This window comes from Defluviicoccus vanus (assembly GCF_014672695.1).
GTDB classification, from domain to species: domain Bacteria; phylum Pseudomonadota; class Alphaproteobacteria; order Rhodospirillales; family Defluviicoccaceae; genus Defluviicoccus; species Defluviicoccus vanus.
Window position 1 is genome coordinate 741,820 of the sequence record NZ_CP053923.1, and the last position, 115,343, is coordinate 857,162.

Sequence of the window (115,343 nt, forward strand, 5' to 3'; positions counted from 1 at the left end):
CGATGCCGATCCCTGGTGGCGTCACCTGCTTTCGAGCCACGCCGACGCGCCCAGGATCATTGCCCGGCTGCCATTCGCCGGTCCCGCCAACGGCCGTGGCGGCGCACTGGAAGCGCTGGTAATCTGCCCGGTGATCGTCGTACCCACCGGCCGCGATCGAGTGCTGATTGCGGCGGAAACCTATGCCGATCTGACGCTGCCCCAGTTTGCCGCGGCACTGCGCCGGGCCGATCTCACGCCATCGTTCACCGCCTCGTGGCAGGAAACCGAGCCACCGCATCCGCGCTTGTTTGTGGCCGAACTCGATGGTTTCGTCAGCGCCGGCGACGAACGGCTTCAACAGGTGCAGGACCGCCTTGGCAAATCGCTGAACCGATTGCTCTGGCTCGGCGGTTACGCTACCCCGCTCGGCAGCGAGGAACTGGGGGCCGGCTGGAGTGCGCCCACCGTCGCCATGCCACGACCGCCTCGCAGCGAAGGAGCTTCATCCTCTTGACCGACCTCTCCCCCCGCCCCGGCATCCTCGGCATCCGTCCTTACGTCGGCGGCGAATCGTCGATACCCGGTCGTGAGCGGGTGATCAAGCTGGCCTCGAATGAGAACGCCTTCGGCCCGAGCCCACGCGCCGCCGAAGCGATTCAGGCGTCGCTACCCAAAGTGCATCGCTACCCGGACGGCAATTGCCTGACGCTGCGGCTGGCGATCGCCGACTACGAGCGGCTTGATGCCGAGCGGATTGTCTGCGGTGGCGGCTCGGACGATATCATCACCCTGCTCACCCGTGCCTTTGCTGGGCCGGGTGATACCGTTCTCTATACACAGCACGGTTTCCTCATCTATCCGATTTCCGCCCAGAGCGTCGGTGCCCAGCCGATCGCGGTGCCGGAGACGAATCTCACCGCCGACGTGGATGCTTTGCTTGCGGCGCTCGACGAGCGGACGCGCATCGTCTTCATCGCCAATCCCAACAACCCCACCGGCAGCTACCTGCCCGCCTCCGAGATGGCACGGCTGGCCGATGGCCTTCCCGCCGATGTGTTACTGGTCGTCGACGCGGCGTATGCCGAGTACGTGGGCCGCAGCGATTACGCCGACGGCCGGGAACTGGTGGACCGCGGCAACGTCGTCGTCACCCGCACCTTCTCCAAGATCTACGGTTTGGGCGGTGTCCGCCTGGGTTGGGGATACTGTCCACCGGCGATCGCCGATGTGCTCAATCGCTTGCGCAACCCCTTCAACGTCTCAAGCCTGGCACAGGTGGCGGGATTGGCGGCACTCAGTGACCGCGCCTTCGTCGAGCGCAGTCGCAGTCATAATACCCAATGGCGGGATTGGCTGAGTGATGAGTTGCGCACGATCGGGCTTCAGGTCCTCCCCAGCGTCGCCAACTTCATCCTGGTCCGTTTTCCCACCGAAGCGGGGAAAGATGCAGCGGCCGCGGACGCCTTTCTCAAACAGCATGGAATCATCGTTCGCCGTGTCGTTGCCTACGGTCTGCCCGATTGCCTGCGCATTACGATCGGCCTGGCGGAGGAGATGCATGCGGTGGCGACGACGTTGCGCGCGTTTGTCGGGAATTAGACGATGACCAGCACGCCCTCCGTGGCCGGTTCGGCCGCACCCTTATATTTCGAGCGGATCGCGCTGCTCGGTATCGGCCTCATTGGTTCGTCGTTGGCGCATGTGGTCCGCCGCCACAAACTCGCCGGTCATATTGCCGTCTCCGCGCGCACCCATGCGACGCTGGATAAAGCGACGGAACTGGGAATCGCCGATTCCACCACCACCGACGCGCGGCAGGTGGTGGAAGATGCCGACTTGGTGGTGATCTGCGCCCCGCTGGGGGCTTACCGGGAGATCGCTGCGGCGATGGCGCCGGGCTTGAAGCCGGGAGCCATCGTCACCGATGTCGGCTCGGCAAAGCAGTGCGTGATCGACGACGTGGCACCACACCTGCCGCCGGGGGTGCATTTCGTGCCGGCGCATCCCGTTGCCGGGACGGAATACTCAGGCCCCGAGGCCGGCTTTGCCGAACTGTTCGAGGGACGCTACTGCATCGTGACGCCAGAAGACACCGCCGACCCGGCGGCGGTGGCGACGGTCATCGCCCTTTGGGAACTTGCGGGGATGCGTGTCGAGCGCATGTCAGCGCGCTATCACGACCAGGTGCTGGCGCTGACGTCGCATCTGCCGCATCTCATCGCCTATACCATCGTCGGCACCGCTACCGATCTCTCGGCGCAGTTGGAACTGGAGGTGGTGAAATACTCCGCCGGCGGTTTCCGCGATTTCACCCGCATCGCCGCGTCGGATCCGATCATGTGGCGGGATATTTTTCTCAAAAACCGCGAAGCGGTGNNTTTGGAAATGCTCGGACGGTTTTCCGAGGACCTGACGGCGCTGCAGCGAGCGATCCGTTGGGGTGAGGGTGAGACGCTGCACAAGTACTTCACCCGGACGCGCGACATTCGCCGCCGCATCATCGCCGCCAAACAGGCCTAGGGTTGGACCGACCCTGACCGGGCTCTGCTGCGGTCACCCCGGGAATTCCCCGGGGTTCCGATGGTCACCACGGCTGGGAAACCCAGCTGCAATGCTTACGATCGTAACGACGCCAATCGCGCCGTCCGCCACTGCCGCTATCGCAGTGTGAACCGCGGCGGAAGCGGCTCATTGTACGCGGCCAAGCGAGCACCGTTGAAGCAGTGGCATCTCGCCGCAAGGGGATGTCAGTCGGTGCCGCCGCCGGCCAAGTCCCAATAGCGTGAAGGATCGAGCAGCGTTTCCTCCGTCGGCACCGGCTGCCGGCGCAGGCCATCAAACTCGGCCTCAAAGGCCAACGTCGTGGTTTCGGGCTGCCCCTCTCTGATGGTCGAGTCGGTTCGTCGGACGCGTCGAAGAAACTGGACATTATTCAATCTCCCAGGATGATCAGGCAATCGTGGATCAAAGGTGGCGGTAGGTTAGGCCGACCGCCTCGGCGTTTGCTGTTCCCGTCGCTGCGATCCGTCGTAATCGCGAGACCCAAGTCGGCGTCCGGCGCCGCCTGCAACGGTCGATGGAGGAAAGTAACGCCGCGGTGGTCATACCGTCCGGGTGGGTTCCCTAATCAAGAACGATGCGGTTGGGAAGGCTGCCGTGTCCTCGCATCGGGAACTTGATCGAACGAATATCAAAACCGCGGCGTGTAGTTTCATTCCATCATTGCAAACGCGTTTGAGTCGTAAAATTAGGCGAGAGACGGACATCTGTCGATGCCGAAACATCGCACCTGCCGCGCCTTCGCCACATTCCGCACAGCTGTTGCGTTCCGGTACTAGGTCGTCGCCGGGCATGCCAAGGCTACGCCGTACTGGAGGTCAAACTCAGGGTGTTGAACTACGAGAGATAAACGGTGAGCGGCTTTGCCCAGCGAAAGGCGTGGACCAACCCGCCCGCATCTTCGATCGAGCGCTGGATCTGCGAAATCCGCGGCGGTGACACGGAGGCGGCTGCAGCCACTTCCTTCAGCGACAGATTGGCGCCGCGACGCAGCAGGTAAACTGCGGCCTGAAAGACGTCGGCGCGCTCGTGGCGATTGAGTACCGACGTTTCGCTAACGCCGGCCGCTTCGGCGATGGCGGCGATGATTGCCTCTTTGGTCGGACGATCCGGGTGCAGCATCGCGTCCGGCACTTGGTCGGCGGGCAGATCGCGGATGCGCGCCGCCATATCGCGCAGGAACGCATTGTCGCCAAGATACATCTGTGCCCGCACATCGAGCAGGGGTGATGGCACCGCCTTACCCTCGGCCACGTAGCTGCGATAGCCCTTGCGCGGCCCCTCCTCCGCGCCGGCAAAAGCCTCCAGAACCGGCGCCGCCGCCAGCCAGGAGGGCGGGTTGCGGTCCTTGCCGATCGGCCGGTGACTGCTCCAGAACCACTGACCCGGTCGCTTGCAAAGGCTGCCACGAACCGGAGCCCAGGCGAGATCACGGACCATGGGTAGCAGATAGGTCGCGGCGTCGACGACGATCGCCCTGTAGCGACCCTGGAAGAGGTGGCCGTTACGGCCGTAATGGCGGTTGAACCACTGCGAGTAGACGGCGTTCAGCCGGCCGATGCCACGACCCAGGTTGGCCTCCGGCGTCTGTACCAGCAGCCGGTATTCAGCCTCGAGCAGACAGTAGGCAAAGCATGTCCAGCGCGCCTGCGCCACCTCCCGGCCGAGCAACAGCAGAAATTGCTCGCGGTCGCCGTCTTTGAGGAAGATCGGCTGTCCGGCGTTGCCGCGCGCGCTGACGTGGTAGAGCGCGCCCGGATACTCAAGGCGCAGGGGTCGAGACATGATGCGATCATGTTAGCAGAGGCGGCGGGCGACGGAAAGCCGTTGACCCTCGTACCGGCAGCGACGGCTTTACCCCGAATCATCGGCAGGAAGGGTGTAAGCGGTGGAACGATGATCCACTACCGCACGTTATCAGGGTTTACCGATCCCGTTCACGCACGCAGCACCGAGCGCGTGCACAGTTCGATCTACCGGAGGAGAATCCACGATGTCGCTTGTCTCTATCATTATTGCTTTGATCGTCGTCGGCGTCGTCCTGTGGGCGATCAACACCTACATTCCAATGGATGGAAAGATCAAAGGCATCTTGAATATCGTCGTTGTTGTCGGCGTCATCCTCTGGTTGCTGCAGAGCTTCGGCGTATTCAATTCCGCCATCACCGTGCACTAGACGCCGCGCACCGGGTGGCGCCGGGGTCCGGGTTGGCTTTGTCCCGATCGGCCGGCAACCGGCGTCATCTCAGGTGCTTGCACCCCATCGAGAAACTCCCCGGATGCCGGATGCTTCCGCCCGTCGCTCTCTATGGTGCCTTCGAGGGCGGTACGCTGTCATTTTGCACTTGGTGGATCGGCATCTGCTCCAGCAGGTTGTAGCGCTGGCCGAATTTCACTTCGCCGAGAGAGCTGAGATGATCGCCATCACTCCAATAGCTTCCATCGCAGCTGATCAAATCCTCGGGAAACTGGATGCGGAAAGCATCGTTTTGCGAAACGAACTTTATGTCTGAGCCGGCAACCGTCTTCGCAATGGCAGAATCAAGCGTGTTGAATACGTCATACTGATTTTTGCGCAGCGCAAATTTTGCATCACAACCTTGATGCACGATGTATTCAGCGCTGATATGCGGCTCTACGCGTGGGCCAAACCACGTCACCGGAACATATTTGGCAATCTTTTCCAAGTATTCGCGTACAGCCTTGATAAATTCCATATTTGGATAGACGCCTTCAACAGGCTCCCACAAAGGAATATTTGTAAATGTCTTCCTGTTTGCCAACTCCTTATCGGTCCTCAGCAAATAGAATCCTGCTTGCTCGAAGATAACTTCTTTAAATGCATTCGGGTTCTTGGTCACATACTGTAGAAAGTCATCGTACTGGCACCCGGGCGTCGGTGTATGAGGGCGACAGTGCACCCGGGTAACCCCGACAATAAACGGCATCCTCTCATTGGACGTGGTCACCACTCCAAACAGATCGATGGCATGACTGTCACCCAGAACCGCGACACCACGCCCGTATTTCTGATAGCAGGCATCGATACGAGACCGCACCGATTGACCGAGGCTGGGAACATTAAAGCGGCAATCATGATTGTCCTGTTGGTTCTCAAGGTCCGCCGCCGCCTTGATCAGCCCATAAGTCTTCTGCACGCTGGCGGATTGCTGTCTGAGCCAGAACGACTCGTAACCATTCTTCAGGTGGCCCAGCAGACCAATGGCGATGAAGCATGCTGCGACGACGCCACTGGAGGCAAAGATGAACTGCCGACTGACCCTTTTCTTGTTGCGAAACGGACTTTCCACGTAGCGCCAAGTAAGGTAGGCGAGCGGAATGGTGACAAGGCACAAGATGCCCATTTCAACCATCGACGGCGCGGAAATGCTACGATGCCGCGCAAAAGCGAGCAGCGGTTGGTGCCACAAATACGCGCTGTAACTGATAAGTCCGATGCCAACGACCAGACGGTGACCAAGGATAGCGGAGACGAGGGTGCCGGGCTGGGTGAACAGGATAATCAGCACGGCGCCAATGGTTGGTGCCAGTGCGTACAGGCTCGGAAACGGCGTCTCTTCACTGAAGGCAAATACGGAAAACGTGATGAGGCCCAAGCCGAGAAGGCTGAGTACCTGACTGACGCGCGGATCAAAGCGCGCGTCACTATTGCGGTTGAAATACAAGGCGACCAGAGCGCCGAAGAGCAACTCCCAGACGCGTGTGGGCAGCAGGAAGAACGCCGCGGCAGCATCCTTGGACACCAGCCATTGGGCGAGAGCCAAACTCATAATGGCAATAATGACGAAGGATAACATGATCCAGCGCTTGCCAAGGCGCCACATAACTATAAGAAACAAAGGGAAAAATATATAGTATTGTTCTTCGACTGCCAGACTCCAGGTATGCAGCAGCGGCTTCAGTTCAGCTGCCGCGTCGAAATNATCCCTCTCTCTCCAAAACAGTATATTCGACGAAAACGTTGATACTGCGACAATGCTTTGGAAGAAATCCTTCAAATCACGTGGCAGCAGCCACATGAAAGCAAACGGAATACACGCCGCCACAACCAAAAACAATGCTGGAAGAATGCGCCGCGCTCGCCGCTCGTAGAAGGTCGAAATACGGAAATTTCCCTCGTCCATGTCGGCAAGGATGATGGACGTTATGAGATAGCCGCTTATAACGAAGAAAATGTCAACGCCAACAAAGCCGCCAGCGAATAATCCAAACCCAGCATGGAACAAGATTACCGGGAGTACTGCAAGAGCCCGTAATCCATCAATTTCAGCACGATAGCGCATGAACAACCTGCTCTGACATCGGAGTTGAATCTGTGCCTCGCTTGCTTGAATAGCCCGCGTTTGCACAGTGATGCTTTGACCTTGTCCGTTTCCCTATCTGTACTGCACCGCTCCAAATCTTAGCAGCACCAGAGCACTTCTGGTCGTACAGTTTAAGCTAAAATACCACTTTTAGTGGCCTTCCGATTTAATCGCGACACTATCGTCGCTGAGCGAAGCATCGCTCTTTGGGGGCAGAATGCATCTTCGTGGCAATACTTGCGCCATGATATTCAACTTACATAGATATCGCCGCCAACTGCTGCATGTGGGCGCACCCTCCACCCGACACAGTCTCCTAAATACCATCAAGCCGATTAGCCCGTCTATCGTTGGCGAATTGCGCGCACGCTTACGGCCGCGGTGCATGCAATATCGCCACGCTTACCCCGACACGCGCGAACTCGGAGAAAAACGCCCTAGCAGCCTGTCGGACTTAACGCGAGGCGGAGCTGTGGGTTATAGAATCCGGGCATGGATTCACGCCCCCCGGCCCGGACCTCTTCGGCNATGAGCAACTTCCGCCCGATCGACCGCGACAGCGGATTTCTGATGCCGCCGTCGGTGGACGAGTGGCTTCCGCAGCGGCACTTGGCGCGGTTCGTGGTGGAGGTGATCGCGGGGCTGGATCTGCGGCCGATGACCGGCAGCTACCGTGGCTCTGGGGAAGCGTCCTACCACCCCAGCCTTCTGCTGGGCATTCTGATCTACGGCTACGCCACCGGGGTGTTCTCCAGCCGCAAGCTGGAGCGGGCGACCTATGACAGCGTGGCGTTCCGCTTCATCGCGGCGAACGATCATCCGGACCATGACACCATCGCCGCGTTCCGCCGACGCTTTCTGCCGCAGATCGAGAAGCTGTTCGTCCAGGTGCTGGTGCTCGCGCGCGAGATGGGCGTGCTGAAGCTGGGAACGGTCGGGCTCGACGGGACCAAGGTCCACGCCAATGCCAGCCGGCACAGCGCGCTGTCCTATGACCATGCGGGCAAGCTGGAGGCCCAACTGCAGGCCGAAGTGGCCGATCTCATGGCCAAGGCAGAAGCGGCGGACNNCAGGTGGACATCGCTGACGGCATGTCGATCCCCGACGAATTGGCGCGACGTGAGGAACGGTTGTCCAGGCTCGCCGAGGCCCGGGCGAAGATCGAGGCCCGCGCGAAGGAACGCTTCGAACGGGAGCAGGCAGACCATCAGGCGAAACTCGCAGCACGGGACGCCAAGGCAGCGGCCACCGGCAAGAAGCCCACGGGCCGTGAGCCGAAGCCGCCGGTGGCGACGNCCGCTGCCCACGGATCAGATCAATCTGACCGACGAGGAAAGCCGCATCATGGCGGTGGCGGGCGGCGGTTTTGAGCAGTGCTACAATGCGCAGGCGGCGGTGGCGGCGGGCAGTCTGCTGGTGGTGGTCGCCGACGTGGTGCAGGCGCCCAACGACAAGCAGCAGCTTACACCCATGCTGGACAAGATCGGCACTCTGCCGGACGTGCTCGGCAGGCCGGACATGCTGTTGGCGGACAATGGCTACTTCAGCGAGGCGAATGTGCAGGCCTGTGTGGCCGGCGGGATCGAACCGCTGATCGCACTTGGTCGCGAGGCGCATCATCTCAGCCTGCAAGAGCGCTTCGCTGCGGCGCCACCGGCGCCCGAAGACCCCACCCCGGTTCAGGCGATGGCGTATCGGCTGCGCACGCCGCAGGGCCGCGCGCTCTACGCCCTGCGCAAGCAGACGCCCGAGCCAGTGTTTGGCATCATCAAGTCCGTGCTGGGGTTCCGGCAGTTCCTGCTGCGCGGGCTCAATGCCGCCCGTGGCGAGTGGAGGCTTGTGACCATGGCATGGAACCTGAAGCGGATGTTCGCCCTCAGCCGCGCCGTCTAGCCTGCGCGGCCAGTTCCGCAGGCGCGCCAGCGCGACCGCACCGCCCAAAATGGCGCTGACAGAGGCGCCGACGCACCGATCCCTACGCAGGTCCGGCGACGCCCGAGACGCAAGTCCGACAGGCTGCTAGCATGGCGATACCTGGAGGTGACCCGCCGGGGACGATATGCGACGGCATCGCCTTCCCAACGAACATTGCCATTCATCGGATTACGCCTGAAAGGTAATCCGACCGACGCGGGCTTGTATAAGATGTCGTCAAGCAATTGGTTATGAATCGGTTCTGTCAAAAGGACATTGGCGAACCACAGTTCTGTCCAGCGCCCAACCTTCTCAGCAGCGTTGAGTTCTTTTGGGGAGACGGGTTTTATCTTCCCAAATTTCACCCCGCCGTCAATGATCAGGACGTTTATCGCCGCAAAAACGTTTTCTGCTGTTTTATAGGCCCCTCCTATTAAGACACCACAGTTGCCGCAGAAAACCATATCGGCCGTACTGCTGCCCTGCCGATACCTGTGCAGAAATTTCTCGTCTCTTACGTGGATAACCAAGGAGCCGTTCGGATCGGACACATAGGAAGCGCCATGTTTGCGGCAAAAGTCGCAATCGCACGCCCGCGGATTGTACTCGTTCGGCGGCCGCGTCAACGCAAGTTCAACGCAGACGTTTCCACAATGGCAACTTCCTTTAAGTTCGTACATTGGTCGAGCGTGCCTCAATGGGTGACGACAACCAGACCTCACCGCAACGGCGCCACCGCCGTGTCGCGAGCAAACGGACACAGTGTACTCCCCAGCAAAGATATTCCTGGATCTGTTTCTGCCTCTGGCGACGCCAGTCATCCGTCGGATTGTGCCTGAAGGCGAATCCGACCGACGCGCGCTGTCCGCAATCGTTGACGTGCTGACGTTCGAGCACGCCGGCGGCGGGATAGGTGCGACGGCTCCCCCTCACCCGGCGCAAGAGCGCCGACCTCTCCCCGAGGGAGAGGTTAAGCTCCCTCTCCCGCCCGGTGGCGGGAGAGGGTCGGGGTGAGGGGCCGCCCGCATGGCATTTGCAGGGAAGGGCGACCGCCGCCGCGAGACGCTAGCCAGCATCGCCTGTGAGGCCGGCGCATCATCCGTCAGAATTCGCCAAGGGGCTATTCTGACCGACGAGCTACGAGCTGACTTCCTAAAACGGGATCTCGGTATCTAGACAAGGAGAGGGCGACCGAGTTTCTGGCTTAGGTTGTTTTTGTAGATGTTGCTGCACGGCGAATAAGTTAAATGCCCCGGCAAGAGTCACCGCAAGTTGAGCGTATGGCGTGGGAACCTGAACGACCTCAGGACCTTGACCATGTCCACCAAGCTTGTGCCGCAGAAAAGATAAGCCAGTGAGCAGGTTGACAATCACCGGGCGTGCTTCTGCAGGCACATCGTCAAGGAAGCCATTTTTCTGAAATTTCTTGCACAAGTCATTGGCGGTTCCAGCGGTGCCCAAAATGGCCTTCAGCGTGCTTTCAAAGCTATTGTTTGCCTTATGAATAGCATCTTTCGTGTCGCCAACGCTTAAGTCGGAACGGGCCTTTCGAAACTCATCCAAAGCCCCTTCGAAACCAGCAGCACGAAGGAAATCAGCACTATTATCAAGCAAAAGATGAAAAAATTCTGAGTCGACCTCAAAAAATTCACCGTCAGACAACCGCCATGGGCAACGGAAGTCGATCATGGAATCATTGATATCCTTCGAAAAGTCGCCGCAACGTGCATCTGATAAAAAAGTATAGAACACCTCAATGACATCGAACATAAATGAAGGATATCCACGCAATGAGTAATCTCTTAGGCTACATGATTCCCAGGATCCATTAGCTTTATTTCTAATTCTAAGTTGGTCAACCCCAAGAAGGCGAGGAAGTTGAGGTACCATCTCATTAATATATGAAGTGCATTCTTTCCAATTATCATTAGGATCCGGTTGGTAGTAGAACCTTTCATCGTACTGCTCTACGGTTTTCCACAGTCGCGTGCGGAGCCTGTCGCTCATCGTGACTGTTAGCTTGCGGGTCCGCAGTGCCTCTTGGTGGCGAAGAGAAAAAGGACGTAGTGGCATCCTGTTATTTGCCGTTTTCGAGAATGGGATAGAACTCGTCGAGACGGAAACCACACTGGCAAGCTACCGTAGACCGGATGAAGCGTAGCAGGTACGGTGGATCGCGATCCACCTTTACCTGTTCGCCGCCGCAGATTGGTAGGTCGCGCCCCCTACCGCTTGCGTAACTTAAGCCCGACGCCAGATCGTCCCGTCCGCCCGGTCCTCCAGGACCACCCCCGCCGCCAGCAACTCCGCCCGAATCCGGTCGGCTTCCGCGAAATCCTTGCGCTTCCTCGCTGCCGCCCGGTCGGCGATGCGGGTGAGGATGGTGTCCTCGGACGGGCCGGCCTCGTCTCCCGCCGCCTGCAGCCACTCCGCGGGCGGGGATTGCAGCAGGCCCAACAGTCGCCCCGCCGCCACTAGCGCCGTCGCGGCGTCCGCTTTCTCCTTCGGTGTCGCCGCCTTGTTGAGGGCGGAAAGATGTTCGTGCAGCCGCGCCAACGCCAACGGCGTGTTGAGATCGTCCTCCAGCGCGTCGACGATGCCCGCCGGCACCGCCGCCTCCGCCGCCCCCTCCAAATGCGCACCGCGTAAAGCGCCATAGAACCGGTCCAGCGTCTTCTTCGCGCTCGCGAGCGCGTCCTTGGTGAAATCCAGCGGCTGGCGGTAGTGGGTCTGCAGCAGGACGAGGCGGATCGCCTCGCCGGGGACGTCGGCGCGCAGGTCGTGGACGGTGTAGAAGTTGCCGAGGCTCTTCGACATCTTCTCGCCCTCGGTCATCAGATAGCCGTTGTGCACCCAGAACCGGGCCAGCGGCCGGCCGGCGTGGGCGCAGCTGCTTTGGGCGATCTCATTCTCGTGGTGGGNGAAGATCAGGTCCTGGCCGCCGCCGTGGATGTCGAAGGTTTCGCCCAGGTAGCGCCCACTCATCACCGAGCATTCGATGTGCCACCCCGGCCGGCCGCGCCCCCACGGGCTGTCCCAGCCGGGCTGCGCCGTCTCGGACGGCTTCCACAGCACGAAATCGAACGGGTTTTTCTTGTAGGGCGCCACCTCGACACGGGAGCCGGCGATCATCTCGTCCAGCGAGCGGCGCGACAGACGGCCGTAGTCCTTCATCGAGGAAACGTCGAACAACACGTGGCCCTCGGCCGGGTAGGCGTGGCCGAGTTCGACCAGGCGGGCGATCATCGCCAGCATCTCGCCGATGTGGGCGGTGGCGCGCGGCTCGATCGTCGGCAGGAGGCAGTTCAGCGCGCCGATGTCGTCGTGGTAGGCGTCGGCGGTGCGGGCGGTGATCGCACCAATCGGCTCGCCCGAGCGTTCCGCCGCCTGGATGATCTTGTCGTCGACGTCGGTGATGTTGCGCACGTAGGTGACGTGGTCGTCGCCGAAGCGATGACGCAGCAGCCGGAACAGCACGTCGAAGACGACGGCCGGCCTGGCGTTGCCGATGTGGGCGTAGTCGTAGACTGTGGGTCCGCAGACGTACATGCCGACCCGTGCCGGATCGAGCGGAACGAACGGCTCCTTGTCGCCGCTCAGGGTGTTGAACAGGCGAAGACCCAACTCTCTATTCTCCCGCGCTAAGGTGATGGCGATCGAGGGGCGGCTAGCCGCCGGCTAGTCGTCCTGGCCCTGCAGCCGGCGCTCTGCCGCCTGCCGGCCGATCAGCGGCAGCAGTGCGCGCAGTTCCGGGCCGTGTTCGACGCCGGTCAGCGCCAGCCGCAGCGGCCGAAACAGCTCCTTGCCCTTGCGGTTGGTGGCGGCCTTCAACGCCTTTGTCCACACGTCCCAGGTCTCGCCGTTCCAGGGCTCGTCCGGCAGCAGCGCCGCCGCTGCCGCGAGGAAAGCCGGATCAGCCATGATTGGCTCGATCCGCCCGAAGCACACGTCGTGCCAGAAGCGTGCCTCCGACAGGCGCGAAAGATTGGGACGCACCGCCTCCCAGAAGGCGGCATCCGCGTGCACCAGTCCCATCGCCTGCAACTGCGGCCGGACCACCGCATACGCGCTCTCGTGGATCAGCCGTTGGTTTAGGCCGCTCAGCTGGGCGTCGTCGAACTTGGGCGTCCCCCGCCCGTAACAACGCAGATCGAAGTTGGCGGCCAGTTCGTCGAGGGAGGTGAACACCGACAGCGGCTCGCCGGAACCGAGATTGGCAAGGTAGCTGTTGACCGCCATCGGCTCAATGCCGGACTCGGCCAGCGAACGCAGCGTCAGCGACCCAAGACGCTTCGACAGCCCCTTGCCAGCGATATCGGTCATCAACGGCAGGTGGGCGAAGATCGGCGCCGCGGCGCCCAGGGCTTGGCAGATCTGCACTTGTATCGCCGTATTCGGCACATGGTCTTCGCCACGAATGACGTGGGTGATGCCGAAATCGATGTCGTCCACCATCGACGGCAGCAGGTAGAGAAAGCTGCCATCGGCACGGACCACCACCGGATCGCTCATGTGATCGGCCTGCATCTGCACCGGACCGCGCACCAGATCGTCCCAGCCGACAACATCGGCGGTGAGCAGGAATCGCCAGTGCGGCCGCCGGCCCTCGGCCTCGAAGCTGCGCCGCTGCGCATCGGTGAGGCGGAGCGCGCTGCGATCGTAAATCGGCGGCTGACCGCGATTGATCTGCCGCCAGCGCTTGTAGTCCAGCTCTTCCGGCGTCTCATAGCAGGGGTAAACCCGCCCCTCCTGCTGCAACCGGGCAAGGGCGTCGTGATAGCGATCGAGACGAGCCGACTGGCGAAACACCTGCGACCAGTCCAGCCCCATCCATTGCAGGTCGGTCTCGATGGCGGTGACGTATTCTTCGCGCGAACGCCCGGTGTCGGTGTCATCGAACCGCAGCACAAAGCGGCCAGCGGCGGCGCGGGCAAACAGCCAGTTCAACAGCGCCGTGCGGGCATTGCCCACATGCAGCAGCCCGGTCGGGCTCGGCGCGAAGCGGACGACGGCGCTCATACGAGGTTTGTAAAGCCGTTGGTAATCGGATAGCGGCGATCGCGGCCGAAGGCACGCCGGGAAATCTTCANCCCGGGCGGCGCTTGGCGGCGCTTGTACTCGGCGCGATCAAGCATGCGCCAGACCCGCCGAACAATGGCAGGATCGAAGCCGCGCGCCACCAGTTCGTCCACCGCCACATCGTCCTCAATCAGCGCCATCAGGATCTGGTCGAGAACCTCGTAGGGCGGCAGCGTATCCTGGTCGGTCTGGTTGGCGCGCAATTCGGCGCTCGGCGGCTTGGTGATCACCCGCTCCGGCATCACCCGGCCGGCGGGGCCACGAAACTCCGGCCGGAACGATTGGTTGCGCCAGCGGGCAAGGGCAAAGATCGTTGTCTTGTAGATGTCCTTCAACACCGAGAAACCGCCGCACATGTCGCCATAGAGGGTGGCATATCCCACCGACATCTCCGACTTGTTGCCGGTGGTCAGCACCATATGGCCGAGCTTGTTGCTGATCGCCATCAGCAACAGGCCGCGGCAGCGGGCCTGGATGTTTTCCTCGGTCACGTCCGGTTCACGACCGTTGAACAGTGGCGCGAGGACGGAGTCAAAGGCGGCCATCGCCGGCTCGATGGACACGTGGTCGAGCGGGACGCCGAGCATTCGCGCCACCTCGGCTGCATCCTCAAAGCTCTCCTGCGAGGTGAACGGCGATGGCATCATCACGCAGTGAACGCGCGCGGCACCGAGCGTATCCACCGCCACCGCTGCCGTCAGCGCGCTGTCGATACCGCCGGAAAGGCCGATGACGACGCCGGGAAAGCCGTTCTTCTCCACATAGTCGCGCAGCCCGACCACCATCGCCGCATAGACCGACTCGACGCCATTGACCGCCGGCGCCATCGCGGCATCGACACATTCGAGCCCGCCCTGGGCTTTACGCTGCCACGAGGTCTTGGTCACGCCCTCGTACCAGGCTGGCGCGCGCGCGCAGATCCCTCTTTTCGGTGAGCACGCAAAGGATGCGCCGTCAAAGACCAACTCGTCTTGCCNCCNCACCAGGTTGACATAGATCAGCGGTACGCCGGCTTCCTTGGCCCGGGTAATCGCCAAGCGCTGTCGCGTTTCCTCCTTCGCCAACTCGAAGGGTGAGCCGTTGAGGACGAGCAGCAGCTCCGCGCCCCGCCCCGCCAGATGGCGGGTAACGGTGGGCGTCCACATGTCTTCACAGATCATCACCCCCAGGCTGACGCCGCGAAACTGCACCGGCTCGGGAAGAGGGCCGCCGACGAACACCCGCTTCTCGTCGAACACGCCGTAGTTCGGCAGGTCGTACTTGAGCCGCGCCGCCGCAACCAAACCGCCATCCACCAGGATGGCGGCATTGTGCAGGTTGCCTTTGACCTGCCAGGGGGCGCCAAAGAGCACGGCCGGGCCGCCATCCTTAGTTTCGGCGGCGAAACGCGACACCGCTGCCTGGATGCGCTCCTGAAACGTTCGTTTCAGAACTAAATCTTCCGGCGGATAGCCGGCAAGGGCCAGTTCGCCGCAGACCACGAGATCAACGTCACCCGCAGCCATGCGCGCCTGGCGCATGCGTTCCAGGTTGCCATCGATATCGCCGACAATGGGATTGAGTTGGGCAATGGCGACCCGAAGCGACTGCGACATATGATCATTCTCTGAAGGGCAAGACGAGCAAGAGGGTAGGAAGGCATTCGAGGCAAGTCAACGAGGGCTGATGCGGACGGCATCGAGAAGGATCAACAGCATCCCTATTCCGAGTGCCGCACCGGCGGAATTCTTCGGCGCGATCAACCGCCGCGCGGAGTGCGGCGCCTGTTGGCGTTGAACAGAAACTCGCGGCCAACCTTAACTAGGGGTTCGCCATTATAGGCGATGACGTCGGCGGTTGCGTAGGTTTCCCGCCAGTTCTCCGGCAGTTGCGAGCCGGTGCCAACCACATCGATCGGCGCCCCCACGTCCGCCATGACCTTGCATTTATCGACGCTGAAACCGGACGACGCGACGACCCGGACCTTGGGAAAGCCGGCTTCGTCCAGCTTCTCTCGAAAGTAGAAGATGGCCGCGGCCGAGACGCCAGTTCCCGTCAGATGGCGCAACTCGCTATCGCTGCGGTAGCGACGGATCGCCGTCGGCACGTGGCGCTCCAGCACCGCGTATGATTCCTGCGGGTCGAGGCCTTCGATAAAACGGCCACCGTGCGTATCGAGGCGAAGCGCCACCCGACCCGCCGCCGCCCAGTCGGCGAACCGCTGGCAGACGGCAAGACTGTCGCTGATCTCCCGACCGAAATAGTCGACGAGCACGGTAAGCGGGTCATCCGGGTAGGTTTCGGCGAACATCTCGGCGGCACGCAGCGTCGAGCCGGCATAGCCGATGAGTGCATGCGGCATCGTACCCAACCNCCGCGCGCGGCCGAAATAGTGCGCCGTCGCGTCATTGGCGTTGCCGACAAAGCCGGCCGCGCCCGCCTCGCGCTTCGCTGCCTCCGAACCGACGGCGGTGGCGTAGGCCATCATTTCTTCCATCTCGATGCCGACGCAATGACGCGCGTCCATCGCCAGGAAGGCGACCTTCGGCATCTCCATGCACATGCTGTAGGCGTTGTAGGCGGTTACGCAGGCGGCGCCCAACTTCTGCAGCAGCAACGTCTCCAGATCCACCAAGTGATAGAAGGAGCCAGTCACATAAAGGAGTGGCTCACCAGCACCGACCCAGTCACCCTCCTCGTAGTTCTGATCGATCTCGATCGCCGTGCCACGTTCGGCCGTTACCGCCTGAAGCCAGCGCAGCATCAGCCGCGGCGTGTAAATGACCGGCCGGCGCATGAAGATGGCGTAGCGCACCTGCACGTCACCGTAGCGAGCGACAATCTCCTTCGACTTCAGAAAATACCGATCGGTCCAGCGGCTGATTTCCGGGTCGCGCGGCTGAATCACCGCGACAGAGGGCTCAAGGTCCGCAGTCAGGCCCACTGCAACGGGGTCAGGCGCCGGCAACGGCATACCCCGGCGCGCGCGCACGGCTGCGATGACGCGCATCCTTCAGCATCTCCGCCAGCAGGAACGCCAGTTCCAGGGCCTGGCTGGCATTGAGCCGGGGATCACAGGCGGTGTGGTAGCGGGCGCCGAGCCTGGCATCGGTGATCGCCTGGGCGCCGCCGACACATTCGGTGACATCCTGGCCGGTCATCTCGAAGTGGACGCCGCCGGCGTAGGTGCCCTCCGCCTCGTGCACGGCGAAGAAGGCACGCACCTCGTCGAGGACGCGATCGAAGTGCCGCGTCTTGTATCCGGACGCACTCATCACCGTGTTGGCATGCATCGGATCCGAGACCCAGACCACCCGCTTGCCTTCGCGAGTGACCGCGCGGATCAGTGCCGGCAGCAGGTCGCGGATCCTCTCGCCGCCCATGCGAACGATCAGCGTCAACCGGCCCGGATCATTGAGCGGATTAAGGCTGTCGATCAGCCGCAACAGGTTGTCGGCACTCACGGTCGGGCCAAGCTTGATGCCGATCGGATTGCCAACGCCACGGAGAAACTCGATGTGTGCGCCGTCGAGCTGGCGGGTCCGCTCGCCGATCCACAGCATGTGCGCCGAGGTGTCGTACCACTCGCCGGTGGTGCTGTCGACGCGGGTGAGCGCCTCCTCATAGTTGAGCAGCAGCGCCTCGTGCGAGGTGAAGAAGGCGGTTTCGCGAATTTGCGGCGCGCTCTCCGAGGTGATGCCGCAGGCGGCCATGAACTGCAGTGCCTCGTCGAGCCGGTCCGCCAGGTCGCGATAGCGATGACCCAGCGGGCTGTCGGCAACGAAACTGAGATTCCACAGGTGGACCTGATGCAGGTCGGCATAGCCACCCTGGGCGAAGGCGCGGATCAGATTGAGCGTCGCCGCCGACTGATTGTAGCAGCGGATCATCCGGTCCGGCTGCGGCACGCGATCTTCGGGCACAAACTCCATGCCGTTGACCATGTCGCCGTGATAGCTGGGCAGGGTGACGCCATCAATTGTCTCGAACTCGGCCGAACGCGGCTTGGCGAACTGACCGGCGATCCGTCCCACTTTGACCACCGGCACCGCGGCACCGAACGTCAGCACCACCGCCATCTGCAGCAGCACCCGAAAGGTATCGCGGATGTTGTTGGGATGGAACTCGGCAAAGCTTTCGGCGCAGTCGCCGCCCTGCAGCAGGAACGCGCGGCCATCTGCCACCTGCGCCAGCATACGCCGCAGCTGCCGTGCTTCCCCGGCGAAAACCAGCGGCGGAAAGTGCCGCAACTCCCGCTCGGCTGCGCTTAGTTCCTCGGGATCCGGATAAGCCAGAACCTGGGTGATGGGCTTTTTGCGCCAACTATCGGGGCGCCAAGCGTTACTCATGGCCGTTCGCTCTGGTGATTGTTTGTCCCTCCGGTGGCTATAAGCACCCGGCGCTCATATTTCAATCACGCGCCGGCGGCTGCAAGTAGCAATAGCATNCCGAGCTGGGTTGCGTGCAGACGATGGCTAATGCGTGCGGACACGCGCCGGGCGCTTCTCCCGCAGGGTGACGAACTCCTCGGCCGCCGTCGGATGAATACCTATCGTAGCATCGAACTGGGCCTTGGTCGCACCACATTTCAGCGCGATCGCCAAACCTTGAGTGATTTCAGCTGCATCCATGCCGACCATATGGCAGCCGAGCACCCGGTCGGTTGCCGCATCGACGATGACCTTGATCAGCGTCGCCTCGTCGCGGCCGGAGAGCGTATGCTTCATCGGCCGAAAGCGGGTGAGGTAGACGTCGACGGGGGCGACTTCACTCGCCTCCTCCTCGCTCAATCCCACCGTGCCAACCGGCGGCTGGCTGAACACCGCACTCGCCACGTTGGCATAATCGACCGTCCGCGGCCGGTTGTTGAAGTGCGTTTCGGCGAACGCCTGACCTTCGGCGATGGCGACCGGGGTCAGGTTCTTGCGATCGGTGCAATCGCCGACGGCGTAGATGCTGGCAACGCTGCTGCGGTTCCATTCGTCGACGATGACGGCGCGCTTATGATTGAGCGCCACCCCCACCTCCTTCAGCCCGATCGTCGTCGTGTTGGGACTGCGGCCGGTGGCATACATAACCAGATCGGTCTCGATCGCATGGCCGTCACCCAGTCGGACAGTGTAACCGGTATTGGTAGCATCGATCGCCGCGACCACGGTCTCGCGGCGGATGCGAATGCCCTTTTTCTCCATCTGCTCGGCGAGAAAACTGCGCACATCGGCGTCGAAACCACGCAGGATATCGCTGGCGCGGATGATCTGGGTCACCTCAGCGCCGGCGGCCCGAAAGATGCCGGCAAATTCCACCGCGATGTAGCCACCACCGACGATGACCACCCGCGCTGGCAAGGCGGGCAGGTCGAGCGCCCCGTCCGAGGTGATCACATGCTCGATGCCGGGGATCGCCGGAAGCTCCGGCCGGCCACCGGTGGCGATCAGAATCCGCTCCGCCGTATGCCGGGTGCCGTCCACCTCTACCGTGTGCGGATCGACGAGGCGGCCTTCGCCCTCGATCAGCCGGACGTTGTTGCGCTCGAGAATGCCGCGGTAGACGCCCTCCAGGCGGTCGAGTTCGACATTCTTGCGCCGGATCAGCTGTCCCCAGTCGAAGCTGGGCGTACCCACCTCCCAGCCGAAGCCGCGGGCGTCGCTGAACTCTTCGCTGTAATGCGCCCCATACACCAGGAGCTTCTTCGGCACGCAGCCGCGCATGACGCAGGTGCCGCCGACGCGGCTCTTTTCGATGATCGCCGCCCGGGCGCCGTAGCCGCCGGCGAGTCGCGTCGCGCGGACGCCGCCGGATCCGGCACCGATGGTCAGAAGATCGAAGTCGAATAGAGGCATGCGGGACGTCCAGTCAGGCGGTTATTGGGAGCTAAGCGGACACGGCACGGGGGTCACGGCGTTCACAGCCCGCCCATGCAGAGATACTTGATCTCCAGGAATTCCTCGATGCCGTATTTCGACCCCTCGCGGCCGATCCCCGACTGCTTCATGCCGCCGAAGGGCGCCACCTCGGTGGAGATGATACCTTCGTTGATGCCAACGATCCCGTATTCGAGCGCATCCGCCACCCGCCAGACGCGGCCGATGTCACGACTGTAGAAGTAGGCGGCGAGCCCGTAGGGGGTGTCATTGGCCAGCGCGACCGCTTCCGCCTCGGCGCTGAAGCGGATCAGTGGTGCCACCGGGCCGAAGATCTCCTCCTGCACGCAGGCCATGGCCGGGGTGACGTCGGCAAGAATGGTGGGCTCGAAAAAGGTGCCGCCCAGCGGATGCCGCTTGCCGCCGAGCACGACACGCGCGCCCTTGGCGGTGGCATCGGCGATGAGCTGTTCGACCTTCGCCGCCGCCGCCTCGTTGATCAGCGGCCCCTGCTGCACCCCGGCTTCGGTGCCGGCACCGACTTTCAGCGCCGAAACCGCCTGCGCCAGCCGGGCGACGAAGCCGTCATAGACGCGGTCGTGCACCAGCAGGCGATTGGCGCAGACGCAGGTCTGGCCGGTGTTGCGGTACTTGGAGGCCATGGCCCCCTCCACCGCCGCATCCAGATCGGCGTCGTCGAAGACGATGAATGGCGCATTGCCGCCCAGTTCGAGCGACACCTTCTTCACCGTGTCGGCGCATTGGCGCATCAACAGCTTGCCCACCTCGGTGGAGCCGGTGAAGGAGAGCTTGCGGACGATGGGATTGACGGTGAGTTCGCAGCCGATGGCGACGGCGTCGCCGGTCACCACGTTGATCACGCCCGCCGGTAAGCCCGCCCGTTCGGCCAGCACCGCCAGCGCCAGAGCCGAAAGCGGCGTATCTTCCGCCGGCTTGATCACCACGGTGCAGCCGGCAGCCAGCGCCGGGGCACACTTGCGGGTGATCATCGCCAGCGGGAAATTCCAGGGGGTGATGGCGGCCACCACACCCACCGGCTCCCGGGTGACGACGAGACGGCGCCCCGGCAGGTGGGCCGGGATGGTGTCGCCATAGACCCGCTTCGCCTCTTCGGCGAACCACTCGATGAACGATGCGCCGTAGACAACCTCGCCCCGCGCCTCGGCCAGCGGCTTGCCCTGCTCCGCCGTCATCAGCGCCGCCAGATCGTCCTGGTTGGCAAGCAGCAATTCGTACCAGCGGCGCAGGATCGCCGCCCGCTCCTTCGCGGTTCGTGCCCGCCATTCGGGGCCGGCGGCGGCCGCAGCATCGATCGCCCGCCGCGTCTCCGCGGCGCCCATCATCGGCACCCGGCCGACCTCGTGTCCGTCCGCAGGGTCAACCACGGCGAAGCTCTCGCCGGAGTCGGCCTTGATCCACTGTCCACCGACGTAGCCGTGGTCACGCAGCAGTTCGCCATCCTGAAGCATCGCCCTCTCCGCTCCCGTGGTCGCCTGGAAACGCGAGTCTCAGCAGACGAACGCCGCCAGCGGCAAAGCGCTACAGTGTGGGAATCGCGTCAATCTAAATCTGTGCGGCTATTGGCAGGAATCATTTGATTCCAGAAGCCAACGCCATGGCACAGACAATGCACGTGTACTGTAAGCTTCAGACAATAATTGGTAGCCTGCCGGAGCGAGGCGGAATGCGGGGACTGCAATCTGGAATTAGACTTATATCATCGCCAGATGGGAATTTGTCGCGTTCCCTCTCCGATCCAACTTCTATACTGCTACGACGCGCACAGCAGAATAGAGGGTAGTATAAGCTTGAACACCTTATTTTGGGAGCGAGTCCAACCGACACCGCACCGCCGCGAGGAACAGGTTATTGACGCGGTTATGCGTCTATGCGAGTCTCTAACTGGTGGAAGGGCAGAGAATATCTGGACACCTGACAGAGTTGAACGGCATCTACCTGCAGTGGATCGTCATTTTACTGTCGCTGATACGCAATATGCGGTGGAGCATACAGCAATACAAGCATTCGATAATGAATATAATGCTGACGCTAATTGGCGGAATATTCTTGAGGAGCCTATTGAGAAACTCGAAGATTACTTATCTAAAGTTCTCCCGAGTGATTCGGATTGGGAGCTTTGGGTGCCCGCCCGCGTAAATTTCTTCAATAGCAAAAATGTCTCCCATTTTTTAAATCAAATCAAAGATTGGGTGGTCATGGTTGCCCCATCGTTGGGGAATGCATTTCCAGACAATGTAATAATGGGTCGATCTAACATTGGACGGCGATCGGTTCCAATAAGGCTAGGCCGCTATCCCCTGCATTTTTGTAGCAACAGGTCACTCAAAACTTTTCATATTGAGAGAATGTTGTTCGTTAACGAAAGTAGGGAGCGTGTTACCGTTATTTACAGAGCCTTTGAAAGGAAGGCGCCAAAGCTCGCAGAATGCAGATTACGTGGAGCATTTGCAATTCTTGTGCTTGAGTGGAGTTCGTCATTGGCAACTCCAGCTATTCCTATTCTTTATGCCGCAAACATACTCCATAACCGTTTCCAAGACAGTGTAGATCGTGTCGTTGTGGTATCAACCGATGAAGAAATATGGAATTTACAGTATTATAACTGCACAGACGCAATAAATAATGATATACACAAATACAATTGGTGGTTATATGATCCTATAAAACAGCATATATGGCAGCGAACATGGATTTAATAGTTTTTGTTCGATAAAGATGAGCTTACGTAGCCCGAATGGCTGCAGCATTATGTTGATAATTTTTTTCATTCTGTCGGGATATTTCATCCGACCGATACGGTATTTGCCCTAGGGCCTGTTGAGATTCACCGTGAGTTTATGACGGCGGCGACGAGATAGATAGTAAGCAAAGCTCCGGCCGCACCTGCTTTTCGCTTGCCAGAGTGCTCGGTCTTGACCTCGGCCGCAGCGGAATGGGTCACGCGGCGGCGCGGTGGAGGGCGTCCTGCTCGGCCTTCCATGCCCAGGGGGTGAGCTCGGCGAGGCGGCGGTTCGGCCAGCCGGAGACGAGGCGGGCGAGCACGTCGGCGAGCCAGGCTTCCGGGTTGACCGCGTGCCACTTGCAGGTCTCGATCAATGACGCCAGCACCGCCCAGTTTTCCGCTCCCAGGTCATGGCCGGCGAAGAGTGCGTTCTTGCGATTGAGAGCAATCGGCCTCATTGAGCGCTCGATGACGTTCGAGTCGATCTCGATCCGGCCGTCGTCGAGGAAGAGGGTCAGCCCCTCCCACTGGTTCAGCGGGTAGCCGATCGCCTCGCCCAGCGGCGACTTCTTCGACAGCTGCGCCCGGCATTGCTCGAGCCATGGCCGCATCGCGTCCAGCAGCGGCTTCGTCCGCGCCTGCCGGACGGCTCGCCGTTCGCAGGCGGGCCTGCCGCGAATCTCCGCCTCGATCTCGTACAGCGCGGCGATCCGCCGCAGCGCCTCATGGGCGATCGGCGCCGGCCGCTTCTGTGCGACCTCGTAGAATCGCCGGCGGCAGTGTGCCCAGCAGTGGGCGAGGAGGACGCCGCCGTCGGCGGACCCGGCAGCCGCTTCGTCGCCCGCAGCCCCGGCCACCGCCTTGTAGGCGGCATAGGCGTCGGTCTGCAGGATGCCGCGGAAGTCCTTCAGCGCAGCGTGGCCGCGTGCGCGTGGCCGCGGCCGGGTGCGTAGGTGAACACCACCGCCGGCGGATCGGCGCCGCCCCACGGCCGGTCGTCGCGGGCGATCGCCCAGAACCAGCCGGTCTTCGTCCGGCCGCGGCCGGGATCGAGCACCGGTGCCGGCGTCTCGTCGACGAACAGCTTCGCCGAGCCGAGCAGATCGTCGCGCAGCAGCCGCCACAGCGGCTTCAACTCGGCCGCCGCGGTGCCGACCCAGGAGGCCAGCGTCGAGCGGTCGAGGGCGATACCCTGCCGGGCGAGCATCTGTGCCTGGCGGTAGAGCGGCGCATGGTCGGCATATTTCGCCACCAGCACGTGCGCCACCAGCCGTTCGGTGGGCAGGCCGCCCTCGATCAGCCGCGGCGGCGCCGGCGCCTGCACCACAGCACTCCCGCAGGCGCGGCAGCCGTACTTCGGCCGGCGGGTGACGATCACCTGCCAGCGCATCGGGATCACGTCGAGGCGTTCGGAGCGGTCCTCGCCGATGATGTGCATCGCACCGGAGCAGCACGGGCAGATGGTCGTCGGCGGCTCGATCACCACCTCGATCCGCGGCAGATGTCCGGGCAGGGTGCCGCGGTTCTGCCGCCGCTCGCGGGCGCGGGCCTCGCGTCGCGGCGGATCGGCCTTCTCCGCCTCGGCGTCGGCTTCCGCCACCGCCTGCTCGAGGTCTTCAAGCGCCAGGTTCAGCTGGTCGGGGTCGAGCGCCTCCGACCGCCTTCCGAACTGCATCCGCTGCAGCTGGCGGATGAAGTGCTGCAGCCGCTCGTTCCGGTCCTCCAGCCCGCGGCGCAGGGCCCGCTCGGCGGCGAGCTCGGCCCGCATCGCCAGCAGCGCGGCGCGCAGCGCGGAAGGATCGTCGGGGATCGCGTCGAGGTCGGTCATGAGCGGCGATTCTAAGCACGATGCCAGACGCTTACCAGAGTTCTTGTGGCTTCCCCGGCAGGCCGGCACAGCCTATTGTGCCTTCTTCGGTCGACCGAGACGCGGCGCGTGCATCCGCGACCAGTCGAGGCCATCCAACAGCGCCGCCAGCTGCGCCGCCGACAGCCGCATCACGCCCCCGGTCACCGGCGGCCAGCGAAAGACGCCTGCCTCCAGCCGTTTCCACACCATCACCAAGCCGCTGCCGTCCCAGACGAGCAGTTTCAGCCTGTCCGATCGTTTGCAACGGAAGACGTAAATTGTCCCGGAGAAGGGGTCGTGCCCCAGCGCCGTCTGCACGATCGAAGCGAGTCGGTCGGCGCCGCAGCGGAAGTCGACCGGCCGCGTCGCCACCAGCACCCGGACGCCTGAAGGCGGGACGATCATCCGAGCGCCTTCAGCGTCCGGAGCACGTCCGCCAGGAGCACCGGATCGGCGCCCGGCGACACCCGCACCCGAGCACCGGCAAGCTCGATCTCGATCGCCGGACTGCCGGCTGGACAACGCCCCTCGCTCACCACTACCGGCACGAAGTCGAGCGGTACCGCGTCCGCCGTCGCCGCGTCCGCCGCTTGGCGCAACTCCTTCCGCCAGGCATACAGCTGGTTGCGGTGCAGCCCGTGCCGGCGGGCGACCGCGCTCGCCACGGCGTCGGGGGCGAAACTTTCGGCGACGATCCGCGCCTTCTCCTCCCAGCTCCACCGCCGCCGCCGCTCACCCCACGGCAGTACCTCGCCCTGACGGGCGCTTTGCCAATTAATTGGCACCTTACTTGGCAAACGATCCACGCGGCGCCTCCGTCCTGGGAGCCGCCATCATCCGCGAGCAATCACCGGCCGCAACGTGGGGTCAGAGCTCCGCTTACGATAGATATTGGCGCTGAAGCTTTGGTCTGTTTTGTCGGCACGCATGGCGATGCGCTTGAACTCTTTGAGCTTACAGAAGAAGTTTTCGATGAGATGGCGCCATTTGTACATCTCGGCATCGAATGGGAGAGGCTTGGTCCGGCGCGGATGCTGGGAGATGACGATCTTGGCGCCGCGCTCGTTGAGCTCAGCGACGATGTCGTTGCTGTCGAAGGCTTTGTCGGCGATGAAAGCGTCGAATTGGAGGCCGTCGATGAGCGGGGCAACGCCGGCGGTATCGAAGCGGTGGCCCGGCAGGAGTGCGAAGCGTACGAGATTGCCCAGGGCATCGGTCAGGGCCAGGATCTTGGTCGTCATGCCGCCCTTGGAGCGCCCTATGGCCTGGCTCTGAGTCCCCCTTTTGCGCCCTGGCCATGGCGGTGGACCTTGACGATGGTGGCGTCGACCATGGCGTACTCCATATCGGGATCATCCGAGCAAGCCTCGAAAAGCCGAATGAAAACATCGGCTTTGACCCAGTCTCGGTAGCGCTTGAAGACGGTGTTCCAGTTGCCGAAAAAGGCCGGCAAATCACGCCAGGGACTGCCCGTGCGAACCACCCACAGAACCGCCCCGACAAAGAGCCGATTGTCTCTGCCGCTGCGACCCGCGTCCGTTGGCTTGCCCAGGCAGTGCGGTTCCATTCTCGCCCATTGGGCGTCTGTCAGTACAAAACGTTCCATCCATAGCTTGAATCACAATCAAGCCAAGGATGGAATCCTGAATCTCAACAGGCCCTAGCAGCCTGTCGGACTTAACGCGAGGCGGAGCTGTGGGTTATAGAATCCGGGCATGGATTCACGCCCCCGGCCCGGACCTCTTCGGCATGAGCAACTTCCGCCCGATCGACCGCGACAGCGGATTTCTGATGCCGCCGTCGGTGGACGAGTGGCTTCCGCAGCGGCACTTGGCGCGGTTCGTGGTGGAGGTGATCGCGGGGCTGGATCTGCGGCCGATGACCGGCAGCTACCGTGGCTCTGGGGAAGCGTCCTACCACCCCAGCCTTCTGCTGGGCATTCTGATCTACGGCTACGCCACCGGGGTGTTCTCCAGCCGCAAGCTGGAGCGGGCGACCTATGACAGCGTGGCGTTCCGCTTCATCGCGGCGAACGATCATCCGGACCATGACACCATCGCCGCGTTCCGCCGACGCTTTCTGCCGCAGATCGAGAAGCTGTTCGTCCAGGTGCTGGTGCTCGCGCGCGAGATGGGCGTGCTGAAGCTGGGAACGGTCGGGCTCGACGGGACCAAGGTCCACGCCAATGCCAGCCGGCACAGCGCGCTGTCCTATGACCATGCGGGCAAGCTGGAGGCCCAACTGCAGGCCGAAGTGGCCGATCTCATGGCCAAGGCAGAAGCGGCGGACCAGGTGGACATCGCTGACGGCATGTCGATCCCCGACGAATTGGCGCGACGTGAGGAACGGTTGTCCAGGCTCGCCGAGGCCCGGGCGAAGATCGAGGCCCGCGCGAAGGAACGCTTCGAACGGGAGCAGGCAGACCATCAGGCGAAACTCGCAGCACGGGACGCCAAGGCAGCGGCCACCGGCAAGAAGCCCACGGGCCGTGAGCCGAAGCCGCCGGTGGCGACGCCGCTGCCCACGGATCAGATCAATCTGACCGACGAGGAAAGCCGCATCATGGCGGTGGCGGGCGGCGGTTTTGAGCAGTGCTACAATGCGCAGGCGGCGGTGGCGGCGGGCAGTCTGCTGGTGGTGGTCGCCGACGTGGTGCAGGCGCCCAACGACAAGCAGCAGCTTACACCCATGCTGGACAAGATCGGCACTCTGCCGGACGTGCTCGGCAGGCCGGACATGCTGTTGGCGGACAATGGCTACTTCAGCGAGGCGAATGTGCAGGCCTGTGTGGCCGGCGGGATCGAACCGCTGATCGCACTTGGTCGCGAGGCGCATCATCTCAGCCTGCAAGAGCGCTTCGCTGCGGCGCCACCGGCGCCCGAAGACCCCACCCCGGTTCAGGCGATGGCGTATCGGCTGCGCACGCCGCAGGGCCGCGCGCTCTACGCCCTGCGCAAGCAGACGCCCGAGCCAGTGTTTGGCATCATCAAGTCCGTGCTGGGGTTCCGGCAGTCCCTGCTGCGCGGGCTCAATGCCGCCCGTGGCGAGTGGAGGCTTGTAACCATGGCATGGAACCTGAAGCGGATGTTCGCCCTCAGCCGCGCCGTCTAGCCTGCGCGGCCAGTTCCGCAGGCGCGCCAGCGCGACCGCACCGCCCAAAATGGCGCTGACAGAGGCGCCGACGCACCGATCCCTACGCAGGTCCGGCGACGCCCGAGACGCAAGTCCGACAGGCTGCTAGGCTACGGCTATCCGCCGTGAGGCCGCCATGTCCTCCGATTCCGTCGCCGGCCGGGCGCGCGACTACTCCACGGTGACGCTCTTGGCGAGGTTGCGCGGCTGGTCGACGTCGGTGCCCTTCAGCACCGCCACGTGGTAGGCGAGGAGTTGAACCGGGATGGTGTAGAGGATGGGAGCTACGAAGGGATCCACCTCCGGCAGTTCGACGGTGGCGGCAGCAACGTCGCCCAGCTTCTCGATGCCGGCCTTGTCGGAGAGAAAGATCACCTTGCCACCGCGAGCAATCACCTCCTGCATGTTGGAGGCTGTCTTGTCGAACAGATTGTCCGAAGGAGCGATGACGATGATCGGCATGTTTTCGTCGATCAGCGCGATCGGCCCATGCTTCATCTCGCCGGCGGCGTAGCCCTCGGCGTGGATATAACTGATTTCCTTCAGCTTCAGCGCGCCTTCGAGGGCGATCGGATAGCCGGTGCCACGCCCGAGATAGAGGACGTCGCGAGCCTCGGCCACTTGGCGAGCGATCTCCGCCAGCCGCTGGTCGTGGTTGAGCACGTCGTTGCTGCGGCTCGGCACTTCGGTCAGCGCCCGGCACAGCCGCTGCTCCGTCTCGCGATCGATGGTGCCGCGCCGCGCCGCGAGGGCGATAACGAGACAGGCGAGCACAGTCAGCTGGGTGGTAAACGCCTTGGTGGAGGCAACGCCGATCTCCGGGCCGGCCTGCGTCAGCAGACTGACATCCGACTGGCGGGCCATCGAGCTCTCGGCGACGTTAACGATGCTAATGATGTGCTGTCCCTGCTTGCGGGCATAGGCCAGCGCCGCTAGCGTATCAGCGGTCTCGCCCGACTGGGAAATGAACACCGCGAGGCCACCCTGCGGCATATCGGCGCCGCGATAGCGGAACTCGGACGCGATATCCACTTCGGTGGGAATGCGCGCCACCGTCTCGAACCAGTACTTGGCCACCAGCCCGGCATGATAGGAGGTGCCGCAGCCGATGATCGTCACCTTCGTGACGCGGGTGAGATCGAAGGGGAACGGCGGCATGGCCACCAGCTGGTTCCACGGATTGAGCAGGGCGTGCAGGGCATCGCCCATCACCGTCGGCTGCTCGTAGATTTCCTTCAGCATGAAGTGAGGGAAGTTGCCCTTGCCGATCAGCGCCCCCGAGGTGGCGGTCATCTTGATCGGACGGTTGACATCGGCGCCGCTGGCATCGTGGATGGAAACGCCGTCGGCGCGCACTTCCACCCAGTCGCCCTCCTCCAGATAGCTGATGCGGGTGGTCAAGGGCGCCAGCGCCAGCGCGTCCGAGCCCAGGTACATCTCGCCGTCGCCGTAACCGATGGCGAGCGGACTGCCACGGCGGGCGCCGATCATCAGGTCATGATGGCCGGCAAACAGGATGGCGAGCGCGAAGGCGCCTTCGATCCGCGCCAGCGATGCCTGCACCGCCTCCTGTGGCGTGCATCCTTCGCCGAGATAGCTGCTGATCAGATGGACCACCACCTCGGTGTCGGTCTCGGTCAGGAACCGGCAGCCTTTGGCGGTGAGTTGGCGGCGGAGTTCGAGGAAGTTTTCGATGATGCCGTTATGGACAAGGACAACGCGGTCGTCGGCGTGCGGGTGGGCGTTGTTCTCCGTCGGCGCCCCATGCGTCGCCCAGCGGGTGTGACCGATGCCGATCGTGCCGGGCAGTGGCTCCGCTTCCAGCAACTGCTCGAGGCTGGCGAGCTTGCCTTGCGCCCGGCGGCGTACGATCGAGCCGTTGGTGAGTGTGGCGACGCCGGCCGAGTCATATCCTCGATATTCGAGCCGTTTCAGGGCGTCTAGGAGGAGAGGGGTGACCGGTGCCTTGCCGATAATACCGATGATACCGCACATGCGCGTTCGATCCCGTTTACTTGGGAGGACTACTTCTGCTGCTTCGCTTTTTCGGCAGCCCGCCGTTGGCGAAACGCCGAAGCCCAACCGGGCTTTTCCGCGTGTGGTCCTCGGGTGAGGGCCAGCGAGTGGGCGGTCACATCGCGGGAGATGACGCTGCCGGCACCGATGATGGCACCATCGCCGATCGTTACCGGCGCCACCAGCGACGTATTCGAACCAATGAACGCCCCCGAACCGACGACGGTGCGATCCTTGAAGAAGCCGTCGTAGTTGCAGGTGATCGTCCCGGCGCCGATGTTGGCACCGGCGCCGATATCCGCATCGCCGATGTAGGTGAGGTGGTTGATCTTCGCCCCCGCCTCGACCACGGAATTCTTGACCTCGACGAAGTTGCCGATATGCACGCCCTCGCCGATTTTGGCACCGGGCCTGAGGCGGGCGAAGGGCCCAACCTGCGCCCCGGCGGCGATGTCGACACCCTCGAAGTGGCAGAAGGGACGGATCGTCACCCCGTCACCGACGGTGACGCCAGGCGCGAAGACGACGTTGGGTTCCACCACCACGTCGCGGCCGAGCCGAGTATCCCAACTGAAATATACGCTGGATGGATCGACCAGCGTCGCTCCGTCCGCCATCGCCTGCTGCCGCAGCGTCGCCTGCACCACGGCTTCGGCGCGCGCCAGATCGGCACGCGAATTCACCCCCAGCAGTTCGTCCTCAGTGCCCTCGACCACGTGGCAGAGGTGGCCGGCAGCGCGGGCGATGGCAACGATGTCGGTGAGGTAGTATTCGCCTTTGGCGTTGCGATTATCCAGCCGGTCGAGCAGGGAAAACAGCAGCTGGCCATCGACGGCGATGACGCCCGAGTTGCACCAGGGCATCGTCAACTGCGCCGGGCTGGCATCCTTGGCCTCGACGATCGCCTCCAAGCTGCCGTCGTCGGCGACCACCAGCCGGCCATAGGCGCCAGGGTCGGCGGGGCGGAATCCCAACACCACCACCGCCGGTGACGGGTTGGCCGCCCGCGCCGCGAGCAGACGCTGCAAGCTCGAAGCCGCAATCAAGGGGGTGTCGCCGTAGCAGATCAGGACGTCGCCGGCAAAATCATCCATCAACGACCGCGCCGCCATCACCGCGTGACCGGTACCGAGCCTCGGTTCCTGCACCACCGTCGGGTGCGGCGCCACTGCCTTGGTAACGTCGGCCATCCCTTCGCCGACAACGACGACGATTCGCGCAGGCGCCAGCGATGCCACTGTGCCGATCACCGACTGGATCATCGGCCGGCCAGCGACGGCATGCATGACCTTTGGCAAGGCAGATTTCATCCGCGTTCCGAGTCCGGCAGCCAGAATGATAACTGCGCTCTCGCGTGTACTCATGTCGAACCTTTCATCCAACGGCATGGGAACGCGCGACGGTTCCGACTTGCCCGATGTTGCCGCTGCCAGAGGACCAATAACGGAGAACCAAAGCCTGGGACCAAAGCCGGACGTTGCCAACAGGCGTCGGTCGATCTATCCCCCGCAAGGACCTCCGACGGGAGGTTGCCACGGGCGGCACTTAAACACAAAAGGACAGGCAATGGGTGTGATCCAGGTCATCATTTTCGATCTCGACGGAACCCTCGTCGATAGCGTTGCCGACATTGCCTTCGCCGCCAATCAGGTGCTCGCCGCCCGGCGCCTGCGAACGCTCGCCGTCGAGGCATTTATTCCATTGATCGGCGAAGGCGCGAAACGGCTGATGGAACGCACCTTGCTTGCCGCCGGGGGCGATGCTGAGGATGACCTGGAGGGGGCTCTGGCGGCGTTTCTCGGCGCTTATGCCGCCAATTTGACCCGGGCGACCGTCGCCTATCCGGGCGCGGCGGAGGCCCTCATGACGCTGGCGGCAGCAGGCTATCGTCTGGCGGTCTGCACCAATAAGCCGGAAGCGCATGCGCGGACGATCCTTACCCGTCTCGGCCTCGATCGTCAGCTGACGATGATCATCGGCGGCGACAGCGTGCCAGGGGCGCGCAAACCCGACCCGCAGATGCTGGCGCCGATTCTTGCCGCCTGTGGTGTCTCCGCGGCGGCGGCGGTGATGATCGGCGACAGCATCACCGACGTGAGGCTGGCCCGTGCGGCGGGTATGCCGGTAATGCTGCGTGCCGGCGGCTATGCGACGCAGCCGGCGGCGGCGCTCGGCGCCGATGCGGTGGTTGACGACCTCGGCGAGTTGCCGAGGGCGATCGAGCGTCTGCAGCGTGCGGCGATTGCTTGACAGTCCCGACGCGAGCGCCTTTATTGCGCCGACGGATCGCCATGCGCGACCGGGCGCGTAGCTCAGCGGGAGAGCACTGCCTTCACACGGCAGGGGTCACAGGTTCAATCCCTGTCGCGCCCACCATTGCAATCACTGGTTTGAAATCGATTCCCCTCGCATAATTGTGCCGTTCATGCATGGACGCAGCAGGACCATGCCGTCAATCTTGCAGAGAACTTCAGCCGCCGAGGTACGTCACGGTGTACGTCAGGTGAAGGGACGATCGTGCTGCAGCGAGGGAACGCGCTGCCGCGCCCTGGCCACCGCCGCCGGATCCACCTCGGCAACGATGATGCCCACCTCCTCGCCGCCATCGGCCAGGACTTCGCCCCACGGATCGACGATCAGCGAATGGCCGTAGGTTTCGCGGCCTTCGGCGTGGGTGCCGCATTGCGCCGGCGCAAAGACGAAGGTGCCGTTCTCGATGGCGCGGGCACGTTGCAGCACATGCCAGTGGGCGCGGCCGGTGGTGCGGGTGAAGGCCGCCGGGATCGACAGGAAATCGGCCCCCGCCTGCGCCAACGCCCGATAGAGATGGGGAAAGCGCAGGTCGTAACAAACGCTGAGGCCGAGGCGGCCCCAGGGCGTTTCGGCAACGACGGCGCGATCGCCGGCGGCAATGGTCGCTGATTCGCGATAACTCTCGCCTCCACCGAGATCGACGTCGAACAGGTGAATCTTGTCGTAGCGAGCGACGATGGCGCCGGTGGCATCCACCAGCAGCGAACGGTTTGCCACCTTGCCGTCGCCGACAGCAACCGCGAGCGAGCCGATCAGCAGCCACACGCCGGTCTGCTGTGCCACGTCGCGGAAGGTGGCCAGGCCGGGGTGCGCGTCCTCCTCCGGCGTCTTTTCGCGCAACAGCCGGCCGATCGGCTCCAGCATGCTGACGTTTTCCGGGAGTAGCACCAGATCGGCGCCGGCATCGCGCGCCCGACGGATGAGGTCGCCGACCGGAGCCGTGTTCTCGGCGATGGTGCGCGCTGAATTGGTCTGCACACAGGCAACGCGAAAGGACGCGGTCATCTCCCGCTCACGCCGCCAGACCGAGCAGACGGTCCAGTTCGCCGGCGCGATCAAGCGCGGCAAGCTTGTCCGAGCCTCCCACGTGGGTGCCGTCGAACACACCTGCGGCACTGTTTGCAGACCACCGGCGCGGCGCACCATCTCGTCGCGGGCGCCGATCACATCGGTGACATCGATTTCACTGAACGCGACACCCTTTTTTCGTCAGCAGCGCCTTGGCACGGTGGCAGTAGCCGCACAAGGGGCTGGTGTAGATTTCGACGGTCGCCATTGGCAGGTCCCTTCCGCTGTTTGCCTGCATATAGGCCCGGCAGGAACCACTGGCCAAGCCGCCAATTACAGTTGCGTCGTCAGATCGCGCACGGCGCGAGCCAAAGCCAGCACGTCGACCCTCGCCGCACCAGCCGCGAGCAGTACCCGGGTGCAGTTGGCCGCCGTCGAACCGGTGGTGAGAACGTCGTCGATCAGCACGACCCGGCGCCCCTCGATGCGTCGCGCCGCACTTGGCCGCAGTGCGAAGGCGCCAGCGACGCTGCGCGCACGCGCCCTGGCACCGAGGGTGCCCATCTTCTTCGTCCGCCGCTGCCGGATCAGCGCGTCGGGGGCGACGCCAACGTCGGTCTGGCGGCCAATAGCGTGTGCCAGCAGCGCCGCCTGATTGAATCGGCGCGCCAGCAGCCGCGTCCAGTGCAACGGCACCGGCACCAGGACGTCGGCATCATCCATAAGGTCGCGGCCGGCGCGGACCATCCAGCGGGCGAACACCGGCACCGCGTCGGTGCGGTCACCATTCTTATAGCCGAGAATGAGCCGGCTGCTGCCGTCGTCGTAGACTACAGCGGCACGGGCGCGGTTGAAGGGGGCCGNGGCAGCCATGCAGCCACCGCAAAGAAGGTGGTCGCCCGCCCCATACTCGAGCGGCAGGCCACAGGCATCGCACATGGGCTGATCGATGAAACGGAGCTTCGGCCAGCAGGTGCTGCACAACGAGTTGGCTGTCCAGGTGGACTCGCCGCAGGCGAGACACCGCGGCGGCATCAGCGCATCGAGCGCGATCTGGCATGCTCGACGCATCAGGCCCGGCCAGACACCACCGGTTTTCCGATCGGCCGTTGGTGGCGATTGTGAAGCGCGCGGCACCGACATTTGCCCCCTCCCCGGGGAAGATCATATACTGCACCGGATTAGGACCGATCGCTTAGCATAAATTTCCCCAAAAGGGTATCGCATTGGCCGATGCAATGTTGGTTTTCGACCGTCTGTCCGTTCGCCGTCATCGTGACCGTGCGGCAGCGGCGTTCTCTCGCCATGATTTTCTCTTCCGCGAGGTGGCGGACCGCCTACTCGACCGGCTGGTCGATATCCGCCGGCAATTTCCCCTGGCGCTCGATCTCGGCTGTCACAGCGGTGTGCTGGCAGAGGAATTAAGCGGACGCGGCGGCGTTCAGACCATGGTGCAGGCTGACTTGTCGCCGCGGATGGCGGCAACTGTCTCCGGCCTCCGCCTTGCGGCTGACGAGGAGACACTGCCCTTTGCGCCCGCCAGCTTCGATCTGGTGCTGAGCTTGCTGAGCCTGCACTGGGTCAACGACCTGCCGGGGGCGCTGGCGCAGCTTCGCTGCGCACTGAAACCGGATGGCCTGCTGCTGGCCGTGATGCTGGGCGGCGAAACGCTGAAGGAATTGCGCCAGTCGCTGGCGGCGGCAGAGTTGACGGTGGAAGGNGGGCTGAGCCCGCGCGTCGCTCCCTTTGCCGACGTCCGCGATGCCGGGGCCCTGCTGCAGCGAGCCGGTTTCGCCCTGCCGGTGGTGGATACCGAAACGATCACCGTGTCCTACGGCGAACCGCTTGATCTGCTCCGCGACCTCCGCGGCATGGGTGAAACCAACGCGGTGATCGAGCGGCGCAAGACGTCGCTACGGCGAGACACGCTGTTTCAGGCGCTCGACCACTATCGCCTGACCTTCGCCGACACCAACGGCCGGGTGCCCGCCACATTTCAACTCATCTACCTCACCGCCTGGGCACCCGATCCGTCACAGCCGCAGGCGCTGCGGCCGGGCAGCGCGCGCAACCGGCTGGCCGACGCCCTTAGCGGTGGCGACGATGCCGGTTGCGACAATGTTGGGCGCTCGGGCAGCGATGGTCAGCGATGATCCTGCCACAGCCACTGCTCCACGGCACCCTCGTGCGCCGCTACAACCGGTTCATGGCCGAAGTGGTGCTCGATTCGGCGATCACGGTGACCGCGCATTGCCCAAACTCGGGCTCGATGCTGAGCGTCAATACACCGGGCTCGGAAGTTTGGCTTTCCCCGGCGGCAGATCCAAACAGGAAACTGAAATATACGTGGGAACTCATTCGTGTCGGTGAAGCGCTCGTTGGCATAAACACCCACCGCGCCAATGGAATTGTCGCGGAAGCGCTTTCCCGCGGGGCGATCACCGAGCTTTGCGGCTATACTGACATGCGCAGGGAAGTGCGATACGGCAGCAACTCACGTATTGATTTATTGTTGCAGAACCCCAACTGTCCTAATTGCTATGTAGAAGTTAAGAACGTGACGCTGAAGCGAACCTTGGCCGACGGTTCGCTGACAGAGTTCCCCGATGCCGTCACCACGCGCGGCACAAAGCATCTGGTGGAACTGGCGGAGGTGGCGAAGCGTGGCGAACGGGCGGTCATGATGTACTTGCTGCAACGGAGCGACAGCGACACCTTTGCGATCGCAGCCGACATCGATCCGATGTACGCTGCGGCGTTAGCGCAGGCGATGGCGGATGGCGTGGAGGTGTTGGCATACAGATGTTGCGTAACCACCACCACGATCACGGTCACCGATCGCGTGCGCGCGGTGCTCCCCTGACGGGGACGGGTTACCCCTAAACAACGACGTGATTGAAATCTGGGAATGGGCAATATGCGCCGGACTGCGNNACTCTGGTCGATACGCGGAAGATCAAGGTTCACTCCTTCGAGGACGTCGTCGGCATGCGGCGAGCGGGCNTATCTCGCCGCGCTGACGCTTGATTTCGTAACTCCACACGTCCAGCCAGGCGTGCGCACCGACGAGTTGGACCGGCTGTGTGATGCTTTCATCCGCGATCATGCCGGCATCCCGGCGCCGCTCAACTACCGCGGCTTTCCCAAGTCCATCTGCACCTCGGTCAATCACGTCGTCTGCCATGGCATACCTGGTGACAAGCGATTACTGGAAGGCGATATCGTCAACATCGATGTCACCGTCATCCTTGACGGCTGGCACGGCGATTCCAGCCGGATGTATCCCGTAGGCCGCGTCAGCGTGAAGGCGCAACGCCTGATGGACATTACCTTCGAGGCGATGTGGCGGGGTATCCGCATCGTTCGNCCCGGGGTGACGGTCGGCGACATCGGCTATGCGATCCAGTCCTTTGCCGAGGCAGAACGCTTTTCGATCGTCCGCGATTTCTGCGGTCACGGCCTCGGCCGTGTCTTTCATGACGCGCCAAATATCCCGCATTTCGGTGAGCCGGGGGACGGCCCGGTGCTGGAAGAAGGAATGTTCTTCACCATCGAGCCGATGATCAATGCCGGCCGCTGGGAAGTGAAGATCCTCAATGACGGCTGGACCGCGGTGACCAAGGATCGTTCACTGTCGGCGCAGTTCGAGCATTCGGTCGCCGTCACCGAGGATGGCTTCGAGGTGTTCACCCTGTCACCCGCCGGGCTTGACCGGCCGCCCTATCAGAGTTGACTCGCCAGGGGGCGACGAAGCGGCCGAACCGCCGCAGCCGGCTGAGCCATCGACCGGCCAGCCGGGCCATGCAGACCATCGTCGACGCTTGCGCCAGCGCTTTCTCAATGGCGACGCGGATGCCCTCGCCGATTACGAACTGCTCGAACTCTTGCTTTTCTATGCAGTCGATCGAGTGGACGTGAAGCCATTGGCCAGGGCGCTGCTGGCCGAGTTCGGGTCGTTTTCCGCCGTGCTCGCAGGGGATGCGGCGCGTCTGCTTCGCCACAAGCGGGTCAACGACAGAACGCTCGCCTTGTTTCGCGCCATTCGCGAAGCGGGCCGGCGCATTCTGCTAGAGCAGATCGCCGATCGACCGGTTCTTTCCTCGTCGACAGCATTGATGGATTACTGCCGGCTACGCCTAGCGGATGAATCGATCGAACACTTCCGCGTTCTGTTCCTTGATCGGAAGAACAAGCTGATCGCCGATGAAGAGCAGCAGCGCGGCACCGTTGACCATGCCCCGATCTACCCGCGCGAGGTCATCAAGCGCGCGCTTGAACTGGGAGCGACGGCGCTTATCCTCGTCCACAATCACCCCTCCGGCGATCCGTCGCCATCAGCTGCCGACGTGGCGATGACGCGCGAAGTCAACGGAGTGGCACAACGACTTGGCATCACGTTGCATGATCACGTGATCGTGGCAAAGGGCGGCACGCGCTCTTTACGTGCCTTGGGATTGCTATGACCGCCCTATCTGGCCGCCGGACCGGCCACGGTCAGCTGATCCCGAGCCGATGGTGCGGCGGCGCCTCATAGCGGGTGGGCGGGCCCCATTCATCGAAGCGGAACAACGAAAATGCCCGCTGACCGTTGAAATCGAGAATGCGCAGTTGGTCAGTCTCGTGCACGTCGTGCGATACCGCGTCAAAGTGGGCACCGTAGCGTGACTTCGCCAGATCGAGCGGAATTTCGTAGGCGATAAATTTCTCGATTCCCTTATTCGCCAGTTCCTTCAGCAGTGTTGGAGCGGTTGGCAGATCGGACGATGTCAGAATGATCATCGGTCCTCCACCAGTCAGAAGAATCATAACCTTCATGCGTTTACCCACCTTCCTCTTTAGTCTGCAATCGGCTTCCAGCAGGAAGCAACATTAACAACAAGATCGCGGTCGCGAGCCCTGACGCAAAATCCGGGCCGGTGTGGCCAGCAAACGGCGATGCGCCGCGCTACGTTGCGCATAGCAGCTGAACGACCCTCCGCACGGACTGACAGGAGGGACCTCACCATCAGCCCCCGTCGCCGCTCGGAAATGATATGGGTCAGTTGTCGCCGGTTCGTCGTCCCGCAAGGCCGCTTTCCGGCTCTGGAAGCGCCACGAACCACCTTGAAGCGATCGCTCGTTACGTAACCACACCTCCATACTTGGCCAGGCACTCGTCGACGGTTTCCCCATTGTCCCCAACGTCCACACCAGACGGCAAAGATTAAGGAAAACCGCCCGAGAGCGGCAGACAGTCCAACTGCACTTTGCTGCAGCGCATCAAAATTGGTAGCGCCGCAGCACGGTCAGCGCCGAGATAACACCGATCAGCTTGTTGGTCTGTGGATCAACCACCGGCAGCCTGAGCTTGCCCGCAGCCAGCAGCTGCAGGGCCTCGCCCAATGGCGAGTCCGGTCGCATGATCGGCAGATCATGTTCGGCAAAATCGCCGACCTTCCGGCCCAGGTAAGGCGTAATGCGATCATCGACGTCGATCGCTGATTCCTCTTCCGCTTCCTGTGCGGTCTGTGGCCGCTCCAGGTTTTTCGGCAGAAGCAATTTTGCCAGAGTAAAGGTCGAAACTTCGCCGACAAACGTTCCGTCCGCCTTGATGATCAATAATTGCTGCATGTGGTGTTTCACCATCTTGGCGAGCGCCTCGCCAAGAGTTGCAGTATCCACCACGGTCGAAATGGCGACGGCCGAACGCACCATATAGTGCCGAACCAACATTCTGTGCTCTCTCCTAATCCCGTATGCCAGCTAGCGCTCACAGATCGTGTGAAACGCGGCTCCAAATAGGAAACAGCGACGCAATGCCCATCGTTTGGTCAAAAGCACCGCAGTTTGACCGTTATTGTCTGCGTCTTCCTATCCGGATGCAACCTCGTGCCGTGAATAGGTGGCATTCCATTTCATCGTTGGTCATTTGCTCGAATGCGACCTAGACAGAGTACGTTATGACGAGCGGAGTTTGCATCAAGCCAGCCCCAGCGAAGTCAAACCAAACCTAAGTCGCCTCGCTGGGGCAGCCCCGCGTGCTATCGGCACGAAATTTGAATAGCCGAGGCCGGCCGTCTCCAGAAGCGCTTCCGCCGTCGTCGACGGCTGTTTGGTTGTATATCTGCCGTAGGACGACTTGACGGAGGGAGAGTTGCATGAGTATGGGAGTTAGTACCGGCATTGTGGCGATATCCGCTGCAATTGTCGGGTTTCTGGCGGCGTTTTCAATTTACCTTAGTATCGTCCGCCAACCCGTTGGTACCGATCGCATGAAGGCCATTAGTGAAGAGATTCATCTCGGAGCGATGACCTATCTGCGCGAGCAATACCTGCGGATATCGATTTTCGTGGTGGTCGTTGCCATCCTACTGACCTTTCAGTACGACTTTCGTATGGGTATTGCCTTCGTATTCGGCGCGCTGACTTCGGCGCTCGCTGGATTTGTTGGCATGAAGGCAGCGACCAAGGCAAACGTCCGCACCACTGCCGCCGCGATGTTGAGCGGCGAACGCGCCGCACTCAACGTCTCGTTCAATGGTGGTGCGGTTATGGGACTGTCGGTTGCAGCCTTCGGCCTGTTTGGTCTCGGGGTTCTCTTCTACCTCTTCGGCACGATCGAGAACGTCAATATTATTTGGGGCTTCTCGATGGGCGCGTCGTCGATCGCGCTGTTTGCCCGTGTCGGTGGCGGCATCTTCACCAAGGCAGCCGACGTGGGCTCCGACCTTGTGGGCAAGGTTGAGGCAGGCATTCCCGAGGACGATCCACGCAATCCGGGCGTGATTGCCGACAACGTCGGTGACAACGTCGGCGACGTGGCGGGAATGGGTGCCGATATCTATGAATCCTACGTCGGATCGATGGTCGCCGCGGTCACCATCGCTGCCACCCTTACCCATCCCGACGTGATTGCGATGTTCGGTGAGCAGCTGCCGACCCGTCTCCTCGCCGTGGCATCGTCGCTGGGCATTCCAACGGCGCCTGGCAGCGAAATCGCAGCGATCCAGCTGATGTTGATGGCCTTGCCACTGATCATGGCCTGCATCGGCATGGCCGCCTCGCTGTGCGGCATTTTCGGGCTGCGCTTCCTGCGCGGGGTCGGTCCCGCCCGGGCGCTGGCGATCGCCGACATGAGCACGGCGGCGATCTTCATCGGCCTGACGCTCATTGTCCTGCTCTCCTTCGGCTACGGCTGGGGCATCTTCTTCGCCCTGATCGCCGGTAACGTCGCCGGCGTGTGTATCGGCCGTATCACCTCCTATTACACCGGCTCCAAACCGGTTTTCCGTATTGCCGCCGCTTCGAAGACAGGCGCGGCCACCAACATCATCACCGGCATCGCCGTCGGTTTTGAATCCTGTGCCATACCGCTGCTGCTGATCGCGGCCGCCACGCTCGTCTCCTTCCAGAGCGCCGGCCTGTACGGCATCGCCATTGCCGCCGTCGGCATGCTCGCCACCTCCGGCATGACGATGACCCTCGACGCCTCCGGTCCTGTCTCCGACAATGCCGGTGGGATTGCCGAAATGTCCGAGCTGCCGCACAGCGTGCGGGAAATTACCGACCGCCTTGACGCCATCGGCAACACCACCGCCGCTACCGGCAAGGGCTTCGCCATCGGGTCGGCCGCCCTCACCGCGCTGGCCCTCTTCGTTGCCTTCAAGCAGGCGATCGAACTGCGTTCGCCGGGAGGTGTCTCCATGGACATCACCGACCCTCGCGTGGTGGTTGGTGCATTTCTCGGGGCGATCGTGGTCGTCATGGCCGCGGCGATGACGATGAGCTCCGTCGGTAAGGCGGCGATGGATATGGTCAACGAAATCCGTCGCCAGTTCCGCGAGATTCCCGGTCTGCTGCAGGGTCAGGGCAAGCCGGACACTGCCCGTTGTGTCGCCATCTCCACCAATGCCGCCCTGCGCGAAATGATCGCCCCTGGCCTGATGGCGGTCACCGCACCGGTCATCGTCGGCTTCTTCATCGGCCCCTCCGCCCTCGGCGGCATGCTGATGGGCTCGATGATCGTCGGTGTCGTCCTGGCACTGTTCATGGCCAACGCCGGCGGTGCTTGGGATAACGCCAAGAAGTTCATCGAGAGTGGCCAGGTTCCCGGCGAGAANAAGGGCAGTGATGCCCATGCTGCAGCGGTCATTGGCGACACCGTTGGTGATCCGTTCAAGGATACCTCCGGCCCAGCGATGAATATCCTCATCAAGCTGCTGTCGATCGTCTCGCTGATCATCGTGCCGTTTATCGTCTGATCTATCGGCACACACACCTATCAACTGAAGGCGCGCCACTCAGCTACGAGTGGCGCGCTTTTTTGTTTGGCCGGTCGGACATGAGGCAATCAACAGCGATGCGAGCCACCGCTTCGCTCAGGTGCGGATAATCTTGTGCTCCGGCCACAGCATCGTATGCTTTCCTGCACTGGAGCCCGGAGGACTTGATCACATGCAAGGCCGCCTGCGGAGTGCATTGATCGGCATCGCCCTTTCGCTGGCAGCCGCCGCAGCGGGTGCAAGAACGCTGCCCCTGCCGGACACTCTCATCAGCCTCGCAAGCGAGCAGGGCGAACACCTCCTCCTCGAAAGCGAGGCGCGGGAGAGTTACTGGCCGCTCAGCATTTACTTGGAGACGCAGCAGAATGGCGCCTATTGCGGTGTTGCTTCCATCGTCATCGTCCTCAACGCCCTTGGCATCGAAGCACCGGCCACGCCTGAGCATGCACCCTACCGGATGTTTACCCAGACCAATGTGCTCAACAGCCAGACCGAAGCGGTCGTGCCGCAGACTGTGCTGTTGCGACAGGGCATGACACTCGACCAGATCGGCGGTATCCTTGAGGTTTACGGGGTCGCGGTGAGCGTGCACCACGCTGCCGACAGCAGCGTCGACGCCTTTCGCCTACTGGCCCGGCAAGCGCTGGCGACGCCTGGTCACTATGTGATCGTCAACTATCTGCGCAGCGCCATCGGCCAGGAGCGAGGCGGACATATCTCTCCACTCGCCGCCTACGATGCCGACAGCGATCGCTTCCTCATCCTCGACGTCTCCCGCTACAAGTACCCGCCGGTATGGGTAGCAACCGAGGATCTGTTTCGGGCGATGAATACTATGGCCGAGCCGGATGCGCTCGACAGCAGCCGCGGCTTCGTACTCATCGCTCCCGTCGTCAGTCCGCAGCCGTAGCCGGTTCGCCGCTAATCAGCGCTGACGATTCCGCTACGGGCGGTACCTGACAACCGGTCACGCAGCATCGCCCCGGTTGCGCCGCGCCGGGGCGGCCGTCGGCGAGCAGTCCGCGATCGAGCAGGCGTTCCACCGTCTTCGCTTTTTCCGCCACCGGATAGTTGCGCCAGATTTCGCGCTTCATTGCTTCGGGTGAACCGCCGCCGTGCAACGAGATCACCGAGTACCAGCCACCCTGGTAGGAGGCGGTCAAATCCTCGATCAGGCGTGCCACCTGCAGGCGTTCGCCGGCGGGAATATCCGGCCGGCCGGCAAGCACGGCGCTGAGAGACGCCGCTGTTTCCGGATTGTGGTCCTCCTCCGGTCCGGGCAAGGCGACGATCAGGCCGCCCGAGACGTAATGGGCGAGGCGCTGCATGTCGTAGATCTTGGTCGCCAGCAACAGCTTGCCGATGTTGGCGAACACCGCGTCCGGCTGCACCGAACCGGCGGGATCGGGCGTCGCGTAGACGGAGGCAGCGACGCCGCAGGCGAAAAAACCTTCGGTGATGGTGATCAACTCGACCATGGCGTCGCGAATATGGCCGTGCCGTGCCGGATCGAGGCCGTTGGCCTCAATCATCAGCGCCCCGGCACCGATCAAGAGGTCGCCGAAGCCGGCACGGGCGCCAATGCAGGAATGGCGATGATGCGTCGCATAGGTGGTGGTGAGGTAGCCGCCTTCGGCGGTTTTACCGGCGAGAAAGACCCGCTCCCAGGGCACGAAGACGTCATCGAAGATGACGACGCCGGTGGATTGGCCATAGCGGGCAGAGAAGACAGCGGCCCGTTCTCCCGGCCGCCCGGCAGGACGAGCGACGATGGTGATCCCAGGCGCGTCGATCGGCACGGCACAGCAGACGGCGAAGGGCGTATCGTCCGCGGTCATCGTCCGGCACGGCATCACCAGCAGTTCGTGCACGTAAGGCGCGCCGGTGACGATCGCCTTGTTACCACGGATGACGATGCCGTCGGCGCGCCGTTCCTTGATGTGGACGTAGCTATCGGGGTTGGCCTGCCGGCCGGGCCGCAGCGACCGGTCGCCCTTGGCATCGGTCATGGCAACGCCGAGGGTCAGATCCTCGTCCTGCACCCGGTGCAGATAGGTGATGAACCGCGGGTGATAGTCGGTGCCGTGCGCGTCGTCGGCCAGTCTCGTCGCCTGAAACAGCGCGTTCAGCGCGTCGTGGCTGAGATAGCGCTGGGCACAGCCCGACTCACGACACACCAGCCGCACCGCCTCCAGTTTGTAGAGCAGGTCGGTACTGCTGCCATCGATATGCAGCATCCGGTTGACAGTCTTGCCCGAGGTTGCCTGCTGCGCCGTCATCAGCACCCGGTGCTCGTCACGCAGGGCGAAGTCATAGGTGATGCCGATGGCATTGATCCCGGGCGCCAGGGCGGGCTCGTCGGCAACGCTGTCCACCCGCCGCCCATCAACAAACACCCGCGGCGTATAGCGCCGCAGCGACTCCCGGTACTCGCCCGCGGTCATCAGCATCTTCAAACCTCACCAATCAATTGTATATTTTTTCTAACATCGTTCAAATTTTCCGTCAATGTGCCCCACACCGTTTGACCGGCTGACGCGATGGCGAGTAATCCGTGACCGTATCTTGGGCCATGACAGGTCACCTTAAGACGTCTGCCCGGCAACCAAACTTACGGCCAGTGCCAGAATGACCGTGTTGTAGAAAAAAGACACGACACCATGGGCCAACGTCAGCCGACGCATTGGTGTCGTCAGCACCTGCACATCGGAAACCTGCGCCGTCATCCCGACGACAAATGAGTAATAGAGGAAATCCCAGCCGATCGGTTCGTCAGTGCTGGGAAATGCAAGACCGCCCGCATCTTTCGGATCCTCGCCTTTCGGACCTCCGGATGTGTAGTAGAGATGCGCATAGTGAAAAGCGGCAAGGGTATGCAACGTCAACCACCCCAACGGCACGCTGGCGATGGCGAGAGCGAGGGCGAGGGCGTCGGGATGTTTGGCCTGGGAAAACAGGGTAAAGATTGAACCAATGCTGAGGGTGATCGCTGCGAGCGTGATGATCGCAATCAGGACAATCCCTTCGTCTTCATAACAGGCCCGTCGCCGCAATTCCTTTACGGTGGCGCTAGCAGCCTGTCGGACTTGCGTCTCGGGCGTCGCCGGACCTGCGTAGGGATCGGTGCGTCGGCGCCTCTGTCAGCGCCATTTTGGGCGGTGCGGTCGCGCTGGCGCGCCTGCGGAACTGGCCGCGCAGGCTAGCAGCCTGTCGGACTTGCGTCTCGGGCGTCGCCGGACCTGCGTAGGGATCGGTGCGTCGGCGCCTCTGTCAGCGCCATTTTGGGCGGTGCGGTCGCGCTGGCGCGCCTGCGGAACTGGCCGCGCAGGCTAGACGGCGCGGCTGAGGGCGAACATCCGCTTCAGGTTCCATGCCATGGTCACAAGCCTCCACTCGCCACGGGCGGCATTGAGCCCGCGCAGCAGGAACTGCCGGAACCCCAGCACGGACTTGATGATGCCAAACACTGGCTCGGGCGTCTGCTTGCGCAGGGCGTAGAGCGCGCGGCCCTGCGGCGTGCGCAGCCGATACGCCATCGCCTGAACCGGGGTGGGGTCTTCGGGCGCCGGTGGCGCCGCAGCGAAGCGCTCTTGCAGGCTGAGATGATGCGCCTCGCGACCAAGTGCGATCAGCGGTTCGATCCCGCCGGCCACACAGGCCTGCACATTCGCCTCGCTGAAGTAGCCATTGTCCGCCAACAGCATGTCCGGCCTGCCGAGCACGTCCGGCAGAGTGCCGATCTTGTCCAGCATGGGTGTAAGCTGCTGCTTGTCGTTGGGCGCCTGCACCACGTCGGCGACCACCACCAGCAGACTGCCCGCCGCCACCGCCGCCTGCGCATTGTAGCACTGCTCAAAACCGCCGCCCGCCACCGCCATGATGCGGCTTTCCTCGTCGGTCAGATTGATCTGATCCGTGGGCAGCGGCGTCGCCACCGGCGGCTTCGGCTCACGGCCCGTGGGCTTCTTGCCGGTGGCCGCTGCCTTGGCGTCCCGTGCTGCGAGTTTCGCCTGATGGTCTGCCTGCTCCCGTTCGAAGCGTTCCTTCGCGCGGGCCTCGATCTTCGCCCGGGCCTCGGCGAGCCTGGACAACCGTTCCTCACGTCGCGCCAGTTCGTCGGGGATCGACATGCCGTCAGCGATGTCCACCTGGTCCGCCGCTTCTGCCTTGGCCATGAGATCGGCCACTTCGGCCTGCAGTTGGGCCTCCAGCTTGCCCGCATGGTCATAGGACAGCGCGCTGTGCCGGCTGGCATTGGCGTGGACCTTGGTCCCGTCGAGCCCGACCGTTCCCAGCTTCAGCACGCCCATCTCGCGCGCGAGCACCAGCACCTGGACGAACAGCTTCTCGATCTGCGGCAGAAAGCGTCGGCGGAACGCGGCGATGGTGTCATGGTCCGGATGATCGTTCGCCGCGATGAAGCGGAACGCCACGCTGTCATAGGTCGCCCGCTCCAGCTTGCGGCTGGAGAACACCCCGGTGGCGTAGCCGTAGATCAGAATGCCCAGCAGAAGGCTGGGGTGGTAGGACGCTTCCCCAGAGCCACGGTAGCTGCCGGTCATCGGCCGCAGATCCAGCCCCGCGATCACCTCCACCACGAACCGCGCCAAGTGCCGCTGCGGAAGCCACTCGTCCACCGACGGCGGCATCAGAAATCCGCTGTCGCGGTCGATCGGGCGGAAGTTGCTCATGCCGAAGAGGTCCGGGCCGGGGGCGTGAATCCATGCCCGGATTCTATAACCCACAGCTCCGCCTCGCGTTAAGTCCGACAGGCTGCTAGACGGCGCGGCTGAGGGCGAACATCCGCTTCAGGTTCCATGCCATGGTCACAAGCCTCCACTCGCCACGGGCGGCATTGAGCCCGCGCAGCAGGAACTGCCGGAACCCCAGCACGGACTTGATGATGCCAAACACTGGCTCGGGCGTCTGCTTGCGCAGGGCGTAGAGCGCGCGGCCCTGCGGCGTGCGCAGCCGATACGCCATCGCCTGAACCGGGGTGGGGTCTTCGGGCGCCGGTGGCGCCGCAGCGAAGCGCTCTTGCAGGCTGAGATGATGCGCCTCGCGACCAAGTGCGATCAGCGGTTCGATCCCGCCGGCCACACAGGCCTGCACATTCGCCTCGCTGAAGTAGCCATTGTCCGCCAACAGCATGTCCGGCCTGCCGAGCACGTCCGGCAGAGTGCCGATCTTGTCCAGCATGGGTGTAAGCTGCTGCTTGTCGTTGGGCGCCTGCACCACGTCGGCGACCACCACCAGCAGACTGCCCGCCGCCACCGCCGCCTGCGCATTGTAGCACTGCTCAAAACCGCCGCCCGCCACCGCCATGATGCGGCTTTCCTCGTCGGTCAGATTGATCTGATCCGTGGGCAGCGGCGTCGCCACCGNGCGGCTTCGGCTCACGGCCCGTGGGCTTCTTGCCGGTGGCCGCTGCCTTGGCGTCCCGTGCTGCGAGTTTCGCCTGATGGTCTGCCTGCTCCCGTTCGAAGCGTTCCTTCGCGCGGGCCTCGATCTTCGCCCGGGCCTCGGCGAGCCTGGACAACCGTTCCTCACGTCGCGCCAGTTCGTCGGGGATCGACATGCCGTCAGCGATGTCCACCTNNGGTCCGCCGCTTCTGCCTTGGCCATGAGATCGGCCACTTCGGCCTGCAGTTGGGCCTCCAGCTTGCCCGCATGGTCATAGGACAGCGCGCTGTGCCGGCTGGCATTGGCGTGGACCTTGGTCCCGTCGAGCCCGACCGTTCCCAGCTTCAGCACGCCCATCTCGCGCGCGAGCACCAGCACCTGGACGAACAGCTTCTCGATCTGCGGCAGAAAGCGTCGGCGGAACGCGGCGATGGTGTCATGGTCCGGATGATCGTTCGCCGCGATGAAGCGGAACGCCACGCTGTCATAGGTCGCCCGCTCCAGCTTGCGGCTGGAGAACACCCCGGTGGCGTAGCCGTAGATCAGAATGCCCAGCAGAAGGCTGGGGTGGTAGGACGCTTCCCCAGAGCCACGGTAGCTGCCGGTCATCGGCCGCAGATCCAGCCCCGCGATCACCTCCACCACGAACCGCGCCAAGTGCCGCTGCGGAAGCCACTCGTCCACCGACGGCGGCATCAGAAATCCGCTGTCGCGGTCGATCGGGCGGAAGTTGCTCATGCCGAAGAGGTCCGGGCCGGGGGCGTGAATCCATGCCCGGATTCTATAACCCACAGCTCCGCCTCGCGTTAAGTCCGACAGGCTGCTAGAGGTCAAAACTGCCATCAAGGCGACGTACACGCCGAAAAATACATCCCCAGCCAACGGCAGATAGACTGGCTGCCGCCACGTCAATGCCAGGACAACCACGCCGATAGCGATGGCCACATAAAACCGGCCATGGTGGACGATATGTATGCGGGACGAGGCGAGCACCCGGCCTCCTTACGATCGGCGGCAATTGCCGCTCTGCCCGAATGAGAACGGACGTATTGCGCCGCCGATAAAACCGCAATCGTTCGTTAACCCTATGTGTGTCTTCTTAAACTTGCTTGCCGTTCTATCTTGACCTTCGGCGACCTGCTCAAAGGCGAGCCCGGAAATGGTTTTGCGGCGGCGGTTACGATGATCGGCGCACCGTCGAGGCAGGTGCTTTCGGGCCCATCGGCCGATCGGCACTCGCACCAGTGGCGAACTTGGCGCACAGCGCATCCCTCCCGTCACTGGACAAGACGCACCATCAAAGCATGGGACCGAACATTCTAAACAAACCGGATGGTGATACCGCCGTCGACGTTGAGGGCAACGCCGGTAACGTACTTGGCTTCGTCGGAGGCGAGATAAAGGGCGGCGTGGGCGGTATCCCAGGCGTCGCCCATGTGACCCATCGGGCACTGGGTGTCGCGGGTGCGGATCAGCGTGTCGATATCGCCGTCCTCGCCGTAGACCGTGGTCAGCGCCTTATGCACCAGGGGCGTGTTCATCAGTCCCGGGCAGACGCAGTTGGCGCGGACCCCCTTCGGCGCGTACTGCACCGCCATGCTGCGGGTCATCGCGATCATCGCCCNCTTGCTGGCGCTGTAGAGGCCGTAGTTGACGCCGCACCAACCCCAGGCGGCGATCGAGGCGTTGTTGACGATCGCCCCGTGCCCCTGGCGTTCCATCACTGGCAGAACGTGACGGCAGGTGAGGTAGACACTTTTCACGTTGACGCTCATCACCTGATCCCAGACCGCCTCGTCCAATTCCACCGGGCCGCCGACACGAGCGATACCGACGTTGTTGACGAGACCATCGATCCGCCCGAATGCCTCGATGCAGGTGGCAACCAGCGCCTCCACCTGATCGCCGCAGGACACGTCGGCGACGGCGGTCCGGCAGATCCCGCCTTCGGCCTCGATCAGCTGCCGCGTCTCGTCGGCGGCGGCGGCGTTGATATCAACGCCAAAGACCTGCGCGCCTTCGCGGGCGAACAACACCGCCATCGCCTTGCCGTTGCCCCAGCCCGGCCCTACCGAACCGCAGCCGGTTACGATCACCACTTTGTCCTTCAATCGATCGGCCATCTCAGGTCTGCTCCCCTTTCTCGGCTAGGCTCTGGCGCAATTCGCGCTTCAGCACCTTGCCGTAGTTGTTCTTCGGCAGCGCCACGACGGGATNATAGCGCTTCGGCCGTTTGAATCGGGCAAGATGGGCGAGGCAAAGGGCATCGAGCGCGTCCGCCTCGATCGGCGCCCCGCTGCCAACGATGAAGGCAACGACGATCTCGCCCCAGTCGCGATCCGGCTGGCCCACCACCGAGACCTCGGCGACGGCGGGATGGCGCAGCAGCACCTCCTCCACCTCGCGCGGGTAAATATTGAAGCCGCCGCTGATAATCAGGTCCTTCGAGCGATCCTTCAGGGTCAGGAACCCGTCCGCATCGAGGACACCCACATCACCGGTGTGCAGCCAGCCGCCACGCAGGGTTGCCGCGGTCGCCTCGGGATCGCGCCAGTAGCCGCGCATCACTGCGTCACCGCGCACCAGCACTTCGCCGATCTCGCCCGTTGGCAGTTGCCGATCGTCGACGTCGGCAACGATCACCTCGACCACAGTTTGGGCGACGCCGACCGAGGCCAGCCGTTCCGCGTAGCGGGGATGATCGATGGCGGCGTGGCAGGCACGGCTCAGCGCGGTGATCGTCATCGGGCTTTCGCCCTGGCCGTAGATCTGGACCAGCTTGTTACCCAACACCGCAAGGGCGTGCCTGCAGTCTTCGCCGTACATCGGCGCCCCACCGTAAACGATAGTCTTCAGGTTGGTGGTATCAGCGCTCGTGGCTTCGGCGACTTCGACCAGCCGGCGAACCAGAGTCGGCGCCCCGAAAAACGAAGCACCGGGATGAGCGGCGATCAGCCCCAGCACCTCCGCCGGATCGAAACTGCCACTTTCCGGAATGACCTGCCGGGCGCCGGCGGCAACGTGCGGCAAAACGTAGAGCCCCGAGCCGTGGGAGAGCGGCGCCGGATGCAGGATGCAATCGTCAGGCGCAATCGGATCGACGTCGATGAAGTAGCTGGTGGTCATCGCCAACAGGTTGCGATGGGTGAGCATCGCCCCTTTCGGCCGGCCGGTAGTGCCGCTGGTGTAGAACAGCCAGGCAACGTCGTTCGGCGCGACGGACACCATCGCCTTCGGCTCGGCGGCGGCCAGCCGAGCGTAATCGTCGTTCTCAGTCGGGATCACCGCCGCAAGTTCGCTCAGTTCCGGCTGCAGCGCGACGATGGTCGCAGCGGTATCGGGGCCGACGAAGCAGACCCTGGCGCCGGCATGGGCGAGGATGAAAGCGAGTTCACGCGGGTGCAGCTTGGCGTTGACCGGCACCGCGGTGAAACCACCCCACCAGCAAGCGAACAGCGCCTCGATATAGGCCGGACAGTTGGCCATGACCAGGGCGACGCGATCGCCCGGCTGGAGGCCGAAGCGGGTAGCAAGCGCACCGGCAATCGCCGCAGCGCGCCAAGCCAATTCGCCGTAGTCGCAGAGGATCTCGGTGCCGCGAACGAGCGCCGGCCGCTCGGCGTGCGCCCGCCCTGCCCTCCCCAGGAGGTTGGCGATATTCATTCCCTTGCCCCTACCCTCAAGCCGCTCGCGTCCTTGGCCGTGGCGCTCAGGCAAACGCGTCCATTCGTACCACTGCCCGGCGCCGTCCCCATGCGCCCGGCGGGCCGGCAAAGACCCCGGCGCACACCGCACCGCACGACCGGCAGCGGCCATCATCGGTAAGATTCCAATCGGTGAGCTGGTACCAATCGCGGCCGATCAGCAACCCGCCGCACCCATGGCAATAGGTCGAGCCACCCTCTGGATCGTGGACGTTGCCCGTATAGGCGTAGCGGATGCCGTTGGCGCGCGCAATCCGCCGTGCACGGGTCAAGGTTGCCGGCGGCGTCGGTGGTGTGTCGTGCATCTTCCAATCGGGATGGAAGGCGGAGAAATGAACGGGCACGTCCGGACCGAGGTTGGTGGCGATCCACGCCGTCATCGCGTCCAGTTCGCCGTCGCTGTCGTTCTCACCCGGAATGATCAGGTTGGTGATCTCGAACCAGCATGCGGTTTCCCGCTTCAGATAGACGAGGGTATCGAGCACAGGCTGCAGCTGTGCCGAGCACAGCCGGGTGTAGAACGCTTCGCTGAAGCCCTTCAGATCGACGTTGGCCGCATCCATGTGGCGGAAGAATTCGCGGCGCGGCTCCTCGCAGATGTAGCCGGCGGTCACCGCCACCGTCTTCAGGCCGAGCGCGTGACAGGCTTTGGCGGCATCGATCGCGTATTCGAGGAAGATCACCGGATCGTTGTAGGTGAACGCCACGCTGTCGCAGCCGGCAGCCTTGGCGGCGCGGGCGATCGCTTGCGGGCTCGCCTTTTCGGTGAGCGTATCGAATTCCCGTGATTTGGAGATGTCCCAGTTCTGGCAGAACTTGCAGGTAAGGTTGCAGCCGGCGGTGCCGAAGGAGAGGATCGGCGTGCCCGGCAGGAAGTGGTTGAGCGGCTTCTTTTCAACTGGATCGATGCAGAAACCGCTGGAGCGACCATAGGTGGTCAGCACGATCTGATCGCCAGAGCGGGCGCGGACGAAGCACAGACCGCGCTGGCCGTCATGCAGCCGGCAGAACCGCGGGCAGAGGTCGCACTGGATGCGGCCATCGTCGAGGCGATGCCAGTAGCGGCCGGAAAAGCCTTGTATCACGTCCATATCGAGGCTGCGCTCGGGCATTGACACGCCCTCCAGTGGTTCGGCCGCCAACCGCCGGTGCAAAGCCGCCGCGCCGCGGTGGCGGGAATGGGTTGGCCGCTGCGACCAAATCACCATACTGTTAAGTATATCCGATGCGAGGTGTGGTGATGAGCTCTGTTCGTACCCCCGCCGTGGCCGGGATGTTCTATCCGGAACAGGCGAGCGATCTGGCGACGACGGTGCAACGTCTGCTCGCCGGGGCGGTGCTCCGCGCCGATCTGGCACCGCCGCCGAAAGCCATCATCGCTCCCCACGCCGGCTACGTCTACTCGGGACCGGTCGCCGCCAGCGCCTACGCGCGATTGCGGCCGCTGGCCGACCGGGTGCGCCGGATTGTTCTGATCGGCCCCTGTCATCGCGTCGCTGTGCGCGGCTTGGCGGTGCCGAGCGTCGACGCCTTCGCAACGCCACTGGGCGCGGTGCCGCTCGATCGCGCAGCCATCGACGACCTGTTGACCCTGCCACAGGTGCACGAACATGATGCCGCACATGCGCCGGAGCATGCGCTCGAAGTGCAGCTGCCGTTCCTGCAGCAGCTCATCCCTGACTTTGTGCTGATCCCCATCGTCGTCGGCTTCACCACGCCCGCGGACGTGGCCGAGGTGCTCGACCGGCTGTGGGGCGGCGACGAGACACTGATCGTCGTCAGCTCCGATCTCAGTCATTACCTGCCCTACGATGCTGCCCGCGTCCTCGATGCCGCCACCTGCCGCGCCATCGAACACCTAGATGCAAGCGCGATCGGCGAGGATCAGGCCTGCGGCCGGCTGCCGCTGCTGGGGCTGATCGAGGTGGCGAAGCGGCGGGGCCTCAGCGTCGAAACCCTCGATCTGCGCAATTCCGGCGATACGGCCGGCGACCGTCGGCGTGTCGTCGGCTACGGCGCCTGGGCTTTGCAAGCCGCGACGCCAGCCGATGGACAGCGGCCGCCGGAAACGGAGGAGCGCGCGCCAGCAGCGGTGGACCATCCGCGCGCGCTGCTCAGCCGCTACGGAGCGACTCTGTTGCAGCTGGCCGCCGCCTCCATCCGCCATGGCTTGGCGACAGGCGCGCCGCTGCCGGTCAGCGCCGACGACTATCCGGAGCCGCTGCGCCGCCACGTCGCCTCCTTCGTTACCCTCTATCACCAGGGCGAATTGCGCGGCTGCGTCGGCTCCGCCCGTGCCTGCCGGCCCCTGGTGGGAGATGTGAGCGCCAACGCCTTCGCCGCCGCCTTTCGCGACAGCCGTTTCCCCGCCCTTACTGCCGACGAGCAAGACCAATTGAGCCTCTCCGTCTCGTTGCTGACCGACCCGGTACCAATGACTTTCACCGACGAAGCGGACCTACTGGCGCAGCTGCGGCCAGGGATCGATGGTCTGATCATCGACTGCGACCGCGCCCGTAGCCTGTTTCTGCCGCAGGTCTGGCAAACCCTGCCCGAGCCGCAGCAGTTCCTCGCCCACTTGAAACGCAAGGCCGGCCTGCGAACGAACGACTGGCCGCCTGATCTCGTCGCCGCCCGGTTCGAGGCCCATTCGGTCGCCTCGTCGACGCTGGCCGATCCGCAGAGTCTCTGGCGATGAACCAGGACGCGGCACCTATGGCGACCTTGGATCTCCCTCCGGGAATCTAGCCGCCGGCAATCTCGCTGCCGGGCTAGGCGCCGCCATCCCCGTGTCGAGGATCGCCGCTTCCTGACTGGCCAGGGGCGCTACGTCGCCGACATCGTCCTGCCGGGAGAAACCGTCGCCCGCTTCCTGCGTTCACCGCACGCCTACGCCGACGTGGTGGCGATCGACTGCCGATCGGCGCTGACGGTCCCTGGGGTGCTGGCGGTGTTCACCGGAGCCGACGTGGCCGCTGCCGGCCTCGGCGAGATTCCCTGCCCGATCGCCGTCAAGGCCGCCGATGGTAGTCCGCTGCCCCGTCCCGGCCGGCCGTTGCTGGCGGGCGAGCGCGTCCGCTTCGAGGGTGAGCCGGTGGCGATGGTTGTGGCGACCGACCGCTGGGCGGCAGAGGAGGCGCTGGCACTGATCGCCGTCTCCTATCGTCCGCGGCCGGCCTGCACCGACATCGAAGCGGCGCTGGCGGCGGAGGCAACGGCGCTATGGCCGGAGGCNCCCGGCAACGTCGCCTTTTACTGGCAGCGCGGCGACGCGACGGCAGTGGCCGAGGCCTTGGCCGCTGCGCCGCATACGGTCCGGCTTGCCCTGGTCAACAACCGGCTGATTCCCTCGCCGATGGAACCGCGCGTCTGCCTCGGCGACTATGACACGGCGAGCGGCCGCTACACCCTCTACACCTCGAGCCAGGGGGCGCATGCGATCAAGGAGGCCTTGAGCCAATCGACGCTGAAGGTTGGCGCGGCAGACCTGCTCGTCATCGTTCCCGACGTGGGCGGCGGCTTCGGCACCAAGGCGTTCCACTACCCGGAAGAAGCGCTGGTGCTGTGGGCAGCGAAAAAGGTCGGCCGGCCGGTGAAATGGGTGGGCGAGCGCCGCGAGGCGTTTACCGCCGATACCCACGGCCGCGATCAGCGCAACGAGCTGACCGCCGGCTTCGATGATAACGGTCGTTGCCTCGCGCTCCGCGTCAATACCCTCGCCAACATGGGCGCCTACCTCAACGCCTACGCCCCCGCCCTGCCGTCGCAGATGACCGGCTGCATGCTCTCCGGCGTCTACGCCATCCCCGCCATCTTCGCCAGTTGCCACGGCGTCTACACCAACACGGTGCCGGTGGACGCCTACCGCGGCGCCGGCCGGCCGGAAGCAGCCTACGCCATCGAACGGCTGATGGACGCGGCCGCCCGCCAGCTGGGGCTGCCGCCGGACGAAATCCGCCGCCGCAACTTCATCCGTCCGCAGCAGCTGCCCTATCGCAGCGCCATGGGACCCATCTACGACAGCGGTGACTTTGCTGCGGTTCTCGACCGGGCGCTGCACGAGGCCGATTGGCAGAGCTTTGCCGCCCGCCGGCGCGAGGCTGCGGCGCAAGGACTCCTGCGCGGCATCGGTCTGTCCAGCTACATCGAGATCTGTGGTTTTGCCGGTGAAAGTGCCTGGCTGCGGTTCCCGGCGACGGGCGGGGTCGAGCTGCGCATCGGCACCCAGTCCACCGGCCAGGGGCACGAGACCGCCTACGCGCAGCTTGTCGCCGGCTATCTCGGTCTGCCACTCACGGACGTGCGCGTCCTCCAGGGCAATACCGACCTGATCCCCACCGGCGAGGGCACCAGCGGCTCGCGCTCACTGCCGGTGGGTGGACCGGCAATCGAGGCCGCCTGCACTGCCGTGCTCACCCGCGCTGAGCGCTTCGCCCGTCACCTGCTGCAGGCCGGTGATGCGGCGATGACCTTCGCGGCCGGTCACTTCGTCGTCGACGACGGCGGGCGGAGCATCGCCCTGCTCGATCTGGCCGCCGCTGCCCGCGACCCGGCCAATCGTCCGCCCGGCGACAGGGATGGCGGCGAGGCGGCTGCCGGCCTTGATGCCGAAGGCAGCTTCAGCCTCAAGGCCTCCACCTTTCCCAACGGCTGCCACGTGGCCGAGGTGGAGATCGATCCCGCCACCGGGCGGGTGACGCTCATCCGCTACACCGCGGTCGACGACTTCGGCACCATCGTCAACCCGCTGCTGCTGGCGGGCCAGGTGCAGGGTGGCATCGCCCAGGGCATCGGCCAAGCGCTGTTCGAGCAGGCGGTCTATGATCCGGCGACCGCCGAGCTGAGTACCGCCTCGTTCCAGGACTACGCGCTGCCGCACGCCAGCGACCTGCCGCGGATCGAACCGCGCTTCGCCTCGACGCCCTGCCGCACCAACCCGCTCGGCATCAAGGGCGCCGGAGAAGCCGGCACCATCGCCGCATGTCCAGCGGTCATCAACGCTGTCATGGATGCGCTGGCCCCCTTCGGAGTCTCGCACATTGACATGCCGGCCACCCCTGAGCACATTTGGCGCGCATTGCGCGGCGCACAAACACGCGCCTGAGCCCTCACCCCCTTTCCATCGACCGAAAGCCCCGGAGCCTAAGGCGTGACCTTTACTTTCAATGCCGAGTTCGTCGATCAGGTGCGCGACATTGCCGCGCGCGCCGGCAAGGTTATCATTGAGGTCTATAACTCGCCCTTCGCCGTTGAGCGCAAGGACGACAAGTCGCCGGTCACCGAAGCCGACCGCCGCGCCGAGGTGCTAATCCTTGATGCGCTGCGCAACGAACTGCACACCCCCTTTCCGATCGTCGCCGAGGAAGAGGCGGCAGCCGGGACGATCCCCGAGGTGGGAAGCGGACCATTCTGGCTGGTGGATCCGCTTGATGGCACCAAGGAGTTCATCAACCGCCGCGGCGAATTCACCGTCAACATCGCACTGATCGAGAATGGCGAGCCGGTGCTGGGCGTAGTGCTGGCGCCGGCCATCGGCTCCAGTTACTGGGGCAGCGCCTTTGGCGCCTTCGCCTGCGTCGATGGCGAAACGAAACCGATCGCCTGCCGGCCGATTCCGGAGAAGGGGGTCATTGCGGTGGCCAGCCGCAACCACCGGACGCCGGAGACCGACGAATATCTCGCCAAATTCGACATCGGCGAGGCGATCTCGTCCGGCAGCTCGATCAAGTTCTGCCTCGTCGCCACCGGTCAAGCCGACCTCTATCCGCGGATGGGCCGGACGATGGAATGGGACACCGCGGCCGGTCATGGTGTGGTCCGCTTTGCTGGCGGCACGGTGACCCGGATCGATGGCAGCCCGCTGACCTATGGCAAGCCCGGTTTCGACAATCCGCACTTTGTCGTCAAGGGCAAGCCCTCAGTATCGTGACGTCCTCCGCTCGCCCCTCCGACCTGATGCTGATCCGCCCCGCGGACGACGCGGCGATACGCGCGGCAGCGGCGTTGTTGTGCCAGGGACAACTGGTGGCGTTTCCCACCGAGACCGTCTATGGCCTCGGTGCCGATGCGGGCAACGACCGCGCCGTTGCCGCGATCTTCGCCGCCAAGGGACGGCCCAGCTTCAATCCTTTGATCGTCCATGTGGAAGATGCAGCACAGGCGCGGCGTCTGGCGCGGCTTGATGACCGCGCGGAGCGGTTGATCGAGCGCTTCTGGCCCGGACCATTGACCCTGGTGCTGCCACGCCTCGCCGCCTCNCCCCTTTCGCGGCTGGTCAGTGCCGGCTTGCCCACCGTCGCCCTGCGGGCACCGGCGCATCCGGTGGCGCGCTCGCTGATCGCTGCGGCCGGACGGCCGATCGCCGCCCCCTCGGCCAATCTCTCCGGCCGGCTGAGCCCGTCGCTGGCGCGGCACGTGGCGGCTGGACTGGATGGGCGGGTAGCAATGCTTCTCGACGCCGGGCCCTGCGCCTTCGGCATCGAATCCACCGTGATCGATCTCTGCAGCAGCGAGCCGCTGCTCTTGCGCCCGGGCGGCCTGGAGAGCGACGCCATCGAAGCGGTGATTGGTCCGCTTGGCAGCAGCGTTGAGAAGACCGGTGAAGCGACGGGAGACGCGCCGCGGCGCTCGCCCGGCCTGCTGACGCAACACTACGCCCCATCGCGACCGGTTCGCCTCAACGCCACCTCCGCCGCCCCGGGCGAGGCGTTTCTCGGCTTTGGTGCCATAGCCGCTGCGGCAACGCTCAACCTCAGCCCGCAAGGCGACGTGAACGAGGCGGCAGCCAACCTGTTCGCCATGCTGTGGGACCTCGACCGGCCGGAATTCACCGGCATCGCCATCGCCCCGATCCCCGAAACCGGTCTCGGTCAGGCCATCAACGACCGCATCCGTCGCGCTGCCGCAGCGGCCCCCCCTCCCGGTTGCGGGCGATGATTGGAACGACGAGCGCGGCCCGGCGGCTCCCTGCTGTCTCCCCGGTGATGAAGACGACGACGGATCGCCTTCAATGTTGTCATCCTCCAGCGCCAACCCCGCGAGCCCATCATGACACAGCCTATCGAATCACTGCCATTGGACGGACTCCCGGCGGCGGTTGCCAATGCCTTGCGGGAGATTGTCGGCCCTAAAGGCTGGATCGACGCCGCTCAGGACAAAGAGCCGTTCCTGGTTGAAGAGCGCGGCCGCTATCATGGTCACTGCGCCGCGGTACTCCGGCCGGCGACGGTGGACGAGGTGGCCNNCCGGGTGGTTTGCCTCTGCGCCGAAGCAGGGGTGCCGATTGTCCCCCAGGGCGGTAACACCGGCCTTGTCGGCGGAGCGGTGCCGGACGGCGGCATTATCCTGTCCACATCTCGGCTCAACCGCATCCGTGCCATCGATGCGGTCAATCGGACGATGACGGTGGAAGCGGGCGTCGTGCTCAACGCCGTGCAGGCCGCCGCCGACGACGTCGATGCCCTCTTCCCCTTAAGCCTTGCCGCCGAGGGCAGCTGTCAGATCGGTGGCAACCTGGCCAGCAATGCCGGCGGCATCGCCGTGCTCCGCTACGGCAACGCCCGTGATCTGGTGCTTGGCCTGGAGGTGGTGCTCCCGGACGGCCGCATCTGGGATGGCCTGCGCAGTCTGCGTAAGGACAACACCGGCTACGACCTGAAGCATCTGTTTCTCGGCAGCGAGGGCACTCTTGGCATCATCACTGCCGCGGTACTGAAGCTATTCCCGAAGCCGCGAGTGGTGGAGACGGTGCTCGCCGCACTGCCGAGCGCCGAGGCCGTCCTCGAGCTGTTTCATCGGACGACAGCGGCGATGGGCGATGCGCTGACCGCCTTCGAGCTGATGCAGCGGCTCAGCCTCGATTTCTGCCTCAAGCACATTCCGGGCGTCAGCGACCCCTTCGCCGAAGCGCATCCCTTCTACGTGCTGATGCGCCTGTCGAGTCCGCGCCCTGCCGATCCGCTGCGCGATGCGGCCGAGACGATGCTGGCGGATGCCTTCGAAGCCGGCACTGTCAGCGACGCCGTCGTCGCTGCCAACGAGGCGCAGGCGCAGGCGCTGTGGCGGATNCGCGAGAGCATTCCGGAGGCGCAAAAATATGAAGGCGGCAGCATCAAGAACGACGTCTCCGTGCCCGTGTCGGCCGTTGCCCGCTTTCTCGCCCAAGCCAGCGACGCCTGCCAGGCGGCGATGCCGGGGATCCGCGTCTGCGCCTTCGGCCACGTCGGTGACGGCAACATCCATTTCAATCTGAGCCAGCCGGTGGACATGGAGCGAGCCGCTTTCCTTGCCCGCTGGGACGAGTTGGAGCGAATCGTTTCGGACATTACTCATGATCTGGGCGGCAGCTTCAGCGCCGAGCATGGCGTCGGCCAACTGAAGCGTGGCCCGCTCAACCGCTATAAGTCGCCGGTGGAACTGGGGCTGATGCGGTCGATCAAGCGTACCCTCGATCCCGCCAATATCATGAACCCGGGTAAGGTGGTCGATCCAGCCTAAGATCTGGCTAGCCTGCGGTATGGCCGGCTTATGGTCTGACCAGATTCTGGTCCAACCCGCCTATGGCCTGATCCCCACCGGGGGACTGATCAACCAAGCGGGACGAATTGACGCACGCGTCGTTCCGTGTGCGTGACTTAGAAATGTTGTGTCGGGAGAGAAATATCGGTGGAGTTTGCCCGGGGGCGTTCACTGCCGGGGAAGTTAGTGCCGGGCCGTGTCGTTGGGGGTTAACGATCACGGCCCGGCTCCTGGAGCGGTGGGCGGGCTGTTCCCAAAGGGGGGTGCAGGAACAGCCCCCGCAACCAGGATCACGTGGCGTCGGCGTTGATGCCGACGGAAACTGTAGTCACCTTCTGCGGCTCACCACTGGTTGCCTTGCGGTCTGCCAGGAAGGTTTGAATTCGCTCTATGGTCACCATAAACGAGGCCGCGAGAAAAGGTAAGCTCTGAATCGCCAAAGTGGCTGCAAAAACCTTCATTTCGAGAATGTCGGTGTGGTTTAGCAGGATCAACGCCAGAGCCGACGCTGCCAACAGGACACCGATAACGGTCTCCGCGAGTGCCGTGTTGCGGTTGGCAGCCTTCTTGGCATTGCCACCTTTTTCCGTGCGCAGGAATGGCAGACGATCCTTGAACAGACCGAACAACACCGCCTTCGCCACCGTCCACTGCACGCTCATCGCCGTGACCGCCGCACCGGGGATACTGCTCACCGGAACGTCCACTCGCTTGCCATAGAGCAGCGCGCAATGCAAGAGGTTAACGATAAAGGCGGCGATAATCGGCAGGGTAAACGGCATCGTCGGGATGAACATGCCGACCAGCAGTAGCACCGGTACCCACAGCAGGTTCAGCACCGCCGCGAGAGCACCCACCGCATCGGCAAGCCACATGCACCAGCCGGCAACGAAGTGGAACTTTTGCGCCGGCCGCAGCGTCGTCGAGCTGGGCAACATGTGCGCCCAGTGCTTGCGAATGAGCTGCATCGCACCATAGGCCCACCGGAAGCGCTGGGTCTTGAACGCCTTGTAGGTGTCGGGGAGCAGGCCGCGACCATGGCGGTGGTTGGTATAGACCGCCTGATAGCCGGCCTCGTAGAGACGAAGGCCGAGGTCGGTGTCCTCGACGATGGTATCGGTCGACCAACCGCCGACAGCGTCGAAGGCGGAGCGACGGACAAGGCACATGGTCCCGTGCTGGATGATCGCATCATCCTCGTTGCGCTGAACCATGCCGATGTCGAAGAAGCCGGCGTACTCGCTGTTCATCAGCCGCTTCAGTGGCGTCGTCGCGCCATCGCGGTGATCCTGCGGGCCCTGCACCAGCGCCACGTTCGGATCATCGAAACAGGGCACCAGGTCTTTCAGCCAGTTGCGCTCCACCACGTAGTCGGCATCGATGACGGCAATGACCTCCGCATCCTGGGCAGTGTGGTGCATGGCGACGTTCATCGCCCCGGCCTTGAAGCCGCTGCAGGTGATGTTGAGGAACTTGAACCGTTCGCCGAGTTCATGGCAGCGCTGCGCCACCGGCACCGAGTAGTAGGCTTCGGGCGTATTGTTGACGATGACCACCGCTTCGAAATCGGGGTAGTCGAGGGCGGCAACGCTGTTGAGCGTCTCGATCACCATCTCCGGCGGCTCACGATAAGCCGGGATATGGATCGAAACCTTTGGCAGCCTTACCGTCGGCGCCATGGCATTCGTTTCCTGTGGCTGCGGCACGAACAGGCGTTTCGGTCGGCGGCCGAGGAGGACTTCGCTCAGTTCGTAGACCTTGGCCAGCGTTAGGACCGTCAGCGGCACGACACTGATCACGCCCACGCCCCACATCACCAGGATGCCAGCGTTGAGATAGTTCTCGAACGGATAGGCAATGGTCAACGCAATCGCTGCTGCCATCGCGTTGGCGCAGATTGCGAAGAGGAAGGCCTGTTTGAAGGTCACCCGCCGCCGCCACAAGCCGGCGAAGGTCAGCACCACGCCGATCCCGAGGGCGAGTCCGGTCTTCCAGTCGATGCCTTTGTCTTCGACCATGCCGGTGAGCGGGAACTTGACATGCCGGCTGGCGTCGAACAGACCCCAGTGGGCACCGACACTACCTTCGTTCGTCTTCCATTCCTGGTCGAAGGCTTCAACCAGATTGTACTCGATGCCGCGACGCTCCGCCTCGGCGGTGAACTGGCGAATGATATCCGCCTGTGCCAACTGTCCCGGCTCGGCGCCAAAGCGGTTGTAGCCCTGGCTCGGCCAGCCGAATTCGGCGATGACAATCCGCTTGCCAGGATAGGCCTTGCGCAGCTGGTCGAAGCGCTCGAAGGCATACTTCACCACCTGATCGGGCGGCAGGCCTTCCCAGTAAGGCAGGAGGTGGACGGCAATGAAGTCGACGGCGTTCACCAGCTTCGGATTTTCCAGCCAGATGTTCCAGATTTCGCCTGTCGACACTGGCACGCGAACTTGCCGCTTCACCTCGCGGATGGCGTTGATCATCTCGTCGACGCTGCGCTCGCCGCGGTACATCACTTCGTTGCCGACCAGGACGGAGCGGACGTTGCGATGCTGCTTGGCGAGAGCGACGACGGTTTCCGTTTCCATTTGGTCACGCTCAGGCGTGTCGCCCAGCCAAGCGCCGAGCGATACGTTCAAGCCGAGCTTCTCGGCGATCGCCGGAACCTGATCGACACCATCTTGCACGGAATAGGTACGCACGCCCTGTGCGACCTCACTGACCACGCTCAGATCCTGCTGAATCTGCTCAGGCGAGACCGGCGTGTTGTCCTTGGGGTCGTGATTACCGACGTAAGGGCTATAGGATAGGGACTCGATCGGACCACGGATGTCGGCCGGAGTGATGGCTTCGTGCGTGCCATACCAGACCGCAGCGTGTAGAGCGGCTGCGACCAGAGCCGCAGTCAACACAGTTCTCATTGATGTGAACCGATGTGGGATGTGATCGTTCGCGGTTGTAGAACCGTCAGAACCCTTCGATGGGACGCGATCTTTTGTCGCGCTCGTTGTATCAATACGTGTGATTTGTGGCGCCATTAGGGCGTCCTTACACGAGCGTTGCACATGCTTAATTATTTGCCGGGCCTTGGCTCTTGGCCGGAGCAACCGGGGCTGCGGCCGGAGCCGGCGCATCCGCCTTCGGTTCACTGGCCAGCTTGGGGAAGCGCGTATCGGGATTGGCCCAGCATTTCTCGATCCGCTCCGCAAGCACATCGTTCGGCGCGGTTTCGTCGTTGCGGACGACGCAGCCGAAGGTCTTGCCAACGTGCGCTTCCGGGCAGCCGAACCGCAGATAAAAAGGCATGAAGTCGCCGGCGGACATCGCATCGTCGCGTGTCAGGAGACTGACGACCCGCTTACCCGTCCAGGCGCATTCCGCCACCTGGGACGGCTCAATCTCCTTGCTTTCCACAGCCGCCGACTCCGGACGCCGTTGCGGCGCCGGCCGGTCCTTCGACCGCCCTTCCGCCGCCTGCGTCGGCGACGCCTGCGCCGGAACTGTCACACTCGTTTGCGGAGTGGAAGGAACCGGTTGTGCGGCATACACACGCGGGAGGATCGCTCCCGTAGAGACCACCGCCAAGACGGCAGCAACACCAAAGCGAACCATTTCAATCCCGAATGAGAGGCAAGTCAGTAAGCCGCTGATTGTTTAGCCGAATGCAGGTGACGTTGCAATTGGCGGCGCAACGTTCGCGAGCGTGCTGTTGCCAAAGGTTCATACAAACGTCCTTTCCTATTGCAAGCAAAAATGTCGACTATTCGGCTGAAGCGTGGCGGCACGTCAGGCCAAGCGGACACAGCAAAAAGAGTGCCTGTTTCAACGTAAATGCAGCAGGCAAGGATAGGATGGGCATATCGCCGGCCATTGCAGAGAAACTTCAAGTTTCTAGAGATATCAATAGCAATTAAAGACAGAATAGCACGTTATTAATTAAATGAAAACGGCGGCAAAAGCCGCCGTTCTTCACTTTTACTTTCACTGCTGACAGTGGAGTTTCTCATCAGCAGCCACAAGAGTCTTTACCTACATAGCTTCAGACCGCCTGAACCCTATCCAGGATTGCGGCGTCTTACCAAGCCTTGGCCTAGCCTGAAGTCAGCGCCGATCGCAGGGGACCAAAGGTCGCCGGCGGGAGCCGCGGCGGCTGTTCACATCTGCGCCATCGCGGTGCTGCAGGCAGGCAATCGCCCCCTACCGCATCATCGCCGGCAGCGGGCCGAGGTAACCGACAGCGCCGCGCTGATCGACGAGCGAGCGCAGTTGCCGGGCGATCTCCACCGGATAGCGCTGCAACTCGTCGGTTGCCCCCGGATGCTGCAGATTGGCCATGACGTAAGCGAAACCGTTCGCGGCATCGACCGCCTGCAAACCGGTATTCTCCGCACCCGCCGGCGCACTGAAGATACGGACCGCCGCCCCAGTCGCCGGATCGACCGCCCAGATGAAATTGTTGAGGTGGTTGTTTGAATCTTCACCGATCAGCACGGTGCGCATCGCCTCCGAGTATTTGATATTGTCCGGATTGGCAACCTGCTCCGTATCGCAGGTGTCGTAGGCGCCGACACTCTGCCCCATCGGCTTCTTCGCCCCATGCACCAGCGCCGCGGCGTTCACCGCCACCCAGTCGCTGGCGATTGGCTTGCCGTCGGTGTCCTTCACCCCACCCCGCATGCTGCTCTTGTAGACGACACCGCAGGCGAGGTCCTTTTCGTCACCGGCCAAGTGAATATCGTCGCGCGGCCGATCGCCGGATTTGCCCGCGATCATGCCGTCGCGGATGTAGGAGATGACGGTGTAAAACGTCTTGTCGGCGGCGTTGTGCGCCTGACCTTCCATCTTGGTGAACTCGGTGGTGGCGCCGAGATAGGCAGCGTAACGCCGCGTCTCGAGGAAAGCCGCCGCCTGTTCCATCCCCGGCTTCAGCTTCAGGTACAGCAGTGTCGCCTTGCCGCCGCCGGTCCCCGGGTAGGCAAACACCGGGCGCATGTCGGCGTAGGCGGCGGGATCGGCCTTGATGTCCTTCGGTTCGGCCACCTCGAAGATGTCGCTGAAGCGGATACCCTTGTTGATCAGCGCAACGATTTCCGCCTCCGTCGCATGGCCAAGCCGGATCCATTGCAGGTCGGCGCGACCGAAATCCTCACCTGAGCTCTGCACCCACTTCGCCGCATAGAGGGTGCCGGCACTCAGGTCGCCCGGCTTGTCGGCGATGAACATCGGCCGGATGACATCGTCGCCGTCGTCACCCATGTAGGCGGTCTTGCCATCGGGCATGACATCGGCAAGCTCAAAGGCGAGCCGGCCCATGGCGAAATGCTTGACGATGGAGGATGAGCCGTCAGGCTCCACCGTGACTTCGGTGATGTGGCCGTACATGTAAGGATTGGCGCCGCCGTCGACTGCCAGCTTGCCGGGGGTTCCGAGATAAGTGTTCATCACGTCGAGCGGCTTGGTCTCGTAGGTCCGCGCATCCGGCTCATACTCTTCGCTGCCGAGATGGGTGTTCCAGGGGCTGAGCGAGCCGGCGCAGGGCGTCCAGATGCCTGCAACCGCCGCTGCATCCACATTCGCCAGCTTTACTGCGCTGAGGGTACCGGTGGCAGGATCCTGGTCGAGCGTCGCCAGCGCGATCCCCATCGGCAGCTGGCCGTACATGTCGAGCGGCGGCTGCAGCGGATCGGCGTTCGGCGCCTCGGTGTGATATTCGAAATGGGTGGCGAGGAACAACGGGTTGCCCTTGACCGCCTCGATTTTGGCACCATCGAGGCGGATCAGCGAGTTGGCATCGGGTGCGTAGGCATAGAACGGCCCCTCGGCCGTCGCCCCCTTCGCCGTCCTGATCGAGGCGAGCGGCTTGCCGCTCTTGTCCACCACCGCGCCGCCGTACCAGTCGGGAAGAAAATCGCCGGAACGATAGAGAATGGTGTAACGCAGCGGCACCGTGGTGCGCGTGCCATCGGCGAAGGTGATGACGGCGCTCGAGGTGGTCAACGGCTGCGCCATCTCCTCCAGCGTCGTCGGCGCCGGCGTTGGGGTGAAGGTCACCGACTGCACCTTGGCCGCATCGGCGGCGAATGCCGGCAGGGCAAGGTTGGTGGCAGCGACCGCCGCGACAATGAGCTGGCAACGCATCGATATGTCCTCTGACCGGATGGCACGGCAGCGCGCCCACGGGCGCTTGGCGCCGACGATAGCCCGCCGGCCGCGACGGGCGGATGACGTTTTGATGACGAGAGCGACCTGGCGACGGTGGCAGGGGGCGCCACGCAATCGTCAACAAAGTTCCTTTGACCTTAAGTGTACACCGGCTACAATTTTTTAGGGATATTCGGGGAGGGGGTAATTTTAACTGGCGCCTCCCGCAGTGTGGGAGGAAGCGGCCATGGCCACATTCATCGGCACCGACGCCAACGAAAGCATCACCCCGACCGTCGTATCGGCGACGGTCACCCGCACCCCGCCCGGCAGTTTTCCCTCCGTCGCCGCCGATAGCATCGACGGTGGCGGCGGCAACGATACCATCCACGGCGGTGGCGGCAACGATACCATCGACGGCGGCGACGGCAACGACACGATCTACGGCTACGGCGCCGTTTTCGGCGGTGCGGGGAATGACTCCCTCACCGCTGGTGGCACAGTTTCCGGTGGCGCTGGCAACGACACGATCCTGCTGTCGGGAGGCAACGAGGAGATCACCGGCGACGACGGCAACGACCGCATCGGCGGGGCGAGCGGCTTCCAGATGTTACTGAGCGACGGTCGTATTGCCGGCGGTGGCGGCAACGACACCATCGCCGTCACCGCCTCCGGCCACGTCGTCATTTCCGGCGACGCCGGCAACGACAGCTTGTCCGGCGGCATCACCGAATATACCACAGTTGCGGTGGTGGAGATCTTCGGCGATAGCGGCAACGACACCATCACGGGCTCCGGCCACACCCGCCTCGACCACGGCAAAGGTCGCGTCTCCGTTTATGGCGGCGACGGCAACGACAGCATCACCGGCAACGACGCCAATGCCGTCATCGGTGGCGATGGCAACGACACCATCGCCTGGCAAACCCCCTACGCCGAGGCGACGAGCGTCGACGGGGGTGACGGCAACGACAGCCTCACCGGTCGTCACTACGGCACTGACATGTCGATCGACGGCGGCGCCGGCAATGACACCATCGATGGTGTCATGGTCACATCCGGCGGCACCATCGTCGTTCACGGCGGCGACGGTGATGATCATGTCGCCGCCAGCGGTGGCTACTTCGAGGTGAATGGGGAAGGCTGGGTCTCGCTCGACGGCGGGGCGGGAAACGACACGCTGACCGGCTCCGGCATCCACATCACGATCACCGGCGGCGACGGCGACGACAGTATCGTCGGCGCGGGGCAGGCATATTACTATGGCAGCGTTGTCCGCCTGTTGGGGGATGCCGGCGACGATACCCTCAGCGGGTCGGCCGCGACCGGCGTTACCGCTTCCATCGACGGCGGCGTCGGCAACGACAGCCTGATCGGCGGCGACGGCAGCGAGACACTCATCGCCGGCACCGGCAACGACACGCTTACCGGCGGCAGCGGCAACGACGTGTTCCGCTTCGAGCCCGGCAGCGGCGGCGACAGCGCCCGCGTCGCCGATTTCACCGACGGCGCTGACCTGATCGATCTCGCGGCCTATCACGTGACATGGGACGATATCGTGCGGACCGCGGTCAGCGGCGGCGTCGCCCTCCGTCTGCCCAACGGCGACGTGATCACCGTCATCGGTGCGACGCTCGCGACCCTGACGCCCGACGATTTCCTCGGCTTGCCGGCAGGACCGGGCGACGACTCGTTGCTGGGAACGAATGGCGCCGACACGCTGAACGGTCTCGCCGGCAACGACACCATCGTCGGACTGGGTGCCGGCGACAGGCTCGCCGGATCGAGCGGCGACGACTCGCTCGACGGCGGCGCCGGCAACGATACCATGTGCGGCGGCATCGGCAACGATACGGTGGTCGGCGGCGACGACAACGATCTGGCCTGGGGGCTCCAGGGAAACGATTCGGCTTTGGGTGATGCCGGCAACGACACCCTGTTTGGCGACGACGGCAATGACACCCTCGCCGGCGGTCTCGGCGACGACAGCCTCAACGGTGGCGGCGGCAACGACCGGATCAGCGGCGACGACGGCAACGACAGCGTACGCGCCGGTGCCGGCGACGACAGCGTCAGCGGCGGCAGCGGTGACGATTCACTGATCGGCGGCGCCGGCAACGACACCCTCGACGGCAGCATCGGCAACGATACGCTGGATGGCAGTGACGGTACCGATAGGGCGGACTATTCGGCCGCCGCCGCCGGGGTCGCGGTTTCCCTCGCCGTGGCCGGGTCGCAGAACACGTTGGGCGCCGGTACCGATGCCTTGGTCCGCGTCGAAGGTATCATCGGCTCCGCCTATGACGACACCCTCATCGGCGACGCGGGCGACAATTACCTCGACGGGAGAGGCGGCCATAACAGCCTGGAGGGCGGCGCCGGCAATGACACGTTGATCAGCGGCCTCGTCTCCTACGCTGCGGCCACCGCCGGCGTCAGGGTCTCGCTCGCCATTCAACAACCGCAGGATACGCTCGGTGCCGGGAAGGATAGCCTGATCGATGTCCACGAGATCATCGGCTCGGCTTATAGCGACACGCTGACCGGCGGCGGGACGTTGCGGGTCAGCCTCAGTGGTGGAGCTGGCAACGACCACCTCGACGGTGGCTCGGCGCCGAGCTGCATGCTCGATGGCGGCGACGGCAACGACAGTCTCGATGGCGGAGACCGCAGCGATCTGCTGACCGGCGGCGCCGGCGATGACAGCCTGAGCGGCGGGGTAGGCGCCGATACGCTGGTTGGCGGCGCCGGTAACGACACGCTGTACGGTGGTGTGAGCCAGGATCAGGTGGATTACGGTACGGCGACCGCTGGTGTCTGCGTCTCCCTGGCGGTGAATGGGCCGCAGAACACTTTCGGCGCCGGAACGGATGTTCTGTACGGAATCGAAGTTCTCAGCGGGTCCGCCTTCGCTGACACGCTGAGCGGTGATGACGGGGCCAATTTCCTCTACGGCAAAGATGGCGCGGACGCATTGTTCGGCGGCGATGGCAACGACTATCTGATTGGCGAAAACGGCGACGATCACCTGGATGGCGGTGCGGGCAACGATCAGTTGTTGGGCGGCTCGGGCGGTGACACCCTGATCGGCGGTGCGGGAGACGACATGCTATCGAGCGGCACCGGCAGCGACAGCCTCGTCGGTGGCACGGGCGATGACGTGCTGTACGGTGGCACCCAGAACGACACGCTTCTTGGCGGCGTGGGGAACGATAACCTGGGGGCTCCAGCGGTGACGACGTGATCGACGGCGACGACGGCTACGACACCGCCTACTATGGGTCGGCGCAGGCGGCTGTGAACGTTTCGCTCGCCATTGTCGGAGCGCAAAATACGCTCGGCGACGGAACGGATGTCCTGCGTGGAGTCGAAGCGCTCTCGGGCTCCGTCCACAACGACACGCTGACCGGGGATGCCGGCAGCAATTCTCTTTACGGCGACGACGGCGATGATACACTCTTTGGCGGCGCCGGTAATGACTCCCTATCCGGCGGTCAAGGCAGTGATCTTCTCCGCGGCGGTGCGGGTAACGATGCCTTCATCTTGCCGTGGGGCTTCGACTCTCGCGTAGGCGACACCCACGATACCATTCTCGACTTTACCGGCGTCGGCGCAGCGGCCGGTGACTGGATCGACCTCGGAGCGATCGATGCCAACATCGGTGTTGCCGGCGATCAGGCGTTCACCTTCATCGGCATCGGGCCATTCACCGGCGTTGCCGGGCAGTTGCACGCGGTGGCAGCTAACGGCGGCGCCGACAGCCTGATCCAGGGCGATGTTACCGGCGATGGTGTCGCCGACTTCGAGATCCTGGTGAAGAACACCAGCGCCGCCGCGTGGGTCGCCAGCGACTTCATCCTTTAGACACGACCTAAGGTCCTTTACCCGGCGCACCCGCGCCACCCTCTCCCGCTTGCGGGAGGGGGCAGGGTGAGGGAGCGGTCAAAATGAGCTGCACCGGTGCGTCGGTATTTGTCGGGCGGCGTCTCTCTGGCGGCGCAGCCGCAACGGTTGTGGTAAGCAACGTCGCCCCGCCCTTGCCGGAAGCGATGCCTGGATGACCGAAACCAGCGCCCTCGTCGTCGCCGTCTTCGTTGCCGTCTATATCGGCATGGCGCTCGGCCGCTGGCCGGGGCTGAAGATCGACCGCACCGGCATCGCCTTGCTCGGCGCCATTGTCCTATGCGCATCCGGGATCGTCAGTGGCGGGGCGGCGCTGGCGGCGATCAACCTGCCAACCCTGCTCGTCCTGTTCGGGCTGATGATCCTCTCCGCCCAATTCGCCGCCTGCGGCTTTTACGACTGGTGCTCGGCGAGGATCGCCGCCACCGACGCCTCGCCTGCAGCGATCCTGGCGCTGACGGTCGCGGTCGCCGGCGCGCTGTCCGCCGTCCTCGCCAACGACATCGTCGTCTTCGCGATGACGCCAATGCTGGTGCGCGGCCTGGTACGGCGGCGGCTCGACCCGCGACCGTACCTGATCGCGCTCGCCGGCGCCGCCAACGCCGGCTCGGCAGCGACGGTGATCGGCAATCCGCAGAACATCCTCATCGGCCAGGTGGGCAGCCTCGACTTCTGGCCGTTCTTCACCGTCTGCGCCCCACCCGCCCTCTTCGCGCTCGCCTGCGTCTTCGGCGTCGTCTGGTGGCAGTGGCGACGGCGGTTTCAGGCCACCGCAAAGGAGGAAGCGACGCTGACATCGCCGCAGATCGACCGCTTCGGTCTTGCCAAGGCCAGTCTGTTGACGCTTGCCATGCTGGCGATGTTTGCCCTCCACGTGGCGCACGCCATCGCCGTCCTCATCATCGCCGGCATACTGTTGATAAGTCGCCGCTTCGCCACCCGTGAGGTGCTGGCTCTCGTCGACTGGCATCTGCTGGTGCTGTTCTGCGGTCTGTTCATCGTAACCGCCGCCCTCGGCGTCACCGGCCTGCCGGCGTCCCTCCTCGGCGACCTTCGCGCCGCCGGCCTCGATCCGGCGAGCTTCGCCGTTCTGGCGCCGCTGACGCTCTTCGGCAGCAATTCCATCGGCAACGTGCCGACCGTGCTCCTCCTGCTCGCCGTGGTCCCCGACCTGCCGCCCGAGGCGCTTACCATGCTGGCGGTGCTATCGACCCTCGCCGGCAACCTGCTCATCGTCGGCAGCCTCGCCAACATCATCGTCGTCGAACGTGCATGGCAGGAAAACGTGGTACTCGGGTTTTGGCAGCACGCCCGCTGCGGCATCCCGATGACGCTGCTGTCCTTCGCCGCCGCCGTCGGCTGGTTCATGCTGCGCGCCCAGACTTAAGGCGGCTCGACGCTCGCCGTTGCCCTTATTTCACTCCCTTCGCCGCGGCGATGCGCAGCAGTTCGACCACGTCTGGGGTGATGCGGCGGACGATCTCGGTGACACCAGCGGCGGTGGGATGAATGCCGTCCGGCTGCGTCATGCCGGGGACGCCGGCGACGCCGTCGAGGAAGAACGGGTAGAGGCGAACACCGTATTTCTCGGCCAGCCGCGGATAGATGGCCTTGAACCGTCGCGTATAGTCGGCGCCAAGGTTGGGCGGCGCGTACATGCCGGCCAGCAATACCGGGACCCGGCGACGCTGCAGCTCGGCCAGGATCGCATCCAGGTTGGCCTGTGCCGCCTCGGGGTCAAGACCGCGCAGGGCATCGTTGCCGCCCAGTTCGACGATGGCAGCAGCGGGTTGGGCCGCGTCGCCGCTGCCCAGCGTCCAGGCGAGGCGGTTGCGGCCGCCAGCAGTGGTATCACCGGAGACGCCGCCGTTGATCACCTCGACCGTCAACCCCTTCGCCTGCAGCGCTCGCTGCAGTTGCGCCGGGAACGCGTCCGCCGGCGCCAGGCCGTAGCCGGCGGTCAGGCTGTCACCGAAAGCGAGGAGGCGGATCGGCTCGGCCACGGCAGCGCCCTTCCCTGGCCAAGCGAAGGCCATCGCCAGGATCACGCCTGCGACAGCGGCATTGATCGCCCACGCCCGGCAGCCATATCCGCCAAAGGACTTGGCTGGAGACTTGGCCGACGGGTTATTGGGAGAAGGCAATCGTCGTGACGTCATTGGCAACTCCTGTTCCGGCCGTCCGGCTCACCGATGTGCATCTCAGCCTTGCGAGTGCCGCCGGCACGGTTTCCATTCTCCGCGGCATTGATCTCGAACTGGCCGCCGGCGAGCGGATCGGTCTCGTCGGCCCCTCCGGGTCGGGGAAGACCAGCCTGCTGATGGTAATCGCCGGCCTCGAACGGGTCAGCCGCGGCTGCATCGACGTCGCCGGCCGCGACATCACCGCCCTCGATGAGGATGCGCTCGCCCGCTTCCGTCGCGATCATGTCGGCATCGTCTTTCAGAATTTCCACTTGGTGCCGACGATGACGGCGATCGAAAACGTCGCATTGCCGCTGGAACTGGCGGGCGCCGCCGATGCCTTGGTACACGCCGGCGAGGGGCTGGCCGCCGTCGGACTCGCCGCACGCACCCGGCATTACCCGTCGCAACTCTCCGGCGGCGAGCAGCAGCGGGTGGCGCTTGCCCGTGCATTCGTCGGTGAACCGCGGGTGCTGCTGGCCGACGAGCCCACCGGTAATCTCGATGCCGCCACCGGTGCCGCGGTGATGCAGCTGCTGTTCGACCTGCAGCGCCGCAGCCGCTCGACGCTGCTGCTGATCACCCACGATCCGGCGCTGGCCGAAGCCTGCGACCGCATCGTCGAGATCCGCGACGGCCGCATCAGCGGCAATCGCCGCCGCGCCACCACACCGGCCTCTTCCGCCGCATGACGGGCAGCAGCAGCGACATGCGTGGCAACTGGTGGCTGGCCGGACGGCTGGCTTGGCGCGAACTGCGCAGCGGCATCGCCGGCTTTCGCATCTTCCTCGCCTGCCTCGCCCTCGGCGTTGCCGCTATCGCCGCAGTCAGCACTGTCAGCGAAGCGATCACCAAAGCACTCGCTGCCGATGCGCGGGTGCTTCTTGGCGGCGACATCGACGTGCGGCTGGTCCAGCGCCCCTTCACCGCCGACGAAACCACCTTCCTGCAGGCCCATTCTGCCCGGCTGGCGCGGACGGTGGAGATGCGGGCGATGGCTCGCGCGGAGATCGGCGATGCCTTGCCAGCGATGGTGGAACTGAAGGCAGTGGATGCCGCCTACCCGCTCCTCGGTGAGGTGGCGCTCGACCCGGCTGCCTCGCTGCAGCCGCTGCTTGCCCAGCGCGCCGGCGTATGGGGCGCCGTTGCCGATCCCGACCTCTTGGATCGGCTCGGCCTCGCGCCTGGGCAGCGGCTCCGCGTCGGCGAGGCCACTTTCGAGCTGCGCGCCAGCATCGTCCGCGAACCCGACCGCGTCGCCAGTGTAGCCACCTTCGGCCCACGGCTGATGATCGCCAGCGATGCCCTCGCCGCCACCGGGCTGGTGCAGCCGGGCAGCCTGTTGCGCCACACGGCGCGTATCCTGCTGCCCACAAGCAGTGGTCCCACTGGCAGCGATCCCACTGGCAGCGATCCCGCTACTTGGGCCGCTGCGGCCCGTGCCGCCTTTCCACAAGGCGGCTGGCAGATCCGCAGCATTGCGGACGCGGCGCCGGGGATCGAACGCTTTGTCGAACGGCTCGCCATGTTCCTCGGCTTCGCCGGCCTGACTGCACTCCTGATCGGCGGCCTCGGCGTCGCCAATGCCGTCCGCAGCTACCTCGACGGCAAGGCCGCGGTCATTGCCACCCTGAAGTGCCTCGGTGCGTCGGGCAGCCTGGTGATGATCACCTATCTGCTGCAGATCCTCGTCCTCGCCGGCCTCGGCACCGCCGTGGGCGTCGTCCTCGGTGCGCTGCTGCCGTTAGTCGCCATCGAGGCGGTACGCCCCTTGCTGCCGGTGCCGATCAGCGTCGGCATCTATCCCGCAGCGCTCGGTGCCGCTGCAGCACTCGGCCTCCTCACCGCGCTCACCTTTTCGCTGTGGCCCTTGGGCCGTGCCCGCGAGGTGCCGGCCGCCAATCTGTTCCGCCAGACCGTCGTCACCACCGGCGGCCGCCCGCGCCGGCTCACCTTGGTCGCCACCATTGTCAGCAGCGCGGCGTTGGCCGGGCTCGTCGTCTTCACCGCCCATGACAGGCTGTTCGGCGTCATCTTCGTCGCCGGCGCCATCGCCGTTCTGTTGATCTTGCGCGGCGCTGCCTGGGCAGTCACCGGCGCTGCGCAGCGGCTGCCACGCGCCCGCCATGCCATCGTCCGTCTCGCCATCGATGCGCTGCAGCGGCCAGGAGCGCCGACGGCAACCGTCGTCACCTCCCTTGGTGCCGGCCTCACCGTCCTCGTCGCCGTGGCGCTGATCGACAGCAACCTGCGCGCCCAGATCGGTGAACGGCTGCCGCAGACGGTGCCGGCNTTNTTTTTCATCGACATCCAGGACGATCAGGCGACGGCCTTCGATGCCACCGTTGCCCGCGTTGCCGGCGTCAGCGAAATGCGCCGGGTGCCGATGCTGCGCGGCCGGATCGTCCGTATCAACGGCACCCCAGTGGAGGCAGCAACGGTTGCCGCTGACTCCCGCTGGGCCATCGACGGCGACCGGGCGCTGACCTTCGCCGCNACTGCGCCGCCCGAAGGCGCCGACATCGTCGCCGGCAGGTGGTGGCAAGCCGACTACGCCGGGCCGCCGCTGATCTCCTTCGATGCCGGCCTCGCCAAGGGCTTCGGCGTCGGCGTCGGCGATACGCTAACCCTCAACATCCTCGGCCGCGACATCGAGGCGCAGATCGGCTCGCTGCGCCGGATCGAGTGGCGCGCCGTGCCCTTCGACTTCGCCATCATCTTCGCGCCGGGCACCCTGGAGGGCGCACCGCACACCCACGTCGCCGCCGTCGAAGCCCCGGTCGCCGTCGAGCCGGCACTGCAGCGGGCGGTCGCCGCCAAGTTCACCAACGTCACCGCCATTCGCACTCGCGATGCGATCGAGACCGTCGCCCAGTTGATGCGCCGCATCGGCTTCGGCGTCCGTGTCGTCGCCGCGGTCACGTTGCTCGCCGGCGCCCTGGTGCTGGCGGGGGCGATCGCTGCCGACCGCCACCGCCGCACCTACGAGGCGGTGCTGTTCAAGGGTGCTGGGCGCCACCGCGGCCGCATCGCCGCCCAGTACCTCGTTGAATATGGCCTGCTCGGTCTCATCACCGCGGCGATCGCCGCCGGTCTCGGCACCGCCGTCGCCTGGGCGGTCACCGTCTGGCTGATGCGCCTGGAGTGGTCGGTCGCCGGCGGCGTGATCGCCGCCACTGTCGGCGCCGGCATTACCATCACCCTTGTGCTCGGCTTCGTGGGTACCTGGCGACGCCTCGGCCAGACCGCGGCGTCGGTGCTGCGCAACGAATGACCGGTGGGTGGAGACCATGAGCGCGGAAGACTGGTCGGCGCAGGTCAAGGCATACTGCGAGCGGACCGATTTCAGCTTCTGGTCAGAGCCGGTCAACGCCCTCACCAACGCCGCGTTCCTGCTCGCCGCCGTCCTCGCCGTTCTTGCCGCCCGCCGCGCCGGCCGCCTCGATGCCGGCATGGCGCTGCTGATCGCGCTGACGACGGCGATCGGTGTTGGCTCGTTTCTGTTCCATACCTTCGCCACCCGCTGGGCCGCTGTCGCCGACCAGCTGCCGATCCTGCTATTCATCGTCGCCTACTTGGTGCTGGCGATGCGCCGCTTCTTCGACCTCGGCTGGCTGGGCAGCCTCGCCATCGGCACCCTGTTCGTGTTGGCTGCCCGGCCCTTCGCCTGGGCGGCGCAGCAGGCCGTTGGCAATACGATCGGCAACGGCGTCGGCTACCTGCCGGCGCTGGCGGCGCTGTTCGTTGTCGCCGCGCTGCTATGGCGACGCCGGCAGCCGGCAGCGCGGGCGATGGCCGGTGCCGCGCTGCTGTTTGTCGTCTCCCTCGGCTTCCGAACGGCCGATCAGCCGCTCTGCGCCGCCTGGCCGCTGGGAACGCACTTTCTCTGGCACCTGCTGAACGGCGCCCTTCTCGGCTGGCTGATGCTGACGATGATCCGCTACGGCCGGCCGTAGGGCACAAGGCGCGCCTAAGCCGCCGGCCTAAAGGGTGGTAATTCGCATCCCTTCGCCGATGGCACCCCTGGCCACCTCGACCAGGTGCTCGTGATGGCTGAGGAAGATCACCTGCGTCTGGCCGGCCAGTTCGGCGAGCGCCCGAAAGCCGGCAGCGGCGCGGGCATCGTCGAAATTGACGAACAGATCGTCGGCGATGAACGGCAGCGGCCGGCTGCGCGCCAGGTGAAGTTCGATCGCCGCCAGCCGCAGCGCCAGATAGAGCTGATCGCGGGTCCCCTCGCTCATCCCATCGACGCCGACGTGGCTGCCGTCGCCGCGGCGGCCCATCAGCAGCGGCGCCTCACCGTCGTAGTCCACCGTCAGGGCGGCAAACAGATCGAGGGTGAGCCCGCGAAAGATATCGCCGGCCCGCCGCAGCAACGGGTCCTGCTTTTCGGCGCGAAAGCGGTCGATCGCCCAGCCGAGCAGCTTCGAGGCGACGAAAACGGTGAGATAGCGCTCGCTCGCCATCGCCATTTCGGCCAGCGCCTCCTGGCGGACGGCTTCCGCCTCCGCCGCCGTCGAAGCGCCATCGATGGCGGCAAGCTGGCGCGACGCCGCATCCACTGCCAACCGCCGCTCCTCGCGCGCCGCCCTTGCCGCCTCCCGCTGGGCCTCGATTTCGGCCAGGCGGGCGCCGATCGTCAGCAGATCCTCGGCCGCCACCTCGGCCTCCAGATCGGTCAGCGACAGGCCGTCGCCGTTTTCGAGGATCTGCCGGGCTGCCGCAGTGATCGCCGTATCAAGCCCTGCTGCGTGCGTCGAACGCGCAATGGCGGTGCGCAGCTCTTCGAGGCTCGTCGTACCGGCACGCGCGGCAAACGGCTGCAGCGTCGCTTCCGCCTGCTGCCGCGACTCATCGGCCTTGGCCAACAGCTTCATCGCCTCGGCCCGGTCGGCGATCGCCCGCTGCAGTCGTTCCCTGGCCTTTTCCGCCTCGTCCAGGCGATGCGCGAGGGCGATTGCCACGCTATCTGCCGGTTGGCCCGCAAGGTCGGGGGCAAGCTCGGCGGCAAGCGTCGCTGCTGCCGCCGCATAGGCATTGAGGTCGCGCTGCATGGTGGCGATGCGGGCACGCTTGAGGTCGTCAATGGCATCCAGCGTTTTCGCAAGCCTGGTGTGCAGGTCGAGCGCCTCCTCGACCGCGGCGGGGCCGAGATCCGCGCTCAGGTGGATGGCGATGAGCTGGTCCGCCCAGCGATCGCGCCAGTCGGCCATCGCCGCTGCTGCCTTCGCTGCTTTCGCCTCCTGCTCGTCCCGCTGNNGCGCGCCAGCTTCTCCCGCTGCTTCGAGAGTTCCTCGCGCCGGGTTCGTTGCTTCTCCGCCGCGGCAACAAATGCCTCCGCCGCGGTGAGCNNAGGCCGGATAGCGGCGGCTCGGCGGCGGGAGCAGCGCCGGCCTCGGCAAGGGCCGCCCNNCGAGGGCCGACGTCGCCGCCACAACGCTCGCTTCGAAACGGTTGACGGCATCCCCCGCCTCGACGAGCTGATCCCCATCGTCGAGAGCGCGGCGGCGGCGATCGCGCCAGCCGGGCAATGATGCGACGGTTAGCCCCGCCAATTCCTGGGGCAGGCTCGCCTGCCAGCGTTCGGCCAACCGGTCGCGCTCGGCCTCGGCCGTAATCCGATCCGCATCGAGCTGCCGCTGTTTCAGCTCGCCCTGCTCGATCTGGGCGCGCACCTGTTCCAGCTTTTCCGCATCCGCCGCGGCGAGATAGCGCCGGTCGGCGAGCTCGTCGGCGTGGGCAACCTTGCCTTGGTAGTCAGCGGCGGCCATCACCGGGGCGATCCGCCCCTCGCGGATCTCCGCCCACCGCGCATCGCGCTCGGCGCGAGCGGCGGTGATCGCTTCGGCGGTGACCGGCTGGCGGACGCGGCGGATCTGTTCTTCGCTCAAGCGCAGGAGTTCCAGCGCCTGCGCCGCGTCGCGCCCCTGCGCCTGCAGCGTCCGCAGTCGATCGCCGATCTCACCCTCGCGCTGCAGCTGCGCCTGCGCCACCTCCGCTTCCGGCAGCTGCAGCCGGCGCAAGGCAGCGACGTCGCCGCTCCAGGGGGCGAGGTCAGCCAGCGATGCGGCCAACCGTCGCTGCACCGCCTCCAGCGTCGCCGTCAGGTCACCCCGTCGCGCCGCGATGTCGCCCAGCGCCCGCACCTGCCGCAGCGCCGTCGTCACCTCGGCAGGCACCACCCGCTCCACCAACGTCGCCAGTGTCTGGTCAAGCGCGACGAGTTCGCGCCGCAGCGCGGTCACTGCGTCCGCCGACAGCCGTTCAGCCTCGGCAAGGCCGGCGTGGCGCTTGAGCAGATCCTGCACCTCGGCACGCAGCAACCGCGTTGGCAGGCGTTGCGCCAGTTCCTCCTCGCTCGTGGCACTCCAGCCTAGTTCGCGGACGATACTGTCCACATTGCCGCGAAAATCCAGCAAGCGAGCCTGTTGCTTCTCGATGTCGGCGGGATGATCACGGACCCGGTTCCGGTCCTCGCCAAGGCGAAGGATCGCCTCGCGCCGACCAAGGACAGGCTGATCGACGACGATGCCGTCCTGCTGCGCCTCCGCCTTGGCGATCAGCGCCTCTTGCTGGACGATCACCGTCGCTTGCGCCGCGAGTGTCGCCTCGGCCGCCCTCAGCGCCACTTCGGCGTCCGTCGGAAGCCGGACTACCGCGCCGAGAGCGGCCAGATCGGCCAGCCGCTCGTCGCGCGCCCTCAAGTGCGGCGCCACCCGGCGCACCCGATCGAGCCGCGCCCGCATCGTCTCCAGCTGTTGATGATGGCGAACGGCCTCGTCCAACGCCGCGCCGGCTTCCTCGACGGCTCTTGCCGCCTGCTGCCAATCGCGGGCGCGGACCATCGTCTCGCGCCGCCGGCGGCCAGCCTCGTCGAACTTGGCGAGGGCCACGGTATAGGCGCGCGACTGCTTCTTACGTGGCCCCCAAAGCGCATCGGCTTCCACCTCCAACGCTTGGCGCAGCGGGCCAAGGCTGGCAAGCCCGGCCGAAGCCTCGAACAGCATCCGGCCGAGATCGTTCTTCGCTTTGAGGATCTCAACACCGCCCTCTTCAAGCCGGCGACGGTCGAGGGCGAACATCCGTTCGAAAAACGCGCGATCGACCGGACCGAGGAACGCGGCCAGCCGCTCATCGGCGAGCGGCCGGTCGCCCGCGTCGCGCAGGCTGTCGCGGTTGCGCTTCAGACGGCGGAAAGCGAGCCGCTCATCGTCGTGGGTAACGACCGCCCCCAGGCACATGTCGCTGTATGGATGGATGAAATTATACGCCGAGCGGGCCTCGATGCCGAACAGCAGATCGACGAGCGCGGCACGCAAGGTCGATTTGCCGGCCTCGTTGCGGCCGATGATCAGGTGCAGGTCTGGCTCGCCCGCCGGCAGCTCGATGTCGCAATCGGAGAACTTGCCGAAGCGCGTCAGCTCGAGGCGATCGAGTCTCATTCTCCCCCTCCTCCCCCACCCGCGGGACAGCCGGCCGGGCGCTAATCGCCAGTGGCGATCCGCGCCAGCAACGCCGGCGCCACCCGGCGGATCAACGGCTCGATTTCGCCCTGGCGGATCGGCTCCAGTTCCGGCAGCGCCTGCAACAACTCGTGTGGCGCCTTGGCGATGAAGTCCTGCAGCACCGCGGTGATCTCCTGCCGCAGATCCGCATCCTCGGGTGCCGCATCGAGAAACGCCTGCAGGTCGGCGAGCGCATCGCCGCGACCCGCAAGCGCCGCGGCCGGTGGCGAGGTTTCGATGACGACGCGCTCCACCCACAGCTGCTCGCTCACCAAGCCGGCGGCACGCGCGGCAATCTCGGCGCGCAACTGCCTTTCGAGGCCGAAGAGCGCCCCATGCGCCGCCGTTTGCCCGAAAAGGCTGATCCGCACCGGCAACGGCCGCTCGTCACCCTCCGCGTCGCGCAACCGCGCCAGCGCCGTCCCCACCGCATCGACCACCGCGTCGAACGACGCCCTGTCGCTCACGTCCACCCGCAGATGATTCCAACGCACCACATCGATCAGCCGCTCGATACCGATCCGCCCCGCCTCGCCGCTAACGAGGACGGCGCCGCGCGGGCCGCACTCGCGGACGTGCCGTCCCTGCAGATTGCCGGGATAAACCACCCATGGATCCTCGCTCAGCACCGCGTATTCGTGCACGTGGCCGAGCGCCCAATAGTCGTAGCCGTGGGCACACAGTTCGGCGAGGCTGCACGGGGCGTAGGTCGCATGCGCCGCATTGCCTTCGAGGGCGGTATGGAGAAGGCCAATGTTAACCCATCCCGGCAGCGGCGCGGGATAACCCGGTACCAGGTTCTCGGTCGTCACCGCCTCCTTGAAGCTGCGCCCGTGCACGGCAACGCGCAACCCTTCGAGGCGAACCGTTTCCGCCGCCCGGGTGGAGAACACCCGGACGTTTTCCGGCAGCGGCAACCGCTTGCTGATCTCGCTTTCGGCGTCGTGATTCCCATAAGCGACCAATACCGGAATGCCGGCGCGATTGAGCCGGCCCATTTCCCGGCAGAAGAACAGCCCGGTGTTGTAGTCGCGCCAGTCGCCGTCGTAGAGATCGCCGGCAAGAACGAGAAAATCGATCGATTGACTCAGCGCCGCATCGACCAGCCGGCTGAAGGCGAGGCGGGTCGCCGTCCGCAGCGTCGCCACCGGCGCCCCCTCATGGGCGCTCAGCCCACGCAGCGGACTGTCGAGGTGGATGTCAGCGGCATGGATGAAACGAAACATTACGGACGTACACCCCGATCTGCGTCCTCGGCATCGCAACGCAGGTGAGCGGTAGCGGTGAGCTTCCGCTTAATCGTCGTCGCCCAGCCCCTCCTGGTAGACGTCGGCCGAGACCGACGCAATCATCGTCATGATCGGTATCGACGCCAGATCCCGCCCGGCGAGCAGTTCACGCGCGACCACCGTGAATTCCTCCCAGCCGGTGCCGGAACCGGCCTGGCGTAACACCAGCGCCGACCAAGCGAAGATTTCCGCCCAATAGCGACGGCGNNCTCGCGGCAGGTAATTGTGCAGCACAATATCGGTCGGTTCGCCTGTCGGCGGCGGATCAGCGGTCAGCAAGGCATCGATCGCCCCGTTCGCCTCAAACCAGCTGTCGATGAACGGATAGGATTCCGACCAGCGGGCGCTACGCTTGATCAGCCGGCTGACGCCGCGGGCATCGAGATCACTCGCATCGATCTGTTCGCACAAGGAGGCGATCAGTGGCTCCAGCTCCCGATACTGCGGGTTGAGATCGCTGACGCCAACGGTTTCCGCCACGTCTAGCAGGCCGAAGGGCGGCAGCGCCTTGGTGCTGCCGGTCACGGCGAGAAAGTGGCGGATTGTTGCCGCCAGATGGTCATGCGAAACCGGATACAGATCGATATTGTCCGCCGCCTCGTCGAGGAAAGCGGTGACATCGGCGCGCGACAGCTTCTTCAGAGTGAACGCGTCGCGGACACCCGCATCGTGCTTGACCAGCAGCGAGGCGACGGCAAATTTCCGCCCTTCCTTGGTGACCACGAACAAACTCTGCGCCGCGGAGCCATCGAGACCGGAGGCGATCACCGCATCCAGTTTCGCCGATGGCCAGGGCACGCAGACGATCTCCCGCTGGCGGCAGAGCTTGATCGCCCGGTCGAGCGGCGCACGATCAGCTTCCGGCAGCCAGTTGCGCACCGCGATCATCCGCCGCAGCATGGTGCCGTTGACGCGCCCGCTCTTGGCCGCCTGTTCAAGCCCGCTGGCCGTCGTCGTCCGCACCACGGCATCCGCGTCGAGCAACCAGCCGAGGGCGGCCTCACGCACCACCTCTTCGTTGGTGTCGAGCATCGACAGCGCCATTGCCGCGCGATGCTCCGACGGGAAGACGCCCGCCTGATCGGCAAGATGGCTGTGCAGGGCGAAGGGGTCCCCTTCCGCCAGCGCCGCCACCTCCGCCCAGTGATCGGCAATACTGCTCCCTTCGCCGGCATGCTCCGGATCGTGCGACGCCTCTTCCGTGGCGAGCAGCATCAACTGGCGCAGTTCGTCGCCGATCTCCAGTTTCGCCTGCTTGAACTGGCCGAGCAGAATCATCAGCAGGCCGGGATCGAAGGGCTGCTCCGCTGCCAGCTGCAGGATGTGACGCCGGACATCGTCAGCCAACTTCGTGCCGATCGCCAAGTTGCGATCAACCCGATAGCGGATGAATTCAAGGCCATAGGTTAGCATCCAGGCGTATGCCGTGAGAAGCTTCTCGCTCGGCCGCTTCTTGCGGCCCTCGTGGACAAGCAGGTCGACGAGCGGCAGGATCGCTTCCGGATGCTGGTCGAGGAAATCGACAACCGGGCGCCCCTCGTTCTCCAGGCGCCCGGCAGCCACGTCCTTTGCTGCCTGCTTGCAGAGCCGGGTGAAAAGGGCGTTGTCGGCCATGGCGCCTCGACGGGTTCGACAGGTCGTTCTCCTATTGACCGCAGCGCGACCGCACGTCAACAAGCGATCATCTGCCGGCCTTAAACACCGAAGCGATCCGGGTGTCGCTAGGTGTCATCGGGCAGCGGAATGAACTCGTGTTCGCCCGGAACCGCCGCAAATCGCTGCGCCTTCCAGTCGGCCTTTGCCTGTTCGAGCCGCTCACGCGAGCTGGAGACAAAGTTCCACCAGATGTAACGCGGTCCATCCATCGGCGCCCCGCCGATCAACATCAGGTGCGATTCGCCGCCAGCGGCAAGCGTAACAGCCTGTCCGGGGACGAGCACATAGAGAACGCCCGGATCGAGGCTGTGGCCGTCGAGGCTGACAGCGCCCTCGACCACGTAGACCGCCCGCTCCTCATGCTCCGGCGAAACCGCGAGGCGAGCGCCGGCGGCCAGCATGATATCGGCGTAAAGGGTGGGCGAAAGCACCGGGGTCGGTGCCGTCATTCCATCGAAACGGCCGGCGATTAGCCGACCGTGCCAGCCCTCGCCGGCCAGCCGGGGTAGCGACTCGACGGCGTGATGCGAAAAAGCCGGCGCCATCTCCTCTGCCGCCTGCGGTAGTGCCACCCAGGCCTGGATCCCGAACAGCCGGCCACCTGTGTGGCGGAGGGTGGGGTCGGTGCGTTCCGAATGAACGATGCCGCGACCCGCCGTCATCCAGTTGACCGCGCCGGCGGTAATCGTCTGCCGGCTGCCAACGCTGTCGCGATGGACGATCTCGCCGGCAAAGAGATAGGTGACGGTGGCTAGGCCGATGTGGGGGTGGGGACGGACGTCGAGACCGCGGCCGGCGGCAAAGGTGGCGGGTCCCATGCGATCGAAAAAGATGAACGGCCCCACCATCCGCCGCCGCACCGACGGCAGAATCCGCTGCACCTCGAAGCCGCCGATGTCGCGCCCGCGCGGCACGATCATCGTCTCGATCACCGGCGATGCCACGCCCGTGTGGCAGTCCGGATCTTCACCGGTCGACCCACTCATTGCCTCAGACACCTCTCCGGTACCGGTCGTTGCCGCACGACCGCTTGCCGTCAACTCCTCTCCCCTCATATCGCTGCGCGGCGACGCGCTTGCCAGCGCTTTCCAGACAGCGCGCCGGCGTGCAACGATGCACCTTTCGCCGACGACACGCGGCTCGATACGACGCAACGTGCGCATGGGGAGGAACGGCGACGATGCCGAACACACGGATTGCCTGCCGCGATTGTCGCGTCGAGGACGAAGCCGATTGGCGGCGGCTGTGGGCAGGCTACAACCGCTTCTATAACACCACGATTCCCGAACTGGTCACCGACACCACATGGCTGCGTATCCTCGATCCGCAGGCGCCGGTGCTGAGCCGGATCGCCGAGCGGGCGGGTTCGGTGATTGGCTTCAGTGTCTCGGTGCTGCATGCCGGCACCTGGACGATCGATCCCATCTGTTACCTTGAGGATCTGTTCGTCGACGCCGAGGTACGTGGCCAAGGCGCCGGCCGGGCGCTGATCGAGGACCTGATCACCGTCGCGCGCAGCCGGGGCTGGGGTCGCCTCTACTGGCACACCCTCGCCGCNAACGTCGCAGCCCGGCGCCTCTACGATCGCTTTACCCCGGCAGATGAGTTCGTCCGCTACCGGCTGTTCCTGCGCTGATGCGCCCGACCGGCAGCGATCGGTGGTCGCCATCCGCCTCTCGACGCAATATCTATGACAGGACCAATGGCAGACTGGCTGGCTGGCCGCTGCCGGCATCTGCATCTGAAAGGGACGAAGCCCGTGAGCAGCGACCCGACCTCCGCATCATCCGCGCAAGAACCCGCCCTTGAGCTTGACGAGGAACATGTCCGCCGTCACGCCGAGAAGATGGCTAAGAAACAGGCGGCGCGGGCGAAGATTCTCGCCACCAAGACCGAGGAGCGGGGTCTGATCATCGTCCACACCGGCAAGGGCAAGGGCAAGACTACGGCCGCTATGGGTCTGGCCATGCGCGCCATCGGCCATGGCCAGAAGGTCGGCATCGTCCAGTTCGTCAAGGGCGTCTGGGAAACCGGCGAGCGCGACGTTCTCGCCCGCTTCCCCCGACCTCTGNNCGTCATCAAGGCAATGGGCGAAGGCTTCACTTGGGATACAAAGGACCTGCGCCGCGACATCGCCGCCGCGCGCAAGGCGTGGGAAACGGCGCAGGCGATGATCGCCGATTCGTCGTTTCGCCTCGTCATTCTGGACGAGGTCAATATCGTGCTGCGCTACGACTACCTGCCGCTGGATGAGGTTGTCGCCACGCTACAGGCAAAGCGGCCGGATGTGCACGTGGTCCTGACCGGCCGTAACGCCAAGCCGGAGTTGATAGAAATCGCCGACCTGGTGACCGAAATGACCGAAGTCAAGCATCCCTTCCGGGCGGGAGTGAAAGCACAACAGGGGATCGAGTTTTGAGGCTTGCCATCGCCGCGATGGGATGATTGCCTTTGACTGAAGGTGGTAAGGAGCCTGCGATGCGTCGACTGTTCTTCACTATTCTGCCATTTTTGATTCTGCTGCTCGCCGCCTGCCAGACGGCGCCGCCGCGCGACGTCCAGGCGCAGGCGCTGGTCGATCAATCGAAGATCACCATCGAGTTCTTCAAGAGCCGCAACAAGGATTCCACCGCCTTCTTCCTCTCGACGTTGAAGGACGCCCGCGGGGTGATGATCTTCCCCAGCGTCTTCCAGGCTGGTGCCGGTCTCGGCGCCACCGGCGGCAAAGGGGTGATGGTAGTCCGCAAGCCCGATGGAAACTGGGGCTACCCCGCGTTCTATGACTTCGGCGGTGCGACCCTCGGCCTGCAGTTGGGCGCCCAGTCGACCGAATTGGTGCTGGTGATGATGACCGACCGCGCCGTCGATGCGGTGATCTCGTCGCCGGGACAGATCGGCCTCGATACCCAGGCCACCTTCGGCCAGCTCAGCTCCGGCGACGTCTCCAGCACCACCTTCAAGGGTGCCAACATCGTCGGCTTTACTAAAGGGTCCGGCCTCTACGCCGGGGCGTCGCTGTCGGGGGCGACAGTATCGGCGAAGCGCGACTGGAACGAAGCCTTCTATGGCCAGGACGTAACCCCCGCGAAATCCTCGTGGATGGCCGGGTCAGCAACCGCGGTGCCGATCCGCTGCGGGAGGCCCTTGCCGTCCGCTGAGGCGCCGATGCTCCAGTCCAAGCGCCCGCCCCGCCCCACCCGTGCGCTGATGCTGCAGGGGACCGGCTCGGATGTCGGCAAGTCGCTGATCACCGCCGGTCTCTGCCGCGCCTTCGCCCGTCGCGGCCTCCGCGTGCGCCCGTTCAAGCCGCAGAACATGTCCAACAACGCCGCCGTAACCAGTGACGGCGGCGAGATCGGCCGCGCCCAGGCGCTGCAGGCGCGTGCCTGTGGCGTGGCGCCGACGGTGCACATGAACCCGGTGCTGCTGAAGCCGCAATCGGACATCGGTGCGCAGGTGATCGTCCAGGGTAGCATCGTCGGTAATGCCCGGGCGCGCGACTTCCAGGAACTCAAACCGCAGCTGCTCGCCGCGGTGCTGGAAAGCTTCCGCATCGTCGCCGCTGAAGCCGATCTGGTGCTGATCGAAGGCGCCGGCAGCCCGGCCGAGGTCAATCTGCGCGCCGGCGACATCGCCAACATGGGCTTCGCCGAGGCTGCCGACGTTCCCGTCGTCCTTGTCGCCGATATCGATCGCGGCGGCGTCATCGCCAGTCTCGTCGGCACCTGGGAACTGCTCACCGCGGGCGAGCGGGCGCGGCTGCGCGGCTACCTCATCAACAAGTTCCGCGGCGACGTCAGCCTGTTCGACGATGGCCTCGCCATCATCGGCGCCCGCACCGGCCTGCCCGCCTTCGGCGTCGTACCCTGGTTCGCCGACGCGCTGCGTCTGCCGGCGGAGGACGCCGTCGCCCTTGAGCACCGGCGCNNGACGCAGTGGCGCGCAACCGGCAGGGCAGCGGCGCCGATCAAGGTGGCGGTGCCGCGGCTGCCGCGCATTGCCAACTTCGACGATTTCGACCCACTCCTGGCCGAATCCGACGTGGACCTGGTCTTCGTTGGCAGCGGCGAACCGCTGCCGGCCGATGCGGCACTCGTCATCCTCCCCGGCTCGAAGGCAACCATCGCCGATCTGGCTGCGTTCCGCGCCGAGGGCTGGGACATCGACCTCGCCGCGCATCTGCGCCGCGGCGGCCACGTCATCGGGTTATGCGGCGGCTATCAGATGCTGGGCGAACGCATCGCCGATCCGGACGGCATCGAAGGACCGCCCGCCACCGTCGCCGGCCTCGGCCTCTTGCCCGTCGCGACGGTGATGGGTGGCGCCAAGACGCTAACCGAAACCTCCGGCATCGAGACCACCACCGGTGCGGCGGTCCGCGGCTACGAGATGCACGTAGGCGTCACCACCGCCGCGGCGACGGCGCAACCCATGCTCCGCCTCGACAATGACGGCCGCTTCGACGGCGCCGTCGCCGCCTCTGGCCGGGTGATGGGCTGCTACCTGCACGGCCTGTTCGCCTCCGACGCCTTCCGCACTGCCCTGCTCGCCTGGCTGCGGCCAGATCGCACCGCCTCGCCCATCGCCTACGAGGCCGAAGTGGACGCGACCCTCGACCGCCTCGCCGACCACCTCGCCCGCTACCTCGACCTCGACGCCCTGCTGGCCGCGGCGGGTGTTGTTGCCATTGGCTAATGCCACCGCTAACGCTTGCGATCACGTGCTGAACAGCGTCGGCGCGGTCCCTCCCTTACCCGCTCACCCACACCAGCAACGCCGCAAAGACAGCAGGACTGGCGCCGCGCGTCGACACCGGATCGTTCGTCGCTTTCGAGAGCAATAGGCGGCGGAGACCGTGGTCAGAAGTGCCAGCCGAGCCCGATTCGGAACATCTGCTCCTCTGGCTGAGCGGTGATCTTGTAGGTGTCGGTGCCACCCACGCTGTCTTGCATCGGTGCCGATTTGTCGTCGAATTCCTGATACAGCGTATAGGTATAATCCAGGCGAACGAAGATATTGGGTGTGACGGCGAATTCACCGCCGGCACCGACGCGCACCCCATTGAGGAACTCGCGGTTGGTGAGCGACTGACTTGTATCAGTGCCCCCGTTTACCCGGGCCCTGTTGGTGATCTTATAGCTGGTGCCCTGCCAGCCGGCGCGCAGATACAACAGCCCATTCGGTAAAATCTCGTAGCCGGCGCGGGCGGCTACGCCGACCGAGATGCCGGACTCAAGCTCAGTCGTTTCCGAGGTGCTCCTGGTGCCGACCCGACGTTCGCCGGTGTCCGGGTCGGTATAGTCGAAGCTGTTGTAACGGTCGTCCTGGTTCTTGCTGCTGGCGCTCGATGCACCGAACTCCACTTCCCCTCCCAGGTAGAGTTTGCCGAAGGTCATGCCATATCCGCCAAAGCCGCCGCCGGTAACCCCGAAGCCCGACTGGTCGATCCTGTCGTTTCTTTCGTAGCGGAAGTACCCGTCGTTAAAATTCTGCAAGTAAGAGTCGGAAAACTTGGAATCAGACGTCAGGCTGCTAGCGCCGATCTGCAGCCCGACGTAGCCACCATCGAACACCGACTGCGCATGGGCGGGCTTTGCCGTCATCGCAATTCCGCAGACAGTCACCACTGCTAGCGGTAAATAACCCATTTTGGTCATTATTGGCACCCCTCGTTACGAGAACAGAGACAATATGACCTTATTGGGTAATATATATCACCCGCAACTGTGCCGTGGCAGACAATTTATACCCATTTAGGAACGTTGCTTCTATGCCACATAAAATGGTCGTTCATGCTTCTACTGAGGTGGGTGAATCACGAAGTTCAACGCCGGACTGGCTCGGTGCACGGGCGGAATTGGTGACGCGTCGCTTGACGAGCGCTAGTGCCCGGCGCTTAGCTTGCGCGGTGACGTTCGGCGGCACGGGAGCTGCAGTAATGCAATTGATCCTCGACCTCTGCCAGGGACTGCCGGAAGAGAGCTTCGCCGCCGGCGAGGTGCTGATCCCCGAGGGTGGCGCCACCGGTCGGCTGTTCATCCTCATCGAAGGCGAGATCGAGATCCGCAAGGGCGAGTTGCCGCTGCACGTGACCGCCGAGCCGGGAGCAGTGTTCGGCGAGATCTCGGCCCTGCTCGACATCCCCCATACAGCGACGGTTAAGACGCTGACGCCGGCACGGCTGCATGTGGTCGGCGACGCTGGCACCTTTCTGCGCACCCATCAGGAGCTGGCCTACGGGCTCAGCAAGCTGATGGCGCAGCGGCTGCACGGCATGACCAGCTACCTCGCCGACCTGCAGCGGCAGTTCGCCGATCACGGTTCGCACCTCGGCATGGTGCATAAGGTGCTGTCGTCGCTGATGCAGAATCACGACGACCCCTTCGAGCCCGGCTCCGACCGCTACCCCGACCCCACCATCTGAACCGATGATCTGAGGGTCAGCCGCCGCTCAAACCGCCTCGGGGCTGAGCCAGTCCGGCAGCCGCGTCAGCTCCGCCACCGGCCGAACCAGCGGCTGATCGAGCCGCAGCGTCTCGGCGCCGGCAAGCGAGAACCACAGCGCCTCGCCGCGGTCGGGATCGAAGACGATGTGCGCCGGCGTCGGGCCGATCTGCCGGCCGGCATTGAACACCCAAGTGACGCCGATCCGGTCTACCCACGAGCCGTTCTTGCAGAAAGGCGATTGGTGGATGTGCCCGGTGACGACGATGTCGGGCCGGTGCGCCTCGATCCAGGCGACGAGGTCCGTATCGCCGGCGAAGCGCTCGCCGGTCCAGCTGGTGGGCGAGTCGCTCGGCGGAGCGTGGTAGATCCACACCCAGCGTGCCTTGTCCCGCGCGGCGTCGCGCGCCAGCTGACTGTCCACCGCGGCGCGCGAACGGGGACCATCCCACCAGGGGCAAACGGTAAACAGCGTCTGATCGATTAGCAGGGAATCGCCGTCGGTCGCCACCCCCGCCTGGCGCGCCCGCTGCAGCCAGCGGGCGACCTTCTCGCCCTCGGCGTTGCGACTGTCGAGATCATGGTTGCCCGAGGAGACGATCAGCCGTGTCCGGCCCTGCAGCAGTTTCAGGTATTCGAGAATGACGATGGTCTGGGCGCGGCCGTCCACGTGGCCGGAAATATCCAGATGATCGCCGGCGATGATCACCAGGTCGAAATACCGGGCCACTTGGGCGGTCCAGTCGTACTGCTTCAGCGCGTAATGGAGGTCCGAGACGAGAAGGCACTGCATCCTGATCCCCGGAACGTGGATTGGGTTAGCCGCCGACTGTAGTGCACCAGGGGGCGTGGCGCGACGAGGAAGCGGCGGGAACAGGATTGTGGGACGCCGTGCAGGACAAATCTGGGGATTGGGTTTTGCCGAGCCCCCTTCCAGGCCGTCGTCCGCAGCGACCAAAGCCTCCGCCACGGTTCTTGCGACGCAAGATGTCGCGACTTAAGCTGCAGTCCATTGTGCGTGCAGATGTGGGGGCTTCCCATGCACAGATTTGCTACGTTGTCAGCAGCCGCACTCCTGTCGGCAGTATCCGCGACGACCCAGAATCATTGACCAGTAGTGCCGTACAAGCGGCTTGTCGGCGCGCGGTGGCCCACCTTGTACGAATAAAATGCCGAACTTAGATGCCGGCGAGAAAGGAACCCATGCCGAATATCCCCGATGATATTTTTACCGAACCCGATGCCTCGCCGGATACACTGGCCAATCTGGGTCCGCTCCGCCGCTTGGCCGGCGTATGGGAGTCCGATCAGGGGGTAGACATCAATCCCAAAGCGGACGGCCCCGAGGAGCGCAAGTTCCGCGAACATATCCGGATGGAGCCGATCGATCCGCAGGCCAACGGCCCCCAACTCCTCTATGGGCTGCGCTACCACATCCATATCAACACGCCGGAGGAGGCCAGCACCTTCCACGATCAGGTCGGCTATTGGCTGTGGGAACCGGCCACCGGGCTGATCATGCAAACCATCGCCATCCCACGCGGTCAGGTGGTGCTGGCGGGCGGAACGGCAGGGCCGGATGACAAATGCATTTCGGTGGAGGCACGGCGCGGCGATATNACCCGCTTCGGAATCTGCTCGACCACGTTCCTAGAGGAGGCGTTTCGCACCGACTATTACCGGATCGACATCACCTTCAATGATGACGGCAGCTGGAGTTATGTAACGCGGACGGATCTGGCGATCCGCGGCGAGACGCCGCCGTTCGACCACCGTGACACCAATACGTTGCGGCGAATTGCACCGCCGACGCCGAACCCGCTCCTCGGTCTGCTGAACGACAGCAACCCGGGCTGAGACCAAGCGCGCAGCCGATCGCTGATGAAGACTGGGGACCAAGCGCCGCGTCCGGAGCAAGACCGGCGCAACCCCCGCTGTGCAGAATGATCGGCAGTCTGACCTTGCTAATGTCCATCCCGGTGATGGTGGGCCCGGCAGGACTCGAACCTGCAACCAGACCGTTATGAGCGGCCGGCTCTAACCAATTGAGCTACAGGCCCGTCGACGACGGGAACGCATCGGGGACGGGAACGATTATACCCACTGGCGCCGCCGCGCCAGCGCTACGTCGCCGGATGCTCATCGTTTGAGGCGGCGCAGGATCTCCATCAGCCGATTGACCGCGACGCCGCCGCGCAGCAGCGCCACCGAGGTGGTAAAATGACCGGCGGGAAAGCGGAAGACGTTGGTTTCCGGCACCCNCCACACCGCCACCAGGTTCTCGCCACCCTCGGCCAGGGTCACGTCGTCCGTTTCGCCGAGGACGACAACGATCCGGTCGGGATCGATCGCTGGTGCCGCCATTGGCTCCATCAACGGCTGCCAGCGAAGAATCTCGTCCTGCTGCCAGCCGCCGCGGAGAATCGCCTCCGGCACGCCGACGGCGCGGGTCAGGCTGCCCTCGAAGGTAACCTTGGCCATCGACAGCGATGGTGCGATCAGGAACAGGGCATCCGGGCGCATCTCCTGCGGCCAGTCGGCGGCCACCGACGCCACGAGTTGTGCTGTTAGCGCCCCCAGGCTAACGCCGGCAAGTACCACCGGCCCGCCACGGGTCGCGCGCGCCCAGGCAATCAGCGTTCCCAGCTCAAGTACCGCAGCGTGGAGAAAGTCGATCATCCCCCNCGGTCCACGTGCCAGCACCGGCTCGCCACCATAGGTCCCTTCCAGTCGGCGGCGGCCGTGCCAGGGTGCCTCCGGGCGGATCACCCGCACGCCTGCATCAACGAAGTTTGCCAGCTTGACCCGACCATCGCGCCAGTATTCGGGCTCCATGCCAATGCCGTGGCAAAAGATCAGCGACGGCATCGCCTCGGCGCGGCCCCAGGCACCAGCGCCGAGCGGCTGGGTGATGCGCGCGGTGGCTAAGCTGCCGGGTGGACCGCCCACGTCGGCGACCGGTGACGGAAAGCGCACCCACCCCTCGATGCCGCAGGGGCCGAGGAAACCGCGCGATGCCACCACCTGGTCGAGCGCCGTCGTCGGCGGGAAGGCGCAGGCGGAATCCAGGCGGTGGGCATGGCGGCGCGCTACCGCCGCCGGCGGTTCCACTTCCCAGGCCACCGCCGGGAAGGCATCGATGCAATGAATGGGGATGAAGGCCGATCGCAGGTTCATCAACGCGTGTGCGGCGCTGATCCGATCCTCCTCCAGGCCGCGATCGGCGGGACCCGAGCCGAAGAATCCCTCCTCCCACCTGGCGTCGGCCTGCACCAGCGCCTCGCGCCGCTCACCCACCCGCTGCAAGGCACGCGGCAGCAGCAACTCGCCGAACTTGCGCAGTGGCATCGCCTGCAGAAATGCCTCTGCATCGCCATCGACGGCGAGCGCGGTCGCCCAGGCCCGCGACAGGGGGAAGAACCAGCGGGTGATCAGCCGGAGCGCGGCTCCGTCAAGCCAGGGCCGGTAAAGAAAGGCATCACCGGCGCCCCTGAGCAGCCGCTCCACCGGCAGTTCGATCCGCCGGCGGATCGAGATGTCGTCGTCGAACATCTCCTCATGCGCGGTCGCAGGCTCAATAATCGAGGAAGCTCCGCAGCTTGCGAGACCGGCTGGGATGCTTCAGCTTGCGCAGCGCTTTCGCTTCGATCTGGCGGATCCGCTCGCGGGTGACGGAGAACTGCTGCCCCACCTCTTCGAGCGTGTGGTCGGTGTTCATGCCGATGCCGAAGCGCATGCGCAGCACCCGCTCCTCGCGCGGCGTCAAACTGGCGAGCACCCGGGTCGTGGTTTCCCGCAGGTTCGCCTGGATTGCCGAGTCGAGCGGCTGAACGGCGTTCTTGTCCTCGATGAAGTCGCCAAGATGGCTGTCCTCCTCGTCGCCGATCGGTGTTTCGAGACTGATCGGTTCCTTGGCGATCTTCAGGACCTTGCGAACTTTTTCCAGCGGCATCGACAGCTTTTCCGCCAGCTCTTCCGGCGTCGGCTCGCGGCCGATCTCGTGCAGCATCTGCCGGCTGGTTCGCACCAGTTTGTTGATCGTCTCGATCATGTGCACCGGGATACGGATGGTGCGCGCCTGATCGGCAATCGAGCGGGTGATCGCTTGGCGGATCCACCAAGTGGCGTAGGTGGAGAACTTGTAGCCGCGGCGGTACTCGAACTTATCCACCGCCTTCATCAGGCCGATGTTGCCTTCCTGAATCAGATCAAGAAATTGCAGGCCGCGGTTGGTGTATTTCTTGGCAATCGAAATGACGAGGCGCAAGTTGGCCTCGATCATCTCCTTTTTCGCCTTGTTGGACTCCCGCTCGCCCTTTTGTACCGTGGAGACGATACGGCGGAATTCCAAGATCGGCAGGTCGGCGTCATGGGCGATGGTGGCGATCTCGCGGCGGATGTGCGCCACTTCATCGCCATGGCGGCGGGCAAGTTCCGGCCACGCCTTGCCGGGAAGCGACGAAACCCGCGCCAGCCAGTCCGGCCCCAGTTCATGGCCGCGATAGTGATCGATAAAGTCCTCGCGCTTGACACGACAGTCCAGCGCCAGTCGCAACAGCCGGCCCTCGAGCGCCTGCAGCTTCCGATTGAGTTCGTAGAGCTGATCAACCAGTTCCTCGATGCGCAGGCCGTTCAGGTGGATGTCCTGCATCGCCGAGATCAGCTCGCGGCGCATCTTGCTGTAGCGCTTTTCATGCAACGGCTTGGCGTCTTCGCCGCGACGCAGTCCGTCGATCCGCTGCATCTGCAGGCGGTGCATCTTCTTGTAGGTGGCGGCGATGATCTCGAAGGTTTCGAGCACCTTGGGCTTGAGCGTCGCTTCCATTGCGGCGAGCGAGATGCTCTGCTCCTCACTTTCGCCCTCTTCCTCTTCCTCCTCGGCGATGCGGCGCAGCGTCTCATCGACTTCCTCGTCGAGAGCGTCCTGCACCTCGTCGCTGTCCGCTTGCGCCGCCGCCGGCGAACTCACCAGCGTCACCGGTGCGACGATGGCACACGGCGTCGTCGGCAGCACCGCTGCTCCGTTGACCTCACCCGACGTCGCTGGCAACCCCGGAATCGGCTCACCGAGTGCGACCATCGGCACGCCCGGAACACCGTCTGGCAGGCCGCCCGGGAGGCCAAGGCCCTGCGCCTTCTCGCCGTTGCCGTCAACCGGCTCGATCGCCGCCCCGTCGTAGGTCGCTTCCAGGTCAATAACTTCGCGCAGCAGCATCCGGCCGTCGAGCAGCGCGTCGCGCCAACGGACGATGGCGCTGATGGTCAGCGGACTTTCACAGATGCCGCCAATCATCATCTCGCGACCGGCTTCGATCCGCTTGGCGATGGCGATTTCACCTTCGCGCGACAGCAACTCCACGTTGCCCATCTCACGCAGGTACATGCGAACCGGGTCGTCGGTCCGCCCCATCTCGGCTTCGTCAACGTTGCCCGCCGGTGTCTCGACCTCGACGATCTCGGCCACCGCAGCGGTTTCTTCGTTTTCCTCCACGTCGATGACGCTGATGCCGATCTCGGAAAGCATGGACATGGTGTCCTCGATCTGCTCCGAGGTCACCTGTTCCGGCGGCAGGGCGCTGTTCAACTCATCGTAGGTAACATACCCACGTTCCTTGCCCCGGGCGATCATGCGCTTGATGTTGACACCAAGCGAATCAAGGAGGGGCGTGTCCGTATTTTGTGGTTTTGTTTCCGCCACGTCCGCCGCTGCTGTCGGTTTTGTCGACATCCAAGCCTCGCTAGTGGATGGCCTTAAGCAACAGGCACACCCGACGCGGCTGCGCCCGCCGCTCGTCCGCAAACGAAGTGTGCCAGAGAGACTCGATAGCTGACGTGAGACCGTTGCCTGAAATCGGCCGTGCTCCCCTCGATCTCACTGTGCCAACAACCTCGCCGTGTCCGCGCCGTGGTGTGCTGCCAAAGCGCCTAAACACCGTAATCCCCACTCCAGAATCCTGACGGTTCTAACAAGTGTAAGGACCGAAACTGCTGTGTCACGGCTGCCTTGATGATCCGATTCGTTTGTTGCCTTAAGGGCAAACCGGGTGGCTGGCATAACGCCTCCATCGACCGGCGAGCGCACGAATTGTCCGGAATCACCCCGGTGAGAGCTGAGGTGGCATGCAGCAGCTTTGCCGTCAAGGGCATAGATACATCTTCGTAACAATTCGCGGCCACACCGTGTCGACAGAACACACGCCTGATGGTGGCCAATGCGGCCTCATTCGGAGGTCTCGGCCGCGTCGCGCAGCGCCAGGCGCTTCCGCGCCAGCCGGCGGGCCACCTCCTCGTCACTCACCGCCGTCTCCGACGGCGCCGACGGACCGTCCGCATTCAACCGGCGCAGCAGGTCGATGTTTTCCCGCCAAGTGGCGCACACATCATCCAGCGCCGCCTGACTGGCAATCAGCCGATGCGCTCGCACCAGCGGATCGTCCAGAACGGCGGTAAGCGCGTCGCCCAAACCAGCGGCCAACAACCACTCGCCGAGATCGTCCGCCGGCTGACCGCTGCCCAACGGCTGCTGCATGCCCGATAGTTGCTGGATGAGGGCCTGGCGCAGCAGATCGTGCTCCGGATCGGCAAACCCCAGGGCACCGATCTCATCCTCCACCCGATCGAACGCCGGATGGCGGCAGAGGATGGCGAGCAGCGTCCGCTCAGCATCGTGACGCGCCGAGCGGCGCGGCCGTTCTTCTTCGCCTTGCAGCGTCACCGGCGGCGGCGGAGCAACACCCCGCGTCGTCGTGCCTGCGTTTTTGCCACAAACCGCGGCCGCAGTGCGTCGCGGAAGCTGGCGATNGAACTGGGTGCGAACGGTGGCGTCGGCGATGGTCAAGGCACGAGCGCGCAGCCGGTCGGCGGCGGCAGCACGGGCCTCGGCCGAGGCCGGCAACCGGCCCTGCGTCTCCAGCCAGATCAGCATCTGCGACAGCGTCACCGCTTCGGCCAACGTCCGGGCGAGAAACTGGCGCGGATAGCGACGGACCAACTGGTCGGGATCGTCGCCGGTCTCGGCGGCTGGAAAGGCAAACCGCAGGCCAAGGCCGGGGCGCAGCAGCGGCAGGGCGCGCTCGCAGGCACGCGCCGCCGCCCGTCGCCCGGCGGCATCGGGGTCGAAGCAGAGGATCGGCTCAGGCACCAGCCGCCATAGTTCCTGCAGTTGCTCCTCGGTCAGGGCGGTGCCGAGCGGCGCCACCGTTTCCTCGTAGCCGGCGAGCGCCAAGCCGATCACGTCCATGTAGCCCTCGACAACAATCAGCCGGCCGGTGCGCCGCGCCGCCGCTTCCGCCGCCGCCGGCAGGCCGTAGAGCAGGCGGCCCTTGTGAAACAGCGGCGTCTCCGGCGAATTGAGGTATTTGGGCTCGCCGGCGCCGAGGATGCGGCCGCCGAAGCCGACGATACGTCCGCGCCGGTCATTGATCGGGAACATTACCCGGCCGCGGAAGCGGTCGAAGCAGCCGCCGTCGCCCTCGTCCGGCTGGATCAGCAGCCCCGCCTCGAGCAGTAGCGCCTCGGCAATGCCCTCGCGTGCCAGTGCCGCCCGCAGCGACGACCGGCCAGGCAAGGCAAAGCCGAGACGGAAACGGGCGATGGCGCCATCGTCGAGACCGCGCTTGCGCAGATAGGCCAGTGCCGGCTTGCCCTCCGGCATCCGCAAGCTCTGCTGATAGTGTGACGCTGCGCGATCCATGACGTCAAACAGCGACTGCCGCCGCCTTGCGCGCTCACCATCCGCCGGCTCCGATCGCGGCAGGAGGATTCCGGCCTGCTGTGCCAGCCGCTCCACCGCCTCGGGAAAGCCCACCCCTTCGCTTTGCATGACGAAGTCGAAGATCGTGCCATGCGCGCCGCAGCCGAAGCAGTGGTAGAATCCCTTCTGCTCGTTGATGGTGAACGATGGCGTTTTCTCCTGGTGGAATGGGCAGCAGGCGACGAACTCCCGGCCGCGACGGATCAGCCGCACCTGCCGGCCGATGACCTCGGCAAGGCCGACGCGATTGCGGATCTCATCGAGAAGATCGTCAGCGAAGCTCACCTGCCAGTCCCTCGCGACGCCAGGACGCGCCTCAGCCGAGCCGCGCGCGCACCAGCGCACCCGCCCGGGCGAGATCGATACAACCGGCATGCCGCTCCTTCAGCAGCGCCATGACCCGGCCCATGTCCTTGATCGATACTGCCCCCACTTCGCTGACAATCGCCTCAACCGCCGCCGCCGTCTGCTGTTCGTCGAGGGGCTGGGGAAGGAACTCCTGGATGATGCCGATTTCCGCCCGCTCGTCGTCTGCCAGATCCTGACGGCCACCTTGCTCGTAGAGTTTGATGCTTTCCTCTCGCTGCCTGACCATTGATTGCAGCAGCGCCAATACCTGCTGATCGGACAGGCCCTCGGAATTACCCTTGCCGCGTTCGGCAATGTCACGGTCCTTCAGTGCGGCCAAGATGAGCCGCATGGTGGAAACCGCCCGCGTATCCCGGGCGCGCATTGCTGCCTTCAGTGCCTCGTCAAACTGTCGCCTCACTCGCCATCTCCTTGCCACCCAAGATCCGTTGACACCCTCCCGGTTCAATCTTACGTGAGCCGCTATCGGCATGCCATGGCGATGGCCAGCGGCATGCCGCGCAGCGATAGACCGGTCGCTCTGCCGCATCGGTGGAACCGGATGGACGAGCCGCCGGGGTTGACGCGTCTGCCGCTATCGCATACATCCAGCGGGGTGTCGCGTGNGAACGCAGGCAACAGTGTTGCTCGGTGTTCCGGTTGCCGACCCCGGTTGTGACCGGAGACCCCTTTCGAATGACATCCGACGATCTTGCGTCCTCAACCCCGCCATTCGCATACGACATGGGTGGCAGGAACCAGCCGGCGCGTGCGAACGCTGCCCTCGTCCTTGAAGACGGTGCCGTTTTCTGGGGACGCGGCGCCGGAGCGAACGGTGTTGCCGTGGGCGAGGTTTGTTTCAATACGGCGATGACCGGTTACCAGGAAATCCTGACCGACCCGTCCTACGCCGGACAGATTATCACCTTCACCTTCCCCCACATCGGCAACGTGGGCGTCAATGCCGAGGATATCGAGACGCTCACGCCAGCGGCGCGAGGCTGCATCCTGCGCAATGTGATCACCGATCCGTCCAACTGGCGCTCGGCAAACCACTTGGATGCATGGCTAAAATCGCACAATCTGGTGGGCTTGACCGACGTCGACACGCGGCGGCTGACCCGGCGCATCCGTGACGGCGGCGCACCGCGTGGGGCGATGATCTACCTGCCCGATGAACGGATCGACCTGGACGTATTGGCATTCATCGCCTCGCACTGGCCGGACCTCGAAGGCACGGACCTGGCCAAGGACGTCATGTGTCAGCAGTCTTACGCCTGGGACGAGGCCCCCTGGAACTGGGGACGCGGCTATGGGCGACAGCAGGACTCCCGCTACCACGTTGTCGCCCTCGACTATGGCGCCAAGCGCAATATCCTGCGCTGCCTTGCCGGCGCCGGCTGCCGGGTAACCGTGGTTCCTGGCACCGCATCAGCGGTCGACGTGCTGCGCCACCGGCCCGACGGTGTCTTCCTGTCCAACGGTCCGGGTGACCCGGCTNNGCCANNCCGGCGCTACGCGGTGCCGACCATTCTCGGCTTGCTGGAGGCGGGACTGCCCATGTTCGGCATCTGCCTCGGCCACCAGATGCTCGCCCTGGCGCTGGGTGCCAAAACCTACAAGCTGCATATGGGACATCGGGGCGCCAACCATCCGGTGAAGGACCTGGAAACGGGTCAGGTGGAAATCACCAGCCAGAACCATGGCTTCGCCGTCGCCCGTGACAGCCTGCCGGATGGCGTCATCGAAACCCACGTCTCCTTGTTCGATCACACCAACGAGGGCCTGCGCGTCGATGGTCTGCCGGTCTTTTCCGTCCAGTATCATCCGGAGGCCTCGCCGGGACCGCAGGACAGCCATTACCTGTTCCATCGCTTCGTTGAATCGATGCGACGGGTCGCCGCCTGTGCCGTCTGATCCCGCGGCAACTGCGGCAACGGGCGGGCGCGCGCTTTTCTTTCTCAGTCCGCCCCTGCTTTTTCGCCATTTCCAGGTCGCCATCCCAGGTTGAAGGTCCATGCCGAAGCGCGANNTGACATCCAATCGATCCTGATCATCGGCGCCGGACCGATCATCATCGGCCAAGCCTGCGAGTTCGACTATTCGGGCACGCAAGCCTGCAAAGCCCTGAAGGACGAGGGCTACCGGGTCATTCTGGTCAACTCCAATCCGGCGACGATCATGACCGACCCCGGTCTCGCCGATGCCACCTACATCGAGCCGATCACCGCCGCGACCATTGAGAAAATCATCGAGCGCGAACGTCCGGATGCGCTGCTGCCCACCATGGGCGGCCAGACGGCGCTGAATGCGGCGATGGAACTCTATCACAACGGCAGCCTCGATCGCCTCGGCGTCGAGATGATTGGCGCGCGTGCCGACGTGATCGCCAAGGCGGAAGATCGGCAGTTGTTCCGCGATGCGATGGCCAAGATCGGTCTCGAATGCCCGAAGAGCCGCACCGTCCGCTCGCTCGACGAGGCCTGGGAAGTGGTGCAGGCGATCGGGCTGCCGCTGATCATCCGCCCGTCCTTCACCCTCGGCGGCACCGGCGGCGGCATCGCCTATAACGCCAACGAATTGGAGCGCATCGTCGCCGGTGGCCTCGCCGCCTCGCCGGCGCGCCAAGTGCTGATCGAGGAATCGGTTCTCGGCTGGAAAGAGTTCGAGATGGAGGTCGTCCGCGATCGCGCGGACAACTGCATCATCATCTGCTCGATCGAGAACGTCGATCCCATGGGCGTCCATACCGGTGATTCGATCACCGTCGCTCCGGCGCTGACGCTGACCGACAAAGAATACCAGATCATGCGCAACGCCTCGATCGCGGTGCTGCGCGAGATCGGCGTCGACACCGGTGGATCCAACGTCCAGTTTGCCATCAATCCAGACGACGGCCGGATGGTGGTGATCGAGATGAACCCGCGCGTTTCCCGTTCCTCGGCGCTGGCCTCGAAGGCAACCGGCTTCCCCATCGCCAAGATCGCCGCCAAGCTGGCGGTCGGTTACCACCTCGACGAACTGGGCAACGATATTACCGGCGTCACCCCGGCCGCCTTTGAACCGACCATCGACTACATCGTCACCAAGATCCCCCGCTTCACCTTCGAGAAATTCCCCGGCGCCGACCCGCTCTTGACCACGTCGATGAAGTCGGTGGGCGAGGCGATGGCGATCGGCCGCTGCTTCGCCGAATCGCTGCAGAAGGGGTTGCGGTCGATGGAGACCGGGCTGTCCGGACTGAACGAGGTGCACATCGCCGATACGTCGCGCGACGGGCTGCGGGTAGCCCTGGCGGAGCCGCGGCCCGATCGGGTGCTGGTGATTGCGCAGGCGTTCCGCCATGGCCTCGATCTGGAGCAGATCTACGCCGCCTGCCATTACGACCGCTGGTTCCTCGAACAGATCAAGGCGCTGGTGGAGGAGGAGGAAAACATTCGCCGCCATGGCCTGGCGGGCGANCACCCCAGCCTGCAGCGGCTGAAACGACTGGGCTTCTCCGATCAGCGGCTGGCCGAACTGAGTGGCAAGCGCGTCGTCGACGTGACGCAGCGGCGCCATCTCCTTGACGTTGCGCCGGTGTTCAAGCGGGTCGACACCTGCGCCGCCGAGTTTCCCACCCAGACCTCCTACATGTACTCCACCTACGAGGACAGCCACCACATTCCGGGCGGCTGCGAGGCGGAGCCGTCGGACCGCACCAAGGTAGTCATCCTCGGCGGCGGACCGAATAGGATCGGCCAGGGGATCGAGTTCGACTACTGCTGTGTGCACGCGGTGCTTGCTCTGCGCGACGCCGGGTACGAAGCGATCATGATCAACTGCAATCCGGAGACCGTCTCCACCGATTACGACACCTCGGACCGCCTCTATTTCGAGCCGCTGACCGACGAGGACGTGATCGAGGTCCTCCACCGCGAGCAGTCGCGCGGCACCCTGAAGGGGGTGATCGTCCAATTGGGCGGCCAGACGCCGCTGAAGCTGGCGCGGGCGCTGAACGATGCCGGCATCCCGATCCTCGGCACCTCTCCCGACGCCATCGATCTCGCCGAGGACCGCCACCGCTTCCAGACCCTGCTGCAACGCCTCGGATTGCTGCAGCCGGCGAACGGGATCGCCGCCTCTTGGGATGAGGCAAAAGCGGTCGCGCAGCAGATTGGCTTCCCCCTCGTCATTCGTCCATCCTACGTCCTGGGCGGCCGGGCGATGGAGATCATCCACAATGCCGAACAGCTTGACGCGTATTTCGAGCGTTTGATCTATCAGAAGATGCAAGGTCTCGACAAAGCGATTACCATTTCAGTCAAATATCCGGTGCTCCTCGACAAGTATCTCGCAGATGCCATCGAGGTCGATGTGGACGCGATCGCCGATGGCGAGAACGAGTATATCGCCGGGGTCATGCAGCACGTGGAAGAGGCCGGCATTCATTCCGGCGACTCGGCCTGTTCACTGCCGCCGCACACGCTTTCGCTGGCTATCGTCGACGAATTGGAAAAACAGACCAGAGCACTTGCCCGGGCGCTCGGTGTTGTCGGGCTGATGAATGTGCAGTTCGCCGTCAAGGACCGCGAGATCTACATCCTCGAAGTCAATCCGCGTGCCAGCCGAACCATCCCCTTCGTCGCCAAGGCAACCGGCGTCCCCGTCGCCAAGGTGGCGGCGCGGATCATGGCCGGCGAGCGACTCGCCGATTTTGGTCTCGTCAAACGACCACACCCGGGCCACGTGTCGGTGAAAGAGGCGGTGTTTCCCTTCTCGCGCTTCCCCGGTGTGGACATCATCCTCGGCCCGGAGATGAAATCCACTGGTGAGGTGATGGGAATCGGCGCGACGTTCCCCATCGCCTTCGCCAAATCGCAACTCGGCGCCGGCACGGCACTGCCGTCGCAGGGAACGGCGTTTATTTCCGTACGCGAAAAGGACAAAATACCGGCAACGGGTCTGGCGCAGCGTCTGGTTGCCATGGGCTTCAACCTGATGGCGACCCCCGGCACCGCACGCGACCTGGAAGCGCAGGGACTGCCGGTGCGGCACATCAACAAGGTGCAGCAGGGCCGTCCGCATTGCGAGGACGCTATCATCAACGGCGAGGTGCAGTTGGTGATCAACACCACCGAAGGCGCGAAGGCGATCAAGGACTCACTGTCGATCCGCCGGTCGGCGTTGATGAAAAACATCCCTCACTATACGACCATCGCCGGTGCCGCCGCCGCCGTCGCCGCGATCGAGGCGCTCCGGGCCGGCGATTGCCTTGAAGTGCGGCCAATCCAAAACTATCATCAGGGGTCTTTCTGAGGCCGGGGGTGATCTGCCCTCAATGACGGCGTGCTGTCGGCGTAAGCGGGCGCCCTAGGGGGCAATCGCCTTTGGGTGCCTTTACGTCTCCAGGCAATCGCGTCTTAATGCGCTTGTGGTCTTGAGTCTTTCGCGCGACGTATCGCTGTCCTCGTGAAGCGAGGTGAGGAAATGGAAAAATCCCGATGACCCGGGACGGTTTAACGCGACTTGAAGACGAACATAGGCGGCTGCGTTCGGAGGAACGGCCGGCAGTTATCCGCGCCATCGCCGAGGCGCGCGAACACGGGGACCTGTCGGAAAACGCCGAATATCACGCTGCTCGTGAGCGTCAGAGCTTTATCGAAGGCCGCATCGTTGAACTGGACGACATCATCAGCCGGGCGCAGGTGATCGATACCTCGTCACTGTCGGGTGACATCATTCGCTTCGGGGCGACGGTGTTGCTGACCGACGAGGATACGGAAGAAGAAGCCACCTACCGCATCGTCGGCAGTCACGAGGCAGACGCCGGCGCCGGTCTGCTGTCGGTCACTTCGCCGCTCGGCCGCGCGCTCATCGGCCGGACGTTGGGCGACATCGTCGAGGTCAGGGCGCCGCGCGGTTCACGGACGTACGAAGTGGTCAAGATCACCTACAGCTAGCCAGCCGCGACCACCCTCCTGCTTTTTCCATCCGGCATCGAGACATGTCGTCACGGTTCTCGACGGGCGGTTATCGATCGGTCGGCGAAACCCCAGTCTTAGACGCAGGTGCCCCGATGAGCAGCGATTTTTCCACCACGATTGCCGCGCGCCTCGACGACACGCTGACCGACGCTGCGTTCACTGACATCCCCGGCCACAGCCGCGGCAAGGTGCGCGACAACTATGATCTGGCGGATGGCCGGCGGATCCTGATCGCCACCGACCGGCAGAGCGCCTTCGACCAGGTGCTTGCGGCGGTGCCCTTCAAAGGGCAGGTGCTGACGGCGACGGCGCGGTTCTGGTTCGAGGCGACCGCCGACATCGCCCCCAACCACGTACTCGCCTTTCCCGACCCGAACGTGACCGTGGCGAAGCGGCTCGCAATGCTGCCGGTGGAAGTGGTGGTGCGCGACTATCTCACCGGCTCCACCGCCACCTCCATCTGGCCGATGTATCGCGCCGGTGGCCGCTCGCTCTACGGCTATCAGCTGCCGGACGGGCTGCGGATCAATCAGCAGCTGCCGCAGACCCTGATCACGCCGACGACCAAAGGCGCCGACGGCCGCCATGACGAGCCGATCACCGCCGCCGAGATCGTCGAGCGGGGACTGCTGCCGCAGCCGGTGTGGGACGAGGTAGCGGCGCTGGCGCTCAGCCTGTTCGCCCGCGGCCGCGCCATCGCCGCCGAGCGGGGACTGATTCTCGTCGATACCAAGTACGAGTTCGGCCTCGATGCCGAGGGCCGGGTGGTGCTGGCCGACGAGGTGCATACGCCGGACTCGAGCCGCTACTGGCGGGCGGCCACCTATGTGGACCGCTTCAGCGTCGGCGACGAACCGGAAGCACTCGACAAGGATTTCCTTCGACGCTGGATCATCGCCCGCTGCGACCCCTACCACCAGCCGATACCGGTCATCCCGGCCGAGACGCTGATCGCCTTCAGCCAGCGCTATATCACCCTCTACGAGATAATCACCGGCGCCAGCTTCGTCCCGCCGCCGCCGACACCGCCGCTCCGCGCGCGTATCTACGACAATCTCCAGCGGTATCTTGCGGGCAGCGCCGGCTAGTTACCTGGGAGTTATCAAGGAGTTATCGGGGATCAGGGCTGATTGCCCGGGCATCGGCTGGCGCGACGCCCTACTCCGCCTCCGCTTCGAATACATCGTCGCTGTCCAGTTCGATCGGCACCCCCGGCTGGAACTTGGAATTGCGGATCGACAGCGCCGTCTTCACGTTCGTGACGTTGGGTGCAGCGGTCAACGTCGTGGTCAGGAATTGCTCGTAAGCCACCCAGTCTTCGGCGACGATTTTCAAGAGAAAGTCGGTTTCGCCGGCGAGCATGTAGCACTCGCGGACCTGCGGCCATTCGTTGACACGGGCTTCAAACGCCTGCAGGTCCGCTTCCGCCTGGCTTGCCAATCCCACGTGAGCGAAAACCGTGACGTTGAAGCCGAGCGCCTTCGGGTCCAGGTCGGCGTAGTAGCCACGGATGTAACCTGCCTCCTCCAGCGCCCGTACCCGGCGCAGGCAGGGCGGGGCGGAAATGCCCGCCCGACGCGCCAGTTCCACGTTGGTGATGCGCCCGTCGGCCTGCAAATCACGCAGGATCCGCTGATCAATTCTGTCGAGTTTAACCCGCCTCACGGTCCCTGTTCCCCTGGAACTAGTTTGCGAGATATGGATACCAGGCGGCACGCCCCACATAGGCATGGTAGCGACGCGGGTCTGGCGGAAGACCCGGCTACCGTTACCCGCTCTTGCGCGGTGCAGCAATGATTCATATTGTTATAGCCTTAGAATGCGCTTCCCTGGCACTCTCATTTTCCAGTCTGCAGAACGTTGGACCGCATGGGCGAGTTGTACGAAAGCAAGATTCTGATCATCGGCTCGGGCCCCGCCGGCTATACGGCAGCGATCTACGCAGCACGCGCCAACCTGCAGCCGCTACTGGTGCGTGGCGTGCAGCCAGGTGGTCAGCTGACCATCACCACCGAGGTGGAGAACTATCCCGGCTATGCCGAGGCGGTCCAGGGGCCTTGGATGATGGAGCAGATGGAGCAGCAGGCGGCGCGCGTGGGCACCCGGCTGGTGGATGATACCATCGTCTCCGTCGATTTCAGCCGCCGGCCTTTCGTCGCCATCGGCGATTCCGGTGATAGCTACCGCAGCGACGCGGTGCTTGTCTGCACCGGAGCTTCGGCGCGGTGGCTCGAACTCCCGAGCGAACAACGGTTTAAGGGCTACGGCGTATCCGCCTGTGCAACCTGCGATGGTTTCTTCTTCCGAGGCAAGACGGTCGCCGTGATCGGCGGCGGCAATACCGCGGTGGAAGAAGCGCTCTACCTCACCAACTTTGCCAGCAAAGTGGTGCTGATTCACCGTCGCAATCAGCTCCGGGCGGAGCAAATCCTGCAGGACCGGCTGGCACACAACAGGCGAATAACAGTTGTCTGGAACCATGTTGTGGAAGATATTGTTGGTGTCGATGATCCTCCTGGGGTAACGGGCATTCGCCTCCGCAATGTGGAGACCGGTGCAACACAATCCTTGGCCCTCGACGGAGTGTTCGTCGCCATTGGGCATACACCCAATACCGAGATTTTTCGTGGCCAACTGACCGTGGATCACGAAGGATATATAATAACAAAACCAGACAGTACGGTCACAAATATTCCCGGCGTTTTCGCCGCGGGCGATGTCCGGGATAAAATATTTCGACAGGCGGTAACAGCTGCCGGTAACGGATGCATGGCAGCGTTAGAGGCGGAGCGTTTTCTCGCGGCGGACGAACATCGGACGGCGGTTGCCGCCGAGTAAGGTTTCCAGACGACGTCGATCGCGCAGAAACGAAACGTGGATAGGAGCGAACCTCGCCCCTAGCGGGGGCGCGTGGGGTTGAGCCGGACACGCGGGGACCGAACTGGCGATGGCGATGGACTGGGACAAGCTGCGGGTTTTTCACGCCGTCGCCGAAGCAGGCAGTTTCACCCATGCGGGCGAGACACTCAATCTCAGTCAGTCGGCGGTGAGCCGGCAGGTCAGCGCGCTGGAAGAAGCGCTGCAAGTGCCCCTGTTTCATCGCCATGCCCGCGGCCTGATGCTGACCGAGCAGGGAGAAATCCTGTTCAAAACCGCGCGCGAGGTGCTGGCCAAGCTCAACATGGCGGAAGCACGAATCATCGAAAGCCGCGAACGACCCAAAGGGCCGCTGAAGATCACCACGACGATCGCCTTCGGCTCGATTTGGCTGGCACCCCGGCTGAAGGAGTTTCTCGAAGCGAACCCCGATATCGAAGTCTCGCTGATGCTCACCGACGATGAACTGGATCTGTCGATGCGCGAGGCCGACGTCGCGATCAGGATGACCACCCCCACCCAATCCGACCTGATCCAACGGCGGATGATGACGCTGAAGTACCACGTGTTCGCCGCTCCGGCGTACATCGAGCGCTACGGTGCGCCGCTCGGCATGGAGGATTTGGACAGCCATCGCTTGGTGGTGTTCGGCGAGGATGTGCGCCTGCCGGTACCGACGCTGAACTGGCTGCTCGAAGCCGGTTTGAAAAACGGCAGCAAGCGGAAGGCCTTTCTCAAGGTAAACAGCACCTACGCTATTTTTCGCGCGGTACAGAGCGGCATTGGCATCGGCGCCCTGCCCCACTACCTCAACCAGGAAGCCGGCAACCTGGTGGAGATTCTCCCCGACGTGCAGGGACCAGAGCTTGACATGTACTTCGTTTATCCAGAGGAGCTGCGGCACTCCAACCGGATCGGCCTGTTTCGCGATTTTCTGCTGCGGAAAGTCGAAGATTTGGCCCGCTGACCACGCAACCGCTGCATCATCTCATCGTTGAATAGTCTGTCCTGGACGCAAGAGACCTCATGCGACGCATTCTCGTTTCGATGACGTTGGCGTTGAACCTTGCCGGGGTGCTGAGCCTCGCTGGTTGCGCCACCAGCCCCACCGGCCGCTCGCAACTGATGATCGTGCCGGAAAGCTACGCCATCTCCTCCTCGGCGCAGGCCTACCGCCAGGAGATNCACCCCTATGCACGTCAGGGCAAGCTGGACGATAACCCGGCGACCACCGAGCGAGTGCGCACCATAGCCGCCCGGATCGTTGCGCAGGCGGTGGCCGCGCGGCCCGACACCCGGTCCTGGCAATGGCAGGTCGCCGTACTCGACGATCCGAAAACGGTAAATGCCTGGGCGATGGCCGGCGGCAAGATCGCCGTCTACACCGGACTCATTGAACAGATTCAGCCAACCGACGACGAACTGGCGCAGGTCATCGGCCACGAGGTCGGACACGCCATTGCCGCCCATTCGGCGGAGCAGATGTCGGTGGCACTGGCAACCCAGCTCGGCGTCAGCGCACTGGCGATTGCCATCAACAGNTCCCCAGGCGGCGACGCTCGGTGCTCAGGCGGCGCAGTTGGGAATCACCTTGCCCTATAGCCGCAGCGCGGAGACCGAAGCCGACCGGATCGGNNCATCGAACTCGCGGCCAAAGCCGGCTACGATCCACACGCCGCGGTCAGCCTGTGGCAGAAAATGGGGAAAGCCTCGTCGGGCAACAGCTCGCCGGAGTTTCTCAGCACCCACCCCGCCCCCGAACATCGGGAGGCAACGCTGGCGGCGCTGGTCCCGCAGATGCAGCCCTACTACCTCCAGGCCAAAAACAACCCGCCTCCCAGCTACCCACTCGCCCGCGCAAACTAAGCCCAAGCGAGTGCCCATTCCGGGGCTGTCAGCGGCTGCCGAGAGCGAGCGGCGGAACCGAATGCTGAAATCGGCCGGTCGCCGTGCCAACGTATCGCGCATGCGAACTTGACCAACCGGGCCGCGACCGCTTCTCCTGCTCGCGCAAATTATTTTTATTCTAACTCCGCCCTCATGCGCCGGGCGCATGAGGGGTCTGCAAATTTTGGTGCTAGCCCCTGCGCTAGGATTTCCTTATATATGACTTCTCTCTGCTGCATTGCAGCATCGGAATTCGGACTTTTCGGGTGCAATGCCCGGGAAGAGGGGCTCGTGAGAACGAGTCCCGTCTCCCAGACGTGAAGCCTCCCTGTTGGACTTGCCGGGCCGTAAAAGGCCCGGCATTTTTTTTGTCCGCTGCCCGACGCTGTCCCGATTCATCGCCCTCGACACCCAGCAATCACAGCCCGCTTGATGCAGGAAGCGCCAATAGCCGCATGGTCGAGCACAGGCGATGCCGGCGCGCCCCGCTACGGTGCTGATGTGCAAGTAAACAGCCCACCACGTCTTCGCTTGCCCCACCGCCCCCGGAACTGTTCCGGTCAGGGCGGGTCATGCTCGCGTTGCGGACGGCGACGAGCCTAGCTCGCCAGTGCCTGCGTACGCTGCGCCACTACCTCGTCTGCCAACTTGCCGGACAGTTCCTGCAGGTGGTCAAAGGTCCAGGCGAAGGTGCCGACGCCGAGGGTCGACGAGCGGAGTTCGACGATCAGGCCATGCATCTCCGATTGGGGCAGCAACACCGTCACCTCGTCCCAGCCCGGCCAATCGGCGCGCGCCTCGTATCCCAGGATCTGGCCACGCCGGCCGCTGGCAATCCGCTGCACACGGGCGATAAATTCGCTCGGAACCGAAATCCTGACGTTGAAGATCGGCTCCAGCAGCACCGGCTGGCACTTCGGCATGCCCTCGCGCATGGCCAGTTGCGCCGCCTTGCGAAACGCCATGTCGGAGGAATCGACCGTGTGATACTGGCCATCGGTCAGGGTCACGCATAGGTCAACGACAGGAAATCCCAGCGGTCCGCGCTGCAGATACTCGCGCACACCCAGGTCCACCGCCGGAATGTACTGCTTCGGCACGACACCGCCGGTGATCTTTTCCTTGAACTCGAAACCGGCACCGCGCGGCAGGGGGCNGATCTCCACGTGAATATCGCCGAATTCGCCGTGCCCTCCCGATTGCTTCTTGTGGCGGGCGTGCTGGCTGACCTGGCCGCGGATCGTCTCCTTATAGGGAACCTGCGGCCGGCGATGGGTGACCTGAATATTGAACCGGTTGCGCAGCCGATCGATGGCGATGGCCAGATGCATCTCGCCCTGGCCCCAAAGCAGAAACTCGCCGGTATCCGGATCGTGTCCGTACGACAAGGATGGATCCTCGTCCGCAAGCCGAGCGAGGGCGCTGGTCAGCTTCACCTCGTCCGAGCGTTGCGCCGGCTGCACGGCCAGTGCGAACAACGGCGTCAGCGGCAAGGGCCAGTCCGCCGCTGCCGGTTTCCCCGACGGCGAGAGCACCTGGCCCACCTGCGCACCTTCGAGACGACCGAGAGCCACAACTTCGCCAACCCCGGCTTTCGGCTGCTTCTCCAGCTTCTGGCCGAGCGGCCGATTGACGCCGGAGATGCGATCGCCGTTGAGCGTCATCCCGTCGGTCACCTCGCCGGCAAAGACACGGACGAAGGAGAGTTTGCCGGTGTGCGAAGCGTGCAGCGTCTTGAAAACCCGCATGCACGGTTCGCCGATGGCATCGAGGCCCATCCTCTCCGCCGTCGTTGACGGTTCCGGCGACTCGTGACGCAATGCCTTCAACAGCCGGGTGACGCCGTGCATGCTTTCCGCCGAGCCGAAAAACACCGGCACGATAAGGTCTGCCTGCAGGTCGCGGGCGAGCCCGGCGTAGATCTCGTCCGAACCCGGGACCACATCCTCAAGCAGCTTCTCTAACAGCCCGTCGTCGTAGTCAGCGATCGTCTCCAGCATCCCCGCCCGGGCTTCCTTCTCCCGGTCGGAGATCACCTCCGGCAACGAGATCAACTCCGAACGCTTGCCCTCGCTCCAGCGGAAGGCGCGCTCACTTACCAGATCGACGAAGCCGGTGATCCGGTCACCGTCGCGAATCGGCACCTGGCGCAGCACCAGCGGCCGTGTGGACAGGCCCTGCAGCGCTTCCAGCATCGCCCGAACACTGGCACCGGGGGTGTCCACCTTGTTGATAAATAAGATGTGCGGGATCTTCCGCTCATCGAGAAAGCGCAGGAGCGGCGCCAGGGTCAGCACCTTCTGCGGCTCCGGCTCGCAGACGACGACGGCGGCATCGACGATCATCAGTGCCTGATACGCGTCCTGAATGAGTTCGATGGAGCCGGGACAATCGATAAAGCTCCAGGTGTCGCCGAGGTAGTCCGTCACCGCTACGCTCATCTCGGTCGACATCTGGCGCGCGCGCGCCTCCGCCGAGGCATCGCCCACCGTCGTTCCATCGCGCACGGTGCCACGGCGGCCGACGGCGCCGGTGGTCATCAGGATACTTTCGAGAAGCGTCGTCTTGCCACTGAGATACGGGCCGACAAGTGCCGCGCAACGCGGCGCGGAAGGCGATCGAGTGCTCAAAGCAGTCCTCCCGGGACATTCTTGTTTTTCGCTGGCCACGAGCGCCGAGAGCGCGACGACCAAGCTGCTAAGGCTACCGGCTGAGCAAGAGGAATCAAGAAAAAGCCGGCAGGCCGATTGCCGAACCCGCGAACGCCTTGGCGCAGGGTTAACCTGCGGTTGCCGTCTGCACCAACGAAATCTCCAACCCTGCTTCGCCGGGCAACTAGTGGATATCGTTCAGCTGCCAGTCGTAGTCGAGAAACCCGATGGGCACGCTAGCATCGCGGATCGCCGCTTGGTCCGCCGGATCCTCGGCCAGTTCGTCGGCAAACAGGGCGAGCGTCGCCGCAACCGAATTGAACCCGCGGTGGCCCTGGGCGAAATCGCTGCCGTACCAGTCGAAGATGAGGGATACATCGAGCCGGCGGCCAACCGGGTCATAACGGTTGCGTGTCCGGTCGGCGAGAAACCGCCGCATCCCGTCATCGAGCTGTGCATCGAGCCGATCGGCGACATAGGCCTCGTTGCGTAGCATCGGGCAACCGACCGACGCACAGACGAGGGCAAAGTGAACCCTTGGATCGTCGAAGGCACCCGGCTTGCGGATCATGCCGTGCTCAATGTCGTCGAGACTGCGGCGACTACCGAGCAAGAAAAAGAACGGCTCCTTCCATGGCGAGCTGAAGGTGCTGCCCAGGTCGCGGATCGAATTGAGGTCGGGATACCTGGTGAGGATCAGCTCGATGGTGAACGCATTGTAGGCGTTGATCAGGAACGCGAGACGTTGCTCCTGCGTCCATCGGGAAAACGTCGGTTCACTGACCGCCGAGATCTGCGCCAGATAGGCCTCAAGAGCGGCATGCTCGCCCTGCATCGCGGCGTAATCGACGGCGGAGCGAGTGCCGTCCGCGGCGACGACCACGTGGCGCTGCAGCAGCCCTTGCCACTCGCTGTGGCTTTGATCGAAGGGGACCGTGTTCGCCGCGGCGAGCTCGAAGCGGCGATCCATCAGGTCGGGACTGTCGAAGTGACGCCGACCGGCGAACGCAGTGGCGTGGTGGCCCCACTGCCGCATCGCGCCGGCACTCTCGATTCCCATCGGCCAGAACAGCCGGCGCTCGCCCCGCTCGGTGCCGGGCACGAGGCCGTCAGGGCCGAAGGCGCTGCGGCTACCGTCTTTCAAGGGAAGCGTCAGCAACGCATCGTAATCGATCAGCGAATAGGACGTCGCAGGCTTGCCGCTATCAACATCGACGCCGACGACGTAATGTGTCCCGCTCTCGGTGGTGACGACGATCCGTTGCGGCGGCCGCACTTCGGGCGCCGAGGTAGGGATGAACGCCCATTCTCGCTGGCCGTCCGGCGCCGGCCGGGCGACGACGCGGTCGCTGGGAAAGAACATGTGGAAGCAGCCGCAGGGATGGATCGTATCGTAGACGAGAGGACGGCCCTCGCCGTCCAACGTCACCCGGAAAACGACGCCGTCGAGGCTGCCGCCCAGCGTATCGAAGGGCCCCGCCGACGGCCGCTCGGCGAACCAGACAGTGTAAACCAGCTGGATCAACACCTGGTCGGCGAAGCGGGTGAAGACGAGATCCTGGTAGACGGATGGCCGTCCGCTATCGACCGTCGGCGCCTCGTCGCCGCGCCAGACGAGCGGACCGATCCGGTCGTAGGGGCCGTTGGTCGTCACCCGGAAGACGGGAGCATAAGTAGCGAGAAGGGTTGCGCGATCCGCTTTACGCAGTTGCGGAATGCCGAGCGGGTCACGCGGCGCGGTGGTCATGATCTCGGCCACCGTCGCCGCATCAGCGGGCTTCGCCGCCGGCGCATAGCGGACAGCGGGAGTCGCCAGTGGATGGCCTTCGATCGCCTGGAACTGACTGACCGTCTGCGCCTGCCAGCTGTCGATTCCCTTGGCGAAGGGGATGCTGACGATCGGGTAGAGGCCGAGCACCCGCTCCCAGTCGTGATAGTCGTCCGGCACCTGTGCCCGGGTGATGAGTTCGCTCCGGGTGCCCGTGCCAGCCAGGTCGCGCTGGCGGAGCGTCTCGGCACACTGGTCGGTAAGCTGTTCGATATCGGCCGGATCAGCGATGCCGAGCGTTTGCGCTGGGTCCGGCAGGTTGGCGATTTCGGCGTGACGCGCCGACCGGTCGAGGGCTTCCAGCCTGGAGAGCCAAGCGACGAAACCGGCGTCGCTGCCCGTTGCCGCCGGAGAGAAAGACGCGGTGAACCGATCGACACGTAGATAGGGATAACCCGGGATGCGATAGGCGCCGGCATCGCGCACCTCTGCGCGGTCGATGGCGGCATCAAGGTCGGCGAACCAGCGGGCACAACTGTGAACGTCACCGGCACCCGACCGGAGATCGGTGGAAAACGGTGCGTCGATCCCGGCACAACCAATGAGGAGCAAGATCGGCAACAGGGCGGCAACCAACCGCCGGCGACAGCGAACGGCGGTGCCGACGATGTTCAGCATAATCTCTCCGGGTATTCTCGCGCCATCAACTGCCTCCCCCACCTGCACAAGTCGGGAGCAAGGAGCCGTCGGCTTGGCGTCGAGCTTGAGCTGGCCCTGGCGATACAGCCCGTTGCGCCGCTCGATCTCGGCGATCATCGCCCGGAACTCGTCCTCCACCGCCTGCCGCAGTGCCCAGCCGATGATGAAGCCGGGGAGGCTGATCCCCGGCTCGACGATGCCACTCCAGCTCAGGACGAAACTGTCTTCGGCCCCTGCCACCGGATCGAGCCGGTAGGCCCCCTGGTAGGTACGGAGATTGCCACTCAAGACCCGCACCGAGATCTGCGTCGGTGGATGCTCCTCGCTCTCGACGACGATATCGATCGGGTAGCCGAGCAGACTCGCTCCAGCAGACCCCTTTTGGGCGACGACAACGCTGTTGCCACAGCGGCTGAGGGTATGGCTGGTGCTCATCCCCGGAATGAACTCCGCCAGATGGTCATAGTCGGTGAGAGTCTGCCAGATGACCTGGAGCGGTGCGTCGATCTGCGCCCGGGTGTGCACCGCAATCCCCTGAGGGGTGATACTGGCATCGACTTGGTTTTTGCTGCCCGCCGCATCGGCGGCAAGCGCCGACGCGAAGATCATCACCAGGGCGTAGAACAGGGACTGCATGGGGCGGATCAAACGCAGGTTTCTCTGCTTTGATGTCGGCAAACTGCGCTCCTCACAACGAGCCTCGCTAAGCGCGAAACGGCTGGTCTGCCGCCAGGGCTCGACAGTTGATCTGCGCCATGCGTAAAGAAGCGTCAATCAAGAGTGCGCATGCAGAACGCTGGCGCACGCGCTCGTGACCAGCAACCGGGAATCGCCACGCCGTGGTGCACGTGCGGAGCGCGAGCTATACTCGCCGCCAAAGAACGAACATCGCCCCTCCCTCCTCGACGATCGGTCCGCGGCATGCGCCTTTTCCTCGACCCCAGTCGCGTCCTTGCCCTCGGCTTTGCCTCGGCGATCCTGGTTGGTGGGGCGATCCTGGCATTGCCGATGGCACAGCGCGGCGAGCCGGTAGGTGTGCTGGATGCCATCTTCACCGCCGCCAGTGCTGTCTGTGTTACCGGCCTGACCGTCGTCGATACCGGAACCCGCTTCAATGGCTTTGGTCAGGCGATCATCCTGCTGCTGATCCAGATCGGCGGCGTTGGCATTACCACCGTCTCTACCGTGGTCTTCCTTCTGCTGCGCCAGAGCGTTTCACTGTCCAGCATGGAGGCGGTGACCGGCAGTTTCTTTCGTCACCGTGATGTCGCCTTCAGCACCCTGTTGCGCCGGGTGCTCCTATGGACCTTCGCCATCGAAGGCTGCGGCGCCGTTTTCCTCTTCCTCGAAGAAAGCCGGCGCCTCCCGCTTGCCGAGGCGCTATGGATGTCGGTGTTTCACGCGGTCAGCGCCTTCTGCAACGCCGGATTCGGCTTGCGGCCGGACAACTTGATCAGCGATCGCACCAATGCCACCATCATCCTGCCGATCACCGCCCTGATCGTGTTGGGCGGCCTCGGCTTCAGTGTCCTGACCGAAGTAGCCGACTGGCTGCGTAAGCCCACAGCCACGCGCCGGCGCCTGAGTCTGCATTCAAAGACGGCGCTGACGATGACGGCGATCCTGATCGTCGGCGGCATGCTTGCCTTTGCCGTCCTGGAACGGAAAAACATCTTCGCTCACGCCTCCTCCACCGATGTGGCGCTTACCAGCCTGCTCGCGTCGGTCACCGCCCGTACCGCCGGCTTCAGCACCGTTGACTATGGCCAACTCACCGCGGCCACGATCTACGTGACCATCGCGCTGATGCTGGTGGGAGGCTGTCCCGGCTCCACCGCCGGCGGCATCAAGGCCACCACCGTCGCCGTGATCTTCGCATTGGCCCGCGCCGGATTTCGTGGTGAGCGCTATCCGCGCCTGTTCAACCGCGGCATCCCCAGCGACGTAACCGCCAAGGCGATGATCGTCCTTGCCCTGGCGGTTTTTGCCGCCAGCCTCGCCGTCATCTTGCTGGCAGCGCTGGAGGTGAATGAGACGAGTTTGCCGCAGACCAGCCAATGGTCGCTCGGTCTGCTGTTCGAGGTGATCTCGGCATTGTGCACCGTCGGCCTGACTACCGGGATCACCCCCGAACTCGCCGCGACCGGCAAGTGCCTGCTCATCGTGCTGATGTTTATCGGCAGGCTCGGCCCGTTGACGCTGGCGGTGGCGATTTCGCGGCGGAAGCCGCGGCCACCGCTCCGCTATGCCGAAGAGCATTTGATGATCGGCTAAGGCCGATCGCGATTATCACAAACCGGTGCCTGCCAGGACCGACCGGTGGGGAGAAGAGACGATGCGAATTGCCATTCTCGGGCTGGGCGACTTCGGCTTCAGCCTGGCTTACTGGCTGCACGCCCTCGGCAACGAGGTGATCGCCATCGACAAGAGTGCCGACATCATCCAGCGGATCATGGAGAACGTCAGCAAGGCGATCGTCGCCGACGCCACCGACCGCGAAGTGCTGGAGGAGATCGGCATTCGTGACGTGGACGTGGTGCTCATCGCCGTCGGCAGACGGCTGGAGACCCATGTCCTCCTCACCCACTATCTGCGTGAAATCGGCATTCCGCGGGTGATGGTCAAAGTGGCGGACGAGGAACAGGGAAAGATTCTGCGTCTAGTGGGGGCCACCGACGTAGTCCAGCCCGACCGCGACATCGCCGCCAAGATTGCCGCTTCGCTCACCTTTCCCAACGTGATCGAGTACGTGCCACTGGAAGGTCAGGTGCGCATTCTCGCCCTCAAGGCACCGGAGGGACTGATCGGCAAGGCGTTACAGGACATGAAGATGGTCGCCAATGAACACATTCAAGTCCTTGCCGTCGATCCGGCCGGCCGCGACAAGCGTCCCTTCATCCCCGCTCCGGACTATACCGTTGCCGCCGGCGACACCCTGGTGGTGATGGGTGATCTGGCCGACCTGTTGCAGACGCTGAAGCAGCAGTAAAGCTGAACGGGCGGCAATCCGGCAGCCACGCCGCAAGAGAGAACGGCTCAACGATCGTGGGTGCAGCGCTTGCAGGGCAGCGACCGCCCCTTCGATCGCTTCATCCCCGCCAGCGCGAAGAGGCCAACAGATGCAGACACAATCGATGCGGATCGCGGTCAGCAGCAACGACTATCGGACAGTGTCCGGCCACGCCGGCCAGGCACAGCGGTGGCTTATCTTCGAGATGGACGCCAACGGCCTTCTCGGCGACGGCAAGCGCCTGGACCTGCTGCCACCGCAGGTTTTTCACCGCTTCCAGGGTCCGGGGCTCCACCCACTGGACGGCGTTGCGGTGATCGTCACCCGTTTCGCCGGGGAAGGGTTTCTCGCCAAGATGCGCAAGCGCGGGATCGAGGTGCGGCAGACGCGGGAAACGGACGCGCGCAAGGCGGCCGTCAACCTCCTCGCCGGCACCCTGGCACCGCCGCCCTCGCGGCGGCTGATGTCGCTGGTCTGCAAGGTGCGCGACGCCTTCTCGGACCATCGCTGAGGCATTGGCCTGAAGGGAAGCGACTTCCCCGATGTGGTCGGTGCCGCGGCGGTCAGCCGGCGCGCTTTAATGGTCGTCGGTGGTCAATT

Annotated in this window: 82 protein-coding genes, 2 tRNA genes and 6 pseudogenes (2 of these 90 only partly in view); 43 read left to right on the top strand and 47 right to left on the bottom strand. The window is 64.4% G+C overall.

Going from position 1 to position 115,343, the window contains the following annotated elements; genetic code table 11:
* The 3 genes in view from HQ394_RS03360 to HQ394_RS03370 are tightly spaced (at most 3 nt apart) and all read left to right on the top strand, a layout consistent with a single transcriptional unit that may run on beyond the window.
* On the top strand, positions 1 to 496 hold the 3' portion of the coding sequence (locus tag HQ394_RS03360) for a chorismate mutase (protein WP_190262027.1). It extends 434 nt beyond the left edge of the window; 496 of the gene's 930 nt are visible here — the last part of the coding sequence; the start codon falls outside the window, past its left edge; it ends in the stop codon at positions 494 to 496.
* Entirely contained in the window at positions 493 to 1,581 is a 1,089-nt protein-coding gene (hisC, locus tag HQ394_RS03365; RefSeq protein WP_190262028.1) for a histidinol-phosphate transaminase, read from the top strand. The genes HQ394_RS03360 and hisC overlap by 4 nt, the downstream gene beginning before the upstream one ends.
* A 3-nt stretch (positions 1,582 to 1,584) precedes the next feature.
* Positions 1,585 to 2,502 (top strand): prephenate/arogenate dehydrogenase family protein, encoded by a 918-nt coding sequence (locus HQ394_RS03370; protein ID WP_190262029.1) that lies wholly within the window; start codon positions 1,585 to 1,587, stop codon positions 2,500 to 2,502.
* 876 nt (positions 2,503 to 3,378) lie between these two features.
* On the opposite strand, the gene HQ394_RS03380 is transcribed toward HQ394_RS03370, so the two are convergent.
* On the bottom strand, positions 3,379 to 4,326 hold the full coding sequence (locus HQ394_RS03380; protein WP_190262031.1) for a hypothetical protein: 948 nt from the start codon (positions 4,324 to 4,326) through the stop codon (positions 3,379 to 3,381).
* 208 nt (positions 4,327 to 4,534) lie between these two features.
* Here HQ394_RS03380 and HQ394_RS03385 point away from each other — a divergent pair, with 208 nt between their 5' ends.
* A complete protein-coding gene (locus HQ394_RS03385) occupies positions 4,535 to 4,717 on the top strand; it encodes a Thivi_2564 family membrane protein (RefSeq protein WP_190262032.1) in 183 nt (60 codons plus the stop codon).
* 130 nt (positions 4,718 to 4,847) lie between these two features.
* On the opposite strand, the gene HQ394_RS03390 is transcribed toward HQ394_RS03385, so the two are convergent.
* Positions 4,848 to 6,845, bottom strand: coding sequence for an acyltransferase family protein (locus HQ394_RS03390; protein WP_190262033.1), 1,998 nt, complete (start codon positions 6,843 to 6,845; stop codon positions 4,848 to 4,850).
* A 549-nt stretch (positions 6,846 to 7,394) separates the two neighbouring features.
* Between HQ394_RS03390 and HQ394_RS03395 the strand changes: the two are divergent.
* A pseudogene (locus HQ394_RS03395) lies at positions 7,395 to 8,759 on the top strand (IS1182 family transposase).
* Here HQ394_RS03395 and HQ394_RS03400 read toward each other — a convergent pair.
* The 9 genes from HQ394_RS03400 to HQ394_RS03440 all read right to left on the bottom strand — a co-directional run bounded on the left by HQ394_RS03400 (position 8,756) and on the right by HQ394_RS03440 (position 21,192).
* Positions 8,756 to 9,460 carry a GFA family protein gene (locus HQ394_RS03400; protein WP_190262034.1) on the bottom strand — a complete coding sequence of 235 codons (705 nt, stop codon included), beginning with the start codon at positions 9,458 to 9,460 and terminating at the stop codon, positions 8,756 to 8,758. The pseudogene HQ394_RS03395 and the gene HQ394_RS03400 sit on opposite strands and share 4 nt — an antisense overlap.
* Before the next feature lie 472 nt (positions 9,461 to 9,932).
* Complete coding sequence (locus HQ394_RS03405; protein WP_223291818.1) at positions 9,933 to 10,550, bottom strand: hypothetical protein; 618 nt, start codon at positions 10,548 to 10,550, stop codon at positions 9,933 to 9,935.
* A 471-nt stretch (positions 10,551 to 11,021) separates the two neighbouring features.
* Positions 11,022 to 12,404 carry a cysteine--tRNA ligase gene (cysS, locus tag HQ394_RS03410; RefSeq protein WP_190262036.1) on the bottom strand — a complete coding sequence of 461 codons (1,383 nt, stop codon included), beginning with the start codon at positions 12,402 to 12,404 and terminating at the stop codon, positions 11,022 to 11,024.
* 54 nt (positions 12,405 to 12,458) lie between these two features.
* A complete protein-coding gene (gene gltX / locus HQ394_RS03415) occupies positions 12,459 to 13,799 on the bottom strand; it encodes a glutamate--tRNA ligase (RefSeq protein WP_190262037.1) in 1,341 nt (446 codons plus the stop codon).
* Entirely contained in the window at positions 13,796 to 15,454 is a 1,659-nt protein-coding gene (locus tag HQ394_RS03420; RefSeq protein WP_190262038.1) for an NAD+ synthase, read from the bottom strand. Before HQ394_RS03420 ends, gltX begins: the two co-directional genes overlap by 4 nt.
* Positions 15,455 to 15,597: 143 nt before the next feature.
* A complete protein-coding gene (locus HQ394_RS03425) occupies positions 15,598 to 16,812 on the bottom strand; it encodes a nicotinate phosphoribosyltransferase (RefSeq protein ID WP_456151525.1) in 1,215 nt (404 codons plus the stop codon).
* Positions 16,793 to 18,187: a class II 3-deoxy-7-phosphoheptulonate synthase gene (locus HQ394_RS03430; RefSeq protein WP_190262039.1), complete on the bottom strand. Its 1,395-nt coding sequence runs from the start codon at positions 18,185 to 18,187 to the stop codon at positions 16,793 to 16,795. The genes HQ394_RS03425 and HQ394_RS03430 overlap by 20 nt, the downstream gene beginning before the upstream one ends.
* A gap of 126 nt (positions 18,188 to 18,313) precedes the next feature.
* On the bottom strand, positions 18,314 to 19,681 hold the full coding sequence (gene gor / locus HQ394_RS03435) for a glutathione-disulfide reductase (protein WP_190262040.1): 1,368 nt from the start codon (positions 19,679 to 19,681) through the stop codon (positions 18,314 to 18,316).
* Between the two features lie 62 nt (positions 19,682 to 19,743).
* Complete coding sequence (locus HQ394_RS03440) at positions 19,744 to 21,192, bottom strand: NAD-dependent succinate-semialdehyde dehydrogenase (RefSeq protein WP_190262041.1); 1,449 nt, start codon at positions 21,190 to 21,192, stop codon at positions 19,744 to 19,746.
* Between the two features lie 339 nt (positions 21,193 to 21,531).
* Between HQ394_RS03440 and HQ394_RS03445 the strand changes: the two genes are divergently transcribed.
* A complete protein-coding gene (locus HQ394_RS03445) occupies positions 21,532 to 22,440 on the top strand; it encodes a hypothetical protein (RefSeq protein WP_190262042.1) in 909 nt (302 codons plus the stop codon).
* 241 nt (positions 22,441 to 22,681) lie between these two features.
* Here HQ394_RS03445 and tnpC read toward each other — a convergent pair.
* From tnpC to HQ394_RS03465, 4 genes and pseudogenes are all read right to left on the bottom strand, one after another.
* Positions 22,682 to 24,294: pseudogene (gene tnpC / locus HQ394_RS03450) on the bottom strand (IS66 family transposase).
* A gap of 72 nt (positions 24,295 to 24,366) precedes the next feature.
* Positions 24,367 to 24,720 (bottom strand): IS66 family insertion sequence element accessory protein TnpB, encoded by a 354-nt coding sequence (tnpB, locus tag HQ394_RS03455; protein ID WP_190260124.1) that lies wholly within the window; start codon positions 24,718 to 24,720, stop codon positions 24,367 to 24,369.
* A complete protein-coding gene (tnpA, locus tag HQ394_RS03460) occupies positions 24,717 to 25,100 on the bottom strand; it encodes an IS66-like element accessory protein TnpA (RefSeq protein WP_190260387.1) in 384 nt (127 codons plus the stop codon). Before tnpA ends, tnpB begins: the two co-directional genes overlap by 4 nt.
* A 48-nt stretch (positions 25,101 to 25,148) precedes the next feature.
* Positions 25,149 to 25,921 (bottom strand): IS5 family transposase gene (locus HQ394_RS03465; protein ID WP_190262043.1). Its coding sequence is split into 2 segments (ribosomal slippage): positions 25,149 to 25,591 and positions 25,591 to 25,921, totalling 774 coding nucleotides; the frame shifts between segments, so codons are not numbered across the junction.
* Positions 25,922 to 26,064: 143 nt separating this feature from the next.
* Between HQ394_RS03465 and HQ394_RS03470 the strand changes: the two genes are divergently transcribed.
* The gene (locus HQ394_RS03470) at positions 26,065 to 27,426 is read left to right on the top strand and encodes an IS1182 family transposase (protein ID WP_190262044.1); all 1,362 of its coding nucleotides are present in this window, start codon (positions 26,065 to 26,067) and stop codon (positions 27,424 to 27,426) included.
* 192 nt (positions 27,427 to 27,618) lie between these two features.
* Here the strand turns inward: HQ394_RS03470 and glmS are convergent, their stop codons facing one another.
* Both glmS and glmU read right to left on the bottom strand, forming a co-directional pair.
* On the bottom strand, positions 27,619 to 29,442 hold the full coding sequence (gene glmS / locus HQ394_RS03475) for a glutamine--fructose-6-phosphate transaminase (isomerizing) (protein WP_190262045.1): 1,824 nt from the start codon (positions 29,440 to 29,442) through the stop codon (positions 27,619 to 27,621).
* A 29-nt stretch (positions 29,443 to 29,471) separates the two neighbouring features.
* Complete coding sequence (glmU, locus tag HQ394_RS03480; protein WP_190262046.1) at positions 29,472 to 30,827, bottom strand: bifunctional UDP-N-acetylglucosamine diphosphorylase/glucosamine-1-phosphate N-acetyltransferase GlmU; 1,356 nt, start codon at positions 30,825 to 30,827, stop codon at positions 29,472 to 29,474.
* A 202-nt stretch (positions 30,828 to 31,029) separates the two neighbouring features.
* Here glmU and HQ394_RS03485 point away from each other — a divergent pair, with 202 nt between their 5' ends.
* Both HQ394_RS03485 and HQ394_RS03490 read left to right on the top strand, forming a co-directional pair.
* The gene (locus HQ394_RS03485) at positions 31,030 to 31,713 is read left to right on the top strand and encodes an HAD-IIIA family hydrolase (protein WP_190262047.1); all 684 of its coding nucleotides are present in this window, start codon (positions 31,030 to 31,032) and stop codon (positions 31,711 to 31,713) included.
* Between the two features lie 51 nt (positions 31,714 to 31,764).
* Positions 31,765 to 31,839 (top strand) — tRNA-Val (locus HQ394_RS03490).
* 123 nt (positions 31,840 to 31,962) lie between these two features.
* On the opposite strand, the gene HQ394_RS03495 is transcribed toward HQ394_RS03490, so the two are convergent.
* From HQ394_RS03495 to HQ394_RS03505, 3 genes are all read right to left on the bottom strand, one after another.
* A complete protein-coding gene (locus tag HQ394_RS03495) occupies positions 31,963 to 32,781 on the bottom strand; it encodes a carbon-nitrogen hydrolase family protein (RefSeq protein ID WP_190263100.1) in 819 nt (272 codons plus the stop codon).
* Positions 32,782 to 32,959: 178 nt separating this feature from the next.
* Positions 32,960 to 33,052, bottom strand: coding sequence for a glutaredoxin domain-containing protein (locus HQ394_RS20640; RefSeq protein ID WP_317628987.1), 93 nt, complete (start codon positions 33,050 to 33,052; stop codon positions 32,960 to 32,962).
* 65 nt (positions 33,053 to 33,117) lie between these two features.
* Positions 33,118 to 33,927 carry a ComF family protein gene (locus tag HQ394_RS03505; protein ID WP_223291819.1) on the bottom strand — a complete coding sequence of 270 codons (810 nt, stop codon included), beginning with the start codon at positions 33,925 to 33,927 and terminating at the stop codon, positions 33,118 to 33,120.
* A 95-nt stretch (positions 33,928 to 34,022) separates the two neighbouring features.
* On the opposite strand from HQ394_RS03505, the gene HQ394_RS03510 reads away from it, so the two are divergent.
* From HQ394_RS03510 to radC, 4 genes and pseudogenes are all read left to right on the top strand, one after another.
* Entirely contained in the window at positions 34,023 to 34,937 is a 915-nt protein-coding gene (locus HQ394_RS03510) for a methyltransferase domain-containing protein (RefSeq protein ID WP_190262048.1), read from the top strand.
* Positions 34,934 to 35,647, top strand: a complete 714-nt coding sequence (sfsA, locus tag HQ394_RS03515) for a DNA/RNA nuclease SfsA (protein ID WP_190262049.1) — start codon at positions 34,934 to 34,936, stop codon at positions 35,645 to 35,647. Before HQ394_RS03510 ends, sfsA begins: the two co-directional genes overlap by 4 nt.
* 125 nt (positions 35,648 to 35,772) lie before the next feature.
* Positions 35,773 to 36,517: pseudogene (gene map, locus HQ394_RS03520) on the top strand (type I methionyl aminopeptidase).
* Complete coding sequence (gene radC, locus HQ394_RS03525) at positions 36,492 to 37,247, top strand: RadC family protein (RefSeq protein ID WP_223291820.1); 756 nt, start codon at positions 36,492 to 36,494, stop codon at positions 37,245 to 37,247. Before map ends, radC begins: the two are co-directional and overlap by 26 nt.
* 31 nt (positions 37,248 to 37,278) lie before the next feature.
* On the opposite strand, the gene HQ394_RS03530 is transcribed toward radC, so the two are convergent.
* Together HQ394_RS03530 and HQ394_RS03535 are read right to left on the bottom strand one after the other, a co-directional pair.
* Entirely contained in the window at positions 37,279 to 37,599 is a 321-nt protein-coding gene (locus HQ394_RS03530; protein WP_190262051.1) for a hypothetical protein, read from the bottom strand.
* Between the two features lie 444 nt (positions 37,600 to 38,043).
* A complete protein-coding gene (locus tag HQ394_RS03535) occupies positions 38,044 to 38,478 on the bottom strand; it encodes a CBS domain-containing protein (protein WP_190262052.1) in 435 nt (144 codons plus the stop codon).
* Positions 38,479 to 38,927: 449 nt separating this feature from the next.
* Between HQ394_RS03535 and HQ394_RS03540 the strand changes: the two genes are divergently transcribed.
* Positions 38,928 to 41,024: a sodium-translocating pyrophosphatase gene (locus HQ394_RS03540; RefSeq protein WP_190263102.1), complete on the top strand. Its 2,097-nt coding sequence runs from the start codon at positions 38,928 to 38,930 to the stop codon at positions 41,022 to 41,024.
* A gap of 193 nt (positions 41,025 to 41,217) precedes the next feature.
* A complete protein-coding gene (locus HQ394_RS03545) occupies positions 41,218 to 41,955 on the top strand; it encodes a phytochelatin synthase family protein (RefSeq protein ID WP_190262053.1) in 738 nt (245 codons plus the stop codon).
* On the opposite strand, the gene HQ394_RS03550 is transcribed toward HQ394_RS03545, so the two are convergent.
* The 7 genes and pseudogenes from HQ394_RS03550 to amrS form a co-directional block, all read right to left on the bottom strand.
* Positions 41,939 to 43,495: a 4-hydroxyphenylacetate 3-hydroxylase family protein gene (locus tag HQ394_RS03550; protein WP_190262054.1), complete on the bottom strand. Its 1,557-nt coding sequence runs from the start codon at positions 43,493 to 43,495 to the stop codon at positions 41,939 to 41,941. The genes HQ394_RS03545 and HQ394_RS03550 overlap by 17 nt on opposite strands.
* Positions 43,496 to 43,630: 135 nt before the next feature.
* Positions 43,631 to 44,107: pseudogene (locus HQ394_RS03555) on the bottom strand (DUF1345 domain-containing protein); the annotation flags it as partial.
* Between the two features lie 267 nt (positions 44,108 to 44,374).
* On the bottom strand, positions 44,375 to 45,736 hold the full coding sequence (locus tag HQ394_RS03560; protein ID WP_190260069.1) for an IS1182 family transposase: 1,362 nt from the start codon (positions 45,734 to 45,736) through the stop codon (positions 44,375 to 44,377).
* An 85-nt stretch (positions 45,737 to 45,821) separates the two neighbouring features.
* A pseudogene (locus HQ394_RS03565) lies at positions 45,822 to 47,186 on the bottom strand (IS1182 family transposase).
* 581 nt (positions 47,187 to 47,767) lie between these two features.
* Complete coding sequence (locus tag HQ394_RS03570) at positions 47,768 to 48,571, bottom strand: SDR family NAD(P)-dependent oxidoreductase (protein ID WP_190262056.1); 804 nt, start codon at positions 48,569 to 48,571, stop codon at positions 47,768 to 47,770.
* Between the two features lies 1 nt (position 48,572).
* Positions 48,573 to 50,267, bottom strand: coding sequence for an AMP-binding protein (locus tag HQ394_RS03575; protein ID WP_456151481.1), 1,695 nt, complete (start codon positions 50,265 to 50,267; stop codon positions 48,573 to 48,575).
* Positions 50,158 to 51,264 carry an AmmeMemoRadiSam system radical SAM enzyme gene (gene amrS, locus HQ394_RS03580; protein ID WP_223291822.1) on the bottom strand — a complete coding sequence of 369 codons (1,107 nt, stop codon included), beginning with the start codon at positions 51,262 to 51,264 and terminating at the stop codon, positions 50,158 to 50,160. Before amrS ends, HQ394_RS03575 begins: the two co-directional genes overlap by 110 nt.
* A 128-nt stretch (positions 51,265 to 51,392) precedes the next feature.
* Here amrS and amrB point away from each other — a divergent pair, with 128 nt between their 5' ends.
* From amrB to HQ394_RS03605, 5 genes are all read left to right on the top strand, one after another.
* Positions 51,393 to 52,850, top strand: a complete 1,458-nt coding sequence (gene amrB / locus HQ394_RS03585; protein ID WP_190262058.1) for an AmmeMemoRadiSam system protein B — start codon at positions 51,393 to 51,395, stop codon at positions 52,848 to 52,850.
* Positions 52,851 to 52,961: 111 nt separating this feature from the next.
* Positions 52,962 to 55,256: a xanthine dehydrogenase family protein molybdopterin-binding subunit gene (locus tag HQ394_RS03590; protein WP_223292020.1), complete on the top strand. Its 2,295-nt coding sequence runs from the start codon at positions 52,962 to 52,964 to the stop codon at positions 55,254 to 55,256.
* Between the two features lie 45 nt (positions 55,257 to 55,301).
* Positions 55,302 to 56,081: a 3'(2'),5'-bisphosphate nucleotidase CysQ gene (cysQ, locus tag HQ394_RS03595; protein ID WP_190262059.1), complete on the top strand. Its 780-nt coding sequence runs from the start codon at positions 55,302 to 55,304 to the stop codon at positions 56,079 to 56,081.
* 26 nt (positions 56,082 to 56,107) lie between these two features.
* Entirely contained in the window at positions 56,108 to 57,088 is a 981-nt protein-coding gene (locus HQ394_RS03600; protein WP_190263105.1) for an L-threonylcarbamoyladenylate synthase, read from the top strand.
* A 111-nt stretch (positions 57,089 to 57,199) separates the two neighbouring features.
* On the top strand, positions 57,200 to 58,648 hold the full coding sequence (locus HQ394_RS03605; protein ID WP_190262060.1) for an FAD-binding oxidoreductase: 1,449 nt from the start codon (positions 57,200 to 57,202) through the stop codon (positions 58,646 to 58,648).
* A 311-nt stretch (positions 58,649 to 58,959) separates the two neighbouring features.
* Here the strand turns inward: HQ394_RS03605 and HQ394_RS03610 are convergent, their stop codons facing one another.
* The 3 genes from HQ394_RS03610 to HQ394_RS03620 form a co-directional block, all read right to left on the bottom strand.
* The gene (locus tag HQ394_RS03610) at positions 58,960 to 61,569 is read right to left on the bottom strand and encodes a glycosyltransferase family 2 protein (RefSeq protein ID WP_190262061.1); all 2,610 of its coding nucleotides are present in this window, start codon (positions 61,567 to 61,569) and stop codon (positions 58,960 to 58,962) included.
* A gap of 160 nt (positions 61,570 to 61,729) precedes the next feature.
* Positions 61,730 to 62,167 (bottom strand): beta-1-3, beta-1-6-glucan biosynthesis protein, encoded by a 438-nt coding sequence (locus HQ394_RS03615; protein WP_190262062.1) that lies wholly within the window; start codon positions 62,165 to 62,167, stop codon positions 61,730 to 61,732.
* A gap of 690 nt (positions 62,168 to 62,857) precedes the next feature.
* Entirely contained in the window at positions 62,858 to 64,798 is a 1,941-nt protein-coding gene (locus HQ394_RS03620) for a PhoX family protein (RefSeq protein WP_190262063.1), read from the bottom strand.
* Positions 64,799 to 65,048: 250 nt separating this feature from the next.
* On the opposite strand from HQ394_RS03620, the gene HQ394_RS03625 reads away from it, so the two are divergent.
* From HQ394_RS03625 to HQ394_RS03635, 3 genes are all read left to right on the top strand, one after another.
* Positions 65,049 to 68,045 carry a beta strand repeat-containing protein gene (locus tag HQ394_RS03625; protein ID WP_190262064.1) on the top strand — a complete coding sequence of 999 codons (2,997 nt, stop codon included), beginning with the start codon at positions 65,049 to 65,051 and terminating at the stop codon, positions 68,043 to 68,045.
* On the top strand, positions 68,042 to 68,665 hold the full coding sequence (locus HQ394_RS03630; protein ID WP_190262065.1) for a calcium-binding protein: 624 nt from the start codon (positions 68,042 to 68,044) through the stop codon (positions 68,663 to 68,665). The genes HQ394_RS03625 and HQ394_RS03630 overlap by 4 nt, the downstream gene beginning before the upstream one ends.
* Before the next feature lie 193 nt (positions 68,666 to 68,858).
* Positions 68,859 to 70,091 (top strand): SLC13 family permease, encoded by a 1,233-nt coding sequence (locus tag HQ394_RS03635; RefSeq protein WP_190262066.1) that lies wholly within the window; start codon positions 68,859 to 68,861, stop codon positions 70,089 to 70,091.
* Positions 70,092 to 70,116: 25 nt separating this feature from the next.
* Here HQ394_RS03635 and HQ394_RS03640 read toward each other — a convergent pair whose 3' ends face one another.
* Entirely contained in the window at positions 70,117 to 70,863 is a 747-nt protein-coding gene (locus tag HQ394_RS03640; RefSeq protein ID WP_317628988.1) for an arylesterase, read from the bottom strand.
* Between HQ394_RS03640 and HQ394_RS03645 the strand changes: the two genes are divergently transcribed.
* From HQ394_RS03645 to HQ394_RS03655, 3 genes are all read left to right on the top strand, one after another.
* Positions 70,854 to 71,579, top strand: coding sequence for an ABC transporter ATP-binding protein (locus HQ394_RS03645; protein ID WP_190262067.1), 726 nt, complete (start codon positions 70,854 to 70,856; stop codon positions 71,577 to 71,579). The two genes, HQ394_RS03640 and HQ394_RS03645, sit on opposite strands and share 10 nt — an antisense overlap.
* An 833-nt stretch (positions 71,580 to 72,412) precedes the next feature.
* A complete protein-coding gene (locus HQ394_RS03650; protein ID WP_456151526.1) occupies positions 72,413 to 74,161 on the top strand; it encodes an ABC transporter permease in 1,749 nt (582 codons plus the stop codon).
* 16 nt (positions 74,162 to 74,177) lie between these two features.
* The gene (locus tag HQ394_RS03655; RefSeq protein WP_190262068.1) at positions 74,178 to 74,843 is read left to right on the top strand and encodes a ceramidase domain-containing protein; all 666 of its coding nucleotides are present in this window, start codon (positions 74,178 to 74,180) and stop codon (positions 74,841 to 74,843) included.
* A 27-nt stretch (positions 74,844 to 74,870) separates the two neighbouring features.
* Here the strand turns inward: HQ394_RS03655 and HQ394_RS03660 are convergent, their stop codons facing one another.
* The 3 genes from HQ394_RS03660 to HQ394_RS03675 all read right to left on the bottom strand — a co-directional run bounded on the left by HQ394_RS03660 (position 74,871) and on the right by HQ394_RS03675 (position 82,326).
* Positions 74,871 to 78,332 (bottom strand): ATP-binding protein, encoded by a 3,462-nt coding sequence (locus tag HQ394_RS03660; protein ID WP_190262069.1) that lies wholly within the window; start codon positions 78,330 to 78,332, stop codon positions 74,871 to 74,873.
* A gap of 41 nt (positions 78,333 to 78,373) precedes the next feature.
* Entirely contained in the window at positions 78,374 to 79,621 is a 1,248-nt protein-coding gene (locus HQ394_RS03665) for a metallophosphoesterase family protein (protein WP_190262070.1), read from the bottom strand.
* Between the two features lie 1,784 nt (positions 79,622 to 81,405).
* Complete coding sequence (locus HQ394_RS03675) at positions 81,406 to 82,326, bottom strand: pirin family protein (protein ID WP_190263108.1); 921 nt, start codon at positions 82,324 to 82,326, stop codon at positions 81,406 to 81,408.
* A 194-nt stretch (positions 82,327 to 82,520) separates the two neighbouring features.
* On the opposite strand from HQ394_RS03675, the gene HQ394_RS03680 reads away from it, so the two are divergent.
* The 4 genes and pseudogenes from HQ394_RS03680 to HQ394_RS03690 all read left to right on the top strand — a co-directional run bounded on the left by HQ394_RS03680 (position 82,521) and on the right by HQ394_RS03690 (position 86,035).
* Positions 82,521 to 82,976, top strand: a complete 456-nt coding sequence (locus HQ394_RS03680; RefSeq protein WP_190262072.1) for a GNAT family N-acetyltransferase — start codon at positions 82,521 to 82,523, stop codon at positions 82,974 to 82,976.
* Positions 82,977 to 83,042: 66 nt separating this feature from the next.
* The gene (gene cobO, locus HQ394_RS03685; RefSeq protein WP_190262073.1) at positions 83,043 to 83,759 is read left to right on the top strand and encodes a cob(I)yrinic acid a,c-diamide adenosyltransferase; all 717 of its coding nucleotides are present in this window, start codon (positions 83,043 to 83,045) and stop codon (positions 83,757 to 83,759) included.
* Between the two features lie 314 nt (positions 83,760 to 84,073).
* Positions 84,074 to 84,415, top strand: a pseudogene (locus HQ394_RS19470) (lipid-binding SYLF domain-containing protein); the annotation flags it as partial.
* Between the two features lie 90 nt (positions 84,416 to 84,505).
* Entirely contained in the window at positions 84,506 to 86,035 is a 1,530-nt protein-coding gene (locus tag HQ394_RS03690) for a cobyric acid synthase (protein WP_223292021.1), read from the top strand.
* Between the two features lie 164 nt (positions 86,036 to 86,199).
* Here HQ394_RS03690 and HQ394_RS03695 read toward each other — a convergent pair whose 3' ends face one another.
* Positions 86,200 to 86,997: an outer membrane protein gene (locus HQ394_RS03695; RefSeq protein WP_190262075.1), complete on the bottom strand. Its 798-nt coding sequence runs from the start codon at positions 86,995 to 86,997 to the stop codon at positions 86,200 to 86,202.
* Between the two features lie 281 nt (positions 86,998 to 87,278).
* Between HQ394_RS03695 and HQ394_RS03700 the strand changes: the two genes are divergently transcribed.
* Positions 87,279 to 87,764: a cyclic nucleotide-binding domain-containing protein gene (locus tag HQ394_RS03700; protein ID WP_190262076.1), complete on the top strand. Its 486-nt coding sequence runs from the start codon at positions 87,279 to 87,281 to the stop codon at positions 87,762 to 87,764.
* A 27-nt stretch (positions 87,765 to 87,791) separates the two neighbouring features.
* Here the strand turns inward: HQ394_RS03700 and HQ394_RS03705 are convergent, their stop codons facing one another.
* Positions 87,792 to 88,577 (bottom strand): metallophosphoesterase family protein, encoded by a 786-nt coding sequence (locus HQ394_RS03705; protein WP_190262077.1) that lies wholly within the window; start codon positions 88,575 to 88,577, stop codon positions 87,792 to 87,794.
* 410 nt (positions 88,578 to 88,987) lie between these two features.
* On the opposite strand from HQ394_RS03705, the gene HQ394_RS03710 reads away from it, so the two are divergent.
* A complete protein-coding gene (locus HQ394_RS03710) occupies positions 88,988 to 89,641 on the top strand; it encodes an FABP family protein (protein WP_190262078.1) in 654 nt (217 codons plus the stop codon).
* A 126-nt stretch (positions 89,642 to 89,767) separates the two neighbouring features.
* Here HQ394_RS03710 and HQ394_RS03715 read toward each other — a convergent pair.
* The 5 genes from HQ394_RS03715 to HQ394_RS03735 all read right to left on the bottom strand — a co-directional run bounded on the left by HQ394_RS03715 (position 89,768) and on the right by HQ394_RS03735 (position 96,306).
* A tRNA-Ile gene (locus HQ394_RS03715) sits at positions 89,768 to 89,844 on the bottom strand.
* Positions 89,845 to 89,923: 79 nt separating this feature from the next.
* Positions 89,924 to 91,336, bottom strand: a complete 1,413-nt coding sequence (locus HQ394_RS03720) for an alpha/beta fold hydrolase (protein ID WP_190262079.1) — start codon at positions 91,334 to 91,336, stop codon at positions 89,924 to 89,926.
* Positions 91,337 to 91,358: 22 nt separating this feature from the next.
* Complete coding sequence (rpoD, locus tag HQ394_RS03725; RefSeq protein ID WP_190262080.1) at positions 91,359 to 93,512, bottom strand: RNA polymerase sigma factor RpoD; 2,154 nt, start codon at positions 93,510 to 93,512, stop codon at positions 91,359 to 91,361.
* A gap of 492 nt (positions 93,513 to 94,004) precedes the next feature.
* Positions 94,005 to 95,912 (bottom strand): DNA primase, encoded by a 1,908-nt coding sequence (gene dnaG / locus HQ394_RS03730; protein ID WP_456151482.1) that lies wholly within the window; start codon positions 95,910 to 95,912, stop codon positions 94,005 to 94,007.
* Complete coding sequence (locus tag HQ394_RS03735; RefSeq protein WP_223291824.1) at positions 95,854 to 96,306, bottom strand: GatB/YqeY domain-containing protein; 453 nt, start codon at positions 96,304 to 96,306, stop codon at positions 95,854 to 95,856. The genes dnaG and HQ394_RS03735 overlap by 59 nt, the downstream gene beginning before the upstream one ends.
* 323 nt (positions 96,307 to 96,629) lie before the next feature.
* On the opposite strand from HQ394_RS03735, the gene carA reads away from it, so the two are divergent.
* The 4 genes from carA (at position 96,630) to HQ394_RS03755 (ending at position 102,939) form a co-directional block, all read left to right on the top strand.
* Positions 96,630 to 97,802: a glutamine-hydrolyzing carbamoyl-phosphate synthase small subunit gene (gene carA / locus HQ394_RS03740; protein WP_223292022.1), complete on the top strand. Its 1,173-nt coding sequence runs from the start codon at positions 96,630 to 96,632 to the stop codon at positions 97,800 to 97,802.
* Positions 97,803 to 97,892: 90 nt separating this feature from the next.
* Positions 97,893 to 101,183, top strand: a complete 3,291-nt coding sequence (gene carB, locus HQ394_RS03745; protein ID WP_190262084.1) for a carbamoyl-phosphate synthase large subunit — start codon at positions 97,893 to 97,895, stop codon at positions 101,181 to 101,183.
* 185 nt (positions 101,184 to 101,368) lie between these two features.
* Positions 101,369 to 101,827, top strand: coding sequence for a transcription elongation factor GreA (greA, locus tag HQ394_RS03750; protein ID WP_190262085.1), 459 nt, complete (start codon positions 101,369 to 101,371; stop codon positions 101,825 to 101,827).
* Positions 101,828 to 101,943: 116 nt separating this feature from the next.
* The gene (locus tag HQ394_RS03755; protein ID WP_190262086.1) at positions 101,944 to 102,939 is read left to right on the top strand and encodes a phosphoribosylaminoimidazolesuccinocarboxamide synthase; all 996 of its coding nucleotides are present in this window, start codon (positions 101,944 to 101,946) and stop codon (positions 102,937 to 102,939) included.
* A gap of 70 nt (positions 102,940 to 103,009) precedes the next feature.
* Here HQ394_RS03755 and HQ394_RS03760 read toward each other — a convergent pair whose 3' ends face one another.
* The gene (locus tag HQ394_RS03760) at positions 103,010 to 103,516 is read right to left on the bottom strand and encodes an Lrp/AsnC family transcriptional regulator (RefSeq protein WP_190262087.1); all 507 of its coding nucleotides are present in this window, start codon (positions 103,514 to 103,516) and stop codon (positions 103,010 to 103,012) included.
* Between the two features lie 204 nt (positions 103,517 to 103,720).
* Here HQ394_RS03760 and trxB point away from each other — a divergent pair, with 204 nt between their 5' ends.
* The 4 genes from trxB to HQ394_RS19475 all read left to right on the top strand — a co-directional run bounded on the left by trxB (position 103,721) and on the right by HQ394_RS19475 (position 106,594).
* Positions 103,721 to 104,689 carry a thioredoxin-disulfide reductase gene (trxB, locus tag HQ394_RS03765; RefSeq protein WP_190262088.1) on the top strand — a complete coding sequence of 323 codons (969 nt, stop codon included), beginning with the start codon at positions 103,721 to 103,723 and terminating at the stop codon, positions 104,687 to 104,689.
* Between the two features lie 115 nt (positions 104,690 to 104,804).
* Positions 104,805 to 105,695 (top strand): LysR family transcriptional regulator, encoded by an 891-nt coding sequence (locus HQ394_RS03770; protein ID WP_190263109.1) that lies wholly within the window; start codon positions 104,805 to 104,807, stop codon positions 105,693 to 105,695.
* Between the two features lie 158 nt (positions 105,696 to 105,853).
* The gene (locus HQ394_RS03775; protein WP_456151527.1) at positions 105,854 to 106,330 is read left to right on the top strand and encodes a M48 family metallopeptidase; all 477 of its coding nucleotides are present in this window, start codon (positions 105,854 to 105,856) and stop codon (positions 106,328 to 106,330) included.
* Between the two features lie 96 nt (positions 106,331 to 106,426).
* Positions 106,427 to 106,594: a hypothetical protein gene (locus HQ394_RS19475; protein WP_223291826.1), complete on the top strand. Its 168-nt coding sequence runs from the start codon at positions 106,427 to 106,429 to the stop codon at positions 106,592 to 106,594.
* 620 nt (positions 106,595 to 107,214) lie between these two features.
* Here the strand turns inward: HQ394_RS19475 and HQ394_RS03780 are convergent.
* Both HQ394_RS03780 and HQ394_RS03785 read right to left on the bottom strand, forming a co-directional pair.
* Positions 107,215 to 109,284, bottom strand: a complete 2,070-nt coding sequence (locus tag HQ394_RS03780) for an elongation factor G (RefSeq protein WP_456151528.1) — start codon at positions 109,282 to 109,284, stop codon at positions 107,215 to 107,217.
* A 166-nt stretch (positions 109,285 to 109,450) separates the two neighbouring features.
* Entirely contained in the window at positions 109,451 to 112,411 is a 2,961-nt protein-coding gene (locus HQ394_RS03785) for a DUF547 domain-containing protein (protein WP_190262090.1), read from the bottom strand.
* Between the two features lie 243 nt (positions 112,412 to 112,654).
* Between HQ394_RS03785 and HQ394_RS03790 the strand changes: the two genes are divergently transcribed.
* The 3 genes from HQ394_RS03790 (at position 112,655) to HQ394_RS03800 (ending at position 115,254) form a co-directional block, all read left to right on the top strand.
* Positions 112,655 to 114,007, top strand: coding sequence for a TrkH family potassium uptake protein (locus HQ394_RS03790; RefSeq protein ID WP_190262091.1), 1,353 nt, complete (start codon positions 112,655 to 112,657; stop codon positions 114,005 to 114,007).
* A gap of 61 nt (positions 114,008 to 114,068) precedes the next feature.
* Positions 114,069 to 114,722, top strand: a complete 654-nt coding sequence (locus HQ394_RS03795; RefSeq protein WP_190262092.1) for a potassium channel family protein — start codon at positions 114,069 to 114,071, stop codon at positions 114,720 to 114,722.
* Between the two features lie 130 nt (positions 114,723 to 114,852).
* Positions 114,853 to 115,254, top strand: coding sequence for a NifB/NifX family molybdenum-iron cluster-binding protein (locus tag HQ394_RS03800; protein ID WP_190262093.1), 402 nt, complete (start codon positions 114,853 to 114,855; stop codon positions 115,252 to 115,254).
* Positions 115,255 to 115,320: 66 nt separating this feature from the next.
* Here HQ394_RS03800 and HQ394_RS03805 read toward each other — a convergent pair whose 3' ends face one another.
* On the bottom strand, positions 115,321 to 115,343 hold the end of the coding sequence (locus tag HQ394_RS03805) for an ArsC/Spx/MgsR family protein (protein WP_190262094.1). The gene runs 448 nt beyond the window's last position; 23 of the gene's 471 nt are visible here — the last part of the coding sequence; its start codon lies off the right edge, out of view — the gene reads right to left on this strand; it ends in the stop codon at positions 115,321 to 115,323.

What these genes read in the sequence shown, in the direction of transcription:
- HQ394_RS03380 (WP_190262031.1), bottom strand. Translation starts at nt 4,326, where the DNA reads ATGTCTCGACCCCTGCGCCTTGAGTATCCGGGCGCGCTCTACCACGTC.
- HQ394_RS03385 (WP_190262032.1), top strand. Translation starts at nt 4,535, where the DNA reads ATGTCGCTTGTCTCTATCATTATTGCTTTGATCGTCGTCGGCGTCGTC.
- HQ394_RS03400 (WP_190262034.1), bottom strand. Translation starts at nt 9,460, where the DNA reads ATGTACGAACTTAAAGGAAGTTGCCATTGTGGAAACGTCTGCGTTGAA.
- HQ394_RS03405 (WP_223291818.1), bottom strand. Translation starts at nt 10,550, where the DNA reads ATGTTCGATGTCATTGAGGTGTTCTATACTTTTTTATCAGATGCACGT.
- gltX (WP_190262037.1), bottom strand. Translation starts at nt 13,799, where the DNA reads ATGAGCGCCGTCGTCCGCTTCGCGCCGAGCCCGACCGGGCTGCTGCAT.
- HQ394_RS03430 (WP_190262039.1), bottom strand. Translation starts at nt 18,187, where the DNA reads ATGAGTAACGCTTGGCGCCCCGATAGTTGGCGCAAAAAGCCCATCACC.
- gor (WP_190262040.1), bottom strand. Translation starts at nt 19,681, where the DNA reads ATGCCTCTATTCGACTTCGATCTTCTGACCATCGGTGCCGGATCCGGC.
- HQ394_RS03440 (WP_190262041.1), bottom strand. Translation starts at nt 21,192, where the DNA reads ATGCTTCAGGATGGCGAACTGCTGCGTGACCACGGCTACGTCGGTGGA.
- tnpB (WP_190260124.1), bottom strand. Translation starts at nt 24,720, where the DNA reads ATGATCGTCCCGCCTTCAGGCGTCCGGGTGCTGGTGGCGACGCGGCCG.
- HQ394_RS03470 (WP_190262044.1), top strand. Translation starts at nt 26,065, where the DNA reads ATGAGCAACTTCCGCCCGATCGACCGCGACAGCGGATTTCTGATGCCG.
- glmS (WP_190262045.1), bottom strand. Translation starts at nt 29,442, where the DNA reads ATGTGCGGTATCATCGGTATTATCGGCAAGGCACCGGTCACCCCTCTC.
- glmU (WP_190262046.1), bottom strand. Translation starts at nt 30,827, where the DNA reads ATGAGTACACGCGAGAGCGCAGTTATCATTCTGGCTGCCGGACTCGGA.
- HQ394_RS03485 (WP_190262047.1), top strand. Translation starts at nt 31,030, where the DNA reads ATGGGTGTGATCCAGGTCATCATTTTCGATCTCGACGGAACCCTCGTC.
- HQ394_RS03495 (WP_190263100.1), bottom strand. Translation starts at nt 32,781, where the DNA reads ATGACCGCGTCCTTTCGCGTTGCCTGTGTGCAGACCAATTCAGCGCGC.
- HQ394_RS20640 (WP_317628987.1), bottom strand. Translation starts at nt 33,052, where the DNA reads ATGGCGACCGTCGAAATCTACACCAGCCCCTTGTGCGGCTACTGCCAC.
- sfsA (WP_190262049.1), top strand. Translation starts at nt 34,934, where the DNA reads ATGATCCTGCCACAGCCACTGCTCCACGGCACCCTCGTGCGCCGCTAC.
- HQ394_RS03530 (WP_190262051.1), bottom strand. Translation starts at nt 37,599, where the DNA reads ATGAAGGTTATGATTCTTCTGACTGGTGGAGGACCGATGATCATTCTG.
- HQ394_RS03535 (WP_190262052.1), bottom strand. Translation starts at nt 38,478, where the DNA reads ATGGTGCGTTCGGCCGTCGCCATTTCGACCGTGGTGGATACTGCAACT.
- HQ394_RS03545 (WP_190262053.1), top strand. Translation starts at nt 41,218, where the DNA reads ATGCAAGGCCGCCTGCGGAGTGCATTGATCGGCATCGCCCTTTCGCTG.
- HQ394_RS03550 (WP_190262054.1), bottom strand. Translation starts at nt 43,495, where the DNA reads ATGCTGATGACCGCGGGCGAGTACCGGGAGTCGCTGCGGCGCTATACG.
- HQ394_RS03560 (WP_190260069.1), bottom strand. Translation starts at nt 45,736, where the DNA reads ATGAGCAACTTCCGCCCGATCGACCGCGACAGCGGATTTCTGATGCCG.
- amrS (WP_223291822.1), bottom strand. Translation starts at nt 51,264, where the DNA reads ATGCCCGAGCGCAGCCTCGATATGGACGTGATACAAGGCTTTTCCGGC.
- amrB (WP_190262058.1), top strand. Translation starts at nt 51,393, where the DNA reads ATGAGCTCTGTTCGTACCCCCGCCGTGGCCGGGATGTTCTATCCGGAA.
- HQ394_RS03620 (WP_190262063.1), bottom strand. Translation starts at nt 64,798, where the DNA reads ATGCGTTGCCAGCTCATTGTCGCGGCGGTCGCTGCCACCAACCTTGCC.
- HQ394_RS03625 (WP_190262064.1), top strand. Translation starts at nt 65,049, where the DNA reads ATGGCCACATTCATCGGCACCGACGCCAACGAAAGCATCACCCCGACC.
- HQ394_RS03635 (WP_190262066.1), top strand. Translation starts at nt 68,859, where the DNA reads ATGACCGAAACCAGCGCCCTCGTCGTCGCCGTCTTCGTTGCCGTCTAT.
- HQ394_RS03640 (WP_317628988.1), bottom strand. Translation starts at nt 70,863, where the DNA reads ATGACGTCACGACGATTGCCTTCTCCCAATAACCCGTCGGCCAAGTCT.
- HQ394_RS03655 (WP_190262068.1), top strand. Translation starts at nt 74,178, where the DNA reads ATGAGCGCGGAAGACTGGTCGGCGCAGGTCAAGGCATACTGCGAGCGG.
- HQ394_RS03665 (WP_190262070.1), bottom strand. Translation starts at nt 79,621, where the DNA reads ATGTTTCGTTTCATCCATGCCGCTGACATCCACCTCGACAGTCCGCTG.
- HQ394_RS03675 (WP_190263108.1), bottom strand. Translation starts at nt 82,326, where the DNA reads ATGAGTGGGTCGACCGGTGAAGATCCGGACTGCCACACGGGCGTGGCA.
- HQ394_RS03695 (WP_190262075.1), bottom strand. Translation starts at nt 86,997, where the DNA reads ATGACCAAAATGGGTTATTTACCGCTAGCAGTGGTGACTGTCTGCGGA.
- HQ394_RS03700 (WP_190262076.1), top strand. Translation starts at nt 87,279, where the DNA reads ATGCAATTGATCCTCGACCTCTGCCAGGGACTGCCGGAAGAGAGCTTC.
- HQ394_RS03705 (WP_190262077.1), bottom strand. Translation starts at nt 88,577, where the DNA reads ATGCAGTGCCTTCTCGTCTCGGACCTCCATTACGCGCTGAAGCAGTAC.
- rpoD (WP_190262080.1), bottom strand. Translation starts at nt 93,512, where the DNA reads ATGTCGACAAAACCGACAGCAGCGGCGGACGTGGCGGAAACAAAACCA.
- greA (WP_190262085.1), top strand. Translation starts at nt 101,369, where the DNA reads ATGACCCGGGACGGTTTAACGCGACTTGAAGACGAACATAGGCGGCTG.
- HQ394_RS03755 (WP_190262086.1), top strand. Translation starts at nt 101,944, where the DNA reads ATGAGCAGCGATTTTTCCACCACGATTGCCGCGCGCCTCGACGACACG.
- trxB (WP_190262088.1), top strand. Translation starts at nt 103,721, where the DNA reads ATGGGCGAGTTGTACGAAAGCAAGATTCTGATCATCGGCTCGGGCCCC.
- HQ394_RS03770 (WP_190263109.1), top strand. Translation starts at nt 104,805, where the DNA reads ATGGACTGGGACAAGCTGCGGGTTTTTCACGCCGTCGCCGAAGCAGGC.
- HQ394_RS19475 (WP_223291826.1), top strand. Translation starts at nt 106,427, where the DNA reads ATGGGGAAAGCCTCGTCGGGCAACAGCTCGCCGGAGTTTCTCAGCACC.
- HQ394_RS03790 (WP_190262091.1), top strand. Translation starts at nt 112,655, where the DNA reads ATGCGCCTTTTCCTCGACCCCAGTCGCGTCCTTGCCCTCGGCTTTGCC.
- HQ394_RS03795 (WP_190262092.1), top strand. Translation starts at nt 114,069, where the DNA reads ATGCGAATTGCCATTCTCGGGCTGGGCGACTTCGGCTTCAGCCTGGCT.
- HQ394_RS03800 (WP_190262093.1), top strand. Translation starts at nt 114,853, where the DNA reads ATGCAGACACAATCGATGCGGATCGCGGTCAGCAGCAACGACTATCGG.